The sequence below is a fragment of the Stenotrophomonas sp. Steno-Z1 genome (genome assembly GCF_056393175.1).
The window spans coordinates 505534-616060 of the sequence record NZ_JBWJPB010000002.1; the positions used below are offsets into that span (position 1 = coordinate 505534).

The following is a 110527-nucleotide window of genomic DNA, read 5'->3' on the forward strand; positions in this document are numbered from 1 at the left end:
GGCGGCGTAGTTGGGCGCGGCGCGGGTCGGGGGATGAGATGGGCGTCATCGGTCCAGTCTACCCATCCCCGCATGAGCGTTCGGTGGTGCCGGCCGCACCCCCTCCGACGAAGTACCGCCGTGCCGGCCGTTGGCCGGCAACCACGCTCATCCCGACGAGCGTTGAGGCGGGTGCCGGCCAACGGCCGGCACGACCTCAGGCCTCGGCCAACTGCCTGCGCAGCGCGGCCAGCTGCTGGCGCAGGGCGTCGTTTTCCAGGGTCAGGGCGATCACGCGCTGGCGCAGCTCGGCCGGGCCTTCGCCCAGCGCAGTGAGCGCCTCGGCGATCTCGGCCTCCCGGCTGGGGTCGATTTCCATGCCGTCATCGGCGCTGTGCAGCACCTCCTGCACCGGCTTGCGCGGCTTGCGCTTGGCCTCGCGCACGCGCTTGGCCGCCTGCTTCAGTTCGTCCTTGCCGCCGACCGCCGCCGCGCGCTGCTCCTCTTCGGGCAGGTCGGCCACCGCCGCGGCCGCGCTGATCGAGATGACGCCGGTCTTGACCGCTTCGACCAGCTCCGGCGCGGCCTGCTTGTGGATGCGCTCGATCATCGTCACCTGGCTGCTGCTCAGGCGGGCCTCGCGCGCCATGTCGGCACGGCTGACCTTCGGGGCCGGTGCCCACGGCGGGCTGTCTTCATCGCTGGCCACGGCGGCATCGGCAATCTCGCCGTCGCTTTCCTTCTGCAGCTCGGCCTGCTCGATACGGTGGCGCTCGGCCAGGATGTCGCGCTTGCGCAGGGCCAGCACGCCACGCTGGAAGTCCGAGACGCTGCGCCGGCCCAGGTGCTGCTCGATCATCCACAGGTGCACGTCGTCCATCGACTGGAAGCGCGTGTTCTGCACGGTCTGGAACGGCAGCCCGTGCTTCTGGCAGATGCCGTAGCGGTTGTGTCCGTCCACCAGCACATCACCCCACAACACCAGTGCATCGCGGCAGCCTTCGGCCAGGATGCTGCGCTCCAGGGCGTCGTGCTCGTCGGGGGTCAGGGGATCGATGTAGGCCTTGAGTTCTTCTTTGACGACAATGTCCATGCAATCCGGTACGCGAGCGAAACGTGACCGACCATTGTAAGGATCGCGGCGGTCGCCGTCGTCGCCCGGGGATTCAGGCTCAGCCGGTGGCGTTGATCATGTCGCCCAGGATCTCCACGATCCGGTCGATCTGCGCCTTGTCGATGATCAGCGGCGGCGACAGCGCGATCACGTCGCCGGTACAGCGCACCAGCAGCCCGCCGTCGCGGAAGCAGCGCTCGAACACCTCGTAGCCGCGCGCGCCCGGGGCATCCTTGCGGGGCATCAGTTCCACCGCGCCGACCAGCCCGAAGTTGCGGATGTCGATTACGTGCGGCAGCCCGCGCAGGCTGTGCAGCGCCGACTGCCAGTACTCGCCCAGTTCGATCGCGCGCTCGAACAGGTGCTCCTCGGCGTAGGTGTCCAGGGTGGCCAACGCGGCCGCGCAGGCCAGCGGGTGGGCCGAATAGGTATAGCCATGGAACAGCTCGATCGCCGCCGGCGGGCCCTGCATGTAGGCGGCATGCACCGCATCGGAGACCAGCGTGGCGCCCATCGGCACCGCGCCGTTGGTGAGCCCCTTGGCGAGGGTCATCAGGTCCGGAGTGACCCCGAAGCGCTGCGCGGCGAAGGCGTTGCCGACCCGGCCGAAGCCGGTGATGACCTCGTCGAACACCAGCAGGATGCCGTGCTGGTCGCAGATTTCGCGCAGCCGTTGCAGGTAGCCCGGGGCCGGGAGGATCACCCCGGCCGAGCCGGCCACCGGTTCGACGAACACCGCGGCAATGGTGGAGGCATCATGCAGCGCGATCAGCCGCTCCAGGTCCTCGGCGAGCTCGGCACCGTGGCGCGGCAGGCCGGGGCTGAACGCGTTGCGTTGCAGGTCCAGGGTATGCCGCAGGAAATCGCTGCCGGCCAGCAACGCGCCAAACTGCTTGCGGTTGTTGGGCAGGCCGCCGATCGACAGGCCGCCGAAACCGACTCCGTGGTAGGCCTTTTCGCGCCCGATGAAGCGCGTGCGCTGGCCCTCGCCGCGCAGGCGGTGGTAGCCGAGCACGATCTTCATCGCGGTATCCACCGCTTCGGAGCCGGAGTTGCTGAAGAACGCGTGGTTGAGCGTTGCCGGGGCCAGCGCGGCCAGCCGCTGGGCCAGCACGAAGGGCAATGGCGAGCCCATCTGGAAGGGCGGGGCGAAGTCCAGCGTGGCGGCCTGCTGCTGGATGGCCTGCACGATCCGCGGGCGGGCGTGGCCGGCATTGCAGCACCACAGCCCGGCGGCGGCATCCAGGATCGGGCGGTCGTCGACATCGTGGTAATACATGCCCTCGGCCCGCACCAGCAGGCGTGGCGCGGCCTTGAACTGGCGGTTGGCGCTGAACGGCATCCAGAACGCCTCCAGCGACTCGGGGCGCTGCTGGGACAGGGACGACAACGGGCTTTCGGCACGGCGCATCGGCAACTCCGCAGGGACCGGATGGTCACGACTCTATCGCAGATGCGTCACGGCGCGGGGCCGGCGCGCTGGGTATAAAGGGGGCCGATACCGCTGCTGGAGACCGTGATGACGACTGTCCGCACCCGCGAGGAATGGCAGGCCCAGGCCGACGCACTGGTGGTGCATGCGCAGGCCTTCATCGATGGACGGTACGTCGATGCCGCCGATGGCGCGCGCGTTGCCTGCATCAGCCCGATCGACGGCCGCGTACTGGTCCAGGTGGCCGACTGCAGTGCCGCCGACGTGGAGCGCGCGGTGGTTGCCGCGCGGCGTGCCTTCGACGCCGGCCACTGGTCGCGCGCCGCGCCGGTGCAGCGCAAGAAGATCCTGCTGCGCCTGGCCGACCTGGTCGAACAACATGCCGACGAGCTGGCCCTGCTGGAAAGCCTGGACATGGGCAAGCCGGTGCGCGACGCGCGCCAGGGCGACCTGCCCGGCGCGGTGCGCTGCCTGCGCTGGACCGCCGAGGCGATCGACAAGGTGTACGGCGAGATCGCCCCCACCGCGCCGGATACGCTGGGCCTGGTCAGTCGCGAGCCGGTCGGCGTGGTCGCCGCGATCGTGCCGTGGAATTTCCCGTTGCTGATGGCCTGCTGGAAGATCGCCCCGGCGCTGGCGGCGGGCAATTCGCTGATCCTCAAGCCCTCCGAGCGCTCGCCCCTGAGTGCGATCCGGCTGGCCGCGCTGGTCGCCGAGGCCGGCATCCCCGACGGCGTGTTCAACGTGCTGCCCGGCGACGGTACGCGCGCCGGCGAGCCGCTGGCGCTGCACATGGACGTGGATGCACTGGCCTTCACCGGGTCCACCGCAGTGGGCCGGCGGCTGCTGCAGTGTGCGGGCTTGTCCAACCTCAAGCGGACCTGGCTGGAATGCGGTGGCAAGAGCCCGAACCTGGTGTTCGCCGACGCGCCGGACCTGGACAAGGCCGCGCAGGCGGCGGCCACCGGCATCTTCTACAACCAGGGCGAGGTCTGCACCGCGGCCTCGCGGCTGCTGGTGCAGCGCTCCATCCAGGACGAATTCGTGACCCGGGTGCTGGCCCATGCGCGGCGCATGCAGCCGGGCCATCCGTTCGACCCGGACGCGCCGATGGGCGCGCTGGTCGATGCGGCCCATGCCGAGCACGTGCTGGCGCACATCAACCGCGGCCAGGCCGAGGGCGCGCGCCTGCTGCTGGGCGGCAAGCGGGTGGAGGTGGTGGCCGGTGGCAGCTACGTGCAGCCGACCGTGTTCGACGAGGTCGATGCAGGCCACGCGATCGCCCGCGAGGAGATCTTCGGCCCGGTGCTGGCGGTGCTTGGCTTCGAGCACGAGGCCGATGCGCTGCGCCTGGCCAATGATTCCAGCTACGGGCTGGCCGCCGGCCTGTGGACGCGCGACCTGGGCCGCGCGCATCGGGTGGCGCGCCAACTGCGTGCCGGCAGCGTCTGGGTCAACCAATGGGATGGCGGCGACATGACCGCGCCGTTCGGTGGCTACAAGCAGTCCGGCATCGGCCGCGACAAATCGCTGCACGCCTTCGACAAGTACACCGAGATCAAGGCCACCTGGATCCACCTGGGCGAGTGAGCCCGCTCAGCAGTCCTGGCGCTGGCTGACCAGCGCCTCGCGCAGCAGGTCGCGGTCGCGCTCGTCCACCGCGTTCTGGAAATAGTCCACCTGCGCGTTGCTCAGCCGGCAGGGATCGACGACGTAGCCCGGCGGCCACATCTGCAGGGCCTGCGCGATGCCCTGCACGAGCTGCTCCGGGGTCAGGCCGCGCTTCATGCGGAAGCGGCGGGGCGGTGGCGCGAAGGCGGCGTGTACCTCGCGCCGCCCGATGACCGGCGCGACGAAGGTGGCCGCGTCCACGCCATCCTGGCCCGGCCCGAGCCCCGGCACGCGCAGGTCCAGCGGCCGTGCCGCCGGCGCCGCTACGGGAGGGGAGGCAGCGGCCTGGATACGGGCCGGCGCGGGCACCGATGGCCGTGGCGTCGACGCAGTCGCGGCGGCCGATTGCCGCTTCAGCGCCGGCGGCGGCACCGGCTCGGGGCGCGGCAGCCAGCGCATGCGCAACCGGTCGTCGTGCTCGCCGATGCCTGCCGGCGGGGCCGGCGCCAGCAGCACCTGCAACAACAGGCCGTGTACGGCGATCACTACCGCGATCGCGCAGGGCCGGCTCCAGCGTGGCGCAGGCGGGGACTGCATCGATGACGACATTCCCTGTCCATCCTGACGGAATCGACCTGCTCTGACCGCGGGTCGTGCCGGGAGTTCCGCGCGGGTGTGCCAGTTGCGGGCGCGGTCACAGCCCGACCGTCACGTCTGCAACCATCGTTCGCGCCGGGCCGGGCGCGTGGCAGAATCCGGCAGCTGCCTCCTTGCGTGTACCCGATGTCGACTCCTGCCGCACCTGCCGCCAATTCGCCCCGCCGCATCCTGCTGGCCAGCCTGATCGGCACCACCATCGAGTTCTTCGACTTCTACATCTACGCCACCGCCGCGGTGCTGGTGTTCCCGCACCTGTTCTTCCCGGAAAGCAGCGATGGCGCGGCGTTGCTGCAATCGCTGGCGACCTTCGCGGTGGCCTTCATCGCGCGCCCGGTGGGCTCGGCGGTGTTCGGCCACTATGGCGACCGGATCGGGCGCAAGGCTACGCTGGTGGCGGCGCTGCTGACCATGGGCGTGTCCACCGTGGCGATCGGCCTGCTGCCCACCCACGCCAGCATCGGCATCCTCGCCCCGGCATTGCTGGCGCTGTGCCGGTTCGGCCAGGGCCTGGGGCTGGGCGGGGAGTGGGGCGGGGCCGTGCTGCTGGCCACCGAGAACGCGCCGCCGGGCAAGCGCGCCTGGTACGGCATGTTCCCGCAGCTGGGCGCGCCGCTGGGGTTCCTGCTGTCGGCCGGCATCTTCCTGCTGCTCGGTCGCGCGATGAGCGACGCCGACTTCCTGCAATGGGGCTGGCGCGTGCCGTTCCTGGCCAGCTCGCTGCTGGTCGCGGTCGGCCTGTGGGTGCGCCTGAACATCCACGAGACGCCGGCGTTCCAGGCGGCGCTGGACCGCAACGAGCGGGTCAAACTGCCGATGTGGACGGTCATCCGCGATCACGGCGTCACCCTGGTGCTGGGCACGCTCGGCGCCTTCGCCACCTTCGTGCTGTTCTACCTGATGACGGTGTTCACCCTGGGCTACGGCACCACGGTGCTGCACTACAGCCGCGAACAGTTCCTGCTGCTGCAGATGGTCGGGATCCTGTTCTTCGCCGCGGGCATCCCGCTGTCGGCGTTGTATGGCGACCGCTGGGGCACGCGGCGCACGATGATCGTGGCCAGTGGCCTGATCCTCGCCTTCGGGGTGGTATTCGCGCCGCTGTTCCAGGCCGGCAGCCCGTGGATGGTGCTCGGCTTCCTGTCGCTGGGCCTGTTCCTGATGGGCCTGACCTACGGCCCCTGCGGCACCTTCCTGGCCGAGATCTACCCGGTGCAGGTGCGCTACACGGGTGCGTCGTTGTCGTTCAACCTGGCCGGCATCCTCGGCGCGGCACCGGCGCCCTACGTGGCTACCTGGCTGGCCGAACGCTTCGGCCTGCTCGCGGTGGGCTACTACCTGTGCCTGACTGCGCTGGTCACCATCCTGGCGCTGCTGGCGATGGGGCGCCGCGCCGCGCTCAGCGGAAGAAGCGCTTGAGCGTGCGTCCCAGCCAGCCCCCTTGCTGGTGCTCGCGGGCGAACTGGTTCAGGTGCAGCTTGACCTGCGGCGCGTAGGCCTTGTCGTCGCCCCGGATGTGATTGAACAGCCAGCGCGACAGCATGGTGCGCAGTTCGTCGCTGATGTCTTCGCCGGCCTGGAAGCGCAGGCGGTACTCGGCCACGCGCTTGATGAAAATCTCATGCACGCGCTTGTGCGCCGCGCAGAACGGGTAGCCGGCTTCTTCCATCAGCTCTTCCTCGAAGGCGAAGTGCGACAGGGTGTAGTCCACCAGCTCGTCGATCACCTCGGCCACCGCCAACCGCTGCAGGCTGGTCTGCGCCACGTGCAGGTGATTGAGCATCTCCACGATCCGCATGTGCTGGTGGTCGATGACGTCGATGCCGATGTTCAGGTCGTCCTGCCAGACCAGAAGTGCCATGGTGCGTTCCCCGTGATGTTCAACTGGGAACGACTCTAGGTGGCCGGCACCGGGCCTGCGTTGATCTCGATCAAGGCACCAGGGCCGCTTCCCGGGCGGCGCTGGCCACGCTGGTGCAGCTCACCCGGTTGCGGCCCCCGGCCTTGGCCAGGTACAGCTGGCGGTCGGCCTCGGAGATCAACCGGTGCAGCGAATCGCGCTGCGGGCGCAGGCAGCACAGCCCGATGCTCACGGTCATGCGCAGGGTGGTCTCGCCAAGCATCACCTCCAGCGCGGCGATGCGCTCGCGCAGCATCTCGAAGTAGCCCAGCGCCTCGTCTTCTTCCAGTCCCGGCACCAGCAGGCAGAATTCCTCGCCGCCGAACCGCGCGATCAGGTCCTGCTCACGCGCATGCCCGGCCACGGCCGCCGCCACCGCGCGCAGCGCATCGTCGCCGGCCTCGTGGCCGTAGGTGTCGTTGATGTGCTTGAAGTGGTCGATGTCGATCATCGCCACCGCCACCAGCGCGTCGTTGAGGTGCAGCTGCGGCAACTGGCGCTGGCTCTGTTCCAGGAAGCTGCGCCGGTTGGGCAGCCCGGTCAGGAAATCGCGGGTGGCCAGGTCCTGCAGCGTGCCGATCAACTCCAGCTGGTCCACGTTCTGCGAGGTCCGGCAGAAGAACTCCTCGCGCGAGAACGGCTTGCGCAGGAAGTCGTTGGCGCCGTTCTTGAGGAAGCGCGGGATCAGCGACGGGTCGGTGTTGCCGGAGATCCCGATCACCGCGACCTTGTCGCGCGAGCGCAGGGTGCGCAGCCGGCGGGTGAACTCCACCCCCTCCATGCCCGGCATCTCCTGGTCGACCACGGCCAGGCGGATCGCCGGGTGCGCTTCGATCGCCTTCAGGCCTTCGGCGCCGTCGGCGGCTTCGTACACGGTGTGGCCGTACATGCGCAGCAGCGAGGCCGCGTACATCCGCGCCGACATCGAGTCGTCCACCACCAGGGCGGCGATGCGCCGGTTGCGTTCCAGCCGCTGCACCAGCCACACCAGGTAGTCCACGCTGCCGGGGGTGTTCTTGAGCACGTAGTCGATGATCTGCTGCTGCAGCACGCGCTTGCGCAGGTCTTCGTCGTACACGCCACTGACCACCACCGTGGGCAGGCCGCGCGAGACGAAGAACTCCACCACCGTGTCGCGGTCGCCGTCGGCCAGCACCAGCCCGGTCAGCACCAGGAACCAGCCCTGCTCCTGGTCGAGCAGCCGGCCGGCCTCGGCCAGGCTGGTCGCCACCGACACCGGCAGCTCCAGCCGTTGTTCGATGGCCTCGCCCAGCATGCTGGTGAACGTGCGCGAGTTTTCCACCAGCAGGATCCGCTGGGGGAGGGCATCACCGGGGTCGCTGTCGAAAGCGCCCTGCAACAGTGCCGGCATGTGGCGTACGCTCGGATTCGAGTGGGTCGGCAGAGTTAGCGGCGATTTCACATGCAACTTTAGGGTGGATGTCGGACGCCTGGATCTGACTGCCTGAGCCCGATGCGACGGTGGTCGTCTGCTGCGACCCGGGCGGTCATCGGATTTGTGTCAAAAGCCCGGGCCGGACCCGAACCCTTCCATCTATAGCGGTAGTATCGCTGGCGTCGTCAGCTGCCCGGCCTGGCTACCCGTGGCTTCCAGCCGTCCTATGGCCCGCAACGTGCGTCGTTGTTCACCCCCGGGCGGCAGAAGATACTGTCGTCGGAGTACCCCTCGCTAAACTCGACCTGGAGGCTAATGTGCGGATTTCCCATTTTAGACATGCAGTTGGCATTTTGATCCTGGCTGCGGTACCGATGTTCGCATCGGCACAGTCCGATAATCATGGCGTACAGCTCGCAAAGCGAGGCCTGGGTCAGTCCCAGCCGCTTGCTCTCAACCTGAGCCTGGACCCCGGCTGGCGCCTGTATGGATTTCAGCGGGATGGGATCACTTATTACCAGGTGAATGATCTGGCAGGACGAGTACAGTTGATCATCGGCAACGCGGATGACGTGTTCTGGGTCCTGCCGGCAGGGGACAGTTCCGCGCAGGTGTCGTTGCCGGAAGGGCCCATCCAGGCCCCTGCCAATGCAGTGCGGTCCCTGGTTTACCAGAATCAGACGTTTGCCCTGGTCCTCTATCGCAGTGGAGCAGGTGTCCTGTGGTCGGTTGAAGCCCTCGACTGATGGAGAAATGACCTGCGGGTGGCGCAGCCCACCTGCAGGTTCCCTTGTCGGGCGGGCCTCAGGTCAGCGCCTGATGGTTGTCACTGCCAGCGGCCCCGATGGGCGCGAATCCGCTGTAATCCTTGACTTCGGACGGGGTTCTTGTCGGGCCTTCCATCAGAACCATCCTGATTCGATTCTGGCGGCAATGGATAACGCCGCCATAGGCAAGTATTCGGCCCGCCAGTCGCTCCATGGCCAGTGTTTCCGTTGCTCCGGAAAGCGCGCGCTTGGCATCCAGTAACGCCACCGTGACCAGTATTCCGCTCCTTCCTCCGAATCGACCACACCGTGCCTGAACCCGGATCTGTCCGGATTCGTGCTTCAGCAGTAGCGACACGCTGTCTGTGAGTGCGCGGTAAGTGGCAAGCTGAACTTCAATGCTCAACTGACACGGGTCACCGGTCAGTTGAGGGCGAACGACCCGGTGGGTGAGGTCCCACGCCTCGCGCACGCCGCCCGCCTGTAGCGCCACATACAAACCCACCTGTTCAAGTGCGGTGGGGTACACCATGCTGGCTTGCTCGCGGAACTGGCGCGAGTGCACGGCCGAGGTATGCAGGAGACTGGTTGCGATTGCATGGTGGCCTTGTTGCTTGAGCCAGTTCACCACTTCGGTGAGAGACATGTCGATGCCATCACCCAGCTTCTTCAGGTGGATGGCACGCTCGCGCAGATCCATTTCGCTGGCCCTGTGCGAGCTCCTGGCTAGCTTGATCGCATTTTTCTCATTGACATCCCGAATGCGGTAACGGTGGTAGTAATGCGTGATGCGCGCGCCCAGCACAAACAGCGCCGCACCGGCGATCGCCATGACCTGCTGGGTGGCGAAGGATGCAGGATCAAATGATGACGGATAGGGGCCCGGGGTAGTCAGCCCAATGATCAGGTTCAGCGCCGGCACCCCAATGGCCGCGCCACGCCAGCCGTGCAGGCACGTCAGTGCAATCGCAGGGACGGCCATCAGCAATTGCACGCTGGTCTTCGCCGTTGCTGATTCAGGTGGAATCAACATGGCGGAAAGCCCGAGCAGCAGCATCAGCGATAGAGCCGCAAGGGTCTGCCTGCGAAATGCGGTGGTCCACTCCGGTTCCGCATGTCGGCGTGCCCAGAGCAGGGCAAGGGGGGCAACCGTCAGGATGCCGATGAAGTCACCTACGATGTAACGGGCAATACCGGTGGCTGCCGGCATTTCCGGGGGAATGGGCCAGAGTAGTTCGGACAGAGCGATATTCAGCGATGTCACCACGACCGCCGATGCTGCTGCGACGGAAATGAGCCACATGGTCTTGGTTGCGGCCATCATCTTTCGGTGCAAGCGCACTACCAGCATTACTGCCGGCATCAAACTGGCGGATGCCAGAATCACCCAGGTAAGTCCGTACTTTTCCACCATCGGGTAGCGCATCTGCATGAAGTAGGCGTATTCGCCCAGCAACAGATACGGCCAAAACCGCGGCGGGCACAACAGGACCGCTGCTACGCGAACGCCCGCGGGTAGGTAGAACTGATCCAGTGAAAGTTGGCGCGCGGCCCAGCAGGCGATGGCATACGCAGCAGCCAACACGAATCCAGCCGGACGAATGTGAAGGTTTACTTGAAGCCCATCTTTCCACCAATCCAGTTGCACGCGTTCCCTCCCGTTCGTGCCCAGCCACGGTCCATGTACTGGACTATTCCGTTCAGACAGGACGGTATCGGCGGAAGTCGGTTTATGCAATTGCAGACGGCGATTATCAGAATCGGATGAGGCGGCGACGTGCCGGTGGTCACACCGCTCAGCGTTTTACAAATGAGATGGCTATCTCAATCTCCAGCCACCTTCACCACAACACATCGCGCAGCTTGTACCAGGACATCGCCGCCACCAGCAGCGGCGTGCGCAGCAGCCGGCCGCCGGGGAAGCGGCGGTGGGGAATGCGCTCGAATACATCGATGCGTTCGTTCTGCCCGGCGATGGCCTCGGCCAGCACTGCCCCGGCCAGCCCGGTCGCGGCCACGCCATGGCCGGAGAAGCCCTGGGCGTAGTAGACGTTGGGGGTGAGGCGGCCCCAATCGGGCGCGCGGTTGCGGGTGATGTCCACGTAGCCGCCCCAGACCTGCTCCATGGCCACATCGGCCAACTGCGGAAACACCTGGTGCATGCGCCGGGTCATCACCCCGCGCAGCCCGGGCGGCGGCAGCGCCGAGTAGCTGGCCCGTCCGCCGAACAACAGCCGGTGGTCGGCGCTGAGCCGGAAGTAATCCAGCGCCCAGCTGACGTCGGCCACGGCCATGTCGTTGTGGATCAGTCCGCGCGCCCGCTCGGCCCCCAGTACCGGGGTGGCGCCGATATAGGTGCCCACCGGCATGATCCGCGCTTCCAGTTCCGGTGCGATGCCCTGCAGCAGCGCATTGCCGGCGATCACCACGTGGTCGGCGCTGACGCTGCCGTGGGCGGTGCGCAGCTGCGGCCGCGGGCCGCGGATGAGCTGCAGCACCGGCGACTGTTCCAGGATGACCACCCCCTGCTGTTCAGCGGCGCGTGCCAGCCCCTGCGCATAGGCGAGCGGATGCAGGTGGCCGCTGGCCGCATCGAACATCGCCCCGCTGTAGCGCGGGCTGTCCAGCTGCTCGCGCAGCTGCTGGCGGTCCCACCACTGCAGCGGATAGTCGTAGCGTTCGGCCAGTTCGATCATGCCCGCGCGCAGCGTGCGTTCCTGGCGCGGGCGGATCGGCACGCTGGCATGGCCGTCGCGCCAATCGCAGTCGATCTGGTAACGCTGCAGGCGATGCCGCAGCAGGGCCATGCCCTCGCGCGAAAAGTCGAACAGGTGGCGAGCATCGTCCGTGCCGACCAGCGCTTCGAGCGTGTCCACCTCGCAGCCGTAGCCGACGATGGCCTGGCCACCGTTGCGCCCGGACGCACCCCAGCCGACCCGCTGCGCCTCCAGTACCACCACGCGGAAGCCGCGCTCGGCCAGCGACAGGGCCGCCGACAGGCCGGTGTAGCCGGCGCCGAGCACGCACACGTCGGTGTCCACATCACCCGCCAGCGGCGCACGCAGGGGCTGCGCCGGCACGCTGTCGGCGTACCAGCTGGCAACGTGGTCCTGGCCGGAACGGCCCGAAAAAACGGCACTCATGGCGACAGCATGCCAGCAACCCGGCCCCGGAACAGCGGACAGTCTGTCGCAGGCACGCGCGCAGGCATGTGACGGCCCACCGTCGGTTGCGTCCGGTCGCACGCCGGCGGTAACGTGCGCGCAGGTCATCCGAGCATGACGCATGGTCTCGTCCCCCTGGGTCGGCCTGCCGACCGACAGCACGACGCTGGGCCACCACCGCTTCGCCGTGGCGGGCGAAAAATACGTGCGCGCGCTGTGCCTGGCCGCCGGCGCCACCCCGGTGCTGCTGCCCAGCCTGCAACCGCCGCTGCCGGCCGAGCCCTGGCTGGACCGCCTCGACGGCCTGTTGCTGACCGGCGCGGTGAGCAACATCGAGCCGCATCACTACGGCGGCGCGCCCAGCTGGGCGGGCAACCTGCACGATCCCGCGCGCGATGCCACGGCGCTGTCGCTGCTGCAGGCCGCACTCGCCCGCGACCTGCCGGTGCTGGCCATCTGCCGCGGCTTCCAGGAACTCAATGTGGCCCTCGGCGGCACCCTGCACCAGCGCGTGCACGCGGTGCCCGGCCTGATGGACCACCGCGAAGATCCGGACGCACCGGTCGAGCAGCAGTATGCGCCGGCGCACCCGGTGCGGCTGGTCCAGGGCGGGTGGCTGTCGGACTGGGCCGGGGCCGCTGCGGTCACGGTCAATTCGGTGCACGGGCAGGGCATCGATCGGTTGGCCGCGGGCCTGCGCGTGGAGGCCCGCGCCGACGATGGCCTGGTCGAGGCCGCGCGCAGCGACGCGCATGCCTTCGTGCTCGGGGTACAGTGGCATCCGGAATGGCGTGTCACCGACACCCCGTTCCATCACCGTATTTTCCAAGCCTTCGGCGATGCTTGTCGCCGTTACTCCTGCAAAGCAGACCGGTCATGACCACCCGAACGCGTTCGCGCAAAACCGCTTCCCCGTCGCGCAAGGCGGCCAATCCTTCGCGCAAGGCCGCCGCGCCGCCCGTGCCGGAGGAGAGCGCGCTGCTGCGTTGGCTCAAGGAACGGCGCATCACCGAGGTGGAGTGCCTGGTGCCGGACATCACCGGCAACGCGCGCGGCAAGATCATCCCCGCCGACAAGTTCTCGCACGATTACGGCACGCGCCTGCCCGAGGGCATCTTCGCCACCACGGTCACCGGTGAATTCCCGGACGATTACTACGAACTGACCTCGCCGTCGGACTCGGACATGATCCTGCGCCCGGACCCGGACACCGTGCGCATGGTGCCATGGGCCACCGACCCGACCGCGCAGGTCATCCACGATTGCTACACCAAGCATGGCGAGCCCCACGAGCTGGCCCCGCGCAACGTCCTGCGGCGGGTGCTGGACGCCTATGCCGAACTGGGCCTGCGCCCGGTGGTGGCGCCGGAGCTGGAGTTCTTCCTGGTGCAGAAGAACACCGACCCGGACTTCCCGCTGCTGCCGCCCGCCGGCCGCTCCGGCCGCCCGGAGACCGCGCGCCAGTCCTACTCGATCGATGCGGTCAACGAGTTCGACCCGATCCTCGACCTGATGTACGACTACTGCGATGCGATGAAGCTGGACGTGGACACGCTCATCCACGAATCCGGCGCGGCCCAGCTGGAGGTCAACTTCACCCACGCCAACGCGATGGACCTGGCCGACCAGGTGTTCCTGTTCAAGCGCACGATGCGCGAGTCGGCGATGCGCCACGGCGTCTACGCCACGTTCCTGGCCAAGCCGATGGAGAACGAACCGGGCAGCGCCATGCACATCCACCAGAGCCTGCTGCGCATCAGCGACGGCCACAATGTGTTCACCGGTGAACACGGCGGGGAGGACTTCAGCCCGCTGTTCGGCCACTACCTGGCGGGCCTGCAGAAATACGTGCCGATGGCGATGGCATTCTTCGCCCCGAACGTGAATTCCTACCGCCGGCTGGTGTTCGGCGAGGTCTCGCCGAGCAACGTGCACTGGGGCTTCGACAACCGTACCTGCGGCCTGCGCGTGCCGCTGGATACCCCGGAGAACATGCGCGTGGAAAGCCGCTTCGCCGGCTCGGACGCCAACCCCTACCTGGCCATGGCCGCCACCCTGGCCGCCGGGTTGCTGGGCATCCGCGAGCAGGGCTCGCCGACCGCCCCGATCAGCGGCAGCGCCAAGGAACTGGGCTACGACCTGCCGCGCTCGCTGGGCGAGGCGCTGGACGGGCTGGAAGGCTGCCCGGAGCTGCGCGAGATGCTGGGCGAGCGTTTCTGCCGCGCCTATGTGTCGGTCAAGCGCAAGGAGTACGAGACCTTCTTCCGCGTGATCAGCTCCTGGGAGCGCGAGTTCCTGCTGCTCAATGTCTGAGTGCGCCGTCCCGCCAGGTCCGGCATGGCCGTGAGGGCGGCGTGCTGGGAAAATGCGGGCGTGCCCGGTAGGCTGGCACCCGTCGTACCGGTCCTGCCGGTTCCCCCATCTCGCACCTGACCTGTGGAGAGTCCGATGAAGCTGCGAATCCTCACCCTCGGCATTGCCGTATCCGTACTCAGCGCCTGTGGCGGCGGCAAGCAGGACGACAGCAAGGTGCTGAACGTCTACAACTACAGCGATTACATCGCCGAAGACACCATCCCCAATTTCGAAAAGGCCACCGGCACCAAGGTGACCTACGATGTGTTCGACAGCGACGAGATGGTGGAAACCAAGCTGCTGGCCGGCAACAGTGGCTACGACGTGGTGGTGCCAACGCTGAACTTCTTCGGCCGCCAGATCAAGGCCGGCGTGTTCCTGCCGCTGGACAAGAGCAAGATCCCGAACCTGGCCAACCTCGATCCGGAGGTGATGAAGCGCATCGCCCAGCAGGACCCGGGCAACCAGTACGGCGTGCCGTACATGATCGGCACCACCGGCATCGGCTACAACGTCGACATGCTCAAGCAGCGCTTCGGCGGCAGCACCGACATCGCCAACAGCTGGGACCTGATCTTCAAGCCCGAAAACATCGGCAAGATGAAGGACTGCGGGATCACCATCCTCGACACGCCCTCGGACATGATCCCGATCGCGCTGCACTACCTGGGCGAGGATCCGCACAGCCAGGACCCGGCCACGCTGGAAAAGGCCGCCGCGCTGCTCAAGGGCATCCGCCCGTATGTGCAGAATTTCCACTCCTCCCAGTACGTGGGTTCGCTGGCCAACGGCGGCACCTGCCTGGTGGTGGGCTGGTCGGGCGACATCATCCAGGCCCGCGACCGCGCCGCCGAAGCCAACAATGGCGTGACCGTGGCCTACTCGATCCCGCGCGAAGGCGCCCCGCAGTGGTTCGACATGCTGGCCATCCCCAAGGATGCCAAGCACCCGGAGGCCGCGTATGCCTTCATCAACTACCTGCTGGAACCGAAGGTGGCCGCGGCCAACACCAACTTCATCCATTACGCCAACCCGGTGACCCAGGCCACCGCGCTGGTGGACGAGGCGATCCGCACCGACCCGACCATCTACCCGCCGGCCGACGTGGCCGCCAAGATGTTCACCTACTCGATCAACACCCCGGAGGTGGACAAGCTCTACACCCGGTTGTGGACCGAGGTGAAGACCGGTCGCTGACCGCCCCTGCGACGCCGGCCCCGTGCCGGCGTCGTCGTTTCAGGGGATCGTCCCGCCGGTGGGCGGCAGGGCAGGCCGCCCGATCCGGTCGCACATGACGCCGCCACCACCGGTAAAATGGGATGCTCCCCCCGTCCTGCCGCCGCTCCCGGAGCCGCTCCCCATGCCATTTGATGCCAAGCCGGAAGGCGAGGTCGTGCCGGTCCTCGACCCGGGCTATCTGTCCATCCGCGCGCTGCGCAAGGAATTCGACGGCTTCGTCGCCCTCGACGATGTCAGCCTGGACGTGCGCAAGGGCGAGATCTTCGCCCTGCTCGGCGGCTCGGGCAGCGGCAAGTCGACCCTGCTGCGCTGCCTGGGCGGCTTCGAGACGCCCACCAAGGGCAGCATCGAGCTGGACGGCCAGCGCATCAACGACCTGCCGCCGTACCAGCGGCCGATCAACATGATGTTCCAGTCTTACGCGCTGTTCCCGCATATGACGGTGGAGCAGAACATCGCCTTCGGGCTGAAGCAGGACGGCCTGGCCCGCGATGCGATCCGCACGCGCGTGGGCGAGATGCTGGAGCTGGTGCAGCTGGGCAAGCTGGCCAAGCGCAAGCCGCACCAGTTGTCCGGTGGCCAGCAGCAGCGCGTGGCGCTGGCGCGGTCGCTGGCCAAGGGACCCAAGCTGCTGCTGCTGGACGAGCCGATGGGCGCGCTGGACAAGAAGCTGCGCTCGCAGATGCAGCTGGAGCTGGTCAACATCATCGAGACCTCGGGGGTGACCTGCGTGATGGTCACCCATGACCAGGAAGAGGCCATGACCATGGCCACCCGCATCGCGGTGATGGACGCCGGCTGGATCCAGCAGGTGGGCAAGCCGGACGAAATCTACGAGCAGCCGGCCAACCGCTTCGTGGCCGAGTTCATCGGGTCGGTCAACCTGTTCGACGGGGTGATCGACGAGGACCTGCCCGAGTACGTCACCGTGCGTACGCCGCTTTTCCCGGCGCCGATCTACGTGGCCCACGGCATCACCGGCTACGAAGGCCAGCCGGTGGCGTTCGCGCTGCGCCCGGAGAAGGTGATGATCGGCAAGGAGGAGCCGGCCGGGGACACCAACAAGGCACAGGGCGTGATCGAGGATATCGCCTACTTCGGCAGCCATTCGGTCTACCACGTGCGCCTGCCGAGCGGGGCCAAGGTGCTGTCCAACTTCGCCAACTCGCAGCGCTGGGCCAGCGACGGACTGACCTGGGGCGACAGCGTGTGGGTGTGCTGGCGCGACAACGACGGCGTGGTGCTCACCGCATGAACGCCGCCGGCTGGAAGCGTTGGCTCCCCGGTACCCGCGGCAGCGTGATCGCCGCGCCGTACCTGTGGCTGCTGCTGTTCTTCGCGGTGCCGTTCGTGATCATCCTGATGATCTCGTTCGCGCGCACGCAGGTGGGCTCGCCGCCGTACACCTGGCTGCTGGAGTACGTGGATGGCGCGTTCTCGCTCAAGCTCAGCCTGGGCAATTACGCGGCGCTGGTGAAGGACAGCCAGTACGTACTGGCGTACCTGAGTTCGATCAAGATCGCGGTGATCGCCACGCTGCTGACGCTGCTGATCGGCTACCCGATGGCGTATGTGATTTCGCGGATGTCGCCGGCCGCGCGCAACGTGGCGATGATGCTGGTGGTGCTGCCGTCGTGGACCTCGTTCCTGATCCGGGTGTATGCCTGGATCGGGATCCTGGACCGCAACGGGCTGCTCAACCAGCTGCTGCTGAAGCTGGGGCTGATCGATGCGCCGCTGCAGATCCTGTACACGCCGACCGCCGCCTACATCGGCATCGTGTACTGCTACCTGCCGTTCATGGTGCTGCCGCTGTACGCCAACCTGGTCAAGCTGGACAACCGCCTGCTCGAGGCCGCCTACGACCTGGGCGCGCGGCCGTGGCAGGCGTTCCTGCGGATCACGTTGCCGCTGTCGCGCACCGGCATCATCGCCGGCTGCATGCTGGTGATGATCCCGGCGGTGGGCGAGTTCGTGATCCCGGAGATGCTGGGTGGCCCGGATACGCTGATGATCGGGCGGGTGCTGTGGGGCGAGTTCTTCAACAACCGCGACTGGCCGACGGCCTCGGCGGTGGCGATCGTGATGCTGCTGTTGCTGCTGGTGCCGATCCTGCTGTTCAACCGGGTCCAGCAGCGTGAGCTGGAAGGGAAGCTGCTATGAGCATGGTGCGCGGCAGCCGCTGGTTGGGGTGGTCGGTGCTGGGGCTGGGATTTGCGTTCCTGTACCTGCCGATCCTGCTGTTGATGATCTACTCGTTCAACGAATCGAAGCTGGCCACGGTGTGGTCGGGCTTTTCCACGCGCTGGTACGGGGAGCTGTTCAACAACCGGCAGATCCTGGATGCGCTGTGGATCAGCCTGGAGGTGGCATTCTGGACGGCATGCGCGTCGACGGTGCTGGGCACGATGGCGGCGATGGTGATGACGCGGTTCAAACGCTTCCCGGGCAAGACGATGTTCGGCGCGCTGATTACCGCGCCGCTGGTGATGCCGGAGGTGATCCTGGGCTTTTCGCTGATGACGCTGCTGGTGGCGATGGGCGGCATTCCGGGCTTCCCGGCACGCGGGGTGACCAGCATCTGGATCGCGCATGTGACATTTACGCTGTCGTTCGTGACGGTGGTGGTGTCCTCGCGGCTGCAGGAGCTGGACCGGTCGCTGGAAGAGGCGGCCATGGACCTGGGCGCGAGCCGGTTGAAGGTGTTCTTCCAGATCACCTTGCCGATCATCGCGCCTGCCCTGGTCGCCGGCTGGTTGCTGGCGTTCACGCTGTCGCTGGACGATGTGGTGATCGCCAGTTTCGTGGCGGGGCCGAATTCGACGACGTTGCCGATGAAGGTGTTCGCCTCGGTGCGGATGGGGATCAAGCCGGAGATCAACGCGCTGGCCACGTTGATGGTGCTGGCGGTGTCGATCGCGGCGGTGGTGGGCTGGTTTGTTACCGCGCGCGGCGAGAAACGTCGCCAGCGCGACATGCAGATGGCGTTGCAGGACAAAGGGTAGGGTGGGGCGGCTGGTCTTTTCAGAGCAACAGCGGGGCGGATGCTGCGTTGGCGCTGGGGAGGGCCTCAAGAGCAGCCGGGCATGGCCCGGCTGTACCCGTTCAACGTTGTACTGATCCCACGGCAGAGCCGGGCCATGCCCGCCTGCACGCAGCCTCCGCGACCAACCCGTAGAGCCGGGCCATGCCCGGCTGCACACAGCCTCCGAACCACGACCAACCCGTAGAGCCGGGCCATGCCCGGCCGCACACAGCCTCCAAACCACGACCAACCGGTAGAGCCGGGCCATGCCCGGCTGCTCTTCGCTCCCCCTCCCAAAAAACGGCCGGCGCTTGCTCTCAACCCGGCCCCGGCCACATGCCCGGCTGCACGCAGCCTTCAAACCACGACCAACCGGTAGAGCCGGGCCATGCCCGGCTGCTCTTCGCTCCCTCTCCCCAAAAACGGCCGGCCGGCGCTTGCTCTCAATCCGGCCCCGGCCAACTGTCTGGGCACGGTGCGGGTGGGATGCCGGGACCGTCGGGCGCCATGGATGGCGCCCGCGAGCCTCCATGGGTGAAGGCGCATTGCTTGCGAGGCACCGCCTCGCATGCGACTGAACGCACAGCCGCCAGCGGCCGGGCCGGGCCGCGGAGCTGGATTCACGGCGTGTCCCGGCATCCCACCCGCACCGTGCCAACCGCACGCCAGTGAAACGTCGCTTTCTGCGTCCCACCCGCACCGTGCCAACCACACGCCAGTGAAACGTTGCTTTGTGCATCCCACCCGCACCGTGCCAACCACACGCCAGTGAAACGTTGCTTCCCGCATACACCCAAACCTGCGACCCCATGTCGCAACCCAAACAGCCTTCCCGACGCATCCGGCAACATCCGGCTCACAGGCCCCGGCGCACAATGAGCGCCTGTCTTTCGGAGTACCGCGATGACCGTTGAGATCGTCAACCCCGCCACCGGCCAGGTGACCTACCGCCACGAACTGCTCGATGCCGCGCAGATCGAACAGCGCCTCGCCGCCGCCGCCACCGCCTTCCCGAGCTGGTCCGCGCAGACCCTGCAGGCCCGCGGCGCCATCCTGCGGGGCATCGCTGCCCAGTTGCGCGCACGCAAGGGCGACATCCAGCAGGCCATGACCAGCGAAATGGGCAAGCTCAAGGCCGAAGCCCTGGCCGAAGTGGACAAGTGCGCCCAGGCCTGCGAGTTCTACGCCGACCACGCCGCCGACTACCTCAAGCCGCAGATCATCGACACCGAAGCCCAGCGCAGTTACGTCCGCTATGAGCCGATCGGCTGCGTGTTCGCGGTGATGCCCTGGAACTTCCCCATCTGGCAGGTGTTCCGCTTCCTTGCCCCGGCATTCATGGCCGGCAATGTCGCCCTGCTCAAGCATGCCAGCAACGTCCCCCAGTGCGCCGACCTCATCCTCGCCGTGTGCCGCGATGGCGGACTGCCCGAGGGTGTATTCGACGTGCTCCACATCGACAACGACCAGGCCGCCGAGGTGCTGCGCGACAAGCGCGTCAAGGCGGTCACCCTCACCGGCAGCGAGCGGGCCGGGCGTTCGATCGCCGCCAACGCCGGCGACCAGCTGAAGAAGTGCGTGATGGAACTGGGTGGCAGCGATGCCTTCGTCGTCCTCGACGATGCCGACCTGGACAAGACCGTCGCCGCCGCAGTGAAGTCGCGTTTCGACAACAGCGGCCAGACCTGCATCGCCGCCAAGCGTTTCATCGTGGTCGATGCCATCGCCGATGCGTTCGTGGAGAAGTTCGTGGCCGCCGCCGCCAAACGCGTCTACGGCGACCCGCAGGACGAGACGACCACGCTGGCCCCGATGGCCCGTGCCGATCTTCGCGAGGAGCTGCACAAGCAGGTACAGGCCAGCGTCGCCAAGGGCGCCACGCTGCTGCTCGGTGGCGAGCCGGTCCCGGGCAGCCACGCCGGTTATCCCGCCACCATCCTCGACAACGTGGCCCCCGGCATGCCGGCCTACGAAGAAGAGCTGTTCGGTCCCGCCGCGGCCATCCTGCGCGTGCGCGACGACGCGGAAGCGCTGCGTGTAGCCAATGACACCACCTTCGGCCTTGGCGGCAGCGTGTGGAGTGGCGATGCGGTGCGTGCGGAGAAGCTCGCCCAGCAGCTCGAATGCGGCGCTGCCTTCGTCAATGCCATCGTCAAGAGCGACGCGCGCCTGCCGTTCGGCGGCACCAAGCGCTCCGGCTTCGGCCGCGAACTGGCGGACCACGGCATCCATGAGTTCATGAACATCAAGACCGTCTACGTCGCCTGACCGGAGGCGCGCGGCCGCGCCCTCCACATCGGTAGAGCCGACCGTGGGTCGGCTCCCCCGAATTGGCAGCCTGCGCCGCGTGGAGCCGACGCTGCCGGGAGCCAGCCAACAGCCGGCACTACGGGGCGCAGGGAGTCGCCTGCCTCATAGCCAGTGGACGCGCTTGAACAGGCGGTACAAGCCCACGCAGACCGCACCCACGCCCACGATCATCGCCGGATAGGCCCACGGCTGGTTCAACTCGGGCATGTGGCTGAAGTTCATGCCGTACCAACTGGTGATCAGCGTCGGCGCGGCCAGCAGTGCCGCCCACGCGCCGAGTCGCTTCACCGTCTCGCCCTGGGCCAGCGTCACCAGCGACAGGTTCACGCTCAGCGCGGTGCCCAGCATTTCGCGCAGGGTGTCGATCACATCGCTGATCCGCACTGCGTGGTCATGCACGTCGCGCAGGTACAGTTTCACCTCGTCGGGCACCAGGTCGCCCTGGTAACGCTTGATCTGCGCCAGCATGTCCTGCAGCGGCGCCACGGCCATGCGCATCTTGTTGAGCTCGCGCTTCAACTCGTACAGGCGCACCACGGTCTGGCGCTTGTAGCTGTCCGAGAAGATGTCCTTCTCCAGCAGCTCCAGTGTCTCGCGGTAGCGCTGGGTGATGGGCAGGTAGTTGTCCACCACGAAATCGAGTACCGCATACAGGCAGTAGGACGGCCCCATCCTGCGCAGCAGCTCCGGCTCGCGTTCCACCCGCGCGCGCGGGGCCGCGTAGGACAGCGAGGCGCCATGCCGCACCGTGACCAGGAAGCGTGGGCCGAGAAAGGCGTGGGTTTCGCCGTACTGGATGCGCTCGTCCACCATCTGTGCGGTGGTGACCACCACGAACAGCGAGTTGCCGTACGACTCCACTTTGGGCCGCTGGTGCGCGTTGCGGGCGTCTTCGATCGCCAGCGAGTGCAGGCAGAATTCTTCCTGCAGCTTCAGCAGCACGCTCTCGGCCGGCTCGTACAGGCCGACCCAGACGAAGCCGTTGCCGCTTTCGATCACATCGCTGATCGCGTCCAGGCTGATGTCGTGGCGCTTGCCCTGGTCATCGTAGTGCACGCAGTTGATGACGCAGGGAGGATTGACGGGTGCGGTGGTGCTTTCCATGGGCAGCATCGTGCGTCAGCGGCCCGTGATGGACGGGTCACGACGCCCCAGCACCCAGGCCAGGGCCAGGTGCACCGGCAGCAGCAGCACGATCCATTGCAGGTTGACCTGCGCCTGCAGGCTCAACCAGTGCAGCACCAGGCCCAGCGCCGCCAGCAGCGCAACGGCCCACAGCAGGATGCGGAACCAGGCACGCGGAACGCGCCGACGCAGCAGGGTGATCGCGCCGGGCACCAGCAGCAGGCACAGCGGCGACAGCACCAGCAGATTGCGATTGGCCCACGCGGCCTGGTGTGCGCTGAAGCCCCACAGGTAGGTGAGCAGGGCGCCGGCGATGCCGCAGAACAGCCAAAGCGGCAGTGCGATGCCACCCAGCAGGCGCTGGCGCCGGCGCAGGGCCAGCACGCCGGCAGCGGCCAACAGCCCGCACAGCAGCCACGGCCACCAGTGGCGCGGCGCTTCCTTGGGTTCCGGGTCGATGTGATGCTCCAGCAGCTCGGTCTCGGCCATCACCAGCGGGCGGCCCTCGCTGTTGCGTGCCTGGCGCAGCGCGTCGGCCAGGCGCATCGGCACGAAGGCCTCCTGCCAGCGCGACAGCGGCTGGTCGGCGAACGGCCCTAGGCCGATGTCGAAGCCCAGCCACATCCACGGCGACGGCGACGCCAGCCGCACCGATTCGCTGCGATAGGTATTGCCGCGCGAGCGCCCGGACAGCTGCGCGTGCAGGCCGCCACCGAGCGCGCGGTCGATGGTGTCGCGCACCATCGTGGCGCAGTTGGCGGTGTAGTAATCGTAGCGGTAGCGCGCGTTCTCCGGCTTGGCGCGTTCGGCCAGCCCATCGGCCAGCGCCCGCGCCTGCGCCGGGGTCAAGTCCAGCCACTGGATGCTGGCGCCGCGCCCGCTATGCCGGTAGTAGGACAGGTCCTCGTCCAGCGGCAGGGCGACCAGGTAATACATCATCTCCCCGCGCATGAAGCGACCGACGAAGTCGGTCTCGCCCGGGTCGAAGTAACCGAAGTTGTAGGAGGTGGCCGTGCCGCTGGTCGGGTCCAGCACCACCAGCGCGTCGTGGCCGAAGCGCTCGAAGAACACTTCGCCCGGCTGCATGGTCAGCACCCCGATCTGCGGGACCGGCGCGGCGTCGGCGCTCGCGGCGGCGGCCGCCGGCGGTGGCACCGGGGCCGCGCCCTGCTGGGCCAGCGCCGCCAGGGGCAGGCTGGCCAGGGTGAGCATCCACGACAGGAACAGCAGGCGGCACGACGGCCACCGATTGAGCAGGGGCCGCATGGTGTGGATCAATCCTCGTTGTCCGTGTCCGCCGGCAGCACGGTCACGTGGAAAGCCTGTACGCGGCGCGCATCGGCGCGCGCCACCCGGAACACGAAGCGGTCCAGGCTGAGTTCGTCGCCGGTCTCGGGCAAGTGGCCGATCGCCTCGGTGACCAGGCCGCCGATGGTGTCGTAGTCGTCATCGGGGAAGGTCGCGCCGAAGCGTTCGTTGAAGTCCTCGATCGCGGTCAGCGCATCGACCACGTACTGGCCGTCGGCCTGGATGGCGATCTGCGCGGTGTGGTCCTCGGCCTCGTCGTGCTCATCGTCGATCTCGCCGACGATCTGTTCCAGCACGTCCTCGATGGTGACCAGCCCGGACACGCCGCCGTACTCGTCCACCACGATCGCCATGTGGTTGCGCGAGAGCCGGAACTCCTTGAGCAGCACATTGAGCTTCTTGGCTTCGGGGATCAGCACCGCCGGGCGCAGCAGTTCGCGCACGTTGGCCGGGCCGTTGTCGGCCACCACGCCGCGCAGCAGGTCCTTGGCCAGCAGCACGCCGAGGATGTCGTCCTTGTTGTCGCCATGCACCGGGAAGCGTGAATGGCCGGATTCGACCACCTGCTTCATCAGCTCAAGGAACGGCGCCTCCACCGGCAGCGAGACCATCTGCGAGCGCGAGATCATGACATCGCCCACGGTCAGCTCGGCGACCGCGATGGCCCCTTCCATCATGCGCAGGGTATCGGCGGCGATCAGCCCATCCTCCTGCGCGGTGTGCAGGACCGCCACCAGCTCGTCGCGGGTGTGGGGTTCGCCGGAGAAGGCAGAGGTCAGGCGTTCGAGCCAGCTCCGCTTCTTTTCATTTTGCTCCAGGTTGGAGCCACTACTGTCGTCTTCAGACATCTCTGGAAAAAAAGGCACCCGGCTAGCCGGGCGTTGGATTCAGTCTAGCAGGATGCGCGGCGCTGTCAGCGCCTGCCGCCCACGCCCGCATTCATGCCTTGGAAGGGACCGGCGGGGCAGGGGCGGGAGCCGGGGCAGCGCCGGGGGCCGGTTCCTCCTCCGGTGGCAGGTCCAGGCTGTAGGTGCAGCCGGCCAGGGTCTTGCCGGGGTGGGTCTTGACCGTGGACAGGCTCAGGATCACCGATTCGATCATCGGCTCGCCGGTGCGCGGGTCGGTGACATCGCGGCTGACCAGCTCGCGCCCGGCCATGAACTTGTCCGGGGTGTCCACCCCGTCCTCCAGGGCCAGCGATCTGGCCAGCGGGCGCGGGTCGGCCAGGTCGAGGATGGCCATGATGCTGGCCCCGGCCACCGCCACGTATTCGGTGCGCTGGCCGAACACGGTCAGGGGCGTGGCCAGGCGGAACTCGCTCATGAACTGGTTGGACTGCGGCAATGGCTGCAGGCCGGCGGCCACCGCCTTGAGCGGGTCGGCCACCACCGGGGCCACAGCGCTGTAGTCGGCCAGGCCTTGGCGGCATTCGATCAAGGCGGCCAGGTCCAGCGGAGCGGCCGGGGCGGCGGCCGGGAGCAGGGCCAGCAGGCCCAGGCAGAGGGTCTTCGAAGCAGTCATCGCAGGTCCGTGGGTCAGCGCCGTGGCGGCTCAGTGCTCGTTGGCGTAGGGGTCGTCGATACCCAGTTCGGCCAGGATGTCGCGCTCCAACTGCTCCATCGCCTCGGCCTCCTTGTCGTCCTCGTGGTCCCAGCCCAGCAGGTGCAGCACGCCGTGCACGGTGAGGTGCGCGTAGTGCGCATTGAGCGCCTTGGCCTGTTCGTCGGCCTCGCGCGCCACCACCGGGGCGCAGATCACCAGGTCGCCCAGCAGCGGGAACTTCACGCCCTTGGGCAGGCCTTCGGGCACCTCGGCCGGGAAACTCAGCACGTTGGTGGCGTAATCCTTGCCCCGGTAATGCCGGTTCAGCGACTGGCCTTCCTTGGCGTCGACCAGGCGGATGGCCAGGTCGGCCTCACGGATGCGGCCCTTGAGCGCGGCGGCAACCCACTTGCGGAAACTCACCGCCGAGGGCAGTCCGGCACGGGGCAGGGCGTAGCTGACGGCGACATCGAGGCGGATGGGACCTTTGGTCATGACGGGCAATTCCGGGTAATCAAACAACACAGGTGACAAGGTGGAAGAACGGGGTGCCATTTTCCAATCGATAGCTCTGGATGGCCATGGGGCGCGTTTCGCAACCGTTCTCGCCGGTAATGATGATCGCCGCTTCCGGGCGCCCACGCCCGTCCACCGTGACCATCGCCTGGCCGGCCTGCAACACGTGGCCCAGCAGGTACTGGGCATCAGCGATGTGTTCGCGTGGCAGGCTGCGGCATCCATGGCGGTCGGTGGCATCGGTATCCAGTCGGAGCAGTGCCTCTGCCCGGTCGCCCCAGATGCGCGCCATGCGGTCCTGCTCGTACGCTTCGCGCGGCCCCGGTCCGGTCGGCCGCGCGGCCACATAGCGCTGCAGCAGCGGCTCGGAAACGGCGACCGATACGCTGTTGGATACCCGCACCGACAGACAGGGCAGGGTGATGGTCTGCTGCGTGTCCACGCGCTGGGGCTCCGCAGGCGGGGGCGTGCCAACGTTCGCACCGGCGGTCGCCAGTGCGGCCAGTGCATAGCCAAACAGCAGCGCTTGCGCGGGCATGGTGCTTACTCGGCTCCCGGCTTGAGCTGCTGCAGGTCGCGGCGGTCATACGCGCTGACGATGCGTGCCACCAGCGGGTGGCGGACCACGTCGCGGGCCTCGAAGAAGGTGAAGCTCACCCCGTCCACGTCGCGCAGTACCTCGATCGCATCGCGCAGCCCCGACTTCACGTGCTTGGCCAGGTCGGTCTGGGTCAGGTCACCGGTGACCACCGCGGTCGAGCCGAAGCCCAGCCGGGTCAGGAACATCTTCATCTGCTCCACGGTGGTGTTCTGCGCCTCGTCCAGGATCACGTAGGCATCGTTGAGGGTGCGCCCGCGCATGTAGGCCAGCGGCGCGATCTCGATGACGTTCTTCTCCAGCAGCTTGATCACCTTCTCCACGCCCAGCATTTCATACAGGGCGTCGTACAGCGGGCGCAGGTACGGGTCCACCTTCTGGCTCAGGTCGCCGGGCAGGAAGCCCAGCTTTTCGCCGGCCTCCACGGCCGGGCGCACCAGGATCAGGCGCTGCACGCGCGACTCGTTCAGCGCCTCCACCGCGCTGGCCACGGCCAGGAAGGTCTTGCCGGTGCCGGCCGGGCCGATCCCGAAGTTGATGTCGTGGGTGGTGATCTGGTGCAGGTAGCGGGCCTGGTTGGCCCCGCGTCCACGCACCGTGCCGCGCTTGACCTTGATGGTCACGTCCTGCGCTTCGTACGCGCGTTCCACCACCTGATCCAGGTTGGCCTGGTTCAGGCGCAGGTGGATGGCATGGTTGTCGAACACCACCTCGCCCGCTTCCTTGTACAGCGCCTCGATCAGGATCTGCGCCTCTTCGGCGACGCGACGCGGGCCGGTCACGCGGAACACCGCGCCGCGGTTGGCGATTTCCACGCCGAGCTTGAGTTCGATCTGGCGCAGGTGCTCGTCGAACGGACCGGCCAGGTTGGCCAGGCGCTCGGTGTCTTCCGGGTCCAGGGTGAAGTCGCGTTGGGACAGTGCCGTCATTGCGTGTGGCGGCCAGCGGTCGAAGCGACCGGGCCACAGGATAGGGAAAGGAAGCACAGGGTAGCGCGCGGGTACGGTGGCCGCTACCGGGCCGGGTTCTCCACAGTGGCTGTGCAACGGCACCGCAGCAACCTGTGGATAGCCTGCGTGCGGCCTACTGCCGCAAGGCGTAGGCGCGCATGGTCAAAAAACAGCCACGCATGCCGCGTTCATCCACAGCCACTGTGGGTGGTTGCTGGAGAAACATGTGGATAAGCGAGCGCGCCCCAACGGTGGCAAGGGTTGCGGCGGCGTGATCATTTCATGACCATGCCCGCGTTGCGCTGACCCCGCCTTCACGGAGGTGTGCGCAAGGTGACGACGCATCTCCTCCGCCGAGGCCGACCGATGTCCAGGCATGCATGGGTGTCCCTCCGCTGGCTGCCGCTGGCCGCGATGCTCGTGCTGCCCGCGGCCTGTGCCGAGCATGACCCGGTTGCCTTGGGCACGCTGGAATGGGACCGCATCAGCGTGCCGGCACCGGCGGCGGAAACCATCGTGGCCCTGCAGGTGCGCGAAGGCCAACGGGTCCGCGCCGGCGCCGCGCTGCTGCAGTTGGAACCCACCCGCACGGCGGCGCAGCTGCAGGCATTGCAGGCGCAGGCGCAGCAGGCGGGCGAGGCGCTGCAGGAGCTGCGCAATGGGCCGCGCAGCGAAGACATCGCGCAGGCGCAGGCCACGCTGGGCGCGGCGCGCGCGCAGGCGGCCGATGCGTCGGCGTACTACGCGCGCCTGCAACCCCTGGGGCGCCAGCGCCTGGTGGCGGCCGCCGACGTCGATCGGGCGCGCGCCGCCGCCGGCAATGCACAGGGCGCGGTGCGCGCGGCCGAGCAGGCGCTGTTGGCGCTGCAGCACGGCACCCGGGTGGAACAGGTGGCGCAGGGCGAAGCGGCGCTGCAGGCCGCCCAGGCGCAGGCTGCCGCGCAGGCGGTGACCCTGCGCAAACTGGACCTGCTGGCCCCGCGCGATGGCTTGGTCGACGCGCTGCCCTACAAGCTCGGCGACCAGCCGCCGGTTGGTGCGCCGCTGGTGGTGATGCTGGTGGGTGAGCGCCCCTATGCCCGTGTCTACCTGCCGCAGGCACTGCGCCTGCAGGTCCGGGTGGGGCAGGCCGCGCACATCCAGTTGCAGGGCCGCGACGGCACGCTGTCCGGCCGCGTGCGCAGCATCCGCAGCGATCCAGGCTTCACCCCGTACTACGCCTTGAGCGGCGGCGATGCCGCGCGGTTGAGCTGGCTGGCCGAAATCGAACTGAGCGCGGACAACGACCCGGCACGCATGGCCAACCTGCCGGCGGGCATGCCCCTGCAGGTGCGGTTCTGAACACCGTGCCGCCTGCTGCTGCCGCTGCCGATGCGGGCCCTGGCCAGGGCGAGGACGCCCTCGCCATCCGTGCGCGCGGGCTGACCAAGCGCTTCGGCGCGCTCGTGGCGGTCGACCATGTGGACCTGAGCGTGCCGGCTGGCACGGTGTACGGGTTTCTCGGGCCGAACGGGTCGGGCAAATCCACCACCATCCGCATGCTGTGCGGCCTGCTCACGCCCAGCGAGGGCGACATCGACGTCCTCGGCCTGCGCATTCCCGAGCAGGCGGAAGACCTGCGCCGGCGCATCGGCTACATGACCCAGCGCTTCTCCCTGTTCGATGACCTCAGCGTGCGCGAAAACCTGGAGTTCCTCGCCGCCGTGCAGGACATCCCGCGCGCGGCGGCCCGCCAGCGCATCGACGCACTGGTCGAGCAGTACCACTTCCAGGACCGGCAGAAGCAGCTGGCCGGCACCATGAGCGGCGGCCAGAAACAGCGCCTGGCATTGGCCGGTGCGGTGATCCAGCAGCCGGAGCTGCTGTTCCTGGACGAGCCCACCAGTGCGGTCGACCCGGAGTCGCGGCGTGATTTCTGGGAAAAACTGTTCGACCTGGCCGACGCAGGTACCACCCTGCTGGTCTCCACCCACTACATGGACGAGGCCGAGCGTTGCCATCGCCTGGCCATCCTCGACCAGGGCGTGCTGGTCGCCGACGGCAGCCCGGCCGAACTCACCGCCGCCCTGCAGGGCCGCACCCTGGCGGTGATGGCCCGCCAGCCGCGCCAGGCACAGCGCCTGCTTGCCGGCCTGCCCGGGGTGCTCAGCGTGGCCCAGATCGGCAACACCCTGCGCGTGCTGCTGGCGCACCCGGGCGAAGGCGAGGAGCGGATCCGCCAGGCGCTGCGCGGCGACGGGCAGGGCGCGGAGGTGACGCAGGTGGCCGCCAACCTGGAAGACGTGTTCGTTTCGGCCACCCGCGGCCGCGAGGACGCGCCGGCATCGGTGCCGGCGCCATGAAGCCGCGCCGGCTGTGGGCGATCGTGCTCAAGGAGCTGCGCCAGATGCGTCGCGACCGCGTCACCCTGGCCATGATCGTGGGCATCCCGGTGATGCAGCTGGTGCTGTTCGGCTATGCGATCAACCTCAACCTGCGCCATCTCGACACCGGCATCGCCGACCAGGCCAATACCTCGGCCTCGCGCGCGCTGCTGATGGACATGGTCGCCACCGACGTGATCACCCCGACCCTGCGCGTGGACACCCCGGACGCGCTGATGCACGCGCTGCGCGAAGGCCGGATCAGCATCGGCGTGGTGATCCCGCCGGACTTCGAGCGACGTCGTTACGAGGGCCGCGAAGCGGTGCAGGTGCTGGTCGACGGCAGCGACACGGTGGTGCAGAGCGCGGCGGTGCAGTTGGCCCAGGTGCCGCTGCAGTCCCAGCCGCTGGCCAACGACCGGCCGCTGCGCGCCGGCGCGGTCGGCAGTGCCGGGCAGGTCAGCGTGGTGGCGTTCTACAACCCGCAGCGGCGCTCGGCGATCAACATCGTGCCCGGCCTGATCGGCATCATCCTCACCATGACGATGGTGATGTTCACCGCGGTGGCGATCGTGCGCGAACGCGAGCGCGGCAACATGGAACTGTTGATCGCCACGCCCTTGAGCAGCAGCGAACTGATGATCGGCAAGGTGCTGCCCTATGCGGTGATCGGGCTCATCCAGACCACCCTGGTGCTGCTGCTGGGCATGTGGCTGTTCGACGTGCCGGTGCGTGGCAGCGTGCTGGATGTCTACCTGGCCGCGATGTTGTTGATCACCGCCAACCTGGCGCTCGGCCTGCTCATCTCGACCAAGGCGCAGTCGCAGTTCCAGGCGATGCAGATGACGATGTTCGTGTTCCTGCCGTCGATCCTGCTGTCCGGCTTCATGTTCCCGTTTGCCGGCATGCCCCGCCCGGTGCAGTGGCTGGCCGAGGTGCTGCCGCTCACCCATTTCCTGCGCCTGGTGCGCGGCATCATGTTGCGCGGCGCGCGCTGGTGGGAGCTGTGGCCGGAGGTGTTGGCCCTGCTGGGCTTCATCGCGGTGATGATGACCCTGGCCATCCTGCGGTTCCGCAAGCGCCTGGATTGACCGGCGCCGCTGAAGGCCGGCGCTGCGATGCGCCGGCCTGCGTTCGACGTCGAGGTGCAGCCGGCCAGTGGCCGGCACGCGCCGTCAGGCCGTCAGGCCGTCAGGCCGTCAGGCCGTCACCATCCGTGCGCGCAGCGAATTGCTGTACGCCTCGGTGATCACCACGTCCACGAACTGCCCGACCAGGCGCGGATGCCCCGGGAAGTTCACCGAGCGCATGTTTTCGGTCTTGCCGGTCAGCTCGTTCGGGTCGCGCCGCGACGGGCCTTCCACCAGCACGGTCTGTACGGTGCCGACCATCTTCTCGGAGATGCTCGCGGCATGCGCGTTGATCCGCGCCTGCAGGCGCGACAGCCGCGCATGCTTCTCGGCATCGCTGATCGTGTCTTCCAGGTCCGCGGCCGGGGTGCCGGGACGGCGCGAGTAGATAAAGGAGAAGCTGTGGTCGAAGCCGATGTCTTCGATCAGCGTCATGGTCTTTTCGAAATCGGCATCGGTCTCGCCGGGGAAGCCGACGATGAAGTCCGAGCTGATCGAGATGTCCGGGCGCACGGCGCGCAGCTTGCGGATCTTGGCCTTGAACTCCAGCGCGGTGTAGCCGCGTTTCATCGCCGACAGCACCCGGTCGCTGCCGGCCTGCACCGGCAGGTGCAGGAAGTTGGCCAGCTGGGGCACGTCGCGGTAGGCGTCCACCAGCGAGTCGCTGAACTCCAGCGGGTGCGAGGTGGTGAACCGGATCCGGCCGACGCCGTCGATCTCGGCGATGGTGCGGATCAGCAGGCCCAGGTCGGCGAACTCGCCGTCGCCATACGGGCCACGGTAGGCGTTGACGTTCTGGCCCAGCAGGTTGATCTCGCGCACGCCCTGCGCGGCCAGTTGCGCCACTTCCACCACCACGTCCTCGAACGGGCGGCTCACCTCGGTACCGCGCGTGTAGGGCACCACGCAGAACGAGCAGTACTTGGAGCACCCCTCCATGATCGACACGAAGGCCGAGCCGCCTTCGGCGCGCGGCTCCGGCAGGCGGTCGAACTTCTCGATCTCCGGGAAGCTGATGTCCACCTGCGACTTGCCCGATTCGCGCCGTTGCCGGATCAGTTCGGGCAGCCGGTGCAGCGTCTGCGGGCCGAACACCAGGTCCACGTGCGGGGCCCGCTTGATGATCGCCTCGCCTTCCTGCGAGGCAACGCAGCCGCCCACGCCGATGATCACGCCGCGGCCGTTGTTCTTCAGCGCCTTCCAGTAGCCCAGTTGGCTGAACACCTTTTCCTGGGCCTTCTCGCGGATCGAGCAGGTGTTCATCAACAGCACGTCGGCCTCGGCCGGGTCGTCGGTCAGCTCCAGGCCTTCGGCGGCGGCGAGCACGTCGGCCATCTTGGACGAGTCGTACTCGTTCATCTGGCAACCGTGGGTCTTGATGTACAGCTTGCCGCGCACCGGGCCGTTTACCTGCGGCCGGCTACCGGGCAGGGGGATCAGGTCGGGGCGGGGTGAATCGGGCGAGGCGGAGGCAGGCAGGGCGGAGCCGGCCGAAGTCGGCACGGTCGAAGCTGGCGTCCCGGTCATGGCGCTTATTCCAGTCGGGTGGGCGGGCAGGCAGCCGGAAAGGCTGCGGAGTAGCCGCGCATTGTAGCCGGGAAGGGAGCCGTGGGCCGCCGGGGCGTGAAGGACTTGGCAACGCTCCGTTAACTTGGGACACTCGCGCCCATGAAGGGGATCTTGGGGATCTTTGCGCTGGCCTTGGCTGCGCTGACCGCTATGCCGGCCAGTGCGGGCACGCTGTACAAGTGTGTCGGCGGCGACGGCGTGCCCAGCTACGTCAGCAAGCGCATCTCCGGGGCGGCCTGCAGCGTGGTCAGCAGCTACCGCCCCGACCGCACCGCCCCGCGGCGCCAGGTGCCGGCCGCCGTTGCCGCCCCAGCGCCGGCCCCGAGCGTCACCGCCAGTGCAGCCACGCCCCCGGCGCAGCCCCCGGCCGACGGGGCCAGCGCCGGCGTCGCCCTCACCGCCACGGCCCTGGCCCAGCCGGCCACCGTGCTGACGGCGCCTGCGGCGGCCCCGGCCGCGCGCACCGGCAAGGCCGGGCGCGTGGTCAACGGCCAGGTCTATTCGTACATGAAGGACGGGGTGCGCCACTACACCAGCGCCCGGCCCACCCAGCTGGCCAGCCTCGGCCAGGTCCGCACCATCCACTACAGCTTCATCGAGCGCTGCTACGCCTGTGGCGCCAACCCCGGGGTCAACTTCGGCTCGGTGCGGCTCAACACCACCGCCTTCCAGACCGAGATCGCCGCCGCGGCGCGCGAGTTCGGGGTCGAGGAGGCCGTGGTACGCGCCATCATCCACGCCGAGTCGGCCTACAACCCCACCGCGCTCAGCCGCGCCGGCGCGCAGGGCCTGATGCAGCTGATGCCGCCCACCGCGCGCCGCTTCGGCGTCACCGATTCCTATGACGCAGCGCAGAACATCCGTGGCGGGGTGCAATACCTGTCGTGGCTGCTCAAGCGCTTCAACGGCAACCTCACCCTGGCCGCCGCCGGCTACAACGCCGGCGAAGGCGCGGTCGACCGCCACGGCGGCGTTCCGCCCTACAGCGAGACCCAGTACTACGTGAAGCGGGTGGCGCAGCTGGCCGAACGCTATCGTGGTGCGCAGGCCACCACCCAATGAGCCGTCGCGCCGATGGCGCTGACCGGCCTTCATGCCGTAATGTCGTGTCGTGATGTGGTTCCGTAGTACCGCGTTGTGTGGCCGACTTCGGTTCAGCTACACTCGCGGCTGATTCAATGTGGACTGGCCCCCACCGGTCCACTGGCAGCCTCAAGCTACCTAAATCAATATCGGAGTGCCGGATGGCCAACGATGGGGTAAACGATCCAGTCAACACCGGACGTCGACGATTCCTTTCAGCAACCACTGCGGTGGTCGGAGCGGTCGGCGTCGGATTTGCAGCGGTACCGTTCATCAAGTCCTGGAATCCCAGCGCCCGCGCCAAACTGGCCGGTGCCCCTGTGATTGCCGATATCAGCGCCCTGCAGGAAGGCCAGCGACTGGTCATGGAGTGGCGTGGGCAGCCGATCTGGATCGTCAAGCGCTCCAAGGCGATCCTGGAGGCGCTGCACGGCCTGGACGGCCGCCTGAAGGATCCCGAGTCGGGCGAGAAGGACCAGCAGCCCGCGTACGTGCTCAAGCAGAATCCCGAATTCCGCTCGATCAAGTCCGAGGTCTCGGTCCTGGTCGGGCTGTGCACCCACCTGGGCTGTTCGCCGGAGATGGTCGCCGAGATCCGCCCCGAGCCCTACGACCCGCAGTGGAAGGGCGGCTACTTCTGCCCCTGCCACAAATCGCGTTTCGACATGTCCGGTCGCGTGTTCAAGGATGTCCCGGCGCCGATCAACCTGCTGGTGCCGCCGCACCATTACCAGGACGACAACACCATCATCATCGGCGTTGACCCGCAGGGGGCGGCTTGATCATGGCCAACATCCTTACCCGCACCGCCACCGGCGTGGCCGACTGGGTCAACGCACGCGCCCCCGGCCTGATGCCGGTGTACCGCAAGCACGTGAGCGAGTACTACGCGCCGAAGAACTTCAACCTCTGGTACTACTTCGGTTCGTTGGCGCTGCTGATCCTGGTCAACCAGATCGTGACCGGCATCTTCCTCACCATGCACTACAAGACCAGTGCGGCCGAGGCGTTCAACTCCATCGAATACATCATGCGTGATGTCGAATGGGGCTGGCTGATCCGCTACATGCACTCCACCGGTGCCTCGCTGTTCTTCATCGTGGTCTACCTGCACATGTTCCGCGGGCTGCTGTACGGCAGCTACCAGAAACCGCGCGAACTGGTGTGGATCCTCGGCATGCTGATCTACCTGGTGCTGATGGCCGAAGCCTTCATGGGCTACGTGCTGCCGTGGGGCCAGATGTCGTTCTGGGGCGCCAAGGTGATCATCTCGCTGTTCGGCGCGATCCCGGTGATCGGCACCGGCCTGACCGAATGGATCATGGGCGACTACCTGCCCAGCGACGCCACCCTCAACCGCTTCTTCGCCCTGCACGTGATCGCCCTGCCGCTGGTGCTGTTGCTGCTGGTGGTGCTGCACCTGGGGGCGCTGCACGAAGTGGGGTCCAACAACCCCGACGGCGTGGAGATCAAGAAGGGCCCCAAGGGCAACCGCTGGTCGGCCACCGCGCCCACCGACGGCATCCCGTTCCATCCGTACTACACGCTCAAGGACGGGGTGGGCGCCGGCTTCCTGCTGGTCATCGCCGCCTTCATCATCTTCTTCGCCCCGGCCTTCGGCGGCCTGTTCCTGGAGCATGACAACTTCACCGAGGCCAACCGCCTGGTCACGCCCGAACACATCAAGCCGGTCTGGTACTACACCCCGTACTACGCGATGTTGCGGGTGGTGCCCAACAAGCTGGGCGGCGTTATCGTGATGTTCTCGGCGATCGCGATCCTGTTCCTGGTGCCCTGGCTGGACCGCGCGCGGGTGAAGTCCTACCGCTACCGCGGCTGGCTGTCGCGTGCCCTGCTGGGCGTGTTCGCGGTGTGCTTCGTCTGGCTGGGCGTGATCGGCTCGGGCCCGGGTACCGACGCGCACGAAACCTACGTCGGGCGCGTGCTGACCTTCCTGTATTTCGCCTTCTTCATCACCATGCCGGTATGGACCAGGCTGGACAGGACCAAACCGGTACCGGATCGGGTGACCACGCATGACTGACCACTGGATTGTCCGGCTGGCCTGTGCGGCCGCCATGATGCTGGCCAGCAGCCTGGCCGGCGCCGCCGAAGGCGGTGCGACGCTGCAGGCCGGCAACGACCTCGGCGACCGCGCCTCGCTGCAGCGCGGCGCGCAGCTGTACATGAACTATTGTTCCGGCTGCCACGCGCTCAAATACCTGCGCTATTCGCGGATGGGACAGGACCTGGGGCTGAGCGAAGAAGAGGTCATGACCAACCTCAACTTCACCGGTGTGCCGATCGGCGAGCCGGTGCCGGTCACCCTGCCCAAGGCGCAGGCTGAAAAATGGTTCGGCAAGATGCCGCCGGACCTCAGCCTGATCTCGCGCGTGCGCGGCAGCGACTGGATCTACACCTACCTCAAGTCGTTCTACCTCGACCCGAGCCGGCCGCTGGGCTGGAACAACCGCCTGTTCCCCAACGCCTCCATGCCCAACCCGTTGTGGGAGATGCAGGGCCTGCAGCACGCCGTGCATGGCAAGCCGGAGAGTCCCGGCGCCGACGCGCCGGTGACCGGGCTGACGATCGAACAGCCGGGCAACGTGAGTGCTGCCGAGTACGACCAGAACGTGCGCGACATCACCAACTTCCTCGAGTACGCCGGCGAACCGGCCGCGCTCAAGCGCCAGAAGCTCGGCGTGTGGGTGATCCTGTTCCTGGCCCTGCTCACCTTCCTGGCGTACCTGCTCAAGAAGGAATACTGGAAGGACGTGCACTGAGCATCATCGCGCCGCCGAGCATCGATCGATCCGACCACGGGTCGATCAGCCTATTGGCTTTTGTGATGGGCAGTTGCACACTCGGGTACTGTGACGACCGCTGGCAATGGGCTGGCGGCGCCGATACGACCGGCGGTTACCGGTCGTTGGAGAGCCTTTGATGGCGGCGAGCGTACGCATGCGGAACACCCTGACGCTGTTTTCCTCGAACGACGATGTCCTGTGCCATCGCGTGCGCCTGGTACTGGCGGCCAAGGGCGTGACCTACGACTTCGTTCCGGTCGACCCGCAGAACCCGCCCGAGGATCTGATCGACCTCAATCCGTACCACTCGGTGCCGACCCTGGTCGAGCGCGAACTGGTGCTGTATGCGGCGTCGGTGGTCAGCGAGTACCTCGACGAGCGCTACCCGCACCCGCCGCTGATGCCGGTCGACCCGCTCTCGCGCGCGCGCATTCGCTTGGCGATGCTGCGCATCGAGCACGACTGGGTGCCGCAGGTGCAGGCCATCCAGCTCGGCAACAAGACCCAGGCCGAGGCCGGACGCAAGCGCCTGAAAGAGCTGCTGACCAGTGCGGTACCGCTGTTCAAGGCCAGCAAGTTCTTCCTCAATCCGGAAATGAGCCTGGCCGACTGCGCGATGGCGCCGATCATCTGGCGGCTGCAGTCGCTGGACGTGGCGCTGCCCAAGGACGGCAAGTCGATCGAGGATTACGGCAACCGCATCTTCCGCCATCCGGGGTTCATCCGCAGCCTGACCGACCAGGAAAAGAAGCTGCGCGATCTGCCCAGCTGAGCCGGCCCCACCGGGTCATCGACTGCATCGACGCTTTACGCCGGGCGCGTGGGTGCTGACCGGCGCGGGTGCGGGCGCGTACACTTGCGGCAGGCAATCCGGATCAAAACAGCCGAGCATGGCTCGGCTCTACCCCATGACAGAAGACACTTTCCGCATGACCAGCCACCGCCCGTACCTGCTTCGGGCCCTGGTGGAATGGATCAACGACAACGACCTGACGCCGCACATCCTGGTCGACGCCGGCATGCCCGGCGTGCAGGTGCCGCAGAGCGCGGTCAAGGATGGCAGGGTGGTGTTGAACATCGCCGAGCGCGCCGTCGTGCGCCTGCACATCGACAATGACAGCGTGAGCTTCTCGGCGCGCTTCTCCGGCACCAGCTACCCGGTGCAGGTGCCGATCTCGGCGGTACTGGCCGTGTATGCCCGCGAGACCGGGCAGGGCATGGCGCTGCCGGACGATATCCCCGGCCACGATCCCGGGCCGGACGATGCGCTGCCACCCGACGACACCCCGACGCCGCCGGATGACACCCCGCCCAAGCCGAGCGGCCGCCCGCACCTGCGCGTGGTCAAGTAACGCATCCGTGGCCGCCGCAAGGCGGCCATTTTGTTGGGGCGCCGAGCGATGGTCGGCGGTTCACACGTCTTCGGCCCCGCTGGTATCCACCCCACGCCGGATCTCGCTGATCCGCGCCGCCGACGGCCCCACGAACGCCACCAGTTCGTCGCCCCGCAGCACCATGCGCCCGGTATGCCGGTCCACGCCGTCGTGCGAATACTCGAACTTGAACGTGCGCTCCCAGCCCAGCCAGCCGTTCGGCTTGCGGCAGACGCGCAGGCCGGTGCCATGCACGCTCTGGTCCAGCCATTGCACATCGGCGGCGCGGCAGGCATTGCGCCCGAGTTCACCGGCGCGCTCGGCGGCGGCCCGCGAGGAATTCCAGAACGCGTAGGCGAGCGCGCCGCCAATCATCAACAGGATCAAACTGGGCATCGGCGACTCGGTGCGGTCAAGGAGGTCGAATCTCCAAGATGGCGACGAACGCGGTGCGGATCAAGCCAGCCGCGCGATCGCGATCAGGGCGTGCGCGGTGGCGGGACCGGTGTCGGTGGCTGAGTGGGAGCAGGCGTCGGGCTCGCCGGCGGTAGCGGGGTCGGGTTCGCGTTCGGCAGCGGCGGACGCGGCGGCACCACGGTGGGCGCTCGGATCGGTGCCTGGGAAGCCGGGGCTGCCATCGGCGGTGCCGTCGTCCCGGTACCGGGCAGGATCGCCGGCTCCGCGGCGCCCGTCGGCAACGTCGTCGGCGCGGTGGCCACCAGCTTCAGCAGCGCCGCCCAGTCCTGCCGGTTGAAGCTGCATTCCTCCTCGCGCCCGGGCGTGCAGCCCGGATCGACCCCATCGCTGGCCGAGGCCTTGGCCGGCGGCAGCTCGATCCGGCCGCTGCGGTCCAGGCCGAGTTTGCGCATCGCCACCGTGTTCATCACATTGCCGCCGATCAGGTACAGGGTGTGGTCGCCGCCCATGTTGGCGGCGATCACCACTTCGCAGTGCGATTTCCAGTGCGTCACCGCGCCGCTGCCCAGCGACTGCACCAGCCCGCTGTAGCTCAGCGTCTCGCGCCGGTCGCGCAGGTAGCACAGCAGGTCGCCCGGCGCCGGTTTTTCCTGCGCCGGATCGGCCATCCGGTACGGCCCGCTATTCTGGTAGGCGGCGCGGATGTAGTCGATGTGGCGCGGCGAGCGGGTGAAGCCGGGCACGCTGGCGCGGGTCATCACCCAGGAAATGAAGGCGGCCGACCACGGGTTGTCGACCAGGAAGGCACGGCAGTCGGTGTCGGTGTAGCGCGTCCCCGGCGGGGCCATGCAGCTCGACGCGCCGGGCTGGTTGCCCATCGGTGACAGCGTGCCGCTCTGCCGCCAGTAGCCGACCACGCGCTGCCAAGCCACCAGGCCGTTGTCGGCCAGGTGCACGTCCTCGGCCTCGGTCACGCTCAGGCTGGCCGCGCGGCCATCGCGATCGATGAAGGGGCGGTACCAGAGGCGGTGTTCGTTGCAGGCGGTCTGCACGACGCTCACCGCCAGCGGGCTCAGGCCGAAGCGCGGAGGAATATCGCAGACCTCGGCGGCGGATGCGGTGGTCGGCAGCAGCGTCGCCAGCGGCGACAGGCACGCAAGCAGGAGCAAGGGGCGCATGCGCGCTCTCCGGGTGGGGGCAGGGCAAGCCTCGCAGACCCGATCTGCCCGTGCCGTGAAAGCAGGGGGCGGATGCACGCGTCGCGCCGACACGCCCGGGTGGCGCCGGCCATTGCCCGGCGCCCGACCGACGCGGGGAGCCGGCCCACGGCCGGCACGACCCCAGCGGTGGGTGTCGACCGCGGGTCGACACGCGCATCAGCCAGGCGGCGGGCCCAGTTTCAACGACAGGTCGATCGCCTGCACATGCTTGGTCAGCCCGCCGATCGAGATGCAGTCCACCCCGTCCTCGGCGATCGCACGCAGGCCTTCCAGGCCGACGCTGCCGGACACTTCCAGCGGAATCGCGCCAGCGGCGATCCGCACGGCCTCGCGGCGCATCTCCGCGTCGAAGTCGTCGATCAGGATGCGCTCGCAGCCGACCGCCAGCGCCTCGCGCAGCTGGTCGAGGTCTTCGACCTCCACCACCAGCGGCAACTGCGGCCACTGCGACCGTGCCGCCTGCACCGCCGCAGTCAGCGAGCCGGCGGCGCGGATGTGGTTTTCCTTCAGCATCACCGTATCGAACAACCCCATCCGGTGGTTGTCGCCGCCGCCGCAGCGCACCGCGTACTTCTGCGCCACGCGAAGTCCCGGCAGGGTCTTGCGGGTGTCCAGGATGCGCGCGCCGGTGCCGGCCACGGCCGCCACGTGGCGCGCGGTGGTCGTGGCGGTCCCGGACAGGGTCTGCAGGAAGTTCAGCGAGGTGCGCTCGGCACTGACCAGGCTGCGGTTGCGCCCGTGCAGGATCGCCAGCACCGTGCCGGCGACCACCGCGTCGCCCTCGGCCACGCGCCACTCGATGCGCACCTCCGGGTCCAGCGCGCGGTGGGTGGCGTCGAACCACGGCCGGCCGGCAATCACCGCATCCTGCTTGCACAGCAGGTAGGCGCTGTCAGGGCGGTCGGGCAGCAGCGCGGCGGTGACATCCCCGCTGCCGATGTCCTCGGCCAGTGCACGCGCCACATCGGCCGCGACCACGGCGGCATCGGGTGCCCCAAGCACGGCCGGACTCATTTTTCCGGGAAATCGGCGATCTGGGCGGTCGCGATGGCCTCTTCGGCCAGCAGCACCGGGATGCCGTCGTCGACGCGGAAAACCTGCTTGCGGTCGCGGGTCAGCAGCGCTTCGCGCAGGGCCAGGGCCTGCGTACTGCCGTCGGCCTTGACCACGGCGCCGGCGCCGATGGCGCGGTTGAGTGCCTCCAGGCCCTTGGCATCGAGCAGGGACAGGGGCTGGCGGGTGTCCGGCGAACACAGCAGGTCAAGCAGCTTGCGATCCATGGATTCTTCGTCTTGCGTGGAAGATGGCTAGAATACGTCTTTAAGGCAGGTGACGGCCAATGACCCCCAACCAATCCGCGCCGCTCGTCGGCATCGTCATGGGTTCCCGCTCCGACTGGGAAACCATGCAGCACGCCGCCCAGAAGCTCGATGCGCTCGGCGTTCCCTACGAAGTGAAAGTGGTCTCGGCGCACCGTACGCCGGACGTGCTGTTCACCTATGCAGAGCAGGCCGGCGGGCGCGGCCTGCGTGCCATCATCGCCGGTGCCGGGGGCGCGGCCCACCTGCCGGGCATGATCGCGGCCAAGACCGCCGTGCCGGTGCTGGGCGTGCCGGTGCAGTCCAAGGCCCTCAACGGCATGGATTCGCTGCTGTCGATCGTGCAGATGCCGGCCGGCATCCCGGTCGCCACCTTCGCCATCGGCAATGCCGGCGCCTCCAACGCGGCGCTGTTCGCCGCCGCCATGCTGGCCTCGGACCAGCCGGCGATCGGCCAGGCCCTGGACGCCTTCCGCGCCCGCCAGACCGAAGACGTCATGGCCCACGACGATCCGCGTCAATGACCATGAAGACCGTTGGCATCCTCGGCGGCGGGCAGCTGGCCCGCATGATGGTGCTGGCCGGCGCTCCGCTGGGCCTGCGCTTCGAACTGTTCGACCCGGCTGCCGATGCCTGTGGCGCGCAGCTGGCACCGCTGCAGGTGGCGGCCTTCGAGGATGAGGCGGCGCTGGCCGCGTTCGCCGCGCGGGTGGACGTGGTCACCTTCGATTTCGAGAACGTGCCGGCGCACAGCGCCCGCTTCCTGGCCGCGCGCGTGCCGGTGCATCCCCATCCGGATGCGCTGGCGGTGGCCCAGGACCGGCTCAGCGAGAAGACCCTGTTCCAGCAGCTGGGCATCCCGCTGCCGCCGTTCGCGGACATCCGCAGCCGCGACGAGCTTGCCGCCAGGGTGGCCGAGTTCGGCATGCCCTGCATCGTCAAGACCCGTCGCCTGGGCTATGACGGCAAGGGCCAGTTCCGCATCCGCAGCGCGGCCGACATCGATGCCGCCTGGGCCACCCTGGGGGATTACGTCGAGAAGACCGGGCTGATCCTGGAGGGCTTCGTCGCCTTCGATCGCGAAGTGAGCGTGGTGGCCGTGCGCGGCCGCGACGGCGAGTTCCGCGCCTGGCCGGTCACCGGCAACTGGCACGTCGACGGCGTGCTGTCGGCCAGCCTGGCACCGGCGCAGTTGAGCCCGGCGCTGCACGAACGGGCCATCGGCCATGCGCGCGCCCTGGCCGAGCGCCTGGATTACGTGGGCGTGTTCGCGCTGGAGCTGTTCTGCCGGGGCGATGAGCTGCTGGTCAACGAGATGGCCCCGCGCGTGCACAACTCGGGCCACTGGACCATCGAAGGCAGCGAAACATCGCAGTTCGAGAACCACCTGCGTGCCGTGCTCGGCCTGCCGCTGGGCGACACGCGCATGCTCGGCCATGCCTGCATGCTCAACTGGCTCGGGGCCATGCCCGAGGCGGCCGCCGTACTCGGCCAGCCGGGCGGGCATTGGCATGACTACGGCAAGCAGCCGCGCGCCGGTCGCAAGGTCGGCCATGCCACGCTGCGCGACGCCGATGCGCAGGCCTTGGCCGACGCGTTGGACGCGGTCGGTGCGCAGCTGGACCGCACCGCCCAGGTCGCCCCGGTGATCGCTGCGCTGCGCGGCTGACGCGCGCGCGCGGCCTGCGCGCCCGCGCCCCCCAAACCGACTGCGGCGGAACCAACGGCGAGGAAACTGGCAGGGCCGGCCACTCGCCGGCGCCTCACACCCCCGGCAGCCTGGGCGTCAATCCCGCAGCTGCGCGGCCACGAAGTCCCAGTTGACCAGCTTCCAGAACGCCTCCAGGTAGCGCGCGCGCTCGTTCTGGTAATCGGTGTAATACGCGTGTTCCCACACGTCGCAGGCCAGCAGCGGCCTGCTCTGCCCGGTCAGCGGGGTACCGGCGTTGCGCGTGGCCTGGATCGCCAGCGCACCGGTCGGGTGCTGCACCAGCCACACCCAGCCCGAGCCGAACAGGCCCAGCGCGGCGCGGTCGAACTCCTCGCGCAGGCGGCGGATGTCGCCGAAGTGGCGGGTCACCAGTTCGGCCAGGCGGTCCTTCGGGTCACCGCCGCCGCGCGGATGCAGGCACTGGAAGTAGAAGGCATGGTTCCAGGCCTGGGCGGCGGCATCGAACAGGCTGCCCTGGCTCTGCCGCACGATGTCCTCCAGCGGCAGTTCGGCCAGCTCGGTGCCGTCGATGCGCGCGTTGACCGCCTCGACATAACCGCGATGGTGGCGGCCGTGGTGCAGGTCCAGCGTCTCGGCCGACAGGTGCGGCTGCAGGGCGGTACGGTCGTAGGGCAGGCGGGGCAGTTCGAGGGGCATGGCTCGCGACGGATTGGGGAGAGGGGCGCCGGAAGGCTTACAATGGCGCTGAGGGAAGTCTAGCCGACCGGCCAGGTCGGGTTGTCCCACCTGCAGGGAGAGTCGTTGTGGCGGTGATGCAGCAGATCCAGTCCGAAGTGGAACGTTACCCCCTCGTGTTGTTCATGAAGGGCACCCCGCAGTACCCCATGTGCGGTTTCTCCAGCCGGGCCATCCAGGCCCTGATGGCGGCCGGCGCCGTCGCCCTGCGCACGGTCAACGTGCTCGAGGAGCCGGAGGTGCGGGCCAACCTGCCGCGTTTCTCCAACCTGCCCACCTTCCCGCAGTTGTTCATCCACGGCGAGCTGATCGGTGGCTGCGACATCGTGCTGGAGCTGTTCGAGTCCGGCGAACTCAAGCGCATCGTCGAAGAGGCATCGCAGGCATGAGTGCCGTCCCGTCCGTCGCGGTCGGGACTGGATCGCTCGCCGATCGCGTCATTCTCATTGCCGGTGCCGGCGGCGGCTTCGGCAGTGCCGCCGCGGTGGCCTGCGCCTCCGCGGGTGCAACCGTGGTCCTGCTGGGGCGCAAGCCGCGCCGGCTGGACCGGGTCTACGCCGCCGTGCAGGCCGTTGGGCCGGAACCGTTGCTGTACCCGCTGGACCTGGAAGGGGCCACCCCAGACGACTACGCCGCCCTGGCCGAGCGCTTGCAGTCCGAGCTGGGCCGGCTGGACGGCCTGCTGTTCTGCGCCGCCGATTTCGCCGGCCTGACCCCCTTCGAGCTGGCCGACCCCGGCGCCTTCGCCCGCGCGGTGCACGTCAACCTCACCGCCCCGGCGTGGCTGGCCCAGGCCTGCCTGCCGCTGCTGCGCCAGCGCGACGACGCCGCGCTGGTGTTCACCGTGGACGACCCGGCGCGGGTAGGGCAGGCCTACTGGGGCGGCTACGGCGCGGCCCAGCACGGGCTGCGCGGCCTGATCGCCAGCCTGCACGACGAACTCGGCCGCAGCCCGGTGCGGGTCAGTGGCCTGCAGCCGGGCCCGATGCGCACTGCGCTGCGCGCCCGTGCCTTCTCGCTGGACGAGGACCGCAGCGCCCGCGACCCGGTCGACTGCGCCGCCAGCGCGGTGCTGCTGCTTTCGGCCGCCGGTGCCGCCCACCGCGGCCAGATCGTGGACGCCTGACAAGGCCGTGCGGGCCGCAGGCCTGCTCCCCGGCAACCCGCCCCGGTCACATCTCCGCAGTGTTTCCCGCCTAACCTGCACACCCCGCGTCCCATTCAGCCGATCACGGTCGAATGTGAAGATGGCGTCACGATAGCGTTGTGATGGCGTGTGTTTTGTCGCCAAACCGTCACAATCCAGCGCTACCGTGTTAATCTAGTGTTAACCGTTGCGGCTGAAACCAGCCCTCGGCTAGGGAACCCAGATAAAAGTCCAGTCAGCCGCCAGCAAGGCTGCTTGGGCGCGTTTTTTTCTCCGCCATCGCCAATCTCGCATCGAGGCTACTCCCCAATGACCCACTCACGTTGTCTCCGGATGTCCAAGCTCACCCTTGGTCTCGTGGCCGCACTTGCTGCCGCTCCCGCCTTCGCCCAGAGCACCTCTGCCGGTGTCGGCGGTCAGGTCACGTCCGCCTCAGGTTCGCCTGTTGCCGGTGCCGAAGTCACCATCACGCACACCGAGTCGGGCACGGTCAGCCGTGCGACCACCGATGCGGCGGGTCGTTACAACGCGCGCGGCCTGCGCGTGGGTGGTCCGTACACCATCACCATCACCAAGTCCGGTGAAGGCACCAAGACCGAAGACGGCGTGTACCTGGGCGTCAACCAGACCGGTACCGTCAACGCCGCCCTGACCGGCGACCTGGCCGCGACCAACCTGGACGCCGTGCAGGTGGTTGCCGTCGCCGCCGGCTCGGAAGTGTTCAGCGCCACCAAGATGGGCTCGGGCACCAACCTCAGCCAGCAGCAGATCGAAGTTGCCCCGTCCATCGGCGGCAACATCCAGGATCTGATGCGCCTGGATCCGCGCGTCACCTTCATCGACCGCGCCTCGGGCTCGATCTCGGCCGGTGGCCAGAACCCGCGCTTCAACTCGATCAGCATCGACGGCGTCTCGGCCAGCGACACCTTCGGTCTGGAAGGCAACAACATGCCGACCCGCCGCCAGCCGGTCGCCATGGAAGCCATCGAAGCGCTGGACATCAACCTGTCCAACTACGACGTCAGCATCGCGGCCGCCGCCGGTGCCACCGTCAATGCGGTGACCAAGTCCGGTACCAACGAATTCCACGGCTCGGTGTACGGCACCTACCGTGACGGCGACTGGTTCGGCGACAACCCGGAAGGCCAGCCGTTCAACGGTTTCACCAAGGAAAAGACCTACGGCATGACCGTCGGTGGTCCGATCCTGAAGGACAAGCTGTTCTTCTTCGCCAACTACGAAAAGTTCGAGCAGGCCGCCCCGGGCGCCGACCTCAGCACCACCCCGCTGGGCAAGGCCAATGGCCAGTTCACCCTGGCCGACGTGACCCGCGCGCAGCAGATCGCGCAGGGTTACGGCATCGAAGCCGGTGGCCTGGAAAGCAACGGCGACACCTCGATGGAAGAGTACGCGCTGAAGCTGGACTGGAACATCAGCGACAACCACCGTGCCAACATCCGTTACAGCAAGATCGACCAGAGCAAGCTGCGCATCAACGGCATGACCACGAGCTCGGCCTCGCTGAACTCGTACTGGTACCAGCACAACAAGACCAACGAGAGCTACGTCGCCCAGCTGTTCAGTGACTGGACCGACAACTTCTCGACCGAACTGAAGGCCTCGTACCGCGAGTACTCGGCCATCCGTGCGGTGTCCACCGATGCGCCGAGCGTGCGCATCTACTTCGGCGGCACTCCGACCGCGCCGTCGGGCGACTCGCTGTACCTGGGTACCGAAGTCAACTCGCAGGACAACATCCTGACCACCAAGGCGTGGAACTACTACGCTGCCGGTACGCTGACCCTGGGCGATCACGACGTCAAGTTCGGTGCGTCTTACGACACCAACGACATCTACAACTATTACGGCGCCAACTCGTGGGGCACCTACACGTTCTACGGCCTGGACAACTTCGCCGCCGGCCGCTGGAATACCTACGACTACGCACCGGAGCGCACCCCGGGCTCGATCGCTGCTGACTACACCTACAGCAACCTGGCGCTGTTCGTGCAGGACACCTGGTACGTCAACAACAACCTGACCCTGACCCTGGGCCTGCGCGCCGACCGTCCGGACACCAGCCCGGAGCCGGCCTACAACGCCGCTGCGTCGAACTTCTTCGGTTACAACAACAGCAAGGTGTTCGAGAGCAAGTTCCTGGTGCAGCCGCGCTTCGGCTTCAACTATACCTTCGATACCGATCGCCCGACCCAGTTGCGCGGTGGCGTGGGTCTGTTCCAGGGTGACTCCCCGCAGGTGTGGATCAGCAACAGCTACTCGGCGACCGGTTTCAACACCAACGTTTACAGCCTGCGCAACAACCAGTACACCGATTCGCTGAAGTTCAATCCGAACAAGGACAGCCAGCCGGTGCCGACCGCTCCGGGTTCGGCCATCCAGAACGTCAACTTTGTCGGCAACGACTTCAAGCTTCCGTCGATCTACAAGGCCAACCTGGCCCTGGACCATGAAACCCCGTGGTACGGCATCGTGGCCTCGGCCGAGCTGCTGGTCACCAAGGTCAAGGACGGCTTGTTCTACCAGAGCCTGAATCTGGGCCCGGTGCAGTACCAGGGGCCGGACGGTCGTGACATGTTCTACAGCGGCAGCAAGGTCGGTGCGTGGCAGACCGCCGATGCGCGTGTCGGCAGGGACGCCCGTTACAACAACGTCTACCTGATCAACAACACCGACGAAGGCCGCACCTCGCAGTTCACCGTGTCGCTGTCCAAGCCGTGGACCGACGCCAGCGACTGGTCCTGGAACATCGGCTACACCTACACCGATGCGACCGAAGTCGGTTCGCTGACCAGCTCCACCGCCAGCTCGGGTTGGGGTTACCAGTACGCCTTCGACGCCAACACCCCGGTCGAGAACACCTCGCGCTACCAGATCCGCGACCGCCTGTCGGGCGCGCTGAACTGGAAGCACAAGTTCTTCGGTGACTACGAAACCAAGATCGGCCTGGTGTACGAAGGCCGCAGCGGCCGCCCGTACAGCTACGTGTTCGTCAACGATGCCAACGGCGACGGCCGTACCGCCAACGACCTGTTCTACGTGCCGAAGGGCCCGGGCGACGTGCTGTTCGGCACGCTGTCCAACACCGGTGCATTCGCAGCCGATGCCGCGATGGAGAAGAGCTTCTTCGATTGGCTGGCCGCCAACCCGGACCTGGCCAAGTACGCAGGCAGCACCCCGGGCGCGAACAGCTTCCGCAGCGGCTGGATCAACACCTTCGACGTGCGCATCAGCCAGCAGCTGCCGGGCTTCATGAAGGGTCACAAGTCGGAGATCTGGCTGGATATCCAGAACATCGGCAACATGATCAACAAGGACTGGGGCAACATCTACGACTACGGCTTCTTCGCCGACAGCCGCGTTGCCACTCTGCAGGGCATGTACCAGGGCAAGTACGTGTACAACTACCGCGGCGCCGATACCCCGACCGTCGCCAACGCCGACGCTGACGGCTTCGACGTGGGTGTGTCGCAGTGGTCGCTGCAGCTGGGCTTCCGCTACCAGTTCTGATGAACTGACGTAGAGGAAATGGAAAAAGAACGGCCGGGGAAACCCGGCCGTTTCCGTTTGTCGGGGCGGATGGCCCCGGCAGGGCAGGACGGCCTTCTTGCTGCCTGCCGCCAGTTCCTGTACTCTCAATCGGTTGCGCGCAAACACGCGCACCGCAGCGCCCGAAACGGCCCGCTGCCGCTGAAACATATCCAACGGCCGGGTTTCCTGGCCGTTTTGCTTTTTAAGGGGGCAGCGGTACAGTCGGAAACCTTGAGGAAAGCAGAAAAAATGGAAATGAAGATCACCGAAACCCCGGCGCGGACGCTGCCGGTGCAGGACGCGCGGATCTACCCGCGCGGTGGCCTGGATGTGTTGTCGCGTGCCGAAGTGGCGCGCCTGCGCGACGCCTCCGGCGGCGGCATGCACGAGCTGCTGCGCCGCTGCGCGCTGGCCGTGCTGACCAGTGGCAGTGCGTCCGACGATCCGCGCGCGGCGCGCGATCTGTACCCCGATTTCGACATCCAGGTGGCGCAGCAGGATCGCGGCGTCCGCATCGACCTGGTCAATGCGCCAGCGATGGCCTTCGTCGATGGCGAGATCATCCGCGGCGTGGCCGAACTGCTGTTCGCCGTGGTCCGTGACCTGGCCTACATGGCCATCGAAATGGGCCCGGCCTACGCGGCCGAGCTGGAGTCTTCCGAAGGCATCACCAACGCGGTGTTCGGGCTGCTGCGCAATGCGCGCATCCTCAACCCGGGCGACCCGAACCTGGTGGTGTGCTGGGGCGGCCATTCGATCGGCCGCGACGAATACCTGTATACCAAGCAGGTCGGCTACGAGCTGGGCCTGCGTGGCCTGGATATCTGCACCGGCTGCGGCCCGGGCGCGATGAAGGGCCCGATGAAGGGCGCCACCATCGCCCATGCCAAGCAGCGCAAGCACGTCACCCGCTACATCGGCCTGACCGAGCCGGGCATCATCGCCGCCGAGTCGCCCAACCCGATCGTCAACCACCTGGTGATCATGCCGGACATCGAGAAGCGTCTCGAAGCGTTCGTGCGGATCGGCCACGGCATCATCGTGTTCGCCGGCGGCGTGGGCACCGCCGAAGAGATCCTGTACCTGCTCGGCATCCTGCTGCGCGAGGAAAACAAGGACCTGCCGTTCCCGTTGATCCTGACCGGCCCGACCGTGGCCGCACCGTACTTCGAGCAGATCGACCGCTTCATCCGCCTGACCCTGGGTGATGCGGCCGCCGAACGCTACGAGATCATCATCGGCGACCCGGTCGCCGTGGCGCGGCGCATGTCCACCGGCATCAAGCGCGTGCGCGAGCATCGCCTGGAGCAGAAGGACTCGTTCTTCTTCAACTGGTCGATCGAGATTCCGTGGGAGTACCAGCAGCCGTTCGTGCCCACCCATGAGGCGATGGCTGCGCTGGACCTGCACCACGGGCGCCCGCCGCACGCCCTGGCCGCCGACCTGCGCCGCGCGTTCTCCGGCATCGTGGCCGGCAACGTCAAGGAAGACGGCATGCGCCGCATCGAGCAGTTCGGCCCGTTCGAGATCCACGGCGACGCCGACATGATGCAGGCCCTGGACGAACTGCTGCGCGCCTTCGTCGAGCAGCGCCGGATGAAGATTTCCGGCGAGTACCAGCCCTGCTACAAGGTCTTGGCCTGACCGGCGACGGGCTGGCCCGGCCCGGCTGACCGGGTCGGGCGAGGGCGGGGTGGGGAGCCCCGCCGTCCGGGATCCGCCGGCCGCCCGTCAACGCATTGACGCCCGTCGCCCCCGGGCGACCGTTCGTCCTGCCGCCGCTTGCCGCCGGGCGGCGGGTCGTTCATCTTCTGTGTCATCACGCTGGGGAGCGTTCCATGTCTTTACGCCGATCCAAGGGTTTTACGCTCGTCGAACTGATGATCACCCTCATCGTCTTTTCGGTGCTGGCGGCCATCGCCTATCCGAGCTTCCAGAACTCGATCCGCAACAACCGCCTCAGCACCACCAACAACGAGGTGCTCGGCCTGCTGTCGCTGGCGCGCAGCGAGGGGATCCGCAACAACACCGGTGGCGGCGTCTGCGGCAGCACCGATGGCACGGCCTGCGATGGCAGTTGGACCGACGGCATGATGGCCTGGGCCGACAGCAACGGCGACGGTGAGTTCGGCACGGGCGACACCGTCCTGCGCTTCGGCCAGGGCAACCCGCAACTGCAGGTCGGCAGCCCCGATCCGGACGTCATCGCCTTTGACCCGCGTGGCCGTCGTCGCGCCGCCAGCGACCAGTCGATCACCCTGACGCCCACCGAATGCAAAACCGGCGAGTCCACCCGCACCCTGACCGTGACCCTGTCCGGGCAGGTGCGCTCCACCAACGGAACCTGCACATGAAGCGCCGCTCCGGATTCCATGGTCGCCGCGGCAGCGGCGGCTTCAGCCTGCTGGAAGTATTGATCGCACTGCTGGTGCTGGCCTTCGGCCTGCTCGGCTTCGCCTTGCTGCAGACCATGAACGTGCGCTTCGTGCAGAGCTCGGGCCAGCGCACCCAGGCCACCAACCTGGCCTCGGACCTGATCGAGATGATGCGCGTGCAGCGTACCGACACCCTCAACGATGGCGACTACGGCGCGGCGTCCTTTGCCGTCGGCGACGTGGACGTCACCGCCGCACCCTGTGCATGGCCGGTGGGCGCGGGTACCACCGCCACCTCCAGCAATGTGGCGCGCTGGCAGTGCCAGGTGGTCAAGACGCTGGGCGACAAGGCCAGTGCCGATGTCAGCGTCGTCGATGGCCTGGTCACCGTCGGGATCGGCTGGGGCGATGAACGCTGGGATGCCGACAACGCCGACAGCACCACCACCTTTACCCTGGTCACCCGCCTATGAGCCGCTCGTCGTTCAATGCTGGTCGCCACGCCGCCGGCCTTTCGCTGATCGAAATGATGATCGCCATGGTCATCAGCCTGATCCTCATGCTCGGCGTCGTGCAGATCTTCATGGCCTCGCGCGCGGCCTCGCGGCTGTCCGAGGGCGCCGCGCGCACCCAGGAAAACGCCCGTTTCGCGCTGGACTTCCTCGAGCGCGACATCCGCATGGCCGGGCACATGGGCTGCGTCAACGACCAGGCCCACGTCATCAAGGATGGCGACAGCATCAAGGTCCACGTGGCCGGGATCACCAGCGGCGACGGTAGCCCGCTGGACTTCTCCGTGCCGATCCAGGGCTACGAGGCCGACGGCACCGCCCCCGGCGACGCGCTCACCATCGGCGGTACCTGGGCCGCGGCGGGCAGCACCCCGGACGGGATCACTGGCCTGTCGCCTGCGCCGATCGGGGGCAGCGACATCCTGGTCATGCGCTACCTGGCGGCCGAAGGCTCGCCGGTGTTGAACATCGTCAACGGCACCGACTCCACCGTCACCATCGCCTCCGACGCCGCCGCGCGTCTGTCGGCCGGTGCGGCGACCACGCCGTCGGTGTTCGCGGTCTCCGACTGCAGCCGGGTGGATATCTTCTCCGGCACCCTGGACGGCAACACCATCACCGCCAATGCCACCTCGCTGGTCAACTACGCCTCCAACAACGCGGTGACGATGGTCTACCGCGCCGAGTCGCTGGTGTACTACGTGGCCATGAACACGGCCAATGAACCGTCTCTGTACCGTGCCCGCGCCAACGGTGACGGCGAGTTCGAACAGGGCGAGGAAATGGTCGAGGGCATCGAGAGCCTGCAGTTCGTGTACGGCCTGGATGCCGAGTCGGCGATCAGCAGCAGCGCGCCGCCCACCGGGGTGATCGATGTGCAGCGTGTGGCCTCGGAAGTGAGCACCGCCGCCGACGCCACCGCCGTGGCGGAATGGCGCCGCGTCGGCATGGTGCAGCTGGGCATCCTGGTGCGCAGCCCGCAACCGGCCTCGGCCGAGCAGGCCAACGTGGACGTGGCCCAGCTGGGCGTGCTCGGGGTGGCCTTCAATCCACCCCAGACCAATGACCGCCGCTACCGCGCCTCGTACGAGGTGTCGGTGGCACTGCGCAACCGCCTGTTCGGGAACTGAGCCATGAACGCTGCCGCCCTTCGTCGGTTCTCCCCGCCCGCCCGCCAGCGCGGCGCAGTGCTGTACATCGCCCTGATGCTGCTGATCCTGCTCTCGCTGCTCGGCATCGTCGGCATGCAGGTAGCCAGCATGCAGGAGCGCATGTCCTCCAACTACCGCGCGGTCAACGTTGCCTTCCAGGCCAGCGAGCGCTCGGTGCGCGACACCGAACGCTCGATCGAAGAGATCGACAACAATGCCGGTGACGGCGGCGACCTCAATCCCGCCGACATCCAGCGCCTCTGCGACGACGGCTATGACCCGACCCGCTGGGTGGGCGAACAGGCCCTCGCCGACGCGCCGGCGGTCAACGTGCGCCGGATCGAAACCTGCATCCAGGGGGAGGCTGCGCTGGAAATGGGCCAGCCCGAAAGCGAAGAGCCGACCCGCGTCTACCAGATCACGTCCTTCGCGTCCGACCGCGACGACAACAACAACGATGGCACCAGCTCGGCTGCCATCGACACCGTATTCAAGCTCTGAGGAACGCCATCATGCTCACCCGGAAGACCAAGATCGTCACTGGCTCGGGCCTGCTGCTGGTGGCAGGCGCAGGCTGGCTGGCCTATTCGCTGTTCGCCGCGCAGGCGCAGGGCACGTTGTCGCAGATTCCAATGAACGTGAAGGTGTCGGCCACCCCGTCCTTCATCATGGCCGTGGATGACTCCGGCTCGATGACCTTCCAGACCCAGTTCCCGGGGCAGGACGGTACCGCGTGCTGGAGCAGCACGCGGGAGAGCTTCTTCACCGCCAACGGTGCGCTGAACACGCCGGATACGATCAAGAACAGCAGTGGCTCGACGCAGGGTGAGTGCAGTTATTTCTACGTAGCGCCCGGTCCGCGCATCGGCATGACCTACTTCGGCCTGCCGGCACTGGATGCCTATGGATTCGCGCGATCGGCCGCCTACAACCCGACCTATTTCGACCCCTCGGTGAAGTACGAGCCATGGCTGGGCGTGTTCACGACCGGTGGCAGGGAGACCATTGCCTCTTATGGTAACGCGGCGACGGGCAAGACCAAGATCGACCCTCGGCAGACCGCGACGCTGGATCTGACGGCCAAGTACCTGAGTTCCACCGCGACCGATGCGGTGCGCATGCAGAACGGAATGAAGATTCCGGCCGGCACGCAGTACTACCCGATCACGGTGAATGGCAATCGCTACACGGTTGGCAATCTCAACACCAACAGGAACGGCGTCACCTGGAACAGCGGTTCCGCCTATGCGCTGGTGGAGTACACCCCGTCGACGTTCTACATGCCCTGGACGGGCACCAACGACCCGCGCCCGGCGATGGCGGGCGATGCGACTGTCTACAGCGGCGTGACCCGCGAGAAGATCAACGACGCGTGTGGCACCAATTGCCACATGTGGAAGTACACGATCGCCAGCGGCAACACGGCGGCCTTGCAGAACTTCGCGAACTGGTTCTCGTACTACGGCAACCGCAACCGCGCCATGATCGCCGGCATGACCCGCGCCATGGACGTGAACAACATGTACGTGGGCTACTTCAAGATCAACGACAACGGCTCCTACGACAGCTCCACCGACAGCGGCAAGCGGCTGGCGATCCAGAACATGGGCACGCCGGCAGACAAGATCGCGCTCTACAAGAAGATGATCGCGCTGACCGCCAGCGGTGGCACGCCCAATCGCCAGGCGGTGAATGCCGCCGGCCTGCAGTTCCAGCGCACCGACGCAAACGCACCGGTACGCCTGTCCTGCCAGAAGAACGCGGTGATGCTGTTCACCGACGGCTACAGCAACAATGATGGTCCGACCGTGGGCAACATCGATGGCGCGATGACCGCGCCGTTCAAGGACGGCCACAGCAACACGATGGCCGATATCGTGTCGCAGTACTACCTCAACCCACTGCGTACCGACGACAACATGCCGCGCGGCCAGGTGCCGGTCCCGCAGGCCTGCGGCACGGGCAACACCGATCTGTCGCTGGATTGCAACAAAGACCTGCATATCAACTTCTACGGCATCACCCTGGGCGCGCGCGGCAATCTGTACGACCCCAACAATCCGCAGAATCCGTACACCACGCCGGCGATCTACAACAACTGGCCGTCGCGGCAGAATGACAACCGCAGTACGGTCGACGACATCTGGCACGCGGCCACCAATACCCGCGGCGAGTACATCAACGCACGCACGCCGGCCGACATCACCGCGGCCATGCGCCGGGTGCTGTCGTCGGTGACCGCCGGCGCGGCCCCATCCGGCAGCCTGGCACTGACCGGCTCGCGCATCGGTACCGGCACGCTGTCGGTCACCCCGACCTTCGAGGTCGCCAACCAGGAGACCGACTGGTTCAGCCGCCTGACCGCCTCGACGCTGACGGTCAACGATGACACCCGCGTCGCCGAGTACACCACGGCGTGGGAAGCGGCGGCCAAGATGGGGACGCAGACGGCCCGCAACATCGTCGCGACCAAGGGCGAAAACGCGGTCAACTTCACCAACAGCAATATCGCCTTCAACGACCTGTGCACCAAGCCCGGTAACCTGTACCCGGACATGGTGCTGTGCAGCGGTGCGGAGATCGAAGGGCTGGGCGGTGACATCGCCACCGCGATGGCCTACCTGCGCGGCGACCGCTCGCGCGAAGTCGGCAAGACCAACGGCATCTACCGCTTCCGCAGCACGGTGCTGGGCGATATCGTCAACTCCAGCCCGGTGATCAGTTCGCCGCGCGACGACTACGGCTACCAGCGCATCAGCACCGACTTCGCCACCTCCTACGCGGAATACCTGGCCAGCAAGCGCGAGGACGGCCGTTACATGGTCTACGTGGGCGCCAACGACGGCATGCTGCATGCCTTCGATGGCGGGATGAGCGGCGATGGCACCACCGACGGGGCCGGGGGCACCGAGACCTTCGCCTATATTCCCGGCACCGCGCTCGGCCACATGGGCAACCTGCTGTATCCGTACAAAGCCGCCAACAAGAACGACCAGAAGTTCCGCCACCGCTACTACGTGGATGGTCCGATCACCGTGGCCGACGTGCAGTTGAGTGGCAGTTGGGCGACCGCGCTGGTGGGCACCGCGGGCGCCGGCGGCCGGGCCGTGTTCGGCCTGGACGTGACCACGCCGTCGACGTTCGGGACCACCAATCGCCTGTGGGAAATCAGTGACGTCAACACCCGGCTCGCGGACGACGTCCGTGCCAACATCGGCCATGTGCTGGGCAAGCCGGTCATCGTGCCGGTGAAGTCCGGCACCGACGTGGCCTGGAAGGCCATCTTCGGCAACGGCTACAACAGCGCCGACGGCAAGGCCGTGTTGTTCGTGGTCGACATGGCCGATGGCGCGGTCCGCATGATCACCGCCACCGAGGCCTCCAACACGGCGCCAGCCGGCACCAACGGCCTGGGCAACATCGTCGTCCTCGATCGCCTGCGCGCCAATCCGGCGGCCAACCCGCCGGTCGGCCAGGAGAGCGTGCGCGGGCGTGACGGACTCGCCGACACCGTGTACGCGGCCGATCAGCGCGGTGCACTGTGGAAGTTCGACCTGGAAGATTCCAGCAACAGCGTCACCGTGCCGGTGTTCACCACCGCGCGCCAGACCGACGGCAACAGCGGCCAGGTGTACCGCCAGCCGATCACCGGCGGCATGACCACCGTGACCGGTCCGGGTGGCGGGGTGATGCTGTTGTTCGGTACCGGCAGCTTCTCCTTCAGCAACGACCCGCAGGACACGGCGCAGCAGGCGCTCTATGGTGTCAACGACATCAGTGCCGGCCAGCCGACCAGCACCATCACGCCGTCCAACCTGGTCAGCTACACCGTCACCACCGATACCGGCGGCACCAAGCGTTCGATCGAGGCGGCATCGTTCACCGGCGGCACCGCCTACGGCTGGACCGTGCTCCTGCCGGGCCTGGGCGAGCGCTTCGTCGGCAATCCCGCGGTGGCGGCCGGGGTGGTCTTCCTGCCAACCTACCTGCCCAACAACGGCGCGGAAGGCTGCTCCACGGAGGGCTCCAACTGGCTGTTCGGGCTCAATCCGGTCAGCGGCGTCGCCGCGCTGGACCAGGCCCGCATCGGCTCGCCAGGCGGCGATCCGTACGGCAGCGGCACGGCGGCAACCAGCCTGAACACCGGCGGTACCGCACCGGTGAAGGACGTCAGTGTGGCCGTGGTGCCGCGACTGGCCGCCGGTGGCGGTCCCAACGACCGTGCCTGCTGGATGGTGGTCAACGTGGCCGGTGCAGAACCGATGTACCTGCCGTATCCGTGTGGTCGCCAATCCTGGCGCCAGATCCAATAACGCTGCGGAAGCCTGGACATGATGAACAACAGCAACACCCTACGGAACAAGGCCGGCAGCGCGGGTTTCACCCTGATCGAGTTGATGATCGTGGTGCTGGTCATCGCGGTCCTGGCGGCCGTGGCCTATCCGTCCTACCAGCAGCACGTGCTCAAGACCCGGCGTGGCGTGGTCAAGGCGGACATGGTCGAGTACGCGCAGCGTGCGGAGCGTTACCACTCGGTCAACAACACCTACGCCAACTTCGCGCTGCCGGTCGAGGTGTCGCCGCGCGAAGGGGGTGTGGTCCGCTACAACCTGGTGTTCGAGGGTGACGGGTCCAGTTTCTCGATCACCGCCACACCCGACGGCGAGCAGGCCAAGGACAAGTGCGGCACCCTGAGCGTGGACCAGGCCAACCGCAAGACCAGCAGCACCGGCGAGCTGTCCGAGTGCTGGTAGGCCCGGCGTAGCGGGGCAGGGCGGCAGGATGCGCACAGGGTGTTGCCCTTCGGCAAAACCACCTTTACAATGCGCCTCCCCGCCCGAATAGCTCAGCCGGTTAGAGCACTTGACTGTTAATCAGGGGGTCGTTGGTTCGAGTCCAACTTCGGGCGCCAGATCTGAAAAAGCCGCGAGAAATCGCGGCTTTTTTGTTGTCCTCCAGCGGCGGCGCGGCGCGCGGTTCAGCGCGGACAGCCGCCGGGCGCATCGTGTACTTCCGAGCGCACGCGACCACTGTTGTTCACCACCACCCGGCCCAGCAGCCGATCATCGCGGCAGATCCGCAGCGAGAGATTGGTGCCGTAGGCGCGCCCGTCGCGCAGATAACGCAGGCGACCGCGGCCGGCACTGCTGACGATCCGCCAGCCGGCCGGGGGCTGCCACCGCTGCTGGCGCAGGATGTCGCCGGCCGCCGCCGGCGTGGTCGCGCGCGGCCCCGCGACGTAGACGATCCAGCCGTGTCCCCAGCTGTCGACATCGGTGCAGTGGCGTCCGTCCGCGCTGGCGCAGACACTGACCTCTTCGTGGCGCTGCAGGGCCGAGAGCCGTGCGAAGGCAAGGTCGGTGCTGAGCAGGTGGCGCGCGCTGGCAGCGCGCTGGCGGTCCAGCAACGCCCGCACATCGGGCAGGGCGACCGCGCACAGCAGCGCCAGGACCAGCAGCGTCACCATCGTTTCGATCAGGGTCCAGCCGTGCAGGCGGGGCGGCGCGGCGCGCGGGGGTGGCAGGGGCATGGTCGCACCAGCAGGGGCCAGGACCCCCAGCCTGCAGCGGCGGCCCGCCCAGCCCCATCGGCGCGCGCCGCGCCCCCGGGTAGGCCAGCCCCTCAGCCAGCCGTCACCATGGCCCCCGGTATACTGGAGGGCCCGGGAATTGGCGGCACCATGAGCGATCGCTTCGAACTTGTCTCTCCGTATTCACCGGCCGGCGACCAGCCGGCGGCGATCGAGAAGCTCACGGCCAATTTCGAGGCCGGCATCGCCAAGCAGACGCTGCTGGGCGTGACCGGGTCGGGCAAGACCTACACCATCGCCAACGTCATCCAGCAGGTGCAGAAGCCGACGCTGATCATGGCGCCGAACAAGACCCTGGCCGCGCAGCTGTATGGCGAGTTCAAGTCGTTCTTCCCGCACAACGCGGTGGAATACTTCGTCAGTTACTACGATTATTACCAGCCCGAAGCCTATGTGCCCTCGTCGGACACCTTCATCGAGAAGGACAGTTCGATCAACGAGCACATCGAGCAGATGCGGCTGGCCGCGACCAAGACCCTGCTGTCGCGCCCGGACGCGATCGTGGTGGCCACCGTCTCGGCGATCTATGGCCTGGGCGCGCCGGAAGATTACCTGTCGCTGCGCCTGATCCTGTCCACTGGCGAGCGCATCGACCAGCGCGACCTGATCAACCACCTCACCCAGCTGCAATACACGCGCAACGAGTACGAGCTGCATCGCGGCACCTTCCGCGTGCGCGGCGAGGTGATCGACGTGTTCCCGGCCGAGTCGGACAGCGAGGCGGTGCGCATCGAGCTGTTCGATGGCGAGGTCGAGCAGATCAGCATGTTCGATCCGCTGACCGGCGAGAGCCTGCGCAAGCTGATGCGCTACACGGTCTACCCCAAGACCCACTACGCCACCACCCGCGAGCGGGTGCTGGCCGCGGTGGAAACCATCAAGGCCGAGCTCAAGCCGCGGCTGGAGCAGCTGTACGAGCAGAACAAGCTGGTCGAAGCGCAGCGTCTGGCCCAGCGCACCCAGTTCGACCTGGAAATGATGGCCGAAGTGGGGTTCTGCAACGGCATCGAGAACTACTCCCGGCACCTCACCGGCAAGGCGCCGGGCGAGCCGCCGCCGACCCTGTTCGACTACCTGCCCCCCGACGCGCTGCTGGTGATCGACGAATCGCACGTGACCATTCCGCAGATCGGCGCGATGTTCAAGGGCGACCGCTCGCGCAAGGAAACCCTGGTCGAGTTCGGTTTCCGCCTGCCATCGGCGCTGGACAACCGCCCGCTGCGCTTCGAGGAGTGGGAGGCGCGCTGCCCGCGCAGCATCTACGTGTCCGCAACCCCGGGCCCGTATGAGCTGCGCGAGGCCGGCGATGAGATCACCGAGTTGGTGGTGCGTCCGACCGGCCTGATCGATCCGGTCGTCGAGATCCGTCCGGTCGGTACCCAGGTCGATGACCTGATGAGCGAGGTCAACGAACGCATCAAGCTCGGCGACCGCGTGCTGGTCACCACGCTGACCAAGCGCATGGCCGAGAACCTCACCGAATATCTCACCGAACACGGCATCCGCGTGCGTTACCTGCACTCGGACATCGACACCGTCGAGCGCGTGGAGATCATCCGCGACCTGCGCCTGGGCAAATTCGACGTGCTGGTCGGCATCAACCTGCTGCGCGAAGGCCTGGACATGCCCGAGGTGTCGCTGGTGGCGATCCTGGATGCGGACAAGGAAGGCTTCCTGCGCTCCACCGGCTCGCTGATCCAGACCATCGGCCGTGCCGCGCGCAACCTGCGTGGCAAGGCGATCCTATACGCGGACAAGATGACGCGGTCGATGCAGGCAGCGATCGACGAGACCGACCGCCGCCGTGCCAAGCAGGTCGAATACAACACCCTGCACGGCATCACGCCCAAGTCGGTCCTGCGTCCGATCACCGACGTGCTGGAAGGCGCGCGTTCGGAGGCGGCCGAAAAGGAGTCGCGCGGCAAGGGCAAGGGGCGGGGTGGCCGGGTGGCCGAGGAGGCGGTGGATTACCGGGCCCTGGAACCGGCCCAGATCGCCAAGCGCCTGCAGGCGCTGGAGCAGAAGATGTACCAGCACGCGCGCGACCTGGAATTCGAGGACGCCGCCCACGTGCGCGACCAGATCCGGCAGCTGAAGGAGGCCAGCCTGGGCTGAACCGTTCGTTGTGAAATATCTTCACAAAAGTGTTGCGCTTCCCGGGGGACGTCCGTAATATACGCGGCCTGCCCCGACGCAATCGCAACCGGGCAGGGCAGTAAAAACGGGCGGTTAGCTCAGCGGTAGAGCACTACCTTGACATGGTAGGGGTCACAGGTTCGAACCCTGTACCGCCCACCACTCCGACCTCCAGCGAGGTGCGGGTGGAAACGAAGAAGGCCAGCCATCGTGCTGGCCTTTTTGTTTTTTCCGGGCCGCGCATGTCCGCCTGCGGCCGGCCCTGCGGTCTGGCCGGTATCGCGTTTTTCGCCGATCGCGACACTTTTGATCGATTCGTTTCGCATCGCCTCCGTCTGCTGCGGCGGCGGCAGATGCCTGCGTCCGTGCATCGATGCAGGCCAGGCCCGGGCGTCCCGGCGTCCGCGGGCAACCTCGACACGGGACCGCCCCCTGACCGGTGTGATAGCGTCTTCGCGCCGATGGAGGGAATGCCTTTGCATCGGAAAATGGATGGATAACCTGACCGTGGGAAGGAGACGAAATGGCGACGCTCAAAGGGCTGACGTTGATGATGGTCGTGGCAGGCGGGATGACGCTTGCCGGTACTGGCTCGATCCAGGAAGCACGCGCGGCCGGGCCGTGCTGCTCCTCTGATCCGCATGGCAGTCAGATCGCGGCAAAGGGTCTGGGTGAAACCGCGCCGCTGGCGCTCAACCTCAGCCAGGTATCGAACTGGCGTGCGTACGAGTTCAAGCGCGATGGCGTCTGGTATCTGCAGGTCAATGACCAGGCCGGCACGGTGCGGGCCATCGTCGGCAACATCGGCGATACGTTCTGGACGTTGCCCGGTGGCGTGGATGCGGACCGGGTTTCGTTGCCGGGCAGCAACCTGGCCATTCCGGCAGGCGCTGCGCGGGAAGTGGTGTACCGCAAGCCGCAGCTGTGGCTGGTGGCCTACAGCACGGCCGGTGGCGTGATCTGGTCCATAGAGGCGCCGGACGGTTCGCGGTAAGCCTGCGGCACGTCGATCAGCAACAGCCGGATACGGTTACGGCGGCAGCTCGCGCTGCCGCCGTAAGCCAGCGTGCGCCCCGCCAGGATCTGCTGTGCGCGCTGGACCGTCGCGGTACCCAGATGGCGCCTGCCGTCCAGCAGCGATACCGTCATCACGATCCCCGCCACGCCACTGCGCCGTCCGCAACGGGCGCGTACCTGCAGGTAGCCGGTTTCATTATCCAGCAGTACGCCGACCGCGTCGGCCAGGCTGCGGTAGGCCGCCAGCTGCAAGCCCAGGCTGAGCTGGCACGGGTCGCCATCCAGTCGCGGCCGCGCAACCCGGTAGGTCAGTTCCCACAGCCCGGCCAGGCCGCCGGAACGCAGCGCGACGAACAGGCCCGAATACTCGATCTCGGTCGGATAGACCATGCTGATCTGCTCGCGGAACAGGCGCGACTGCGCCTGGCTTGCCGTGAGCATGTCCAGCGCCGAAGCATGCTCGCCCCGCTGCTTGAGCAGCGCTGCGGCGCGCAGGAAAGACTGGTCGATGTCCTCGCCGATGAGCTTCATCTGCACGGCGCGTTCGCGGCGCTCCTGTTCGCTGGCCAGGTGACCGGTGCGCGCGAAGGACTCCGCCTGGCCGCGCAGCTTTTCGCGCGATGCGAAGCGGTGGTAATGATGGGAGATGGTGGAGCCCAGCATCAGCAACGCGGTGCCGGTCACGGCCAGAATCTGCTGGGCCACAAAGGCGGTAGCGTCGAATGAGCCGGGCCGCCCGGTCATCTCCATGGTCAGCGCCAGGGTCAGGTTGACCGCGGCAAAACTCACCGCCGCCCCGCGCCAGCCATACAGGCAGGTCAGGGCCACGGCAGGCAGCATCATGGCGATACGGAGGCTGTTCTTGGCCAGCGCCATCTCGCCGGTATCGGGCAGGTGGGCCGCAAGCAGGCCCAGGGTGACGATCGCCGACAGGGCCGCCACCACGGCAATGCGCCAGCGCGGGGTGGCCGCGAACGACACGTGGCGATGCCGCCACAGCAGGGCGAGTGGCGCGAACATCAGGATGCCCAGATAGTCGCCCACCATGTAGCGCAGCACGCCCGTCCAGGAGACGGCCTCGTGCAGCGTGGGCATCAGCAGGTACGCCAGGCCCTGGTTGAGCGAGGAGACGACCAGCGCCGACAGGGCGGCCACCGACAGCAGCCACGCTTCGTTCTGCGCCAGCCTGTGCCGGTGCGCGTGCATGATCAGGGCCACCGCGGGCATCAGCACCGCCGAGGCGATCACGACCCAGGCAACGCCGTACGTACCGACCATCGGGACGCGTGCGTACGCAAAGTAGGCGTACTCGCCAAACACGAGATAGAGCCACCAGCGTGGCGGACACAGCAGCAGCGCCGCCACGCGGATGCCGGCGGGCAGGTACATCTGGTCGACCGATGAGCCGCGTGCCACGGCATAGGCGAGGGCGTAGGCGATCGCCAACAGCACCCCGGCCGGATGAATCCGCAGATTGAGGTGAAACTCCTTTTTCAACCAGCTCAACTGCACGGATACCTCCGTTTGCGTGGGTGGTGCATCCACCTCCACGCCGGATGCAGATCGGACACTATCGGCGAATGCACCGTGATGCAACGCTGTCGATGCGCCTTCACGCGACGTCGGTTGCAGTGGGTGTGCTCGGTGATTTGATCGGCATCACAGATTTTGTCCGATCCGGCGTGAGCAGCGGGTCGCCATCTGCCGATCCGGGGCATGCGCGGGAAGCGCCCACCCGATGGCGGCGACGTCGCCGATGGCGTGGGTGAGGCGAGGCGCCGAGCATGCCCGTTCGTCCTGATGCAAGGAGGCGGATCGCGCCGCCATGGCCGGCATTGCTCCCCGTCCGATACACCCGCTGTTCGGCAAAGCCTGTGCCGCCGGGGCGGTGGTGGGGGCGTGCGCGGCCGCCTTCGCCCCCGTGCTTCCAGCGCCGTGGATCGCGCTGCTGCTGATCGCCGCGGGCATGGCAGGCTGGGTCTGGCCGTGGCGCGGACGGTGCTGCGCGGTGCTGTTGCTGGGTGCGGGCCATGTCGTATGGCAGGGCGGTCTGGTGCTGGACCGGCAACTGCCGGCCGGCCGCCCACCGGTGGACGTGATGCTGCAGGGCCGGGTGGTCAGTCTGCCGGAGCATCGCGCGGGCAGTACCCGCTTTACGCTCCGGATCGATACCACGCCGGCCATGCCGGCGGCGCTGCGGGGGCGGGACGTGTCGCTGGGCTGGTACGACCCGCCGCGAAGCGCCACCTCGGCGCGGCGGCAGGTGATGGCCGGCGCCCACTGGCAGTTCCAGGCGCGCCTGCGCGCCCCACGCGGCCTGCGCAATCCCGGCGGCTTCGACGCCGAGCAGCATGCGGTGCTGCAGCGCGTGGCCGGCACCGGGCAGGTGCGCGCGCCACACAGCGCGCGCCAGCTGCGCGCAGCGCATGGCCTGCCTGCGTGGCGCGAGCGCATGGCGACGGCCATCGCGACCCAGGTGGATGGCGACGGCGCACGCTTCATCCAGGCGCTGGCGCTGGGCGATACGCGAGGGCTGGCGCCGTCGGACTGGGACGCGTTGCGCGCGCTTGGCCTGACCCATCTGGTGGCGATCTCCGGCTTCCATGTCGGGCTGGTGGCCGGCTGCGCCGCGTGGCTGGGGGCCGCGCTCTGGCGATGCTGGCCGGCCTTGGCCCGGGGCTGGCCGCGCCCGTTGGCAGCCGCCACCGCCGCCGTCCTGGGGGCGGCCCTCTACGCTGGCGTGGCTGGTTTCGCCTTGCCCACGGTGCGCACCGTCCTGATGATCGCAGTGGTGGCCGGCGCGCACTGCGCCCGTCGCCCGTGCACGATCGGGCAAGCGCTGGCCCTGGCCGCGCTGGTCATGCTCGCGTTGGATCCACTGGCCGTGCTGGCGCCGGGATTCTGGCTCAGCTTTGGCGGGGTACTGTGGCTGGTCTGGTGCCTGCCCGGGCGCAGGCAACACTGGCTGCGGACCTTCCTGGCCGCCCAGGGGGTGGCCACCCTGGCGCTGTTGCCCTTGACGGTGGCGCTGTTTGGCCAGGCCTCGCGCGCCGGTCCGCTGGTCAACCTGCTGGCCATCCCCTGGTGGAGCCTGGTGGTGGTGCCGCTGGCGTTGCTGGGCACGGTGCTGGAGGCGCTGATGGACGGGGCGGGGCGCTGGCCGTGGCAGCTGGCGGCCTGGTGCTTCCAGGCCAGCTGGTGGTTGTTTGGGCACCTGGCGCAGGCACCTTGGGCGCTGTGGTGGCTGCCTCATGCCGGCGCCGGGGCACTGGCGGCGGCCCTGTGCGGCGTGGCCTGGCTGCTGTTGCCGCGCGGGGTGGCCGGCCGATTGCCCGCCGCGGTGCTGTGCCTGCCGTTGCTGTGGCCGGCGCAGCAGCGGCCGGGCGAGGGCGAGGTCGAGCTGCTGGTGATGGACGTCGGGCAGGGGCTGGCCATCTGGGTGCGGACCCGCTCCCATCGCCTGCTGTATGACGCCGGGCCTGCGACAGCCGGGCGATTCGATGCCGGTGAGCGGGTGGTGGTGCCGACCTTGCACGCACTGGGTGAGGACGGGTTGGACTGGATCCTGCTCAGCCACGGCGATGCCGACCATGCCGGCGGCGCGCCGGCGGTGCAGGCGGCGCTCGGCCACCCACCGCTGCATGCACCGCGCGGGGCGCTGGCCGGTATCGACGTGCCCTGTGCGGCGGGGCAGCGCTGGCAGTGGGACGGGGTGACGTTCAGCGTGCTGCATCCTGCCCCCGGGGCGCGCTACGCGGGCAACGAGAGCAGTTGCGTGCTGCGCATCGCCACGCCCCACGGTGCGATCCTGCTGACCGGCGACATCGGCCGGGGCAGCGAGCAGCGGTTGCTGGCAGCGGACCGGCAGGCGCTGCGTGCGGCGCTGGTGGTGGTGCCCCACCACGGCAGCGCCGGCTCGTCCAGCGCGGCGTGGGTGCGGGCGGCGTCGCCGCAGCTGGCGCTGGTGTCGGCCGGGCACGGCAATCGCTTCGGGCATCCGCGCGCGGACGTGGTGGCGCGGTGGCAGGCGGCCGGCGCCGAGGTACTCAACACCGGCGACAGCGGCGCGCTGCGTGCCTGGCTGGGGCGTGAAGGCCTGCAGGTGCGTGAACAGCGGGTTTTTCAGCCGCGTTGGTGGGATGCCGCGGAGCGGAGCCGGTCGGCTGCTATTCTATCGGCGGTCAAACAGGCGGCCGATGGGCCGGAGGGTTGAAACGTGTGGGAACTGGTCAAGGCCGGTGGCTGGCCGATGGTGCCGCTGCTGCTGTTGGGCGTACTGGCTTTGGCGATCGTCCTGGAGCGTTTCTGGACCTTGCGGCGTAACGAAGTCCTGCCTCCCGGGCTGGGCCAGGAAGTGCGCAACTGGGCCGCGCGCGGCAAGCTCGATCCCAGCCACATCCAGTCGCTGCGGGCCAACTCGCCGCTGGGCGCGCTGCTGGCGGTCGCCCTCGAAGCGCGCAATCGGCCGCGTGACCAGATCCGCGAGCGCATCGAGGATGCCGGTCGGCACCTGGTGCACCGCATGGAGCGCTTCCTGAACGCCCTGGGCACGATCGCCTCGGCCGGGCCGCTGCTGGGCCTGCTGGGCACGGTGGTCGGCATGATCCAGATGTTCCTGGGCATCCTCGACCACGGCGTGGGCGACGTGAACCAGCTCGCCGGCGGCATCGGCAAGGCGCTGGTCTGCACCGCCACCGGCATGATCGTGGCGATCCCGGCGCTGATGTTCCACCGCTATTTCAAGGGCCGTATCGGCGGCTATGTGATCGAGATGGAGCAGGAGGCCAGCGCACTGCTCGACGCGCTCGACGGTCGCCCCGGGGTGATGAACACCGGCGCCCGCGCGCCCGCTGCCGCGCCGGCGGCACCCGTCACGGCCAAGGGCTGACGGATGCGTATCCGCAATGACCGGGTCCAGGACGAGCCGCACATCGATCTGGTCCCCCTGATCGACGTGATCCTCGTGCTGATCATCTTCTTCGTGGTCACCACCACGTTCGACGCGCGCTCCACGCTGCAACTGCAGCTGCCGACCGCCAGCCAGCAGGAGAACAGCGAGCCGCCGCGGTCGCTGAGCGTGCTGGTCAACGCCGAGGGGCGCTACTTCATCAACGACCAGGAAGTGCTGCGCACCGACGTCGAAGCGGTCAAGCAGACCATCGCCGCCGTCGCCGGCAGCGACCGCGAGCAGACCGTGCTGCTGCGCGCCGATGCGCGCACCCCGTACCAGGCCGTTGTCACCGCCCAGGATGCCCTGGGCCAGCTCGGCTTCCGCCGCATCGCCATCGCTACCGCGCCGGAGGTGGGTCCATGAGTAAGAAACACGCGCCGGTCTGGCCGATCTACAAGCGCCTGCTGGGCTACACCAACGCCTACTGGGTGTTCATGGTGGCCGCGGTGATCGGCATGGTGGTCGAGGCGTTGGCCGGCTACCACTTCAGCAAGCTGATGGAGCCGCTGGTCAACCGCGGCTTCGTCAACCCCGAGCCGCGCATGGCGGTGATCCTGCCGTTGACCATCCTGGGCCTGTTCGTGGCCCGCAGCGCGGCCACGTTCGTCAGTGATTACGCGCTGGCACGCACCGGCCGCAGCGTGGTCCGCGACCTGCGCGAGCAGGTGCTGGAAAAATACCTGCACCTGCCGTCCTCGCATTTCGACGCCGAGTCCACCCCGGTGATGGTCAGCCGGTTGAACTTCGACACCGAGCAGGTCACCCAGGCCAGTGCCGACGCGCTCAAGACCCTGGTCGCCGACACCCTGACCATCATCGCCATGCTGGTGGTGATGCTGCAGATGAGCGTCAAGGTGACCGTGGCGATGCTGGTGGTGGTGCCGCTGATCGGCGTCATCGTGTCGTTCGTGGGCAAGCGCTACCGGCGTATCAGCCGCGGCATCCAGGACGGCATGGGCAGCATGGCGCAGACTGCCGAGCAGTCGCTGGCCGCACAGCAGGAAGTGAAGGTCCACGGCACCCAGGCGCATGAAATCTCGCGCTACGCGCGCCTGGCCAACCGCATGCTCGGCCTGAACATGAAAGTGGAAACCACCCGTGCGGCGGCCTCCAGCGTGGTCCAGTTCCTGGCCGCGCTGGCGCTGGCGGTGATCGTGTGGGTCTCCACCCGCGAGGCCCTGGCCGGCCGCCTGAATGCCGGCCAGTTCATGGGCCTGATGATCTCGATGACCGCGATCATTCCCTCGCTGCGCCGCCTGACCAGCGTGCAGTCGTCCATCGCGCGCGGCGTGTCTGCGGCCGAGCGCCTGTTCTCGATCCTGGACATGCCGGTCGAGCGCGACCAGGGCGTGCAGAAGATCGGCCGATCGCGTGGCGAACTCAGTTTCGAGCACGTGATGCTGCGGTATCGCGAAGACACCGGCGTGGCGCTGGATGACATCAGTTTCGTCGCCCGGCCCGGCACGGTGACTGCGATCGTCGGCCGCTCCGGCAGCGGCAAGACCAGCCTGATCCGGCTGGTGCCGCGCTTCTATGAGCCCAGCGGTGGCCGCATCACCCTCGATGGCGTGGCGCTGGACGACTACCCCTTGGCCGACCTGCGTCGCCAGGTGGCGATGGTCGGGCAGAAGGTGATCCTGTTCGACGATACCGTCGGCGCCAACATCGCCTACGGCATGGACGCCAGCGAGGAACAGATCCGCGCGGCAGCCGAGGCCGCCAACGCGTGGGAGTTCATCGAACGCATGCCGCAGCAGTTGCAGACGCCGGTCGGCGAAAACGGCGCGCTGCTGTCCGGTGGCCAGCGCCAGCGCCTGGCGATCGCCCGGGCGATCCTGCGCGACGCCCCGATCCTGATCCTGGACGAAGCCACCGCCGCGCTCGACAACGAGTCCGAACGGCTGGTGCAGGATGCGCTGCAACGGCTGATGCCCGAGCGCACCACGTTGGTGATCGCGCACCGCCTGTCAACCATCGAGCACGCCGACCAGGTGCTGGTGATGGACCACGGTCGCATCGTCGAGCGGGGCACCCACCAGGAGCTGCTGGCACTGGGCGGCCTGTACGAGCACCTGCACAAGATGCAGTTCCGCGAAAGGCAGCCTTGATGGCGGCCAAGGGCACCTCCACGCCGTCGTACTGGTACGACGGCAGCGCGATCCCGTTCGCGGCGCGCCTGCTGGCGCCGGTGTATGGCGCCGCGATCGCATTGCGTCGGCTGCTGTACCGGCGGCGCTGGCTGAAGCGGCATGCGTTGCCGGTGCCGGTGATCGTGGTCGGCAACGTCACCGCCGGTGGCACCGGCAAGACGCCGCTGACCATCGCCCTGGTCGATCGCCTGCGCGAGGCCGGCTGGAAGCCGGGCGTGGCCAGCCGCGGCTACGGTCGTGAGGAGCCGGGCGTGGCGCGCTGGGTGGAGGCAGGCACGTCCACCGCCCTCGGCGGCGACGAGCCGGTGCTGATCGCCTGGAAGACCGGCGTGCCGGTGCGCGTGGACGCCGACCGCGTGGCGGCCGGCAAGGCGCTGGTCGAGGCGGGGTGCGACATCATCGTCTGCGACGACGGCCTGCAGCATTATCGGCTGGCGCGCGACATCGAGATCGAAGTGGTCGACGCCCAGCGCCGCTACGGCAACGGCCGGATGATCCCGGCCGGACCGCTGCGCGAACCGGCCAGCCGGGCCAACGACTGCGATTTCCGCGTGGTCAACCTGGGCCAGGCCAGCGATGGCGTGGGCGCGCAGCCGGCGTGCGGGTTTGGCGAGTGGGCGATGCAGCTGCGCATCGACAGTGCCCAGCCGCTCAGCGGAGGGCGGGCTCGCAAACTCGCGCATTTCCGCGGCCAGCGCGTGCATGCGGTGGCCGGCATCGCCCATCCGCAGCGCTTCTTCGACATGCTGCGCGCGCAAGGCATCGGTGTCGTACCGCACGCCTTCCCCGACCATCACGCCTACCAGCAGTCGGACCTGCGCTTCGGCAGCGAGCTGCCGGTGCTGATGACCGAGAAGGACGCGGTGAAGTGCAAGGTGTTCGCCAACGAATGGCATTTCGCCGTGCCGCTGGCCGCCGACCTGCCGGCCGCGTTCTGGATCAACCTGCTGGACCGGTTGGACAAACTCGGCAAGCGTTGATGGCCGCGCCAGCCGCCCTGTATTTCCTGCTTCACTGCCGAGAGTTTTGCGCATGAGCCCATCCGTCGATTTCGTCGTCGCCATCCCGGCCCGTTTCGCGGCCTCGCGCCTGCCCGGCAAGCCGCTGCGCCTGCTCGGCGGTGAACCGCTGGTGCTGCGCGTCGCCCGGCGTGCGTTGCTGGCCGGGGCACGCGAGGTGTGGGTCGCCACCGATGACGTGCGCATCGCCGACGCCCTGCAGGGGCTGCAGAGCGTGCGCGTGGCGATGACCTCGCCCGACCACGCCTCGGGTACCGATCGCCTGGCCGAATGTGCCGCCCAGGCGGGCTGGAGCGACGACACCGTGGTGGTCAACCTGCAGGGCGACGAGCCCTTCGCGCCGGCCGAGGGCATCGTCGCGGTGGCCGAGGCGCTGGTCTGCAGCGGTGCGGAGATGTCTACCTTGGCCACGCCCGTGGACGACGCCGAGAGCCTGTTCGACCCGAACGTGGTCAAGGTGGTGCGCAAGCAGAACCTGGACGCGTTGTACTTCAGCCGGGCGCCGATCCCGTGGCACCGCGACGCCTTCGCGCGCTCGCGCGAGCAGTTGTCCGGGCCGCACTGGCTGCGCCATATCGGCATCTACGGCTATCGTGCCGGCTTCCTGCGCCAGTTTGCGGCGTTGCCGCCGGGCGCGCTGGAGCAGCTGGAGTCGCTGGAGCAGCTGCGCGCGCTGGAGGCGGGCCATCGGATCAGCGTGGCCCTGACCCCGGCCGCGTTCCCCCCGGGCATCGATACTCCCGAGGACCTGGCCCGCGCCGACGCCTGGCTGGCGGCGCAGTCCTGAGCCGGGGCAGGGGTCCGGATAGGCGATGACAATGCCCGCCGCGATTTTGGCGCCGGCACGACGATTGCATGACGCCGACTCCGGCATAATCGGGGCATGAACGTACAGCCTGTCCAGGACCTGCCCGAATTCGCCACGTGGCTCAACGCCACGCCCACCACCCTGACCGAACTGCGTGGTCGGCCGGTGGTGCTGGCCTTCGTCAATGCCGCCTCGGTATGGTGCGCGCAGCGCCTGGCCGAACTGGGCCAATGGCAGTCGCGCAACCCCGGCAAGCTCCAGCTGCTGGTCCTGCAGGTGCCGCGCTTCGATTGCGAGCGCGAGCCGGAGCAGGCGCTCAAGCTGTTGCGGCGGCAGGGCCTGACCGCGCCGGCGCTGCTCGATGCCGACTGGGATGGCTGGCGCCGTTTCAACATCACCGCCTGGCCGACGCTGGTACTGCTGGATGCGCAGGGCCGCGAACGCGATCGCCTGGTCGGGTTCGGCGGGGAGCTGGAACGCGCGCTCACCGCGCTGTGCGAGGACAGCAGCCGCCCGGCCGACGCCGAGCCGGCGCGCGAGCTGCATCCCGAGCCGCGCCTGCCGTTGCGGTTCCCGGTGGGCCTGGTCGCCACGACCGAACGCCTGTACATCGCCGACAGCGGCCACCACCGGGTGCTCGAGTGCAGTCATGGCGGCCGCGTGCTGCGCCAGTTCGGCCTGGGCACCGCCGACTTCATGGACGGTGGCCCGGGCGAAGCCGCGTTCAACCGGCCGCAGGGCCTGGCCCTCGAGCGCGATGCGCTGTACGTGGCCGACACCGGCAACCATGCGCTGCGTCGCATCCATCTGCTGACCGGCCAGGTCGACACCCTGTGCGGCACCGGTCGCCCCGGCGAGCCCATCGAGGGCGTGGTCGAGCAACCGCGGCGGGTACCGCTGAACCACCCGCAAGGGCTGGCCGTGGCCGACAACCAGATCCATATCGCCATGGCCGGCGACAACCGCATCTGGAGTTACCACCTCGGCCAGCGCACCTTGAACTGGCGCGCCGGTTCCGGGGCCATCGAGGAGCGCGACGGCAGCGGCCACCTGGCCGCGTTCGCGCAGCCGGCCTCGGTCGCCGCCGTGCAGCAGGTGCTGTACGTCTGCGATGCGCTGGGCTCGTCGATCCGGGCGATGCAGCTGCGCGGCGACCTTGTCCAGACCCTGGTCGGGCAGGGCCTGTGGTCGTTCGGCGAACAGGATGGCCCGCGCGCGCTGGCGCAGTTGCAGCACCCGCAGGCGATCGCCCTGAGCCCGGACGCCCCCCTGCTGTGGATCGCCGATGCGGGCAACGGGCGCTTGCGCACCTTGCGCCTGGGCGGCGGTGAACTGAGCACGCTGGAACTGCCGCGCCGCCTGCATGGGCCGGCCGGCCTGGCCCTGGGCGGTGGCGCGGTGTGGATCGCCGAAACCGACGCCCACGCCGTGCTGCGTTTCGATCCGGTCAGCGGCGTACTGAGCGACGTCCCGATCAGCGAATGACCGTGTCCACCGCTCCGGCCTTCGATGGCAAGGCATTCGCGGCCCACCTGAGTACCGCGCCCGGCGTCTACCGCATGTACGCCGCCGACGACAGCCTGCTGTACGTCGGCAAGGCGCGCGCGCTGCGCAATCGCGTGGGCAGTTACTTCAACGGCACGCCCAAGACCACGCGGATCATGTCGATGCTGTCGCAGGTCGCGCGCATGGACGTGACCGTGACCCGCTCGGAGGCCGAGGCGCTGCTGCTGGAAAACCAGCTGATCAAGTCGCTGTCGCCGCGCTACAACGTGTCCCTGCGCGACGACAAGACCTATCCGCACGTGCTGCTCACCCGCGAGGAGTGGCCGCGCATCGCGCTGCATCGCGGCCCGCGCGCGGTGCCGGGGCGCTACTTCGGCCCGTATCCCGGCGTGACCGCGGTGCGCGACACGCTCAACCTGATGCACAAGCTGTTCAAACTGCGCAGCTGCGAGGACAGCGTGTTCCGCAACCGCACCCGGCCGTGCCTGCAGTACCAGATCGGCCGTTGCAGCGCGCCCTGCGTGGACCTGGTGCCGGCCGGCGACTACGCCGAGTCGGTGCGACGCGCCTCGATGTTCCTGGAGGGCAAGAGCGACCAGCTCGGCCGCGAGCTGGGCACCCAGATGCAGGCGGCCAGCGAAGCGCTGGAGTTCGAGCAGGCCGCGCGCCTGCGCGACCTGATCACCGCGCTGCGCAGCATGCAGACCCGCCAGTACGTGGACGGCCGCGCCGCCGACCTGGACGTGCTGGCCTGCGCTACCCAGGGCGCCAACGCCTGCGTGATGCTGCTGGCCTTCCGTGATGGCCGCAACATGGGCACGCGGCCGTTCTACCCGCGCACCAACGGCGAGGAAAGCGCCGAGGAAGTGCTGGCCGCGTTCGTCTCGCAGTACTACGCCGAGCATTCGCCGCCGCGCGAGATCCTGCTCGATCGCGAGATCCCCGATGCCAGCCTGATCGAATCGGCGCTGTCGGCCTCGGCCGAGGTCAAGGTGCAGCTGAAATGGAACGTGCGCGGCGAGCGTGCCGGCTATGTGGAGCTGGCCAGCCGCAATGCGCAGATCACCCTGGTCAGCGAACTGAGCAGCCGCAGCGCCCAGCATGCGCGCAGTGAGGACCTGCGGCAGATGCTGGGGCTGGCCGAACAGGTCAAGCGGGTGGAGTGCTTCGATATCAGCCACACCATGGGCGAGGCCACCGTGGCCTCGTGCGTGGTGTTCGATGCCAGCGGCCCGGTGCGCAGCCAGTACCGCCGCTTCAACATCAGCGGCATCGAGCCGGGCGACGACTACGCCGCGATGCGCCAGGCCATCGAGCGCCGCTTCCGCCGCGCGGTGGAAGAAGACGGCGTGCTGCCGGACCTGCTGCTGATCGACGGCGGTGCCGGCCAGCTCGGCCAGGCCCAGGCGGCGCTGGCCGACCTGGGCGTGGAAGGGGTGATGCTGGTGGGCGTGGCCAAGGGCGTGGAGCGGCGGGCGGGGCACGAGGCGCTGGTGCTGCCTGACGGCCGCGAACTGCGGCCCGGGGCGGCGTCGCCGGCCCTGCAGTTCATCCAGCAGGTGCGTGACGAGGCCCACCGGTTCGCCATCACCGGCCACCGTGGGCGTCGCCAGAAGGCGCGCATGACCAGCAAGCTGGAAGACATCGCCGGCATCGGCCCGCGCCGTCGCGCCAGCCTGCTCAAGCATTTCGGCGGCCTGGTCGGGCTCAAGGCCGCCGGCGAAGCGGAAATCGCGAAAGTGGAGGGCATCAATGACGCCCTCGCTGCACGCATCTACGCTAACCTTCATGGACTGCCCACGCCCGACGCGGCGGGCGAGTAGAGAGATGCGATGAAGTTGACCCTCCCCACCTGGCTCACCCTGCTGCGGATCGTGATGATCCCGGTGCTGGTACTGGTGTTCTACCTCCCCTACAAATGGACCAATTTCGCCTCCGCGGCGATCTTCGGCCTGGCCGCCATCACCGATTGGCTGGATGGCTGGATCGCGCGCCGCTACAACCTGGCGTCCGCGTTCGGTGCGTTCCTGGACCCGGTGGCCGACAAGCTGATGGTGGCCGTCGCGCTGTTCCTGATCGTGCAGGGCCATCCGACCGCATGGATGGCCGTCTGGGCGGCGGTGATCGTCGGGCGTGAAATCGCCGTTTCCGCGCTGCGCGAATGGATGGCCGAAATCGGCCAGCGCGCCAAGGTGCGGGTGGCGCTGATCGGCAAGATCAAGACCACCGCGCAGATGGTGGCGCTGCTGTGCCTGCTGTATTCGGTGGCACCGCATACCCCGATGCAGGACATCTGGATGGGCGTGCAGGTCTTCCACATCGGCGACTGGACCCTGGCGATCGCCTCGATCCTCACCCTGTTCTCCGGTCTGCAGTACCTGCATGCGGCATGGCCGAGCCTGCGTGAGGACGAACGTGCGGCACGGGAAAACGCACGGGCGAAAAAGAATGGCTGAGGGCTGTTGACACCTGCGCATTTGGTTGTAGAATTTCGCCTCCCAAGCGGGAATAGCTCAGTTGGTAGAGCGCAACCTTGCCAAGGTTGAGGTCGCGAGTTCGAGTCTCGTTTCCCGCTCCAGATACCGGTTTTCCAGTCAATTGATCGGCATGGAAGCCAAACGAAAAAGCGACCGCAAGGTCGCTTTTTTCGTTTGCGCGGCGTGCCGCGCGCCGTACCGATCAGGGCGCAGCCAGCGGCGCGGCCGTGCAATCGTCCTGGACGGTCAGCCGTTCATCGCGGATGCCGACGCAGCGCTGCACGGCGGTGTCCTCCTGCATGGCGGCAAAGCTCACCAGCCAGGGCGCTGGCACGGGACGGAAGGCGGTGGCAGGATCGGCCAGGTCCACGGCCTGTGCGATCGAGTGCAGGCAGCTCTGCAACATCATGACGTCCAGCGCCACCAATGCGCCATCGCGCACCGCCAGCAACAGCAACCCGTCTTCCTGCCCGGCGCCGCAATAGCCCATCGGCGCGGCGGGGCGCGACGGCGCGCTGATGAACAGCAGCAGGCTGTTGTCCGGTTCGGCCGCGCCGCGGTGACGGCCCAGCACGAGTGCCGTGTCCGAGCGGGACAGCGCATCACGCAAGGTGCTGTTCATCCGCAGCGGGATCGCTGCGGAGGCCGCCAGCAGCTGTGCGCTGCCGTGGACGCTGTCGATGTGCAGGCGTGCGCCGCTGCCATCTGTCAGGGGCACGCTGATCGGGGCAGGCGCCGCCGTCGCCGTCGCCGGTAGTACAACGGCAACGGCGACCCCCCGCATCGTCGCGCGCACGCATCGCAGTACCCGGCTGAAGCGGCCAGCGCGTGTCGGGCGCATCGCAGCCGGTGCGGTAACGATGGTGTCCAGGCCGGTGTTCATGTCGTCGATTGTCCCATGCAGCACGCGCGATGGTGATCCGCCATGCCGCTTCATACCCGCTTCACCGGCACTTCATGGCGTCTCCGCCGGCGCCCGTGATCCTGCGCGCCTGGACAGGCAGAGGAGAGTCGCCCGATGGAGAGCGTTGCATCGCCCTACGACTGGGACCTGGTGGTGGTGGGTGCCAGCTTCGCCGGCGCGGCCTGCGCGTTGGCCGCCGCGCAGTACGGGCTGCGCGTGTGCGTGCTCGAGCGCAAGACCGACCCCGGGGCGCGCCTGCATACCACCGGCATCATCGTGAAGGAGGCGATCGAACAGACCTGGCTCGGCCGCGCGCCCGCAGCGCTGCTGCAGCGCGTGGAGCGCGTGCGTCTGTACGCGCCGAACCTGCGCAGCGTGCTGCTGGCTGCGCCCGGGTACTACTTCATGACCACCGACACCCCCAACCTGCTGCGCTGGCTGTCAGCCGAATTGCGCGGCAATGGCGTGGACCTGCGGCTGGGCCAGGCGTTCACCCAGGCGCAGCGTGACGGCGACGGCTGGCGGGTGGAGGGGGCCGGGCGGACGCGTTACCTGATCGGCGCCGATGGCGCGACTTCGCGCGTGGCCAAGCGCACCGGCCTGGGCCGGGTGCGGGACACCCTCTACGGTGTGGAACAGGAATTTGCCGGCGTGCAGCTTGCCGAAGCCGGCGCGCTGCACTGTTTTGCCAGCAAGCGCTTCGCGCCGGGCTACATCGGCTGGGTCGCGCAGAACCCGACGGGCGTGCAGGTGGGCCTGGCACTGCGCCACGATCCGGCCAACGCACGGCAGCCGGACCTGGACGGTTTCCTGCAGCACGTGCGCAGCGTGGTCGGCCTGCCGACCTCCGCCCGGCCCAGCGCCACGCGTGCCGGGCTGGTGCCGTGCGGGCTGCCGGATGGACCGATCACCGCGCCCGGGGTGATCCTCACGGGCGATGCGGCGGGAATCGTTTCGCCGCTGTCGGCCGGCGGCATCCATTCCTCGTGGCGCCATGGATGGGCCGTCGGCGATGCGGAGGGGTTGCACCTGCGGGGCAAGGGGGCGGCGGCGGAAGCCGTCGCCCGGCAGGCCGCCCCCACGTTTCGTCGCAAGCGCCTGATGCGCTGGGCGATGGATCACCTGCAGATGGACTGGCCGCTCAACCTGCTCCTGCAGTCCGCCGCCATGCGGCGGACGGCAGAGCAGGTCTACTTCCATCGGCGTGGCATGCGGGTGGGCGGGTAGCGGAGGGGGATGGCCCGAGGCCGTGTCACACCGCCGTGCGCCGCGCTGCTCGCCAGCGGTACAGGCGCTTGAACAGGGACACGGCAACGTCCGCGAACATGGCGATCAGCAGGCACGCATCCAGGGCAAGCAGCCACAGAAGATGCGCGCCCTGTGCCGGTGGCTGGTGCATCGCAATCAGGACCCAGTAGACACTCCAGGCCAGCATCAGCACGGTAGTGAGCAGCAGGCGTCGCCAGCGACGATGGCTGCGCCAGGGCCGCACCATGGCGCAGACCATGGCGATCTCGATGGCGGATACCACGCAAAGCACGCTGACGGCCCTGATCGGGTAGGGCGGTTCGATACCGTCGATCAAGCGCGGCCGTCCATGGTCCGGCTGGAAACCGGCGTGGATGTATACGGCGGCGACAATGGCCCAGACCAGTATTGCCGCTATCCAGGAGGAGCGGGACAGGGAGGTTGTCATGTGGAGGCGTGAAGCGGCGGGGATGGTGCCTTGTTTTAGCCCGCGTCTTCGTGCGTTGGAATGCAACTACGTGCAATCGATCGCCGCAGCAGGCGGCTCCCGCGCCGCTCCTTTTTCGTGAACAAGGCTGTTGACGGCGTGAAGGAATCCCGACACAATAGCGCTCCTTCGACGCAGGTCGATGGGCCGACAGCCTCCAGCGCCTCACGGTGCGGTGCGGTCGGGGCAAGCGAAAGTCTGCGGGAATAGCTCAGTTGGTAGAGCGCAACCTTGCCAAGGTTGAGGTCGCGAGTTCGAGTCTCGTTTCCCGCTCCAGATTTCGACAGGGCCCCTCAGGGGCCTTGTTTTTCTCCGCGGTGGCACGCGGGCATCCTGATCGGCACGCCCGGTCGGCATGTGAAATAAAGTGTGAAAAGGCTGGTGTGTTACCTGCGGTTTCGGTAAGATACGCGCCTGATTTTGCGGGAATAGCTCAGTTGGTAGAGCGCAACCTTGCCAAGGTTGAGGTCGCGAGTTCGAGTCTCGTTTCCCGCTCCACATCCAGACCAGGCCCCGTTCTCGGGGTCTTGTTTTATCGGGGTATGATTACCCGGGTAAGCGGTAAGGTCACCGGCCTGGTGGCAGAGTGGTTATGCACCGGACTGCAAATCCGTTGAGATGGGTTCGATTCCCGTCCAGGCCTCCATTAAAGCCCTGAATCTTCAGGGCTTTTTTGTGTCTGATGGTTTTTCAGCCGGTTAGGAATGCCTGCTTTCGCGGGGGCGGGGGGCCTCCCCTTAGTGCCACTGGTTATGACTGGCGAAGTCGCTTCAGCATGTGCCGAGTGCGTTGACGCGAGTTAGAAGGCTAGGGTGGCCCGGAAGAGGCGCCGCAGCGATCCATGCCTGGCTTGGGCGGCGCCACACCGGCACGCGGTCGTGAATGTCCGCCGACACGCCGCTGCTATCCTCGGTGATCACGGTGAACGTGCTCAGGTTGTCTGAGTCGAGCAGAGACTTGTGTCCTCCCACGACCTAGTTGCCCGAACCATGCTCCCCGGCCCGGTCGCTTACCTTTGCGCGGCGTGCACCCCGACAGGCCCGCCAGAAGCCACCTACGGACCATCGTCGAGTTCACTGGTGGCACTACTAGGTCCGAGCGGGCAACCTATCCCTGTCGGATCCGGAGCCGTTGGCAACTCAACCGGGGTGCCTGAGCAGCGCCGCGTCGACACCTTCTCAGACCGATGACGACCGGTCGCGGAATCTGAGGTCCCAGTCTGCATCTTGCGCGCCATGCTCCCCATGCCAAGCCACCGAATTCATGCTCGCGCACCCCCCAAGGCCGGATGCAGCACGGTGAGAGCTTAGGGCTGTGGCGCAACAACAGAGGGATCGCCAGCTTGCAGTCGTAGCCGGTGGAATCTGTGTCGCGCTTTGCTGCAGAAAGCGCTGGCCAGAAAAGAAAGCTCAAGGGGCCAGCACCGAGCGGGCAAGCGTTACGCCGGGCGGCGGTTTGGCCGTCGGGTATCAGCCAGCATCCCGCTCAATCAAGCTGTAGGGCGGTTGGTGGTCCCCCCCAAGTCGGATCCGGTTCAAAAGCGACTGACGCTTGCTGAACTTAAGCAACATAAAAGTCTGCGACAGGCTGTTGAGTGTCGGCCCTTCGCCTCCAGATGGATGCTTCATTTAGTGTTAATACTAACGCTCGCTTCGCGGGCCACAGTCAGCTTTGCTGCATAATCCCCCCCCTCGCAAGGAGCTAAGGGGGCGGGTAAGGTGTCAAGACAGGTACTAAAGACGATTTACGCGAAGAAGGTGCGTTTCAAGACCGGCCGCAGGAGAGATTTCCTGCCATTGCCGATTGATGCGCTTCTAGTTGAACTGAAGAATGTGGCGCCCACCTGGTCTAGGCGGCATTGGCCCGTCGTCCCGCCGACCGGAGTGCTGGATGCCGGCGTGGCTTGTTCCTTCATCCGCAGAATCGGGGCCCGGCCCCATGGCGACCAGCGTGGCGTGTATTTCGAGGTGGGGAGTTATATCAACGGCCATGCTCCGGATCAAATTGCACTCGATTTTTCTGCCGACGAACCCGATATCACCACGGAGCAAGTACGAGATTCGACCGGGCAGGTGCGTGAGATTGTAACTATCTGTCGCTGCGTCGCTCTTGGTGAGACGGTGCTTGTGGAGAATGTAAAGGGCAGCGGTGGTGTTGGTGCAGTGGAGAAGCTTCTGGGCAGGTTGTTTCGGAATCTTCTGCGGTACGGAAATCCAGCGAAGTCCTACCCGACCATAGAGTTGCTGGACGTGGCGAACTCTGACCTTCGTTTGGCGATTCAGCGAGGTAGGGGAGTTCAGAAGGTATTTTTGCGGATGGTGGATGGTGCCGATCCAGGCGAAGATGGATGGACCTCACCGCTACGAGCTGGCAAGAACCGAGTGGGCAACGCTTCCAAATTCTCGGCAATCTGGGAGTCTCCGGACAATGACGCGCTGGACACGGACGATGTGGTTAATGCTGTCAATGAATCGTTAGAGGAAGACTCACCTCTGGACAAGATCACACTTGAGCTTAGGGATGGAAATCGCATTAGTGCGGTAGGCAACTACAAGGCGCGGTTCCAGGTCTCCGTGACTATGGACAACGCTGGTGTCTTGCACATGAGTGAACTAATCGAAGGCTTGTGGAGCTATTTGGATGAGCTTCGAATCGCGCGGAATGGGTGGCGCCTCATCAATGACTCGGGACAGTTCAATACGGATGCGCCGGTCTCTGCGACAGTGGACTGAACGGTTTAATCAACTCATTCCGTCAGAGTGGGCGACTTGGCTTCAGGTCGTTCGTTCAATGGGTGCGTTTCGTTCTCCGTCCGTAGATGAGGCCCGACGCAACATTCTCTGGAGTGTCCTTGTCTTCGGATGTGGGGCGATACCCGCTGCCTTGGCGTCCAGCTTGGTCATGGGCTTCAGCGAGGGTGCACTTGCGGCTATCTTTGGGGGGGTACTCGCCTTCAGCGGATTGCTTGTTGGCTTTCTTGTGACTCTGATGCTCTTTACTGGGCGCCTAGGCACCACGCATGCGCTGGATGTGGAGGCTCTCAGGGGATACGGGGCGCGACTCCGCTACCTTTTGGTCTCCCAAGCCGTAACGTTGGCATTTGCTTTGGCCGTAGCCGTACTTAGCCTGGTCTACTTGGTAGTCTATTTCTGCGGCTTGCCAACGCTATTTCACTCGGTGACGCTGGCCGCCTTGGGCGGATCTCTAAGTCAGTCGGTTGTGCGGGCTACTTTGCTTCCTGTTCAGATTTTCGAATTGCACGATGCTCATTTGGCTGATGAATTGGCCGAAAAGATCGAAGAGAGCAACCGTCGTTACATGAAATAACGCGCTTCAGTGGCAGAGGGAGTGGCAAGGCCTCGAAAGCCTTGCTGTCATTGAATTCGATTCCGCCTGCAAATCCGTTGAGATGGGTTCGATTCCCGTCCAGGCTTCCAGAGTCAAGCAAGAGCCCGCGCAAGCGGGCTCTTTGCGTTGGACCGCCGCCCGCCGCGTCGCTGCCCTGACTTTATCTGAACGCTTCAGTCAGCGGCTTTATTCATCTGTCTGAAAGTGACAGCATGACCGCCTATTTCAAGGATACAGCCGATGCCACTTCGCGCGATTGCCTACGTCAGTGAGGCGTCCGCCGGATTGTCCAGCAGCATGCTGGATACGTTGGTCGAGGACGCTACCCGCTTCAACTCCCTCGCCGGAGTCACCGGGGTATTGCTGTTCGATGGCCAACGGTTCCTGCAGTACTTCGAAGGCCCCGAGGACGGCGTGGCCGCGGTCCACGAGCGTGTGCGCCAGGCCCGCAGCCACGGGGAAATCACCGAGCTGAGCCGCGGCTGGGTGCCGCAGCGCTACTTTCCCTATTGGGGCATGCGCTGGCTGGCGGTGGATCCGGCATTGATCCAGCAGTTGTCGGCCGGCGACTGGGCCGGCTTCGCACGCGGGCTGGAGCAGGGCCCACCCGCCGAGGGTGCGCTGAGCCAACTGCTTGGGCTGGTGGTGCGCACCCTGGAACTGCCGCCGCCCGTCCCCGCCGGGGGATGAGCCTGCCAGCGGGGGCCATGGACCTTCACCTGTTCAGGACGATGGGCTGACCAAGATGGACGCCGGTCCCCCCAAGAGGTTGCGTTGATGGCTCTGGCCCTGTTGTTTGCCGCCGGCGCGCCCGGTTCGTTCTGGGCGTCGCCCAGCAACGTGAGTGGTGTGGTGTGGGTGCTGATCGGGCTGGCCGCCATCGCGTTCTCGCTGGTGCTGGCCAAGGCGCTGAAGCGCTTCAACGGCCTGGTGTGGGCGCTGCTGCTGGCCGGGATCGGCATCGGCGTGTATGGCGCCTGGCGGCTGGGGAGCTGAGCGCGCCGCCCGTGCCGCGCTGACATCACCCTGTCACCGCCCCCGGGCATGCTGCCTATGCGCGAGCGCACCGGGATGAACCATTCAGCGACTTCTCCGGCTGCGACCCACGCGGCGATTGACTTCGTGCGAAGACCGTGCAAATTTCGGGTGAATCGCAAGTGAATTCTTCGCTGGCCGGGGGTCTTTGTTGTCTTTGCGCGACAAGCTGCAAACAGGGTGGTTGCTCGTCTCCGATGCAGGGCAGGTCCAAGGGAGGTCGTATGCAATACGGCGTACATGACTTGGCTGACGGCGTGCGCACCGAGCTGGAAGCCAGTTACAGCAAGCATGGCTGCGGCCCGGAGTTCTGGACGACCTATCAACAGGTACTGGAGCGGTTGGTGCCCAAGGGGCGCAGTCGCACCCAGGTCACCAATGAGCTGGCGTTGATCATCGAGCAGCTGGGCATCGTCCGGCGGGCGCAGATGGTGCCGCCGCGAACCACGCGCACGCGCTGATTCCGGTTGGGGGACCGGGCCATCCATCGATGGCAGGCAAGACGCGGGGAACCCGTGCTTACAACCGATGCAGGCCGATACCCAGCAGCACCAGCAGGGTGGCCAGCGCCGTGAGCGTGCGCGGACGCAGCCAGCGCGTGGGGCGCTGGCGGGTGCGGTTGAGACTGGCATGGCCGATCAGCCCGGTCGGGAAGCCCGAGGCGCGCATCTGCGCGTCGCACGCATCCACACAGGCGCCACAGGCAATGCAATCCGGATGCGGGCCGCTGCGGATATCCAGCGCCATCGGGCACACCTGCACGCAGGCCGCGCAATCCACGCAGTCGCCGAGGCGGTCATCGGGGAAGCGCGGCATCGGGCCGGCCAGCGCCGGGTGTGCGGCGCGAAACGCGTAATCGTTGGCGCTGACCGGATCGAGCAGGCCACGTCCGCGCTGCATTACGGCCCCTTGGCCGGGCGCGCGCGGGCCGCGCGGCTCGCCCCGGCGCGCGTCGTAGTGCACCTGCGGGGTATCGGCATCGCACAGGCTGGGGCAGGCCCGCGCGAACGGGCACAGGTCGATGCAGACCTGCTCGCGCAGGAAGCCCGCGTTGCCCCAGGTGGCCAGGGCGTAGAACAGCACCCAGAAGGTGACCCAGGCACTCCACGCGCTCGGCCACCGGGCGTCCACCAGGTCCTGGATCGGGGTGAACAGGCCGACGAAGGTGATCCCGGTCCATGCCGCCACCAGTGCCCACGCCGCGTGCTTGGCTGCGCGTGCCAGCCGCGGATGGCGCAGATGCCGGGCGGTGGTGCGCTCGATCCGGCGGAACAGCGCGCTCCACAGGGTCTGCGGGCAGCCGTACCCGCACCAGACCCGGCCAGACAGGGTGGTGAGCAGCACCAGCCCGGTGGCCAGCACCGCCAACAGGCCGAGCAGCACGCCCAGGTCCTGCGGCCAGAGGGTCAGGCCGAACAGGTCGAAGCGTCGCGCGGGCAGGTCGAACAGCAGGGCCTGGCGGCCCTCCCAGCGCAGCCACGGCAGCAGGTAGAACAGGGTCAGCAACGCGGCCGACAACAGGGCGCGCCAGCGCAGCGCCCGGCGCGGCCGCGGCGAGGGCGGGGAGGCGGTCGCGGGCTCGACCAGCTGCAGGTGCAGTCGCCGCGGCATGGTCAGCCCAACGGCACGTCGTCGACGTCGCGGCGCATCGGCCGCAACAGGTACCAGGTCACGCTGCTGGCCGCGGCGGTCACGGCCCAGAACATGAAGAAGCCCAGCGTGTAGCCCAGCTCGCGGCTGAGCGCGTGCTGCGGGAAGCTGATGTCGCGCAGCATGAGGGGATCGACGAAGGCGAAGAACACCATGCAGGCCAGGCCCGCAGCGACGAAGCTGGGCCACAGGATGGCGCCCCATTGCTGGATCAACTGCCGGCGGCGGCTGGGCGCGGGCGGGAGGTGCAGGTCGGTCATTGCGGCCACGGTCAGGAGGGGAGGGCAGGGCGCGGCTATACTTGGCCACGGTCGTGGTGCGCCGGCGCGCAGGTTGTCGAGGCTCACAGACTAGGGCGGCACTACAGCGCCGACATTGATCCTGATCAAGGCACCGAGGGGCCTGCGCGCGCATCCTGCGCTGCACACGCCGCGGACCGCCGCCGCAGAGGACTCCCCCATGCTGGACCCGTCCGCCACCGCGCTGCCCACGCCCTCGCTGGCGTTGTGCAGCGAGCAGGAAGTCACCCGGCTGGTGCACGATTTCTATGCGCGCGTGCGTGGCGAAGCGCGCCTGGCGCCGGTGTTCGCCGCGCGCGTGGACGATTGGGACGCGCACCTGGCCCAGCTGGTGGATTTCTGGTCGGCGATGCTGCGCGGCACCCGCCGTTTCAGCGGCGCGCCGATGCCCAAGCACATGGCCATGGATGAACTCGACCGCGATCTGTTCGATCGTTGGCTGGCGTTGTTCCGACAGACCACGGCCGAGAGCGGCAACCTGCCCATGCAACGCCTGGCCGACGATGTCGCCACGCGTATCGCCGATACCTTCTGGCGCCGCTTCCAGATGCTGCGCTGGCCGCAGTTGCCGGTCGCCGGTGTCATGCCGGCAGGAACCCCGCGGCTGGATTGATCTGGCTCAATGCGCGGCTGCCCGCGCGCGCGCACCCTGACGGCATGCACACGATCCCGCCTGCCGCCGCCGGCCTCGCCTGGCACTTCGACCCGGACCTGCTGCGTCGCCACGACCGCCCCGGCCCGCGTTACACCTCCTATCCGGCCGCGCCGCATTTCCATGACGGCTTCGGCGAGCAGCAGCTGCACGCGGCGATCCACGCCAGCAACGCACGCGCCCGCGCCCTGTCGCTGTATGTGCACGTGCCGTACTGCAGCAGCCCCTGCTTCTACTGCGGGTGCAACCGCGTGATCACCCGCGACCACGGCCGCGGCGTGGCCTACGTGGCGCGCGTGCTCCGCGAGGCGGACCGGATCGCGCCGTTGTTCGATCCGTCGCGCGAGGTCATCCAGCTGCACCTGGGCGGCGGTACGCCCAATTTCCTGGCCGCCGCGCAACTGCGCGCGCTGGTCGACGGGCTGCGCCAGCGGTTCCGCTTCAGCGCGGCCGACAGCCGCGACGTGTCCATCGAACTGGACCCGCGTTTCGTCACCCGCGCCGATATCGCCGGCCTGGCCGAGCTTGGCTTCACCCGCGCCAGCCTGGGCATCCAGGATTTCGATCCGGCGGTGCAGCGTGCGATCAACCGCGAACAGGACGTCGATCAGACCCTGGACATCCTGCGGGCATGCCGCGATCACGGCCTGCGCTCGGTCAACGTCGACCTGATCTACGGCTTGCCGCACCAGACCCCGGCGGGCTTCGCGCAGACGCTGGAAACGGTCTTGCGCGAACGCCCTGACCGGCTGGCGATCTACGGTTACGCGCACCTGCCGCACCTGTTCAAGGCGCAGCGGCAGATTCCCGATGCGGCGCTGCCCAGTCCGGAGCAGAAGCTGGCCCTGCTCGGTCTGGCAGTGCGCCGCCTGACGCTGGCCGGCTACCAGTACATCGGCATGGACCACTTCGCCCTGCCCGGGGAAGACCTGTCGCAGGCGCAGCGCGCCGGGCAGCTGCACCGCAACTTCATGGGCTATACCACGCATGCCGACACCGACCTGGTCGGGTTGGGGGCGAGCGCGATCAGCCACATCGGCGATACCTACAGCCAGAACCCGCGCGACCTTCCGGGCTGGGAGGACGCGGTGGATGCCGGACGCCTGCCGGTGTGGCGCGGCCTGCACCTGGATGCCGACGACACGCTGCGCGCCGAACTGATCGGCCAGTTGATGTGCCAGGGGCAGGTGGATGGGCGTGCACTGGCGCGCCGCCACGGCGTGGACTTCGAGGTGTATTTCGCCGATGCGTTGATCGCGCTGCAGCGCCTGCAGGACGATGGGCTGGCCGAGTACACCGACGGTGTGGTGCGCAGCACCGAACGCGGCCGGCCCCTGCTGCGCCTGCTGGCCATGTGCTTCGACCGCTACCTGGCACGCCCGGACCAGCCGGTGCGCTACTCGCGGGCGATCTGAGCCGCGTCATCGGTGTCGACCGGCGCAATAGTGCCGTACCCTGCGCCGGCCACGGTGAGCGGCGCGTTGGATGAAGAAGATGCCGTCACTACCGCGGCATCGGCACCCGAGGCGCAGGCACCGGACGTGCGCCAGACCGCTACCGGGATCAACGCGCAGCCATGACTGGAATCCCGTCGGTGGCGAGCCTGCTGGCTGCGCCAGGGATACCGCGCGAGAACGTACCCATTCTCTCCCACCCCGACGCCCCCACGCAGGTGCTGTTGCCGGCACGGCGAGGCAGCCTGCATTCCCAAACCGGGCGCGATCAGGCACCCTATGCGCGGCGCTGCCCGGATGGCGAAATTGGTAGACGCATCGGACTTAAAATCCGCCGGGGGCAACCCCATGCCGGTTCGATTCCGGCTCCGGGCACCAACGCGGCAAGCACCCCGACGCACCGGTCGGTCAGGGCCAGTTGTCCACGCGGAAATACAACGTGCGGACGGTGTCACCGTCGCGGAACGCATAGGCGTTGCACCTGGCTGTTTGCCGCCCCGGCTGCAGTGGGCAGGAGGCCAGGCTGCGGTCCTCGAACTCGAATTGCTCCGGCACGTTGAGCGACAGCCAGTTTTTCTGGAGATCGGTCCGGAGCGTTTTATCGCGGGGTCTTAGGTCCCGCCCCTGCACGCTGATGACAATCGGGTCCGAGTCGGTGGCCATCGCCGCGGAGTAGACGAACACGTCGCCCTTTGGCTTGCCGTGCTGCACGACGGAAAACGCGTCGTAGACCTTTCCTTGGACGTCCTCTGCCGCCGCCGGGGGGGAGCGAAAGAAGAATGAGCAGGCTGTGCAGGTAACCGACCATCGAGCGGGTGTCCTTTTCGCCGTGTCCGCACGACGATAGCGCATTCCAGGGCGGTTCTGATGGCGCGGCCGATTGCGCCTGCCGGTGTCCTGCGTTGCCGGTAGCATGGGCATTCCCATCCTGCCCGGTGCCGCCATGCTCACCCTCCATATCGGCAACAAGAACTACTCGTCCTGGTCGATGCGCCCGTGGGTACTGATGACCCAGGCCGGCATCCCGTTCGAGGAGGTGCTGCTGCGCTTCGACAGCTTCGATCCGGCGTCGCAGTTCAAGCGGCAGGCCACCGCGCTGTCGCCGTCGGCGACCGTGCCGGTGCTGGTCGACGACGGCCTGGTCGTGTGGGACACCCTGGCCATTGCCGAGTACCTGGCCGAGCGCTTCCCGGACAAGGCACTGTGGCCGCGGGACGTGGCCACGCGCGCCCTGGCGCGCAGCGTCTGCGCGCAGATGCACAGCGGCTTCGGTGCGCTGCGCCAGCATTTCCCGATGAACATCGAAGCGCATCTGCCGGCGGTGGGCGTACGCGTGCTGCGTGAGCAGCCGGCGGTGCTGGAGGACCTGGAGCGCCTGCAGTCTCTGTGGGAGGCACTGCTGGCGCGCCACGGCGGGCCGCTGCTGTTCGACGGCTTCAGCATTGCCGACGCGTTCTTTGCCCCGGTGGTGATGCGGCTGAAGACCTACGCGGTGCCGGTCAGCGCGCGCGTGCAGGCCTACATGGCGGCGGTGCTGGCCTTGCCGGGCGTGGCCCGGTGGGTGGCCGATGCGCTCGCCGAGCACGACTTCCGCCCGTTCGAAGAGCCTTACCGGCAGGGCCCCGATCCGGCCTGATCAGGTGCTGGTGGGGGCCGTCGTCGCGGCACCGAGCGCGGCCAGGGCGTGCGTGTACTTGTCGGCCAGCCGCTGGCGCATCGCGTCCGGCAGGTAGTGCAGGCGTGCAGGATCGCTGTTGTCGGCGATGTCGGCCAGCTTGACCTTCAGTGCCAGCGGATTGGCGCGGATGGCAGCGTAGTAGGTGTCGGCTGGCAGGTCCTTGCGCCGGGTCAGGCAGGCCACCGCCGTGCGGATGTGCAGCGGGAACGCGTCCACCTCGTTGGCGAACGCCGGGCAGTCTTCCACCACGTCGTGCAGCCAGGCGACTGCTTCGGCGTCGGCATCGCCGTGCACCCGCGCGGCCACGCGCGCGACGTGGCCGATGTAGGGCCGGCCGGCCTTGTCGGTCTGGCTGGCATGCGCGCGGCGCGCCAGGGCTTCGGCATTGCGCAGGGTGTCGATGGGGCCTACTCCGTTGAAGGGCGGTGTCGCATTATGCCGCCCGGGCCGTGCAGGGCAGGGGCAACGCAAACTTTACGCAGCCGCACCCGGCTCCCCGTAGGCTGCGCACGACTCCATCACAGGCAAGGCAGCATGGCGAGCGCGGCGTGGGCAAGGACGACGGTGGCGGTGAGCATGGCGATGCTGTGCGCGGCGGGGATCAACGCACAGCCCGCACCGCCGGCGGCGGCCGGGCAGGCGGCCGTCGTCGACCTTGCACCGGTGGTGGTCTCGGGGGTGCAGCCCGGGCCTGGCATGTGGAAAGTGACGGCCCGCGACGGCCACGTGCTGTGGATCCTCGGCACCGTATCGCCCCTGCCGGCCAAGCTGGACTGGCGCGCCGACGAGGTCGAGGCGGTGGTGGCCAGTGCCGATGAAGTACTGGGGCCGCCGGGCTGGACGCTGGATGCCGACGTAGGGTTCTTCAAGGGGCTGACCCTGCTGCCTTCGGCGATGAAAGCCGCGCATGATCCGCAGGGACGGCGCCTGGAGGAAATCCTGCCGGCCGCGACCTACACCCGGTGGCTGGCACTCAAGCAGCGTTACCTGGGACGCGACCGGGGCGTGGAGAAAGACCGCCCGCTGGTGGCGGCCACGCGGCTGTATACCGCGGCGCTCAAGTCGGTCGGGCTCGGCCGCGGCTCGCCGGTTTCCGCTGTGCTGGACAAGGCCTACAAGGCGCGCGGCCTGAAGCCGGTGGTGACCCGGGTGGTGATCCGGGTCGATGATCCGCGCCAGGCGCTGAAGGAAGCGCGCGCCAGTCCGCTGCAGGATGTGCAGTGCCTGGAGCGCACCCTGGATGTGGTGGAACACCAGTTGCCGCTGCTGGTCGAGCGCGCCAACGCCTGGTCGATGGGCGACACCGAGGCGCTGCAGCGGCTGGCCCTGCAAAGCCAGTACGACGCCTGCGTTGGCGCGATCGCCGAGAGCCCGTTCGGGCGTCGCCGCGGCCTGGCCGCGGTGGACCGGCAGGCGGCGGACAAATGGCAGCAGGTGGCGCGCGCCGCGCTGGCCCGCAACCGCACCACCTTCGCGGTCGTCCCGGCGCATTCCCTGGTAGCGCCCGAGGGGTATCTGGCACGCCTGCAACAGGCCGGCTACGAGGTGCAGGCGCCCTGATCCTGCGAGCGGGAGGCGCACGGTTGCCGGCGTCTCCGCGCACGGTATTCATCTATCCCGACGTCAGGGTTCGTGGCATAGTCAGGGCAGTTCACAGGGGGCTTCACCTGCATGCCGTTGCGTGCGATCGCCTATACCAGCGTCGCCTTCGAAGGGATCCAGGCATCGGATATCGATCGGATCCTGTCGGCCGCGTCCAGCTTCAACAAGATGGCCGGTGTCACCGGGGTGCTGATGTTCGATGGCACCCGCTTCCTGCAGTATTTCGAAGGCCCCGAGGACGGGGTCGATTCGGTCTACCAGCGCGTGGCCAATGCGCGCAGCCACCTGTGCCTGCGCGAACTGGCGCGCGGGCCGGTCGCGGCGCGGCACTTCCCGCGCTGGACCATGACCTCCGCGGCGATCGAGCCGGCAGTGCTCACGGCGATGATCGACCGTCCGTGGGATGGCTTCAGTGCCGCCGCGCCGGTCGATGGCCAGGCGCGGGTCGGCTTCGCTCGACTGCTGTCGCTGTGGACCGGCGACTCGGGCGAGCTCGAACCTGCCGCGGTGATGCTGGGGTCGTAACGGAACGGTTCGATCCTCGTAACATGATTCTCACGGGTGGTCGCCTAGCATCTGTCTACCAGCTGTGACCGGTCCTGCGGAAATTCCGACAGGCTGTTCTGAAAGGGTAGTAACCGCAGCTGGACCACTTGTTGGCCGTCGTCCGTACTCTCCGCGGGCGGCGGCTTTGTTCTTTGTGGCCGGGGCCCTCCCGCGTTAGGCTTGCGCTATTCGTTTCCTGGCGCCGCCCTCCATGAGTCTTTCCCGCCGTCCCCGCACCTCCTCCTGTTCCTGCGTTGCGCGGGGGCAGGGCTGATGGCGGCCGCCATCGGCGCTGCGACCGACGCGCGGATCGGGGTGATCGGGCTGGGTTACGTCGGCCTGCCGCTGACTGTCGCCTTTGGCTGCCACCAACCCACGCTCGGCTACGACATCGACCGTGCACGCGTGCTGGAACTGCAGCAGGGCCATGACCACACCCTGGAGATGGAGCCGCACGAGCTGGCGGCGGCCGGGCAGGCGCGTTACAGCGCCGATCCGGCCGAGCTGGCGGGGTGCAATGTCTACATCGTCACCGTGCCCACCCCCATCGATGCCTTCGAGCAGCCCGACCTCGGGCCGCTGCGCAGTGCCTCCACGCTGATCGCCGGGGTGCTCAAGCCCGGCGACCTGGTCATCTACGAATCCACCGTGTACCCGGGCACCACCGAAGAGGTGTGCGTGCCGCTGCTGGAAGCCGGGTCGGGGCTGCGCTTCAACCACGACTTCTACTGCGGTTACAGCCCGGAGCGGATCAACCCGGGCGACCGCCAGCGGCGCCTGCCGGACATCCGCAAGATCACCTCCGGCTCGACCGCCGAGGTCGCCGAGGTCGTGGACGCGCTGTATGCCGCGATCATTACCGCCGGCACCTGGCCGGCGCCGTCGATCCGCGTGGCCGAGGCAGCCAAGGTGATCGAGAACATCCAGCGCGACGTCAACATCGCCCTGGTCAACGAACTGGCGCTGATTTTCGACAAGCTCGGCATCGATACCCAGGACGTGCTCGACGCCGCCGGCAGCAAATGGAATTTCCTGCCGTTCCGCCCGGGCCTGGTCGGCGGCCACTGCATCGGCGTGGACCCGTACTACCTGCTGCACAAGTCCGAAAGCGTCGGTTACCACCCGGACCTGATCCACACCGCGCGCCAGGTCAACAACCGGGTCGGTGCGCACGTGGCACAGCGCGTGCTGGCCCTGCTGGAAGGACGCGGCAAGGCACCGATGGGGGCGCGCATCCTGGTGCTGGGGGTGACCTTCAAGGAAAACTGCCCGGACCTGCGCAACAGCCGTGCGCTGGAACTGGCCCAGGCGCTGGGCGCCAGCGGTGCGCAGGTGGACGTGCAGGACCCGTGGGTGGGGCCGGCGGTGCTGGCCGAGAGTGGCGTGCAGTGGGTGGAGCGCGCCGATCCGGGTGTCTTCGACGCGGTGGTGCTGGCGGTGGCGCACGACGAGTTCCGGGCGTTCGACGCCGGCAGCGTGCGTGCGCTGCTCAAGCCGGACGGCGTGGTGTACGACGTCAAATCGGTCTGGCCGCGCGACGTGGTCGACGACCGGTTGTAGACTCGACGGCGTTATTGATCGAGGAAAGCCATGCATCGTTACCTGGTCTACGTGCTCGCCATCCTGCTGTTCCCGGTCTGCCTGTGGCTGGCCACGATCTGGCCGGCCTGGTACTGGGGCGTCGGCACCAGCGCGGCGCTGGTCGTGCTGGGCACCTGGGATCTGCTGCAGACGCGCAGCACGCTGCGGCGCAACTACCCGGTGATGGCGCATTTCCGCTACGGCCTGGAGTCGATCGGCCCGGAGATCCGCCAGTACTTCGTGCAGAGCGACCTGGAGGACGTGCCGTTCTCGCGCCAGCAGCGCGCGCTGATCTACCAGCGCGCCAAGAACGAAATGGACGTGGTGCCGTTCGGCACGCTGCGCAGCACCTACGCGGTGGATTACGAGTGGATCAACCATTCGCTGGCGCCGACCGAGATCGCGCACAGCGATTTCCGCGTGTTGATCGGCCCGAACTGCGCCAAGCCATACTCGGCCAGCGTGTTCAACATCTCGGCGATGAGCTTCGGCTCGCTGTCGGCCAACGCGATCCGCGCCCTCAACGAGGGCGCGCGCCGCGGCAGCTTCTACCACGACACCGGCGAAGGCTCGATCTCGCCCTATCACCGGGAAATGGGCGGGGACCTGGTCTGGGAGATCGGCTCGGGCTACTTCGGCTGCCGCGATGAGGCGGGCCGTTTCAGCGAAGAAAAGTTCGTGGCCAATGCCAACACCGACCAGGTCAAGATGATCGAGATCAAGCTGTCGCAGGGCGCCAAGCCCGGCCATGGCGGGGTATTGCCGGCGGCCAAGGTCAGCGAGGAAATCTCGATCACCCGGGGCGTGCCGATGGGCGTGGACTGTGTCTCGCCGTCGAAGCATTCGGCCTTCAGCACGCCGGTGGAACTGCTGCAGTTCGTCGCGCGCCTGCGCGAGTTGTCCGGTGGCAAGCCGGTCGGGTTCAAACTGGCCATCGGCCATCCGTGGGAATGGTTCGGCATCGCCAAGGCGATGCAGGAAACCCAACTGCTGCCGGACTTCATCGTGGTCGACGGGGCCGAGGGCGGGACCGGTGCGGCCCCGGCCGAGTTCATCGACCACGTGGGCGTGCCGATGCACGAAGCCCTGCTGCTGGTGCACAACACGCTGGTCGGGCTGGACCTGCGCGAGCGGATCAAGGTCGGCGCTGCGGGCAAGGTCACCAGCGCGTTCGAGATCGCCCGGACCATCGCGCTGGGCGCGGACTGGTGCAACGCCGGGCGCGGCTTCATGTTCGCGCTGGGCTGCATCCAGTCGCTGAGTTGCCACAGCGACAAATGCCCGACCGGCATCGCCACCCAGGACCCGCACCGCTGGCGCCACCTGGACGCCGCCGACAAGGCCACCCGCGTGCACCGTTACCACGACAACACCGTGCGCGCGCTGCGCGACCTGCTGTGCGCGGCGGGCCTCAATCATCCTGCCGAGCTGGGGCCCGAGCACATCCTGCGTCGGGTGTCGCCGGTGGAAATCCGCTCGCTGGCGTCGCTGTACCGCTACCTCAGCCCGGGCGAGCTGCTGCGCCAGGTGCCCGACCACGCGGTCTTCCATGACTACTGGAGCGATGCGCGCAGCGATTCGTTCCAGCCACCGGCGCGCATCCAGGCGCTGCGCAGCAGCAAGTCGCGATGATGACCGGGCATGCATCGCCAGCGCGGGATGCCGGTACTGCCGTGCTGCGGGCGGGCCGGCTGGACGACGCCGACCGGTTGTGGGCGCTGCGCACGCGCTGCGTGCGTGAGCTGTGCAGCGCGGCGTATCCGCCGGAGGTGATCGCACCCTGGTCGGCCTCGCCGCCGCCGGCGCACTACCACGCACTGATCGCGCAGGGCGGCTGCATCGTCGCCGAGGACGCGCAGGGGCGGCTGCTGGGGTATGCGGTGATCGACCGCGACGGCAACGAGATCGACGCGTTGTTCGTGGATCCCGACTGCGGCGGGCGCGGGATCGGCATGCGGCTGATGGGGGCGATGCAGGCGCTGGCCGATCCGGGCCGGCCGTTGGTGTTGTCGGCATCGCTCAACGCCGTGCCGTTCTACCAACGCGCCGGGTTCGTGGCCCTCCGCGAAGAAACCTACCCGCACCCCAGCGGCATCGCCCTGGCCTCGGTGCGCATGCAGCGCGGTTGATGCCGGCCGGATGACGGCGCAGGGGGCCCCGGCCGCTGGCCGGCCCACGACGGGCACTACCCCAGGTAGGCGACCACGCCGCGTCCGGCACGCAGGCCGCTGGCGTAACAGGCGGTCAGCAGGTAGCCCCCGGTGGGCGCTTCCCAATCCAGCATCTCGCCAGCGCAGAACGTGCCGGGCTGCGCACGCAGCATCAGCTGCCGGTCCAGCGCTTCCAGGCGCACGCCGCCGGCGCTGCTGATCACTTCGGCGATCGGGCGCGGGCGCTGCGGCGACAGCGGCAACCGCTTGAGCGATGCGGCGATGCGCTCGGCTGGCAACTGCCCGGCGTCCTTGCCCAGCACCTCGAACAGCAGCGCGGACTTGACCCCGCCCAGGCCGAGCTGGCGGCGCAGGTGTTCGCCGAAACTGCGGCCCTGTCGCGGCCGCAGCAGCTTGTCCAGCACCTGGGCTTCGGTCTGCCCCGGCAGCAGGTCCAACTGCAGCTGCACCTGGCCATCGCGGGCCAGGGTGTCGCGCAGGTCGGCGGCCATCGCATACACCAGGCTGCCTTCGATGCCGTCGGCGCTGATCACGCACTCGCCCTGCTGCACGCACGCCTGCCCATCCAGCGCCGTCCAGTGCGCCACCACCGGTTTCAACGGCGCGCCGGCCTGGCGCTCGCGGAAGTAGTCGCTCCATGCGATGTCGAAGCCGCAGTTGGCCGGCTGCAGCGGGGCGATGTCGATGCCACGCGCCAGCAACGGGTCTACCCACGCCGCGTCCGAGCCGAGTTCGGGCCAGCTGCCGCCGCCCATCGCCAGCACCACCGCATCGGCCTGCACCCGCACCTCGCCCTCGGGCGTGGCCAGGCGCAGTGCGCCGTCGGCGTCCCATCCGACCCAGCGGTGTTGCACATGCAGACGCACGCCTTGTTCCTTCAGTCGGCGTACCCATCCGCGCAGCAGCGGCGCGGCCTTGCGGTCGACCGGGAAGACCCGGCCGGAGCTGCCCACGTAGGTCTCCACGCCAAAATCGCGCGCCCAGTCGCGCAGCGCCGGGCCGTCGAAGTCGGCCAACCAGTCGCCCACCTCGGCGGCCCGCTCGCGATAACGCGCGACGAACAGCGCCTGCGGATCGGAGTGGGTCAGGTTCAGGCCGCCCTTGCCGGCGATCAGGAACTTGCGCCCCGGCGATCCCTTGGCCTCGTACACATCGACCTGGTGGCCGGCCGCGCGCACGGTCTCGGCGGCCATCAACCCGGCCGGACCACCGCCGATGATCGCCACGCGCCGCGCCGGGCTGTCTGGACTACGCATGCAGCAGGCTCAGTTCGGCTTGACGTCGAGCAGCTCGACATCGAACACCAGCGAGGAACCCGGTTGGATCGGGCCGGCACCGCGGTCGCCGTAGCCGTACGCCGCCGGGATCATCAGCGTGCGCTTGCCGCCCACTTTCATGCCGGCAAAGCCTTCGTCCCAGCCCTTGATGACCTGGCCCTTGCCGAGGTCGAAGCTGAAGGGCTCGCCGCGGTCCACCGAGCTGTCGAACTTGTCGCCATGCTTGTCGGCGGCATGCTCGTTGTAGATCCAGCCGGTGTAATGCACGGTCACCTTGCTGCCGGGCGTCGCCTCGGCGCCGGTGCCCGGCTGGGTGTCGATCTTCTCGAACTGCGTGATCGTGCCTCCCGGCGGCGGGCCGGGCGGGGTGCAGGCGGCGAGCGCCAGCAGCATCAGGGGGGCGAGCAGGTAGGTGGGCAGACGGCGCATGACGGCTCCGGAATGCAAAAACGGGACGCAAGGGTAGCGCATCGCCGGGCGCTATCATGGGCGCATGTCAAAACTGCTGCTCAACCTGCGCAACGTCGCGGACGATGAAATCCAGGACGTCACCGCCCTGCTGGACCAGGCGGGCATCGCCCATTACCGCACCGAGCCGAGCCCCTGGGGCATCTCCTCGGGCGGGATCTGGATCCGCGAAGACCAGGACCATCCGCGGGCCAGGGCCCTGATGGCCGAGTACCAGGATGCCCGCGGGGTGCGGGTGCGCGCCGAGCGCGAGGCCGCGCTGCGTGACGGCACCGCCGAGACCTTTGGCAGCCTGCTGCAGCGCCGACCGCTGTTCGTGGCCGCGGTGCTGCTGGGGATGGTCGCGGCGGCGGCGCTGGTGCTGCTGCCATTCGTGCTGCTGCGCGGCTGAACCCATCGTGCGATGGGCCGGGGCAGCGCCGTCGGCGCGATTTATACTGCGCGCATGATCGCCAATACCGCCGCCTACCTGTTCACCCCCATCGCCGACCCGGACGCGCTCTGCGCGACCCTGTTGGCGCGGGCAACCGCCGCCGACCTGCGCGGCACGATCCTGGTGGCGGGCGAGGGCATCAACCTGTTCCTGGCCGGCAGCCAGGCCGGCATCGACGGCTTCTACGCCGCCCTGCAGGCCGATGCGCGTTTTGCCGACCTGCGGGTCAAGACCAGCGTCAGCCAGAGGCAGCCGTTCGCCCGACTCAAGGCCAAGGTCAAGCCGGAGATCATCAGCTTCCGCATCGATGACGGCCAGCCGCTGGCCTATCCGCGCGCGCCGTCGGTCGACCCGGCCACCGTGCAGCGCTGGCTGCGGCAGGGCCACGACGATGCCGGCAAGCCGGTGGTGATGCTGGACACCCGCAACACCCAGGAGATCGCGTACGGCACTTTCCAGGATGCCCTGGTCCTGCCGATCACCAAGTTCACCGACCTGCCCGATGCACTGGCCCCGCACCGCGACGCCCTGCGCGACAGCACCGTAGTCAGCTTCTGCACCGGTGGCATCCGCTGCGAGAAGGCCGCGCTGTGGATGCGCAACGACGGCATGGACAACGTGCTGCAGCTCGACGGCGGCATCCTGGGCTACTTCGAGGCGGTCGGTGGCGAAGGCTACGACGGCCGCTGCTTCGTGTTCGACGAGCGCGTGGCGCTGGATGCCGAGCTGAAGCCGCTGGTCGATCAAGCGGAGACCGGGGCGGCCTGAGGGCGGTTCGCCGGGGGTGTCGGGGTTGCCGAGGGTGGCGGGGCTGCCGAGCATGGCTCGGCACTACCGGTCACGTGTATCAGGTAGTGCCGAGCCATGCTCGGCAGCCAGGCAGCCAGGCAGCCAGCAGCCCAGACCTCATCCGGCAACCTCACGAACCCGAACCGCAGGAATCAGCATCCCGCGATCGGCACTGGCGCGCGGCCGGCGCCGGCCCCATGTCAGTGGAATACTTTCTGGATGGAACGCGTTCATGCACCTGTCGATTCTTGACCTGGCCCCGGTCTGCGAGGGCAGCGACACCACCCAGGCCTTCGCCAACATGCTGGACCTGGCCCAGCACGCCGAAGGCTGGGGCTACCATCGCTACTGGCTGGCCGAACACCACAACATGCCCGGCATCGCCAGCGCCGCCACCGCGGTGCTGATCGGGCACGTGGCCGGCGGTACCCGGCGGATACGGGTGGGCTCCGGCGGCATCATGCTGCCCAACCACTCCCCGCTGCAGGTGGCCGAGCAGTTCGGCACGCTGGCCTCGCTGTATCCGGACCGCATCGATCTCGGCCTCGGGCGTGCCCCCGGCACAGACCAGCCCACCGCGCGCGCACTGCGCCGTTACTTCGACAGTGCCGACCAGTTCCCGCAGGACGTGCGCGAACTGCTGCACTACTTCGAACCGGCACAGGCCGGCCAGGCCGTGCGTGCCGTGCCCGGGGCCGGGATTCCGGTGCCGGTGTGGCTGCTCGGCTCCAGCCTGTTCAGTGCGCGCCTGGCCGCCGCGATGGGCCTGCCATTCGCGTTCGCCTCGCACTTCGCGCCTGACGCGATGGATGAGGCACTGGCCGTCTACCGTCGCGAGTTCCGTCCCTCGCAGTACCTGACCGCGCCGTACGCGGTACTCGGCTTAAACGTGGTGGCGGCCGAATCGGAGGCCGCGGCCAAGCGCCTGTTCACCACCCAGCAGCAGAGCTTCGTCAACCTGCGTCGCGGCAAGCCCGGGTTGATCCCGCCGCCGATCGACGACATCGAGGCCTTCTGGCAGCCGCACGAAAAGCTCGGCGTGCAGAACGCGCTGGCCTGCGCGGTGGTCGGCGACGTGCGCCAGGTGGGCGAGGGCATGGCCGCGTTCGCCGCGCGCCACAGGCCGGACGAGATCCTGCTCACCGCCAACATCTATGACCACGCCGCGCGCAAGCGCTCGTTCGGTCTGGCGATGCAGGCGTGGCAGGCGAACGCTTGATCCCCACGGTAGAGCCACGCCATGCGTGGCAGACGTCACCCCGCCTCGCTCAAGGTGCAGCCACGCATGGCGTGGCTCCACCCGGGAAGGATGCGAAGGGGATGTGACCCTGCGATTCACGCTGCCGTGGCCGCCGATCCGCTGTGATGGGGCCCCCGTTGCAGGAGTTACCCCATGGCAGAGCACGATCGCCAACAGCACATCAAACAACTGGCCGGCATGATCCGTGACGTGGACATCGCGATGTTCACCACGGTCGGCGTCGACGGCCGTCTTTACAGTCGCCCGCTCGGTACCCAGGAAGTCGAGTTCGACGGCGACCTGTGGTTCGCCACCGAAGCCGACAGCCCCAAGGTGGCCGAGATCGCGCTCAATCCGCGGGTCAACGTCTCCTATTCCTCACCGTCGGGCAACACCTATGTGTCCGTCGCCGGTACCGCGCGCGTCGTTGATGATCGCGCCAAGATCGAGGAACTGTGGTCGCCGGCGATGAAAGTGTTCTTCCCCGGCGGCAAGGACGATCCGAACCTGCGGCTGATCCACGTCAGTGCCGAATCGGCCGAGTACTGGGATGGCCCGGGCGGCCTGCTCGGCAGCGCGCTGTATTTCGTGTTGTCGGCGGTGACCGATGATCCGGGCGCGTTGTCCGATACCGGTACGGTGGATCTCAAGCCGGGGGCGTAACGTCCCGGCGACCGGGGTGGAGCGGACCGATGGTCGGCTCCACCCGGTCGCTCAGAACCAGCGCTGGACCTGCTCCATCGTGTAGCTCACCAGCTGGCCGGAACTGAAGCCGAAGAACAGCACCGCGGCCACCGCGCCGACCCAGTTGAACAGCATCAGCATGCCGTCGCGTTCCAGCAGGGCCAGGGCGAACAGCAGCAGCTGGAAGCCGAACAGATAATTGGTGAACGGGATCGGCAGCGACAGCAGCATCGCTATCAGGATCAGCAACAGGCCGGTGAACGCATGCGCCGGTCGCGGCACCAGCAGCGCCGGCAGGCGCGGCTTCAGCAAGCGGTCCAGCCGTCGCAGCGGCCGGTCGATGCGGGCCAGGAAGCGATGCATGGTGCCGCGCTTGGGCCCGCGGTTGGCCACGAAACCCGGCAGCCACGGGCGGCGCATCCCGAACAGCATCTGCGCACCGATCAACACGATCAGCGGGCCGCTGACCGCGCCGCCCACGCCGGGGATCGGAATGAACGCCGGCAGGATCGCCACGAACAGGAAGACGCCGAACGCACTCTGCTGCAGGTCGCGCAGGATCTCGCCCAGCAGCAGGCGGTGCTCCGGGTCGCCATGATCGAACATGGCCAGCAGCGTGCGGATGCCCTCGTTGCGGTACGCGGGCCGGCCGTCTTCCGGCGGCGTTGGCTCAGCCGGTGAGGTCATCGGTCTCTTCTTCGGACAGCGTGCGCAGCAGCAGCTTGTCCACCCGCGCGCCGTCGAGGTCGACGATCTCGATGCGCCAGCCGGCCCAGTCGAAATACTCGCCCGCGTGCGGAATGCGCCCGAAATAATGGATGCACATGCCGGCAAGGGTGTAGTAATCGCCGTCCTCGGCATCGGGCAGTTCGGCATTGCCCATCAGTTCGCGCAGGTCTTCGATCGACAGCGAGCCATCGACCAGGAACGAACCGTCCTCGCGCGTCACCACCAGCGCGTCTTCGTCCACGTTCTCCACCGACTGCAGGCGTCCGACCACCGCGCCCATGAGGTCGCTGATGGTCACCAGGCCCTGGATCTCGCCGTACTCGTCCACCACCAGCGCCATCGACTGCTGTTCCTCGCGGAAGATCTCCAGCAGCTTCATCGCATGGGTCGACTCGGACACGTACAGCGGTTCGCGCAGGTGCTGGAACAGCGAGTGGTCATCGCGCACCAGCCGCGTGACCAGGCTCTTTACCTCGAGCACGCCGACGATGTCCTGGTCGTTGTCGCGGTACACCGGGTAACGCGAGAACTCGTGCTCGCGCATCGTGGCGATGTTCTTTTCCGGGTCGGCCACGGTGTCCAGCCAGGCGATCCGGTTGCGTGGGGTCATCAGGCTGTCGGCGGTGCGGTCGCCCAGGCGCATCACCCGGTTCATCATGTCGCGCTCATGCGCGTCGATCACGCCGGCCTCGTGGCTCTCGGCCACCAGCATGCGGATCTCTTCTTCGGTGACCGAGGCGGCCTCGTCCTTGCCCAGGCCCAGCACCCGCAGCACCAGCCGGGTGCTGTGCGAGAGCAGCCACACCGCCGGGAAGGCGATCCGGGACAGCCAGCCCATCGGCCAGGCCACCAGGCCGGCGATGTCTTCCGAGCGGGTGATCGCCAGCCGCTTGGGCACCAGTTCGCCGAAGATCAGCGTCAGGAAGGTGATCAGGGCCACCGCCAGCGCCTTGCCGACCTGGGCGGCGTAAACGAAGTCAGGGAACAGCCCGTGCAGCCAGGTGGCGATGGCCAGGCCGATCGCCTCGCCGCCGAACACACCGGTCAGCACGCCGATCAGGGTGATCCCGATCTGGACGGTGGACAGGAAGCTCTCGGGCTTCTCGGACAGTTCAAGCGCGCGCTCGGCGCGCTTGCTGGTGCTGGCCATCTGCTTGAGGCGGCTCTTGCGCGAGGTCATGACCGACATCTCGGACATGGCGAAGAAGCCGTTGAGCAGGATCAGGGCCAGGACGATAATCAGTTCAAACACGGGCGGCGTCCCCGGTTGGTGGCAGGGAGGGCGTGTTCAAGCGGTGGCGGCATCCGGAGGGCGCGCAGGCGCGGCGGAGCGGCGGAGGGTAAGGGTCGTCTTCCATAGAGTGCACCCGAAGGTGCCCGCGCATCTTAACAAAAGGCCGGGGGAGGTAGGCAACCAGAGTCGTTCAGACTGGGGCGTCAGGATGTGAAGGGCAGGGGGGAGTACCCGCAATGGACATCAAACCGTCATAATTCCGCCCGGTGCCGTCCTTCCTCGACGGCGAATAGGTTTCTCAATGTTCTCTCTGCAGACCATTTTCGGCTCCGGCAAACAGTTCTACACCCTGCTGGACGAGGCTGCGCAGGCCGCCCAGGACAGCGCCAAGGCGCTGCACGCGATGCTGCGCGAGGCTGACCGCCAGCCGGCGCTGGACGCCTTCAAGCTGGCCCGCCTGCGCGAGCGCGCCGCCTCGGACAAGATCAGCCAGGCGCTGGTGGACAGCTTCATGACCCCGATCGAGCGCGAGGACATCGAAGCGCTGGGCTCGGCGCTGTACAAGATCCCCAAGCAGGTCGAGAAGTTCGCCGACCGCTACTCGCTGGCGACCAAGCACCTGGAACACATCGATTTCGCGCCCCGCGCCGCCATGCTCGAGCAGGCCGCCAGCGTGGTCGTGGAGATGGTCGGTGACCTGCGCCACATGAACCTGGACCGGATGACCGCGCTCAACGAGAAGCTGCGTTCGCTGGAAAACGAAGCCGACCGGCTGATGCTCGAGCTGTACCGCGACATCTACTCCGGCCGCCTGGACAACCTGCAGATGTTCCTGCTCAAGGAGTTCTTCGAGATCCTGGAAAAAGCCATCGACCGCTGCCGCGAGGCTGGCGTGGTGGCGTACCAGATCGTGCTGAAGAACAGCTGACGGACGCCACAGCATGCTGACCCTTGTCCTGGTGGTGATCCTGGCCGCGCTCGTCTTCGAGTTCATCAACGGCTTCCACGACACCGCCAACTCCATCGCCACCGTGGTGGCGACCAAAGTGCTCTCGCCCGGCTGGGCAGTGATGCTCGCCGCGTTCATGAACCTCATCGGCGCGCTGACCGGCACCGCCGTCGCGCTGACCATCGCCTCGGGCCTGCTCAACACCAACGTGGTCGACGTGACCCCGCAGGTGATCCTGTGCGCCCTGCTCGGCGGCATCATCTGGAACCTGATCACCTGGTGGAAGGGCCTGCCGTCCTCGTCCTCGCACGCGCTGATCGGCGGCCTGTGCGGCGCCGGCCTGGCCGCGGCCCACAACAACTGGGATGCGCTGATCTGGTCCGAACGGATCGGCACCTGGGCCCAGAACAAGGGCCTGCTGTGGAAGGTGTTCCTGCCGATGATCACCTCGCCGATCGCCGGCTTCCTGCTCGGTATCGTGGTGATGCTGCTGCTGTGGGCGATCATCGCCGGCATGGCCAAGGCCGGCGGCTGGCTGGGTCGCCTGGCGCGCCCGCGCATCGTCAACGCGTTCTTCGGCAAGGCGCAGATCGCGTCGGCCGCCTACATGGGCTTCGCCCACGGCCACAACGACGCGCAGAAGACCATGGGCATCATCGCCATGACCCTGATCGGCGCCGAGGCCACCGGTGCATTGGACGACCTGCCGTCCTGGCTGGCCTTCATGCATCCGCAGGCCAGTGCCGGTGACGGCATCGCGATGTGGATCGTGCTCACCTGCGCGGTGGTGATGGCGGCCGGTACCGCGTCCGGCGGCTGGAAGATCATCAAGACCCTGGGCCACAAGATGGTGAAGCTGCACCCGATCCACGGCTTTGCCGCGGAGACCAGCTCGGCCACCATCCTCACCCTGGCCGCGCATTTCGGCATGCCGGTTTCGACCACGCACAGCATCTCGACCGCGATCATGGGCGTGGGTTACGCCAAGAACCCGCGTTCGCTGCGGTTCGGCGTGATCGAACGCATCGTGTGGGCCTGGATCCTGACCATCCCCGCCGCCGGCGGTTGTGCGTATCTGATCCTGCGCCTGTTCGAGCTGTTCGGCTGGGCGTAAGCCGCGTCGAACCGGCGGTGCCGGGCCATGCTCGGCTGCAAAGAAAAACCCGCCGAAAGGCGGGTTTTTCGTTTCTTCTCCCAGCGCCCGAGCCACTGACCACCGCCGAGCGCGGCGCCGCGCTATCCCCTCAGCGCCCGCGTTCCCGTGCCAGCAACCCGTACAACGCCGAATCGGACAGCTCACCGCCCACGCACCAGCGTTCGCGCAGCAGGCCTTCGCGCTGGAATCCGATGCGCTCCAGCACGCGTGCCGACGGCGCGTTGCGCGGATCGATCTCCGCCTCGAGCCGGCGTAGCCCGCGATCATCGAACAGGTGCTCCACGAAACACCGCAGCGCCTCGCCCATGTAGCCCTTGCCCTGTGCCAGCGGCGACAGGTGGTAGCCGATCTCGGCCCGGCGCGCATCGGCATCGATCGCAAACACCACGCAGATGCCGAGCAACGGCGCATCGGCATGCTCGCGGATGCCGAGCTTGAGCTGGGTGCCGGCCCGCAGCGCAGCCAGGTCGTCGAGGATCTGCGCATAGGCCTGCTGGATGTCGGTCCAGGCCGGGTGGTTCCAGTAACGCATCACCGCCGGGTCGGACTGGATGGCAAACAGCGCGGCACCGTCGCTGGCCCGGATCGGGCTCAGCACCAGCCGCGGGCTGCGCAGTTGCAGGGTCGAATCGAAGTACATGCAGGTCCGTGTCGGCAGCCGGCACGCGGCCGGTCGTGTCCGGGGATTATGGCGGGCCCCTCACGCTCGCGACAGACCCGGGCGAAACCACCGCCCGATCCCGACACCCCGTCCAGCCGCGCATCGCCGTACTCGATCCCCTGCGGCCCTTGGAACAGTCGCCCCCTCGATCAGGAAGGAAACCCAAAAAAAAGCCCGCCGGGATGGCGGGCTCCTCTGCAGCGGTCAGGCGACTCTCAGACTTCAAGCGATGCCAGGTCGCCCTTGTTCTCCAGCCACTGCTTGCGGTCGCTGGCGCGCTTCTTGGCCAGCAGCATGTCCATCAGCGAATGGGTCTGCTCGCCATCATCGATCGTCAACTGCACCAGGCGGCGCGTATCGGGATGGATGGTCGACTCGCGCAGCTGCGGCGGATTCATCTCGCCCAGGCCCTTGAAGCGGGTCACGCTCACGGTGCCCTTGATCTTCTCGCGCTCGATCTTGTCCAGCATGGTGCGCTTTTCTTCTTCATCCAGCGCGTAGAACACCTGCTTGCCCACGTCGATGCGGAACAGCGGCGGCATCGCCACGAACACGTGGCCAGCATCCACCAAGGCCGGGAAGTGCTTGAGGAACAGCGCGGTCAGCAGCGTGGCGATATGCAGGCCGTCCGAGTCGGCGTCGGCCAGGATCACCACCTTGCCGTAGCGCAGCCCGGTGATGTCGTCCTTGCCCGGGTCGCAGCCGATCGCGATCGCCAGGTTGTGCACTTCTTCCGACGCCAGCACGCTGCCCGAAGACACTTCCCAGGTGTTCAGGATCTTGCCGCGCAGCGGCATGATCGCCTGGAAGTCCTTGTCGCGGGCCTGCTTGGCGCTGCCGCCGGCCGAGTCGCCTTCCACCAGGAACAGCTCGGTGCGCGACAGGTCCTGGCTGATGCAGTCGGCCAGCTTGCCGGGCAGGGCAGGGCCCTGGGTGACCTTCTTGCGGGTCACCAGCTTCTCGGTCTTCAGGCGCGCGCTGGCGCGCTCGATGGCCAGCTGGGCGATCTTCTCGCCCATCTCCACGTTCTGGTTGAGCAGCAGGCTGAAGGCGTCGTGCGCGGCACCTTCGACGAAACCGGCGGCCTGGCGCGAGGACAGGCGCTCCTTGGTCTGGCCGCTGAACTGCGGGTCGGTCATCTTCAGCGACAGCACGAAGGCGACCCGGTCCCACACGTCTTCCGGGGCCAGCTTGACCCCGCGCGGCAACAGGTTGCGGAAATCGCAGAACTCGCGCAGCGCTTCGGTCAGGCCGGTGCGCAGTCCGTTGGCGTGGGTGCCGTGCTGGGCCGTCGGGATCAGGTTGACGTAGCTTTCCTGGACCAGTTCGCCCTCGGGAATCCAGGCCAGGGCCCAGTCCACCACCTCGTTTTCCTTCTTCAGGTGACCCACGAACAGGTCGGCCGGCAGCATCTCGCGCTCGCCCAGCTCGGCCTTCAGGTAGTCGCTCAGGCCATCTTCGTAGTACCAGGTGTCCTGCTCGTCGGTGGCTTCATCGCGAAGCTTCACGGTCAGGCCCGGGCACAGCACCGCCTTGGCGCGCAGCAGGTGGCGCAGCGCGCGCAGGTTGTACTTGGGCGTGTCGAAGTACTTCGGGTCGGCCCAGAAGCGCACGCGGGTACCGGTGTTCTTCTTGCCGACGCTGCCGACCACTTCCAGCGGGGTGGCGCGGTCGCCGTTGCGGAAGGTGATGCGGTGTTCGCTGCCGTCGCGCTTGATGTGCACCTCGACCAGGGTCGAGAGCGCATTGACCACGCTGACGCCCACGCCATGCAGGCCGCCGGAGAAGGTGTAGTTCTTGTTGTTGAACTTGCCGCCCGCGTGCAGGCGGGTGAGGATCAGTTCGACACCGGGGATCTTCTCCTCGGGGTGGATGTCCACGGGCATGCCGCGGCCGTCATCGCTGACCTCGCAGCTGCCATCCTTGTACAGGGTGACCTCGACCGTACGGGCATGCCCGGCCAGGGCTTCGTCGACGGCATTGTCGATGACTTCCTGCGCCAGATGGTTCGGGCGCGCGGTGTCGGTGTACATGCCGGGGCGGCGCTTGACCGGGTCCAGGCCGGACAGGACTTCAATATCGGCGGCGTTATAGCGGGCGTTCATCTGTCTTCATAAAGCGCAAAGCGACGGCGAAGTTTGCGGTCTGGACGTTTTTTTTGCACGCCACACGTTCAGGGGCCGGCCGACCGGGGTTGGATAGACTATGCGTGGTGGAAACCGGGCCCCCCCGGCAACCCCATCCCAAGCCGAGACCGCGAGGAGTGACCCCATGAAGAAGTTGCTGACCGTCATCGCCATTGCCGCCGCCGTCGTGGCCGTGCCGCTGGCCATGGCCCAGAACGCCGGACAGGGCCAGCCCACGCCGCAGCAGGGCGAGCAGGCCGACAAGGCGCAGTCCGAGGCCGATGCCAAGGCCAAGCGCCGGGCCCAGGCCACCGCCGAGATGAAGGCCAGGGGCGAACAGGCCCCGCAGAAGGAAGAAGAGGAAGAAGCCAGGAAGAAGCGCTGACCCCTTCCGACCGCGTCATGGACGCCCCGGCACTGCCGGGGCGTCTTTTTTTTGTGAAGGGCGCACGCCAGTGCTTGGGCTTGTGGCCTCCAATCTGTAAACTAGCGCTTTCCGGGAGCAGTACGTGTCATCCATCAGCGAATGGACTGGCCTGATCGTGCGCGATCGCCAGCAGGGTAGGCAGAAGGTGACGGTCCGTTCAGCGACCGGCACGGCCAACCCGACCTCGCCGACCGGCCTGCCTGCTGCCCCCCTGATCCCGTCCCTGGCGCGTGTAGTGCCCGCAGCCAGCGGCCCGATCGCCCCCATTTTCCCCTTCACGCCGTCCGTCGCCCCCCGCGCCGGCGTCGTTTCCCCCTTCCTGACAGGACACCCCCAGCCATGACTCCCTTGATCTTCGTAACCGGCGGCGTAGTGTCCTCGCTCGGCAAAGGTATTGCCGCCGCGTCACTTGCCGCCATCCTCGAAGCCCGTGGCCTGACCGTCACGATGATGAAGCTCGACCCGTACATCAACGTCGATCCGGGCACCATGAGCCCGTTCCAGCACGGCGAGGTGTACGTCACCGACGACGGCGCCGAGACCGACCTGGACCTGGGCCACTACGAGCGTTTCGTGCGCACCCGGCTGAGCCGCAAGAACTCGGTGACCACCGGCCGCATCTACGAGAACGTGATCCGCAAGGAGCGCCGGGGCGACTACCTGGGTGCCACCGTGCAGGTCATCCCGCACATCACCGATGAAATCCGCCGCTGCATGGATGAAGCCACCGAAGGCTTCGACGTGGCCCTGGTGGAGATCGGTGGCACCGTCGGCGACATCGAATCGCTGCCGTTCCTGGAGGCGATCCGCCAGGTGCGCACCGAGCGTGGGCCGGAGAAGGCCCTGTTCATGCACCTTACCCTGGTGCCGTACATCGCCGCCGCCGGCGAACTGAAGACCAAGCCGACCCAGCACTCGGTCAAGGAACTGCGCTCGATCGGCATCCAGCCGGACGTGCTGCTGTGCCGCTCCGAGCAGGTTGTGCCGGATTCGGAGCGCCGCAAGATCGCCCAGTTCACCAACGTGTCCGAGCGCGCGGTGATCAGCGTGCCCGACGTGGACGTGCTGTACCGCATCCCGATGGGCCTGCACGCGCAGGGCCTGGACGAGATCGTCATCAACCAGCTCAAGCTCGCCGACAAGGCCGGCCCGGCCGACCTGCACGAGTGGGAAGCAGCGGTGGATGCCACCCTGCACCCGCTGGACGAGGTCACCATCGCGGTGGTGGGCAAGTACGTGGACCACCAGGACGCCTACAAGTCGGTCGGCGAGGCCCTCAAGCACGGCGGCCTGCGCCAGCGCACGCGGGTCAACCTGAAGTGGCTCGAAGCCCAGGACCTGGAAGGCACCGACATGGGCGCGCTGAAGGACGTCGACGGCATCCTCGTGCCCGGCGGCTTCGGCGACCGCGGTTTCGAAGGCAAGGTGCTCACCTCGCAGTTCGCCCGTGAGCAGAACGTGCCGTACTTCGGCATCTGTTACGGCATGCAGGCCGCGGTGGTCGATTTCGCCCGCCACGTGGCCGGGCTGGACGGGGCCAACAGCACCGAGAACGACCGCCAGTCGCCGAACCCGGTGATCGGCCTGATCACCGAGTGGCGCACCGCCACCGGCGACGTGGAGAAGCGCGACGACAAGAGCGACCTCGGCGGCACCATGCGCCTGGGCCTGCAGGAACAGCGGCTCAAGCCGGGCACGCTGGCGCGCGCGCTGTACGGCAAGGACGTGGTCTCCGAGCGCCATCGCCACCGCTACGAGTTCAACAACCGCTACCGCACCCAGCTGGAAGATGCCGGGCTGGTGATCGCCGGCAAGTCGATGGACGACACCTTGGTGGAAGTCATCGAGCTGCCGCGCGACCAGCACCCGTGGTTCCTGGCCTGCCAGGCCCATCCCGAGTTCCTGTCCACCCCGCGCGAAGGCCACCCGCTGTTCATCGGCTTCATCCGCGCCGCGCGTGAGCGCAAGGCCGGTGGCGCCCTGGAAGCAGGCGCCTGACCGCGCCATGGCGCGGCCGCCCGTGCGGGCGGCCCGCATGAGCCAGGACCCGTGGGCGGCGCTGGAAGCGCGCCGCCAGCGCCGGCACTGGCGCCAGTGGCCGTGGGGCTGGGCCGCACTGCTGCTGTCCTTCGGCGCCTGGGTGTGCACCTTCATGCTGACGGTGCTGGTGATGGCCAGCGTCGGCATGCCCGGTGACGGCAGTCACGCCATGCAGGCCACCGCGCCCTATCTGTACATCACCCTGGCGCTGGGCGGGACCGCGCTGCTGGGCAGCGTGATCGCCAGCGTGCTGGCCCTGCGCCTGCGCCGCCAGGCCGGTGGCGGCGTGTCCGCGCTGGTGCTCGACGCGCTGCTGTTGGCGGTGCTGCTCGCTCCTGCGCTGTTGTAGACGCGCGCCGCCTGCCAGGTCGCACGCCGATTTGGCAAGCGGCAGGTGGATGGCGATAATCACGCGGCAGCTTTTCAGCGCTACTTTTTGGCGTTTCCCCTTCCTGACTGGTAACCGGCCCGCTATGACCACGATCCGCAGCATCCACGCCCGTGAAATCCTCGACAGCCGTGGCAATCCCACGCTGGAAGCCGATGTCATCCTCGAGGACGGTTCGTTCGGCCGCGCCGCGGTTCCCTCCGGCGCCTCGACCGGCTCCAAGGAAGCGGTCGAGCTGCGTGACGGCGACAAGACCCGTTACCTGGGCAAGGGCGTGCGCAACGCCGTGGCCAACGTCAACACCACCATCGCCAACGCGCTCAAGGGCTACGACGCCGCCGACCAGGACGCCCTGGATCGCCGCCTGATCGACCTGGACGGCACCGAGAACAAGGGCCGGCTGGGCGCCAACGCGCTGCTGGCCGTGTCCATGGCCAATGCCCATGCCGCCGCCGCGTCCAACAAGCAGGCGTTGTGGCAGTACCTGGCCAAGGGCCGCGACGTGACCCTGCCGGTGCCGATGATGAACATCATCAACGGCGGCGCGCATGCCGACAACAACGTCGACTTCCAGGAGTTCATGGTCCTGCCGGTCGGTTTCACCTCGTTCTCCGAAGCGCTGCGCGCCGGCACCGAAATCTTCCATTCGCTCAAGTCCGTGCTCAAGGGCCATGGCCTGAGCACCGCCGTGGGCGACGAAGGCGGCTTCGCACCGGACTTCCGCAGCAACGTCGAGGCGCTGGACACCATCCTGGAGGCGATCGGCAAGGCCGGCTACACCGCCGGTGAAGACGTGCTGCTGGGCCTGGACGTGGCCTCCAGCGAGTTCTACGAGAACGGCAAGTACAACCTGGTGGGCGAGAACAAGCGCCTGACCTCCGAGCAGTTCGTCGACTTCCTGGCCGACTGGGCTGCCCAGTACCCGATCATCACCATCGAAGACGGCCTGGCCGAGAACGACTGGGCCGGCTGGAAGCTGCTCACCGACCGCATCGGCAGCAAGGTGCAGCTGGTCGGCGACGACCTGTTCGTGACCAACCCGAAGATCTTCAAGGAAGGCATCGCGTCGGGCACCGCCAACGCCATCCTGATCAAGGTCAACCAGATCGGCACCCTGACCGAGACCCTGGAAGCGATCGCGATGGCGCACGACGCCAACTACGCGGCCGTGGTCTCGCACCGTTCGGGCGAAACCGAAGACACCACCATCGCCGACATCGCCGTGGCCACCACCGCCACCCAGATCAAGACCGGCTCGCTGTGCCGCAGCGACCGCGTGGCCAAGTACAACCAGCTGCTGCGCATCGAAGAAGCCCTCGGTGCCGGTGCGCGTTACGCCGGTCGCGACGCGTTTGTGTCGCTGAAGCGCTGATCCCATGCGCAACTGGCGCTGGATGCTGCTGCTGCTCGCGCTGCTGCTGGCGTGGCTGCAGTACCGCTTCTGGTTCGGCCCGGGCAATTCAGGGGAAGTGATGGCCCTGGAGGCCCAGGTCGCCAGCCAGCAGCGTGACAACGCCGGTCTGCAACAGCGCAACGACGCGCTTGCCGCCGAGGTCAAGGATCTCAAGGAAGGCCAGGCGGCGATCGAGGAGCGCGCGCGCAGCGAGCTGGGCATGATCAAGCCCGGCGAGAAGTTCTACCGCGTGGTCGAAGATGCCCCGGTCGCGCCCGCGCGCGCACCGGTGGCGCCGGTCGATCCGGATGCACCGCACCAGGAGGTGCCCTGATGGGCACGGTATGGGCGGTGGTGCCGGCGGCCGGTCGCGGCACCCGCTTCGGCGGAGAGACCCCCAAGCAGTACCTGGTCGCGGGCGACCGGGTGCTGCTGGCGCACACGTTGGAGGCCCTGTTGTCGCACCCGGTCGTGGCCGGCGTGATGGTCGTGGTCGCCGAGGGCGACACCGACTGGCCGGGCTGGCAGTCGCTGGCGGACAAGCCGATCCTGACCTGCACCGGCGGCGCCACCCGCGCCGCGTCGGTGCTGGCCGGGCTGCAGGCCTTGCCGGACAGCGTGCGTGCCGATGATTTCGTGCTGGTCCACGACGCGGCGCGGCCCAACCTGGCCGCCGCCGACCTGGGCCGGCTGCTGGAAGTAGGGCGCAACGACCCGGTAGGGGCGATCCTGGCCGCGCCGGTACGCGACACCCTCAAGCGGGCCGGCGATGACGGTGGCATCGATGCCACCGAACCCCGTGCGCGCCTGTGGCGTGCGCTGACCCCGCAGCTGTTCCGTCGCCACCAGTTGGCGCGCGCGCTGCAGGAGGCCGCCGCCGCCGGGATCGAGGTGACCGACGACGCCATGGCGATGGAGCGGCAGGGGCTGCGCCCGTTGCTGGTGGAAGGCAGCGAGGACAACTTCAAGGTCACCACGCCGGCCGACCTGTCCCGATTCGAATTCGAGCTTTCGCGCCGCGGATGACCCTCCGCGCGCGGCGCCACAACCGCAGGTCCTTGTCATGAACACCGCTCTTTTTCCCCCGGTCCGGATCGGACAGGGCTACGACGTCCACGCCTTCGGCGAGGGCGACCACATCATGCTCGGCGGCGTGCGCGTTGCGCACGAACGCGGCGTGCTGGCGCACAGCGATGGCGATGTGATCCTGCACGCGCTCTGCGATGCGATGCTCGGCGCGCTGTCGCTGGGTGACATCGGCCAGCACTTCCCGCCGTCGGACATGCGCTGGAAGGACGCGGACAGCAGCCAGTTCCTGGCGCATTGCAACGGCCTGCTGCGCGAGCGTGGCTGGCAGGTCGGCAATACGGATATCACCGTCATCTGCGAGCGACCCAAAGTGGGCCCGCATGCGCTCGCCATGCGCGAGCGCATCGCCGCGCTGCTGGGGGTCGCGCTGGATGCGGTCAGCGTCAAGGCCACCACCTCGGAGAAGCTGGGCTTCACCGGGCGCGGTGAAGGCATCGCCGCCCAGGCCATCGTGCTGCTGGTGGCGCTGTGATCCCGTTGCCGCTGGCGTTTGGCGCGCCCCTGCTGAGCGCGAAGATCCGCAGCGTCCCGGAGGATTTCCAGGTCGATGAACTGCCGGCCTTCGAGCCGAGCGGGGAGGGCGAGCACCTGCTGCTGACTCTCCGCAAGCGCGGGGCCAACACCGTGCACGTGGCCAAGGTGCTGGCGAAGTGGGCCGGGTTGCCGGAAATGGCAGTGAGTTATGCCGGCATGAAGGACCGCCATGCGGTGACCACCCAGCGCTTCAGCGTGCACCTGCCCAAGCGCGTCGCGCCGGATCCGGCCTTGTTGGCATCCGATGAGATCGAGGTGGTCGAGGCGACCTGGCACAACCGCAAGCTGCAGCGCGGCGCGCTGGCCGGCAATCGCTTCAAGCTGGTGCTGCGCGACGTGCGCGGAGACGCGGCGGCCATCGAGGAGCGCGTGTCGCTGATCGCCGCGCGCGGCCTGCCCAACTGGTTCGGCGAACAGCGCTTCGGGCGCGACGGCGGCAACGTGCCGGCGGCGCTGGCGATGTTCGGCGGCCGACGCGTACGCCCGGACCAGCGGTCGCTGCTGCTGTCGGCGGCACGCTCGGCGCTGTTCAACCAGGTGCTGGCCGAGCGCGTCGCGCAGGGCAACTGGGACACCCCGCTGGACGGAGAGGTGTGGATGCTGGATGGGAGCCGCAGCGTGTTCGGCCCCGAGCCGTGGACCGACCTGCTGGCGGATCGCCTGGCGCGTTTCGACATCCATCCCAGCGGACCGTTGTGGGGCGAGGGCGAGCTGCGCAGTACCGGTGCGGCTGCCGCACTGGAGTTGGGGGCGATCAACGACGAGCAGTCACGTGCCCTGCGCACCGGGCTGGAAGGCGCGCGCCTGAAGCAGGAGCGCCGCGCGCTGCGCCTGCGTCCGGCGATGCTGCAGCACGCCTGGTTGCAGCCGGACGTGCTGGAGCTCAGCTTCGCGCTGCCGCCCGGCTGCTATGCCACCGCCGTGCTGCATGAGTTGGGCCCGGTGCAGGATGCCAGCCAGGCCGACGCCTGACCCGGTAGAGCCGACCGTTGGTCGGCCGAGCGCGGTGCGTGGCGTCTTGGTGCCGGAGCGGAATGCAGCCGACCAACGGTCGGCTCTACGCGCGAAAGGCGCGTGCCAATCCACGTCGGATCCGCGCTCCAATCCGCGCCCGATGCGACCAGACCCCGATCCGACCCCGATCCGACCCCGATCCGATCCCGATCCCGATCCGATCCCGATCCGATCCCG

General features: G+C 67.8%; 103 protein-coding genes, 7 tRNA genes and 2 pseudogenes (1 of these 112 cut by a window edge). 77 read left to right on the forward strand and 35 right to left on the reverse strand.

Features of this window, described 5'->3' with window-relative positions:
* From AC06FD_RS09015 to aptA, 3 genes and pseudogenes are all read right to left on the reverse strand, one after another.
* Positions 1-49 carry the beginning of a DUF445 domain-containing protein gene (locus AC06FD_RS09015; protein WP_259204295.1) on the reverse strand. The gene continues 1244 nt to the left of window position 1, outside the view, so 49 of the gene's 1293 nt are visible here — the first part of the coding sequence; it begins with the start codon at positions 47-49; the stop codon falls past the left edge of the window.
* A gap of 348 nt (positions 50-397) precedes the next feature.
* Positions 398-1072: pseudogene (locus tag AC06FD_RS09020) on the reverse strand (ParB N-terminal domain-containing protein); the annotation flags it as partial.
* Positions 1073-1151: 79 nt separating this feature from the next.
* Positions 1152-2504 carry an omega-aminotransferase AptA gene (gene aptA, locus AC06FD_RS09025; RefSeq protein WP_449335020.1) on the reverse strand — a complete coding sequence of 451 codons (1353 nt, stop codon included), beginning with the start codon at positions 2502-2504 and terminating at the stop codon, positions 1152-1154.
* Positions 2505-2612: 108 nt separating this feature from the next.
* On the opposite strand from aptA, the gene AC06FD_RS09030 reads away from it, so the two are divergent.
* Positions 2613-4115, forward strand: a complete 1503-nt coding sequence (locus AC06FD_RS09030; protein WP_478077600.1) for an aldehyde dehydrogenase — start codon at positions 2613-2615, stop codon at positions 4113-4115.
* Between the two features lie 6 nt (positions 4116-4121).
* Here the strand turns inward: AC06FD_RS09030 and AC06FD_RS09035 are convergent, their stop codons facing one another.
* Entirely contained in the window at positions 4122-4745 is a 624-nt protein-coding gene (locus AC06FD_RS09035) for a hypothetical protein (protein WP_478077601.1), read from the reverse strand.
* A gap of 174 nt (positions 4746-4919) precedes the next feature.
* Between AC06FD_RS09035 and AC06FD_RS09040 the strand changes: the two genes are divergently transcribed.
* A complete protein-coding gene (locus tag AC06FD_RS09040) occupies positions 4920-6212 on the forward strand; it encodes an MFS transporter (RefSeq protein WP_394164696.1) in 1293 nt (430 codons plus the stop codon).
* Here the strand turns inward: AC06FD_RS09040 and AC06FD_RS09045 are convergent.
* Both AC06FD_RS09045 and AC06FD_RS09050 read right to left on the reverse strand, forming a co-directional pair.
* Positions 6193-6654 (reverse strand): bacteriohemerythrin, encoded by a 462-nt coding sequence (locus AC06FD_RS09045; protein ID WP_259204304.1) that lies wholly within the window; start codon positions 6652-6654, stop codon positions 6193-6195. The genes AC06FD_RS09040 and AC06FD_RS09045 overlap by 20 nt on opposite strands.
* Before the next feature lie 70 nt (positions 6655-6724).
* Complete coding sequence (locus tag AC06FD_RS09050; protein ID WP_259204305.1) at positions 6725-8065, reverse strand: diguanylate cyclase; 1341 nt, start codon at positions 8063-8065, stop codon at positions 6725-6727.
* Positions 8066-8406: 341 nt separating this feature from the next.
* On the opposite strand from AC06FD_RS09050, the gene AC06FD_RS09055 reads away from it, so the two are divergent.
* The gene (locus AC06FD_RS09055; RefSeq protein WP_478077602.1) at positions 8407-8835 is read left to right on the forward strand and encodes a hypothetical protein; all 429 of its coding nucleotides are present in this window, start codon (positions 8407-8409) and stop codon (positions 8833-8835) included.
* Between the two features lie 58 nt (positions 8836-8893).
* Here AC06FD_RS09055 and AC06FD_RS09060 read toward each other — a convergent pair whose 3' ends face one another.
* A complete protein-coding gene (locus tag AC06FD_RS09060) occupies positions 8894-10504 on the reverse strand; it encodes an MASE1 domain-containing protein (protein ID WP_478077603.1) in 1611 nt (536 codons plus the stop codon).
* 193 nt (positions 10505-10697) lie between these two features.
* Positions 10698-11999 (reverse strand): NAD(P)/FAD-dependent oxidoreductase, encoded by a 1302-nt coding sequence (locus AC06FD_RS09065; RefSeq protein ID WP_478077604.1) that lies wholly within the window; start codon positions 11997-11999, stop codon positions 10698-10700.
* 142 nt (positions 12000-12141) lie between these two features.
* Here AC06FD_RS09065 and AC06FD_RS09070 point away from each other — a divergent pair, with 142 nt between their 5' ends.
* The 7 genes from AC06FD_RS09070 (at position 12142) to AC06FD_RS09100 (ending at position 20907) form a co-directional block, all read left to right on the forward strand.
* Complete coding sequence (locus AC06FD_RS09070) at positions 12142-12900, forward strand: gamma-glutamyl-gamma-aminobutyrate hydrolase family protein (RefSeq protein WP_478077605.1); 759 nt, start codon at positions 12142-12144, stop codon at positions 12898-12900.
* Complete coding sequence (locus AC06FD_RS09075) at positions 12897-14333, forward strand: glutamine synthetase family protein (protein ID WP_478077606.1); 1437 nt, start codon at positions 12897-12899, stop codon at positions 14331-14333. Before AC06FD_RS09070 ends, AC06FD_RS09075 begins: the two co-directional genes overlap by 4 nt.
* A gap of 135 nt (positions 14334-14468) precedes the next feature.
* The gene (locus tag AC06FD_RS09080; RefSeq protein WP_478077607.1) at positions 14469-15572 is read left to right on the forward strand and encodes a polyamine ABC transporter substrate-binding protein; all 1104 of its coding nucleotides are present in this window, start codon (positions 14469-14471) and stop codon (positions 15570-15572) included.
* A 163-nt stretch (positions 15573-15735) separates the two neighbouring features.
* A complete protein-coding gene (locus AC06FD_RS09085; RefSeq protein ID WP_259204315.1) occupies positions 15736-16869 on the forward strand; it encodes an ABC transporter ATP-binding protein in 1134 nt (377 codons plus the stop codon).
* Complete coding sequence (locus AC06FD_RS09090) at positions 16866-17777, forward strand: ABC transporter permease subunit (protein WP_478077608.1); 912 nt, start codon at positions 16866-16868, stop codon at positions 17775-17777. Before AC06FD_RS09085 ends, AC06FD_RS09090 begins: the two co-directional genes overlap by 4 nt.
* A complete protein-coding gene (locus AC06FD_RS09095) occupies positions 17774-18619 on the forward strand; it encodes an ABC transporter permease subunit (RefSeq protein WP_259204322.1) in 846 nt (281 codons plus the stop codon). The genes AC06FD_RS09090 and AC06FD_RS09095 overlap by 4 nt, the downstream gene beginning before the upstream one ends.
* Before the next feature lie 923 nt (positions 18620-19542).
* Positions 19543-20907: an NAD-dependent succinate-semialdehyde dehydrogenase gene (locus AC06FD_RS09100; protein ID WP_394164690.1), complete on the forward strand. Its 1365-nt coding sequence runs from the start codon at positions 19543-19545 to the stop codon at positions 20905-20907.
* 144 nt (positions 20908-21051) lie between these two features.
* Here the strand turns inward: AC06FD_RS09100 and AC06FD_RS09105 are convergent, their stop codons facing one another.
* The 7 genes from AC06FD_RS09105 to AC06FD_RS09135 all read right to left on the reverse strand — a co-directional run bounded on the left by AC06FD_RS09105 (position 21052) and on the right by AC06FD_RS09135 (position 26967).
* Positions 21052-22053, reverse strand: coding sequence for a magnesium and cobalt transport protein CorA (locus AC06FD_RS09105; protein WP_259204324.1), 1002 nt, complete (start codon positions 22051-22053; stop codon positions 21052-21054).
* 15 nt (positions 22054-22068) lie between these two features.
* Positions 22069-23286, reverse strand: a complete 1218-nt coding sequence (locus AC06FD_RS09110; RefSeq protein ID WP_478077776.1) for a lipoprotein N-acyltransferase Lnb domain-containing protein — start codon at positions 23284-23286, stop codon at positions 22069-22071.
* A gap of 62 nt (positions 23287-23348) precedes the next feature.
* Positions 23349-24230 carry an HlyC/CorC family transporter gene (locus tag AC06FD_RS09115; RefSeq protein ID WP_394164689.1) on the reverse strand — a complete coding sequence of 294 codons (882 nt, stop codon included), beginning with the start codon at positions 24228-24230 and terminating at the stop codon, positions 23349-23351.
* Between the two features lie 91 nt (positions 24231-24321).
* The gene (locus AC06FD_RS09120) at positions 24322-24903 is read right to left on the reverse strand and encodes a hypothetical protein (RefSeq protein WP_259204328.1); all 582 of its coding nucleotides are present in this window, start codon (positions 24901-24903) and stop codon (positions 24322-24324) included.
* Between the two features lie 30 nt (positions 24904-24933).
* The gene (ybeY, locus tag AC06FD_RS09125; RefSeq protein ID WP_259204330.1) at positions 24934-25419 is read right to left on the reverse strand and encodes an rRNA maturation RNase YbeY; all 486 of its coding nucleotides are present in this window, start codon (positions 25417-25419) and stop codon (positions 24934-24936) included.
* Between the two features lie 19 nt (positions 25420-25438).
* Positions 25439-25978 carry a hypothetical protein gene (locus AC06FD_RS09130; protein ID WP_478077609.1) on the reverse strand — a complete coding sequence of 180 codons (540 nt, stop codon included), beginning with the start codon at positions 25976-25978 and terminating at the stop codon, positions 25439-25441.
* Positions 25979-25983: 5 nt separating this feature from the next.
* A complete protein-coding gene (locus tag AC06FD_RS09135; RefSeq protein WP_259204333.1) occupies positions 25984-26967 on the reverse strand; it encodes a PhoH family protein in 984 nt (327 codons plus the stop codon).
* A gap of 387 nt (positions 26968-27354) precedes the next feature.
* Here AC06FD_RS09135 and AC06FD_RS09140 point away from each other — a divergent pair, with 387 nt between their 5' ends.
* The 3 genes from AC06FD_RS09140 (at position 27355) to AC06FD_RS09150 (ending at position 30442) form a co-directional block, all read left to right on the forward strand.
* Positions 27355-28329, forward strand: a complete 975-nt coding sequence (locus AC06FD_RS09140) for an HlyD family secretion protein (RefSeq protein ID WP_478077610.1) — start codon at positions 27355-27357, stop codon at positions 28327-28329.
* A 65-nt stretch (positions 28330-28394) separates the two neighbouring features.
* Complete coding sequence (locus AC06FD_RS09145) at positions 28395-29330, forward strand: ABC transporter ATP-binding protein (RefSeq protein ID WP_449335046.1); 936 nt, start codon at positions 28395-28397, stop codon at positions 29328-29330.
* Complete coding sequence (locus AC06FD_RS09150; protein ID WP_259204335.1) at positions 29327-30442, forward strand: ABC transporter permease; 1116 nt, start codon at positions 29327-29329, stop codon at positions 30440-30442. The genes AC06FD_RS09145 and AC06FD_RS09150 overlap by 4 nt, the downstream gene beginning before the upstream one ends.
* A 108-nt stretch (positions 30443-30550) precedes the next feature.
* Here the strand turns inward: AC06FD_RS09150 and miaB are convergent, their stop codons facing one another.
* A complete protein-coding gene (gene miaB, locus AC06FD_RS09155) occupies positions 30551-32008 on the reverse strand; it encodes a tRNA (N6-isopentenyl adenosine(37)-C2)-methylthiotransferase MiaB (protein WP_394164683.1) in 1458 nt (485 codons plus the stop codon).
* A 141-nt stretch (positions 32009-32149) separates the two neighbouring features.
* Between miaB and AC06FD_RS09160 the strand changes: the two genes are divergently transcribed.
* The 6 genes from AC06FD_RS09160 to AC06FD_RS09185 all read left to right on the forward strand — a co-directional run bounded on the left by AC06FD_RS09160 (position 32150) and on the right by AC06FD_RS09185 (position 37292).
* Positions 32150-33112 (forward strand): lytic transglycosylase domain-containing protein, encoded by a 963-nt coding sequence (locus AC06FD_RS09160; RefSeq protein ID WP_478077611.1) that lies wholly within the window; start codon positions 32150-32152, stop codon positions 33110-33112.
* Between the two features lie 182 nt (positions 33113-33294).
* Positions 33295-33915, forward strand: a complete 621-nt coding sequence (gene petA / locus AC06FD_RS09165; protein WP_478047716.1) for a ubiquinol-cytochrome c reductase iron-sulfur subunit — start codon at positions 33295-33297, stop codon at positions 33913-33915.
* A gap of 2 nt (positions 33916-33917) precedes the next feature.
* On the forward strand, positions 33918-35177 hold the full coding sequence (locus AC06FD_RS09170; protein WP_259204338.1) for a cytochrome b: 1260 nt from the start codon (positions 33918-33920) through the stop codon (positions 35175-35177).
* Positions 35178-35211: 34 nt separating this feature from the next.
* The gene (locus AC06FD_RS09175) at positions 35212-35916 is read left to right on the forward strand and encodes a cytochrome c1 (protein ID WP_394164704.1); all 705 of its coding nucleotides are present in this window, start codon (positions 35212-35214) and stop codon (positions 35914-35916) included.
* A 160-nt stretch (positions 35917-36076) separates the two neighbouring features.
* A complete protein-coding gene (locus tag AC06FD_RS09180) occupies positions 36077-36712 on the forward strand; it encodes a glutathione S-transferase N-terminal domain-containing protein (protein WP_259204340.1) in 636 nt (211 codons plus the stop codon).
* Positions 36713-36848: 136 nt separating this feature from the next.
* Positions 36849-37292, forward strand: coding sequence for a ClpXP protease specificity-enhancing factor (locus tag AC06FD_RS09185; protein ID WP_259204341.1), 444 nt, complete (start codon positions 36849-36851; stop codon positions 37290-37292).
* A gap of 60 nt (positions 37293-37352) precedes the next feature.
* On the opposite strand, the gene AC06FD_RS09190 is transcribed toward AC06FD_RS09185, so the two are convergent.
* From AC06FD_RS09190 to AC06FD_RS09205, 4 genes are all read right to left on the reverse strand, one after another.
* Entirely contained in the window at positions 37353-37709 is a 357-nt protein-coding gene (locus AC06FD_RS09190) for a DUF3301 domain-containing protein (RefSeq protein WP_259204342.1), read from the reverse strand.
* Positions 37710-37792: 83 nt separating this feature from the next.
* Entirely contained in the window at positions 37793-38908 is a 1116-nt protein-coding gene (locus tag AC06FD_RS09195; protein ID WP_478077612.1) for a DUF2272 domain-containing protein, read from the reverse strand.
* 198 nt (positions 38909-39106) lie between these two features.
* Positions 39107-39964 carry a carboxylating nicotinate-nucleotide diphosphorylase gene (gene nadC / locus AC06FD_RS09200; RefSeq protein ID WP_394164678.1) on the reverse strand — a complete coding sequence of 286 codons (858 nt, stop codon included), beginning with the start codon at positions 39962-39964 and terminating at the stop codon, positions 39107-39109.
* Positions 39961-40230, reverse strand: a complete 270-nt coding sequence (locus AC06FD_RS09205) for a Trm112 family protein (RefSeq protein ID WP_259204349.1) — start codon at positions 40228-40230, stop codon at positions 39961-39963. Before AC06FD_RS09205 ends, nadC begins: the two co-directional genes overlap by 4 nt.
* A gap of 59 nt (positions 40231-40289) precedes the next feature.
* Here AC06FD_RS09205 and purE point away from each other — a divergent pair, with 59 nt between their 5' ends.
* Positions 40290-40793 carry a 5-(carboxyamino)imidazole ribonucleotide mutase gene (gene purE / locus AC06FD_RS09210; protein ID WP_259204351.1) on the forward strand — a complete coding sequence of 168 codons (504 nt, stop codon included), beginning with the start codon at positions 40290-40292 and terminating at the stop codon, positions 40791-40793.
* Between the two features lie 2 nt (positions 40794-40795).
* Positions 40796-41938 (forward strand): 5-(carboxyamino)imidazole ribonucleotide synthase, encoded by a 1143-nt coding sequence (locus tag AC06FD_RS09215; RefSeq protein WP_478077777.1) that lies wholly within the window; start codon positions 40796-40798, stop codon positions 41936-41938.
* Between the two features lie 117 nt (positions 41939-42055).
* Here AC06FD_RS09215 and AC06FD_RS09220 read toward each other — a convergent pair whose 3' ends face one another.
* Positions 42056-42637, reverse strand: a complete 582-nt coding sequence (locus tag AC06FD_RS09220; protein ID WP_259204357.1) for a superoxide dismutase — start codon at positions 42635-42637, stop codon at positions 42056-42058.
* A 107-nt stretch (positions 42638-42744) separates the two neighbouring features.
* On the opposite strand from AC06FD_RS09220, the gene grxD reads away from it, so the two are divergent.
* The 11 genes from grxD to AC06FD_RS09275 all read left to right on the forward strand — a co-directional run bounded on the left by grxD (position 42745) and on the right by AC06FD_RS09275 (position 56322).
* Positions 42745-43065, forward strand: a complete 321-nt coding sequence (gene grxD / locus AC06FD_RS09225) for a Grx4 family monothiol glutaredoxin (RefSeq protein ID WP_259204358.1) — start codon at positions 42745-42747, stop codon at positions 43063-43065.
* Positions 43062-43802 carry an SDR family NAD(P)-dependent oxidoreductase gene (locus AC06FD_RS09230; protein WP_259204361.1) on the forward strand — a complete coding sequence of 247 codons (741 nt, stop codon included), beginning with the start codon at positions 43062-43064 and terminating at the stop codon, positions 43800-43802. Before grxD ends, AC06FD_RS09230 begins: the two co-directional genes overlap by 4 nt.
* A 354-nt stretch (positions 43803-44156) precedes the next feature.
* A complete protein-coding gene (locus AC06FD_RS09235; protein ID WP_478077613.1) occupies positions 44157-47351 on the forward strand; it encodes a TonB-dependent receptor in 3195 nt (1064 codons plus the stop codon).
* A 276-nt stretch (positions 47352-47627) separates the two neighbouring features.
* On the forward strand, positions 47628-49016 hold the full coding sequence (gene ppnN / locus AC06FD_RS09240; RefSeq protein ID WP_259204372.1) for a nucleotide 5'-monophosphate nucleosidase PpnN: 1389 nt from the start codon (positions 47628-47630) through the stop codon (positions 49014-49016).
* A 194-nt stretch (positions 49017-49210) separates the two neighbouring features.
* Positions 49211-49726: a GspH/FimT family pseudopilin gene (locus tag AC06FD_RS09245; RefSeq protein ID WP_259204375.1), complete on the forward strand. Its 516-nt coding sequence runs from the start codon at positions 49211-49213 to the stop codon at positions 49724-49726.
* On the forward strand, positions 49723-50220 hold the full coding sequence (gene pilV, locus AC06FD_RS09250) for a type IV pilus modification protein PilV (protein WP_259204378.1): 498 nt from the start codon (positions 49723-49725) through the stop codon (positions 50218-50220). The genes AC06FD_RS09245 and pilV overlap by 4 nt, the downstream gene beginning before the upstream one ends.
* Positions 50217-51389: a PilW family protein gene (locus AC06FD_RS09255; RefSeq protein ID WP_259204380.1), complete on the forward strand. Its 1173-nt coding sequence runs from the start codon at positions 50217-50219 to the stop codon at positions 51387-51389. The genes pilV and AC06FD_RS09255 overlap by 4 nt, the downstream gene beginning before the upstream one ends.
* A 3-nt stretch (positions 51390-51392) precedes the next feature.
* Positions 51393-51911, forward strand: coding sequence for a pilus assembly PilX family protein (locus AC06FD_RS09260; protein ID WP_478077614.1), 519 nt, complete (start codon positions 51393-51395; stop codon positions 51909-51911).
* An 11-nt stretch (positions 51912-51922) separates the two neighbouring features.
* Entirely contained in the window at positions 51923-55723 is a 3801-nt protein-coding gene (locus tag AC06FD_RS09265; RefSeq protein WP_478077615.1) for a pilus assembly protein, read from the forward strand.
* Between the two features lie 18 nt (positions 55724-55741).
* Positions 55742-56164: a type IV pilin protein gene (locus AC06FD_RS09270; protein ID WP_394164674.1), complete on the forward strand. Its 423-nt coding sequence runs from the start codon at positions 55742-55744 to the stop codon at positions 56162-56164.
* A gap of 81 nt (positions 56165-56245) precedes the next feature.
* Positions 56246-56322: transfer RNA gene (locus AC06FD_RS09275), tRNA-Asn, on the forward strand.
* 66 nt (positions 56323-56388) lie between these two features.
* Here the strand turns inward: AC06FD_RS09275 and AC06FD_RS09280 are convergent.
* Entirely contained in the window at positions 56389-56940 is a 552-nt protein-coding gene (locus AC06FD_RS09280) for a GspH/FimT family protein (protein ID WP_394164673.1), read from the reverse strand.
* A 150-nt stretch (positions 56941-57090) separates the two neighbouring features.
* Here AC06FD_RS09280 and uvrB point away from each other — a divergent pair, with 150 nt between their 5' ends.
* The 3 genes from uvrB (at position 57091) to AC06FD_RS09295 (ending at position 60130) form a co-directional block, all read left to right on the forward strand.
* Positions 57091-59115 carry an excinuclease ABC subunit UvrB gene (uvrB, locus tag AC06FD_RS09285; protein WP_478077616.1) on the forward strand — a complete coding sequence of 675 codons (2025 nt, stop codon included), beginning with the start codon at positions 57091-57093 and terminating at the stop codon, positions 59113-59115.
* Positions 59116-59223: 108 nt separating this feature from the next.
* A tRNA-Val gene (locus AC06FD_RS09290) sits at positions 59224-59298 on the forward strand.
* A 361-nt stretch (positions 59299-59659) separates the two neighbouring features.
* A complete protein-coding gene (locus tag AC06FD_RS09295; protein ID WP_259204409.1) occupies positions 59660-60130 on the forward strand; it encodes a hypothetical protein in 471 nt (156 codons plus the stop codon).
* On the opposite strand, the gene AC06FD_RS09300 is transcribed toward AC06FD_RS09295, so the two are convergent.
* Complete coding sequence (locus AC06FD_RS09300) at positions 60073-61665, reverse strand: MASE1 domain-containing protein (RefSeq protein ID WP_478077617.1); 1593 nt, start codon at positions 61663-61665, stop codon at positions 60073-60075. The genes AC06FD_RS09295 and AC06FD_RS09300 overlap by 58 nt on opposite strands.
* Before the next feature lie 313 nt (positions 61666-61978).
* On the opposite strand from AC06FD_RS09300, the pseudogene AC06FD_RS09305 reads away from it, so the two are divergent.
* From AC06FD_RS09305 to AC06FD_RS09350, 10 genes and pseudogenes are all read left to right on the forward strand, one after another.
* Positions 61979-64476: pseudogene (locus AC06FD_RS09305) on the forward strand (DNA internalization-related competence protein ComEC/Rec2).
* On the forward strand, positions 64370-65041 hold the full coding sequence (locus tag AC06FD_RS09310) for a MotA/TolQ/ExbB proton channel family protein (RefSeq protein WP_259204428.1): 672 nt from the start codon (positions 64370-64372) through the stop codon (positions 65039-65041). Before AC06FD_RS09305 ends, AC06FD_RS09310 begins: the two are co-directional and overlap by 107 nt.
* A 3-nt stretch (positions 65042-65044) precedes the next feature.
* A complete protein-coding gene (locus AC06FD_RS09315) occupies positions 65045-65467 on the forward strand; it encodes an ExbD/TolR family protein (RefSeq protein WP_478077618.1) in 423 nt (140 codons plus the stop codon).
* Entirely contained in the window at positions 65464-67212 is a 1749-nt protein-coding gene (gene msbA, locus AC06FD_RS09320; RefSeq protein WP_259204446.1) for a lipid A export permease/ATP-binding protein MsbA, read from the forward strand. Before AC06FD_RS09315 ends, msbA begins: the two co-directional genes overlap by 4 nt.
* Positions 67212-68234, forward strand: a complete 1023-nt coding sequence (gene lpxK, locus AC06FD_RS09325) for a tetraacyldisaccharide 4'-kinase (RefSeq protein ID WP_259204450.1) — start codon at positions 67212-67214, stop codon at positions 68232-68234. The genes msbA and lpxK overlap by 1 nt, the downstream gene beginning before the upstream one ends.
* Before the next feature lie 52 nt (positions 68235-68286).
* Positions 68287-69060: a 3-deoxy-manno-octulosonate cytidylyltransferase gene (gene kdsB, locus AC06FD_RS09330; protein WP_478077619.1), complete on the forward strand. Its 774-nt coding sequence runs from the start codon at positions 68287-68289 to the stop codon at positions 69058-69060.
* 96 nt (positions 69061-69156) lie between these two features.
* Positions 69157-70566, forward strand: a complete 1410-nt coding sequence (locus AC06FD_RS09335) for a hypothetical protein (protein WP_259204462.1) — start codon at positions 69157-69159, stop codon at positions 70564-70566.
* On the forward strand, positions 70563-72410 hold the full coding sequence (gene uvrC / locus AC06FD_RS09340; protein ID WP_259204464.1) for an excinuclease ABC subunit UvrC: 1848 nt from the start codon (positions 70563-70565) through the stop codon (positions 72408-72410). The genes AC06FD_RS09335 and uvrC overlap by 4 nt, the downstream gene beginning before the upstream one ends.
* Positions 72411-72419: 9 nt before the next feature.
* On the forward strand, positions 72420-73043 hold the full coding sequence (gene pgsA, locus AC06FD_RS09345; RefSeq protein ID WP_259204466.1) for a CDP-diacylglycerol--glycerol-3-phosphate 3-phosphatidyltransferase: 624 nt from the start codon (positions 72420-72422) through the stop codon (positions 73041-73043).
* A 46-nt stretch (positions 73044-73089) separates the two neighbouring features.
* A tRNA-Gly gene (locus AC06FD_RS09350) sits at positions 73090-73165 on the forward strand.
* Positions 73166-73266: 101 nt separating this feature from the next.
* Here the strand turns inward: AC06FD_RS09350 and AC06FD_RS09355 are convergent.
* Positions 73267-73782, reverse strand: a complete 516-nt coding sequence (locus AC06FD_RS09355; RefSeq protein WP_394164667.1) for a hypothetical protein — start codon at positions 73780-73782, stop codon at positions 73267-73269.
* A gap of 300 nt (positions 73783-74082) precedes the next feature.
* Here AC06FD_RS09355 and AC06FD_RS09360 point away from each other — a divergent pair, with 300 nt between their 5' ends.
* Positions 74083-75195, forward strand: coding sequence for an NAD(P)/FAD-dependent oxidoreductase (locus AC06FD_RS09360; RefSeq protein ID WP_478077620.1), 1113 nt, complete (start codon positions 74083-74085; stop codon positions 75193-75195).
* Between the two features lie 25 nt (positions 75196-75220).
* On the opposite strand, the gene AC06FD_RS09365 is transcribed toward AC06FD_RS09360, so the two are convergent.
* Positions 75221-75730, reverse strand: a complete 510-nt coding sequence (locus tag AC06FD_RS09365) for a hypothetical protein (protein ID WP_478077621.1) — start codon at positions 75728-75730, stop codon at positions 75221-75223.
* A gap of 173 nt (positions 75731-75903) precedes the next feature.
* Here AC06FD_RS09365 and AC06FD_RS09370 point away from each other — a divergent pair.
* From AC06FD_RS09370 to AC06FD_RS09405, 8 genes are all read left to right on the forward strand, one after another.
* Positions 75904-75979, forward strand: a tRNA-Gly gene (locus AC06FD_RS09370).
* 146 nt (positions 75980-76125) lie between these two features.
* Positions 76126-76201, forward strand: a tRNA-Gly gene (locus tag AC06FD_RS09375).
* A 74-nt stretch (positions 76202-76275) separates the two neighbouring features.
* Positions 76276-76349, forward strand: a tRNA-Cys gene (locus tag AC06FD_RS09380).
* 1072 nt (positions 76350-77421) lie between these two features.
* On the forward strand, positions 77422-78435 hold the full coding sequence (locus AC06FD_RS09385; protein ID WP_478077622.1) for a hypothetical protein: 1014 nt from the start codon (positions 77422-77424) through the stop codon (positions 78433-78435).
* A 163-nt stretch (positions 78436-78598) separates the two neighbouring features.
* On the forward strand, positions 78599-79030 hold the full coding sequence (locus tag AC06FD_RS09390; RefSeq protein ID WP_478077623.1) for a hypothetical protein: 432 nt from the start codon (positions 78599-78601) through the stop codon (positions 79028-79030).
* Positions 79031-79291: 261 nt separating this feature from the next.
* Positions 79292-79741 carry a BLUF domain-containing protein gene (locus tag AC06FD_RS09395; protein WP_394164664.1) on the forward strand — a complete coding sequence of 150 codons (450 nt, stop codon included), beginning with the start codon at positions 79292-79294 and terminating at the stop codon, positions 79739-79741.
* Between the two features lie 87 nt (positions 79742-79828).
* Positions 79829-80047 (forward strand): hypothetical protein, encoded by a 219-nt coding sequence (locus tag AC06FD_RS09400; RefSeq protein WP_394164663.1) that lies wholly within the window; start codon positions 79829-79831, stop codon positions 80045-80047.
* A 263-nt stretch (positions 80048-80310) separates the two neighbouring features.
* Positions 80311-80547: a hypothetical protein gene (locus tag AC06FD_RS09405; protein ID WP_259204473.1), complete on the forward strand. Its 237-nt coding sequence runs from the start codon at positions 80311-80313 to the stop codon at positions 80545-80547.
* Between the two features lie 58 nt (positions 80548-80605).
* Here the strand turns inward: AC06FD_RS09405 and AC06FD_RS09410 are convergent, their stop codons facing one another.
* Both AC06FD_RS09410 and AC06FD_RS09415 read right to left on the reverse strand, forming a co-directional pair.
* Positions 80606-81697, reverse strand: a complete 1092-nt coding sequence (locus AC06FD_RS09410) for a 4Fe-4S dicluster domain-containing protein (protein ID WP_478077624.1) — start codon at positions 81695-81697, stop codon at positions 80606-80608.
* Positions 81698-81699: 2 nt separating this feature from the next.
* Complete coding sequence (locus tag AC06FD_RS09415) at positions 81700-81996, reverse strand: hypothetical protein (protein WP_478077625.1); 297 nt, start codon at positions 81994-81996, stop codon at positions 81700-81702.
* 199 nt (positions 81997-82195) lie between these two features.
* Here AC06FD_RS09415 and AC06FD_RS09420 point away from each other — a divergent pair, with 199 nt between their 5' ends.
* From AC06FD_RS09420 to AC06FD_RS09430, 3 genes are all read left to right on the forward strand, one after another.
* The gene (locus AC06FD_RS09420; RefSeq protein WP_259204478.1) at positions 82196-82648 is read left to right on the forward strand and encodes a group III truncated hemoglobin; all 453 of its coding nucleotides are present in this window, start codon (positions 82196-82198) and stop codon (positions 82646-82648) included.
* 44 nt (positions 82649-82692) lie between these two features.
* Positions 82693-84102 (forward strand): oxygen-independent coproporphyrinogen III oxidase, encoded by a 1410-nt coding sequence (gene hemN, locus AC06FD_RS09425; RefSeq protein WP_394164660.1) that lies wholly within the window; start codon positions 82693-82695, stop codon positions 84100-84102.
* Positions 84103-84432: 330 nt separating this feature from the next.
* Positions 84433-84519, forward strand: a tRNA-Leu gene (locus AC06FD_RS09430).
* A gap of 30 nt (positions 84520-84549) precedes the next feature.
* On the opposite strand, the gene AC06FD_RS09435 is transcribed toward AC06FD_RS09430, so the two are convergent.
* Positions 84550-84993, reverse strand: a complete 444-nt coding sequence (locus tag AC06FD_RS09435) for a hypothetical protein (RefSeq protein ID WP_478077626.1) — start codon at positions 84991-84993, stop codon at positions 84550-84552.
* Between the two features lie 61 nt (positions 84994-85054).
* On the opposite strand from AC06FD_RS09435, the gene AC06FD_RS09440 reads away from it, so the two are divergent.
* Complete coding sequence (locus AC06FD_RS09440) at positions 85055-85777, forward strand: glutathione S-transferase family protein (RefSeq protein WP_478077627.1); 723 nt, start codon at positions 85055-85057, stop codon at positions 85775-85777.
* On the opposite strand, the gene AC06FD_RS09445 is transcribed toward AC06FD_RS09440, so the two are convergent.
* The gene (locus tag AC06FD_RS09445; RefSeq protein WP_394164658.1) at positions 85778-86290 is read right to left on the reverse strand and encodes a phosphohydrolase; all 513 of its coding nucleotides are present in this window, start codon (positions 86288-86290) and stop codon (positions 85778-85780) included.
* Positions 86291-86395: 105 nt separating this feature from the next.
* On the opposite strand from AC06FD_RS09445, the gene AC06FD_RS09450 reads away from it, so the two are divergent.
* From AC06FD_RS09450 to AC06FD_RS09470, 5 genes are all read left to right on the forward strand, one after another.
* The gene (locus tag AC06FD_RS09450) at positions 86396-87379 is read left to right on the forward strand and encodes a TraB/GumN family protein (RefSeq protein ID WP_478077628.1); all 984 of its coding nucleotides are present in this window, start codon (positions 86396-86398) and stop codon (positions 87377-87379) included.
* A gap of 111 nt (positions 87380-87490) precedes the next feature.
* Positions 87491-87946, forward strand: a complete 456-nt coding sequence (locus AC06FD_RS09455) for a BLUF domain-containing protein (protein ID WP_394164656.1) — start codon at positions 87491-87493, stop codon at positions 87944-87946.
* 294 nt (positions 87947-88240) lie between these two features.
* On the forward strand, positions 88241-89527 hold the full coding sequence (locus tag AC06FD_RS09460; protein ID WP_478077629.1) for a nucleotide sugar dehydrogenase: 1287 nt from the start codon (positions 88241-88243) through the stop codon (positions 89525-89527).
* Between the two features lie 30 nt (positions 89528-89557).
* Positions 89558-91180 carry an FMN-binding glutamate synthase family protein gene (locus AC06FD_RS09465; protein ID WP_478077630.1) on the forward strand — a complete coding sequence of 541 codons (1623 nt, stop codon included), beginning with the start codon at positions 89558-89560 and terminating at the stop codon, positions 91178-91180.
* The gene (locus AC06FD_RS09470) at positions 91180-91677 is read left to right on the forward strand and encodes a GNAT family N-acetyltransferase (RefSeq protein ID WP_478077631.1); all 498 of its coding nucleotides are present in this window, start codon (positions 91180-91182) and stop codon (positions 91675-91677) included. Before AC06FD_RS09465 ends, AC06FD_RS09470 begins: the two co-directional genes overlap by 1 nt.
* Before the next feature lie 56 nt (positions 91678-91733).
* Here AC06FD_RS09470 and AC06FD_RS09475 read toward each other — a convergent pair whose 3' ends face one another.
* Both AC06FD_RS09475 and AC06FD_RS09480 read right to left on the reverse strand, forming a co-directional pair.
* On the reverse strand, positions 91734-92975 hold the full coding sequence (locus AC06FD_RS09475; RefSeq protein WP_478077632.1) for a TIGR03862 family flavoprotein: 1242 nt from the start codon (positions 92973-92975) through the stop codon (positions 91734-91736).
* A gap of 9 nt (positions 92976-92984) precedes the next feature.
* Positions 92985-93425 carry an FKBP-type peptidyl-prolyl cis-trans isomerase gene (locus AC06FD_RS09480; RefSeq protein WP_394164654.1) on the reverse strand — a complete coding sequence of 147 codons (441 nt, stop codon included), beginning with the start codon at positions 93423-93425 and terminating at the stop codon, positions 92985-92987.
* Between the two features lie 64 nt (positions 93426-93489).
* Here AC06FD_RS09480 and AC06FD_RS09485 point away from each other — a divergent pair, with 64 nt between their 5' ends.
* The 4 genes from AC06FD_RS09485 (at position 93490) to AC06FD_RS09500 (ending at position 96589) form a co-directional block, all read left to right on the forward strand.
* Positions 93490-93855, forward strand: coding sequence for a DUF6164 family protein (locus tag AC06FD_RS09485; RefSeq protein ID WP_478077633.1), 366 nt, complete (start codon positions 93490-93492; stop codon positions 93853-93855).
* Between the two features lie 54 nt (positions 93856-93909).
* Positions 93910-94665 carry a sulfurtransferase gene (locus AC06FD_RS09490; protein ID WP_449336144.1) on the forward strand — a complete coding sequence of 252 codons (756 nt, stop codon included), beginning with the start codon at positions 93910-93912 and terminating at the stop codon, positions 94663-94665.
* 253 nt (positions 94666-94918) lie between these two features.
* The gene (locus AC06FD_RS09495; protein WP_259204506.1) at positions 94919-95905 is read left to right on the forward strand and encodes an LLM class flavin-dependent oxidoreductase; all 987 of its coding nucleotides are present in this window, start codon (positions 94919-94921) and stop codon (positions 95903-95905) included.
* A gap of 174 nt (positions 95906-96079) precedes the next feature.
* Positions 96080-96589, forward strand: coding sequence for a pyridoxamine 5'-phosphate oxidase family protein (locus tag AC06FD_RS09500; protein ID WP_259204507.1), 510 nt, complete (start codon positions 96080-96082; stop codon positions 96587-96589).
* A gap of 51 nt (positions 96590-96640) precedes the next feature.
* Here AC06FD_RS09500 and AC06FD_RS09505 read toward each other — a convergent pair whose 3' ends face one another.
* Both AC06FD_RS09505 and AC06FD_RS09510 read right to left on the reverse strand, forming a co-directional pair.
* Positions 96641-97297 (reverse strand): exopolysaccharide biosynthesis protein, encoded by a 657-nt coding sequence (locus AC06FD_RS09505; protein ID WP_478077634.1) that lies wholly within the window; start codon positions 97295-97297, stop codon positions 96641-96643.
* Positions 97281-98591 (reverse strand): hemolysin family protein, encoded by a 1311-nt coding sequence (locus AC06FD_RS09510; protein WP_478077635.1) that lies wholly within the window; start codon positions 98589-98591, stop codon positions 97281-97283. Before AC06FD_RS09510 ends, AC06FD_RS09505 begins: the two co-directional genes overlap by 17 nt.
* 283 nt (positions 98592-98874) lie before the next feature.
* Here AC06FD_RS09510 and AC06FD_RS09515 point away from each other — a divergent pair, with 283 nt between their 5' ends.
* Positions 98875-99501, forward strand: coding sequence for a DUF47 domain-containing protein (locus AC06FD_RS09515; RefSeq protein WP_259204513.1), 627 nt, complete (start codon positions 98875-98877; stop codon positions 99499-99501).
* Positions 99502-99514: 13 nt separating this feature from the next.
* Positions 99515-100636, forward strand: coding sequence for an inorganic phosphate transporter (locus AC06FD_RS09520; RefSeq protein ID WP_478077636.1), 1122 nt, complete (start codon positions 99515-99517; stop codon positions 100634-100636).
* A 130-nt stretch (positions 100637-100766) separates the two neighbouring features.
* Here the strand turns inward: AC06FD_RS09520 and AC06FD_RS09525 are convergent, their stop codons facing one another.
* Together AC06FD_RS09525 and parE are read right to left on the reverse strand one after the other, a co-directional pair.
* Positions 100767-101318 (reverse strand): GNAT family N-acetyltransferase, encoded by a 552-nt coding sequence (locus AC06FD_RS09525; RefSeq protein WP_478077637.1) that lies wholly within the window; start codon positions 101316-101318, stop codon positions 100767-100769.
* Between the two features lie 236 nt (positions 101319-101554).
* Positions 101555-103444: a DNA topoisomerase IV subunit B gene (gene parE / locus AC06FD_RS09530; protein WP_259204524.1), complete on the reverse strand. Its 1890-nt coding sequence runs from the start codon at positions 103442-103444 to the stop codon at positions 101555-101557.
* A 166-nt stretch (positions 103445-103610) separates the two neighbouring features.
* Here parE and AC06FD_RS09535 point away from each other — a divergent pair, with 166 nt between their 5' ends.
* From AC06FD_RS09535 to truD, 8 genes are all read left to right on the forward strand, one after another.
* On the forward strand, positions 103611-103850 hold the full coding sequence (locus tag AC06FD_RS09535; protein ID WP_259204526.1) for a hypothetical protein: 240 nt from the start codon (positions 103611-103613) through the stop codon (positions 103848-103850).
* 381 nt (positions 103851-104231) lie between these two features.
* Positions 104232-105890, forward strand: a complete 1659-nt coding sequence (locus AC06FD_RS09540) for a CTP synthase (RefSeq protein ID WP_259204529.1) — start codon at positions 104232-104234, stop codon at positions 105888-105890.
* A 37-nt stretch (positions 105891-105927) separates the two neighbouring features.
* Positions 105928-106281, forward strand: a complete 354-nt coding sequence (locus AC06FD_RS09545) for a hypothetical protein (RefSeq protein ID WP_259204530.1) — start codon at positions 105928-105930, stop codon at positions 106279-106281.
* A 124-nt stretch (positions 106282-106405) separates the two neighbouring features.
* Positions 106406-107692 (forward strand): phosphopyruvate hydratase, encoded by a 1287-nt coding sequence (eno, locus tag AC06FD_RS09550; RefSeq protein WP_259204532.1) that lies wholly within the window; start codon positions 106406-106408, stop codon positions 107690-107692.
* Positions 107693-107696: 4 nt separating this feature from the next.
* Entirely contained in the window at positions 107697-108047 is a 351-nt protein-coding gene (gene ftsB, locus AC06FD_RS09555; protein WP_259204535.1) for a cell division protein FtsB, read from the forward strand.
* A complete protein-coding gene (ispD, locus tag AC06FD_RS09560) occupies positions 108044-108739 on the forward strand; it encodes a 2-C-methyl-D-erythritol 4-phosphate cytidylyltransferase (RefSeq protein ID WP_259205043.1) in 696 nt (231 codons plus the stop codon). Before ftsB ends, ispD begins: the two co-directional genes overlap by 4 nt.
* 37 nt (positions 108740-108776) lie before the next feature.
* A complete protein-coding gene (ispF, locus tag AC06FD_RS09565; RefSeq protein ID WP_478077638.1) occupies positions 108777-109274 on the forward strand; it encodes a 2-C-methyl-D-erythritol 2,4-cyclodiphosphate synthase in 498 nt (165 codons plus the stop codon).
* A complete protein-coding gene (gene truD, locus AC06FD_RS09570) occupies positions 109271-110308 on the forward strand; it encodes a tRNA pseudouridine(13) synthase TruD (protein WP_478077639.1) in 1038 nt (345 codons plus the stop codon). The genes ispF and truD overlap by 4 nt, the downstream gene beginning before the upstream one ends.
* The last annotated feature ends 219 nt before the right edge of the window (positions 110309-110527 follow it).

What these genes read in the sequence shown, in the direction of transcription:
- aptA (WP_449335020.1), bottom strand. Translation starts at nt 2,504, where the DNA reads ATGCGCCGTGCCGAAAGCCCGTTGTCGTCCCTGTCCCAGCAGCGCCCC.
- AC06FD_RS09030 (WP_478077600.1), top strand. Translation starts at nt 2,613, where the DNA reads ATGACGACTGTCCGCACCCGCGAGGAATGGCAGGCCCAGGCCGACGCA.
- AC06FD_RS09035 (WP_478077601.1), bottom strand. Translation starts at nt 4,745, where the DNA reads ATGTCGTCATCGATGCAGTCCCCGCCTGCGCCACGCTGGAGCCGGCCC.
- AC06FD_RS09040 (WP_394164696.1), top strand. Translation starts at nt 4,920, where the DNA reads ATGTCGACTCCTGCCGCACCTGCCGCCAATTCGCCCCGCCGCATCCTG.
- AC06FD_RS09045 (WP_259204304.1), bottom strand. Translation starts at nt 6,654, where the DNA reads ATGGCACTTCTGGTCTGGCAGGACGACCTGAACATCGGCATCGACGTC.
- AC06FD_RS09050 (WP_259204305.1), bottom strand. Translation starts at nt 8,065, where the DNA reads ATGCCGGCACTGTTGCAGGGCGCTTTCGACAGCGACCCCGGTGATGCC.
- AC06FD_RS09065 (WP_478077604.1), bottom strand. Translation starts at nt 11,999, where the DNA reads ATGAGTGCCGTTTTTTCGGGCCGTTCCGGCCAGGACCACGTTGCCAGC.
- AC06FD_RS09070 (WP_478077605.1), top strand. Translation starts at nt 12,142, where the DNA reads ATGGTCTCGTCCCCCTGGGTCGGCCTGCCGACCGACAGCACGACGCTG.
- AC06FD_RS09075 (WP_478077606.1), top strand. Translation starts at nt 12,897, where the DNA reads ATGACCACCCGAACGCGTTCGCGCAAAACCGCTTCCCCGTCGCGCAAG.
- AC06FD_RS09080 (WP_478077607.1), top strand. Translation starts at nt 14,469, where the DNA reads ATGAAGCTGCGAATCCTCACCCTCGGCATTGCCGTATCCGTACTCAGC.
- AC06FD_RS09085 (WP_259204315.1), top strand. Translation starts at nt 15,736, where the DNA reads ATGCCATTTGATGCCAAGCCGGAAGGCGAGGTCGTGCCGGTCCTCGAC.
- AC06FD_RS09090 (WP_478077608.1), top strand. Translation starts at nt 16,866, where the DNA reads ATGAACGCCGCCGGCTGGAAGCGTTGGCTCCCCGGTACCCGCGGCAGC.
- AC06FD_RS09095 (WP_259204322.1), top strand. Translation starts at nt 17,774, where the DNA reads ATGAGCATGGTGCGCGGCAGCCGCTGGTTGGGGTGGTCGGTGCTGGGG.
- AC06FD_RS09100 (WP_394164690.1), top strand. Translation starts at nt 19,543, where the DNA reads ATGACCGTTGAGATCGTCAACCCCGCCACCGGCCAGGTGACCTACCGC.
- AC06FD_RS09105 (WP_259204324.1), bottom strand. Translation starts at nt 22,053, where the DNA reads ATGGAAAGCACCACCGCACCCGTCAATCCTCCCTGCGTCATCAACTGC.
- AC06FD_RS09110 (WP_478077776.1), bottom strand. Translation starts at nt 23,286, where the DNA reads ATGCTCACCCTGGCCAGCCTGCCCCTGGCGGCGCTGGCCCAGCAGGGC.
- AC06FD_RS09115 (WP_394164689.1), bottom strand. Translation starts at nt 24,230, where the DNA reads ATGTCTGAAGACGACAGTAGTGGCTCCAACCTGGAGCAAAATGAAAAG.
- AC06FD_RS09120 (WP_259204328.1), bottom strand. Translation starts at nt 24,903, where the DNA reads ATGACTGCTTCGAAGACCCTCTGCCTGGGCCTGCTGGCCCTGCTCCCG.
- ybeY (WP_259204330.1), bottom strand. Translation starts at nt 25,419, where the DNA reads ATGACCAAAGGTCCCATCCGCCTCGATGTCGCCGTCAGCTACGCCCTG.
- AC06FD_RS09130 (WP_478077609.1), bottom strand. Translation starts at nt 25,978, where the DNA reads ATGCCCGCGCAAGCGCTGCTGTTTGGCTATGCACTGGCCGCACTGGCG.
- AC06FD_RS09135 (WP_259204333.1), bottom strand. Translation starts at nt 26,967, where the DNA reads ATGACGGCACTGTCCCAACGCGACTTCACCCTGGACCCGGAAGACACC.
- AC06FD_RS09140 (WP_478077610.1), top strand. Translation starts at nt 27,355, where the DNA reads ATGTCCAGGCATGCATGGGTGTCCCTCCGCTGGCTGCCGCTGGCCGCG.
- AC06FD_RS09150 (WP_259204335.1), top strand. Translation starts at nt 29,327, where the DNA reads ATGAAGCCGCGCCGGCTGTGGGCGATCGTGCTCAAGGAGCTGCGCCAG.
- miaB (WP_394164683.1), bottom strand. Translation starts at nt 32,008, where the DNA reads ATGACCGGGACGCCAGCTTCGACCGTGCCGACTTCGGCCGGCTCCGCC.
- AC06FD_RS09160 (WP_478077611.1), top strand. Translation starts at nt 32,150, where the DNA reads ATGAAGGGGATCTTGGGGATCTTTGCGCTGGCCTTGGCTGCGCTGACC.
- petA (WP_478047716.1), top strand. Translation starts at nt 33,295, where the DNA reads ATGGCCAACGATGGGGTAAACGATCCAGTCAACACCGGACGTCGACGA.
- AC06FD_RS09170 (WP_259204338.1), top strand. Translation starts at nt 33,918, where the DNA reads ATGGCCAACATCCTTACCCGCACCGCCACCGGCGTGGCCGACTGGGTC.
- AC06FD_RS09175 (WP_394164704.1), top strand. Translation starts at nt 35,212, where the DNA reads ATGATGCTGGCCAGCAGCCTGGCCGGCGCCGCCGAAGGCGGTGCGACG.
- AC06FD_RS09180 (WP_259204340.1), top strand. Translation starts at nt 36,077, where the DNA reads ATGGCGGCGAGCGTACGCATGCGGAACACCCTGACGCTGTTTTCCTCG.
- AC06FD_RS09185 (WP_259204341.1), top strand. Translation starts at nt 36,849, where the DNA reads ATGACAGAAGACACTTTCCGCATGACCAGCCACCGCCCGTACCTGCTT.
- AC06FD_RS09190 (WP_259204342.1), bottom strand. Translation starts at nt 37,709, where the DNA reads ATGCCCAGTTTGATCCTGTTGATGATTGGCGGCGCGCTCGCCTACGCG.
- AC06FD_RS09195 (WP_478077612.1), bottom strand. Translation starts at nt 38,908, where the DNA reads ATGCGCCCCTTGCTCCTGCTTGCGTGCCTGTCGCCGCTGGCGACGCTG.
- nadC (WP_394164678.1), bottom strand. Translation starts at nt 39,964, where the DNA reads ATGAGTCCGGCCGTGCTTGGGGCACCCGATGCCGCCGTGGTCGCGGCC.
- AC06FD_RS09205 (WP_259204349.1), bottom strand. Translation starts at nt 40,230, where the DNA reads ATGGATCGCAAGCTGCTTGACCTGCTGTGTTCGCCGGACACCCGCCAG.
- purE (WP_259204351.1), top strand. Translation starts at nt 40,290, where the DNA reads ATGACCCCCAACCAATCCGCGCCGCTCGTCGGCATCGTCATGGGTTCC.
- AC06FD_RS09215 (WP_478077777.1), top strand. Translation starts at nt 40,796, where the DNA reads ATGAAGACCGTTGGCATCCTCGGCGGCGGGCAGCTGGCCCGCATGATG.
- AC06FD_RS09220 (WP_259204357.1), bottom strand. Translation starts at nt 42,637, where the DNA reads ATGCCCCTCGAACTGCCCCGCCTGCCCTACGACCGTACCGCCCTGCAG.
- AC06FD_RS09230 (WP_259204361.1), top strand. Translation starts at nt 43,062, where the DNA reads ATGAGTGCCGTCCCGTCCGTCGCGGTCGGGACTGGATCGCTCGCCGAT.
- AC06FD_RS09235 (WP_478077613.1), top strand. Translation starts at nt 44,157, where the DNA reads ATGTCCAAGCTCACCCTTGGTCTCGTGGCCGCACTTGCTGCCGCTCCC.
- ppnN (WP_259204372.1), top strand. Translation starts at nt 47,628, where the DNA reads ATGAAGATCACCGAAACCCCGGCGCGGACGCTGCCGGTGCAGGACGCG.
- AC06FD_RS09245 (WP_259204375.1), top strand. Translation starts at nt 49,211, where the DNA reads ATGTCTTTACGCCGATCCAAGGGTTTTACGCTCGTCGAACTGATGATC.
- pilV (WP_259204378.1), top strand. Translation starts at nt 49,723, where the DNA reads ATGAAGCGCCGCTCCGGATTCCATGGTCGCCGCGGCAGCGGCGGCTTC.
- AC06FD_RS09255 (WP_259204380.1), top strand. Translation starts at nt 50,217, where the DNA reads ATGAGCCGCTCGTCGTTCAATGCTGGTCGCCACGCCGCCGGCCTTTCG.
- AC06FD_RS09260 (WP_478077614.1), top strand. Translation starts at nt 51,393, where the DNA reads ATGAACGCTGCCGCCCTTCGTCGGTTCTCCCCGCCCGCCCGCCAGCGC.
- AC06FD_RS09265 (WP_478077615.1), top strand. Translation starts at nt 51,923, where the DNA reads ATGCTCACCCGGAAGACCAAGATCGTCACTGGCTCGGGCCTGCTGCTG.
- AC06FD_RS09270 (WP_394164674.1), top strand. Translation starts at nt 55,742, where the DNA reads ATGATGAACAACAGCAACACCCTACGGAACAAGGCCGGCAGCGCGGGT.
- AC06FD_RS09280 (WP_394164673.1), bottom strand. Translation starts at nt 56,940, where the DNA reads ATGCCCCTGCCACCCCCGCGCGCCGCGCCGCCCCGCCTGCACGGCTGG.
- uvrB (WP_478077616.1), top strand. Translation starts at nt 57,091, where the DNA reads ATGAGCGATCGCTTCGAACTTGTCTCTCCGTATTCACCGGCCGGCGAC.
- AC06FD_RS09295 (WP_259204409.1), top strand. Translation starts at nt 59,660, where the DNA reads ATGGCGACGCTCAAAGGGCTGACGTTGATGATGGTCGTGGCAGGCGGG.
- AC06FD_RS09315 (WP_478077618.1), top strand. Translation starts at nt 65,045, where the DNA reads ATGCGTATCCGCAATGACCGGGTCCAGGACGAGCCGCACATCGATCTG.
- msbA (WP_259204446.1), top strand. Translation starts at nt 65,464, where the DNA reads ATGAGTAAGAAACACGCGCCGGTCTGGCCGATCTACAAGCGCCTGCTG.
- lpxK (WP_259204450.1), top strand. Translation starts at nt 67,212, where the DNA reads ATGGCGGCCAAGGGCACCTCCACGCCGTCGTACTGGTACGACGGCAGC.
- kdsB (WP_478077619.1), top strand. Translation starts at nt 68,287, where the DNA reads ATGAGCCCATCCGTCGATTTCGTCGTCGCCATCCCGGCCCGTTTCGCG.
- AC06FD_RS09335 (WP_259204462.1), top strand. Translation starts at nt 69,157, where the DNA reads ATGAACGTACAGCCTGTCCAGGACCTGCCCGAATTCGCCACGTGGCTC.
- uvrC (WP_259204464.1), top strand. Translation starts at nt 70,563, where the DNA reads ATGACCGTGTCCACCGCTCCGGCCTTCGATGGCAAGGCATTCGCGGCC.
- pgsA (WP_259204466.1), top strand. Translation starts at nt 72,420, where the DNA reads ATGAAGTTGACCCTCCCCACCTGGCTCACCCTGCTGCGGATCGTGATG.
- AC06FD_RS09360 (WP_478077620.1), top strand. Translation starts at nt 74,083, where the DNA reads ATGGAGAGCGTTGCATCGCCCTACGACTGGGACCTGGTGGTGGTGGGT.
- AC06FD_RS09395 (WP_394164664.1), top strand. Translation starts at nt 79,292, where the DNA reads ATGCCACTTCGCGCGATTGCCTACGTCAGTGAGGCGTCCGCCGGATTG.
- AC06FD_RS09400 (WP_394164663.1), top strand. Translation starts at nt 79,829, where the DNA reads ATGGCTCTGGCCCTGTTGTTTGCCGCCGGCGCGCCCGGTTCGTTCTGG.
- AC06FD_RS09405 (WP_259204473.1), top strand. Translation starts at nt 80,311, where the DNA reads ATGCAATACGGCGTACATGACTTGGCTGACGGCGTGCGCACCGAGCTG.
- AC06FD_RS09410 (WP_478077624.1), bottom strand. Translation starts at nt 81,697, where the DNA reads ATGCCGCGGCGACTGCACCTGCAGCTGGTCGAGCCCGCGACCGCCTCC.
- AC06FD_RS09415 (WP_478077625.1), bottom strand. Translation starts at nt 81,996, where the DNA reads ATGACCGACCTGCACCTCCCGCCCGCGCCCAGCCGCCGCCGGCAGTTG.
- AC06FD_RS09420 (WP_259204478.1), top strand. Translation starts at nt 82,196, where the DNA reads ATGCTGGACCCGTCCGCCACCGCGCTGCCCACGCCCTCGCTGGCGTTG.
- hemN (WP_394164660.1), top strand. Translation starts at nt 82,693, where the DNA reads ATGCACACGATCCCGCCTGCCGCCGCCGGCCTCGCCTGGCACTTCGAC.
- AC06FD_RS09435 (WP_478077626.1), bottom strand. Translation starts at nt 84,993, where the DNA reads ATGCGCTATCGTCGTGCGGACACGGCGAAAAGGACACCCGCTCGATGG.
- AC06FD_RS09440 (WP_478077627.1), top strand. Translation starts at nt 85,055, where the DNA reads ATGGGCATTCCCATCCTGCCCGGTGCCGCCATGCTCACCCTCCATATC.
- AC06FD_RS09450 (WP_478077628.1), top strand. Translation starts at nt 86,396, where the DNA reads ATGGCGATGCTGTGCGCGGCGGGGATCAACGCACAGCCCGCACCGCCG.
- AC06FD_RS09455 (WP_394164656.1), top strand. Translation starts at nt 87,491, where the DNA reads ATGCCGTTGCGTGCGATCGCCTATACCAGCGTCGCCTTCGAAGGGATC.
- AC06FD_RS09460 (WP_478077629.1), top strand. Translation starts at nt 88,241, where the DNA reads ATGGCGGCCGCCATCGGCGCTGCGACCGACGCGCGGATCGGGGTGATC.
- AC06FD_RS09465 (WP_478077630.1), top strand. Translation starts at nt 89,558, where the DNA reads ATGCATCGTTACCTGGTCTACGTGCTCGCCATCCTGCTGTTCCCGGTC.
- AC06FD_RS09470 (WP_478077631.1), top strand. Translation starts at nt 91,180, where the DNA reads ATGACCGGGCATGCATCGCCAGCGCGGGATGCCGGTACTGCCGTGCTG.
- AC06FD_RS09475 (WP_478077632.1), bottom strand. Translation starts at nt 92,975, where the DNA reads ATGCGTAGTCCAGACAGCCCGGCGCGGCGCGTGGCGATCATCGGCGGT.
- AC06FD_RS09480 (WP_394164654.1), bottom strand. Translation starts at nt 93,425, where the DNA reads ATGCGCCGTCTGCCCACCTACCTGCTCGCCCCCCTGATGCTGCTGGCG.
- AC06FD_RS09485 (WP_478077633.1), top strand. Translation starts at nt 93,490, where the DNA reads ATGTCAAAACTGCTGCTCAACCTGCGCAACGTCGCGGACGATGAAATC.
- AC06FD_RS09490 (WP_449336144.1), top strand. Translation starts at nt 93,910, where the DNA reads ATGATCGCCAATACCGCCGCCTACCTGTTCACCCCCATCGCCGACCCG.
- AC06FD_RS09495 (WP_259204506.1), top strand. Translation starts at nt 94,919, where the DNA reads ATGCACCTGTCGATTCTTGACCTGGCCCCGGTCTGCGAGGGCAGCGAC.
- AC06FD_RS09500 (WP_259204507.1), top strand. Translation starts at nt 96,080, where the DNA reads ATGGCAGAGCACGATCGCCAACAGCACATCAAACAACTGGCCGGCATG.
- AC06FD_RS09505 (WP_478077634.1), bottom strand. Translation starts at nt 97,297, where the DNA reads ATGACCTCACCGGCTGAGCCAACGCCGCCGGAAGACGGCCGGCCCGCG.
- AC06FD_RS09515 (WP_259204513.1), top strand. Translation starts at nt 98,875, where the DNA reads ATGTTCTCTCTGCAGACCATTTTCGGCTCCGGCAAACAGTTCTACACC.
- AC06FD_RS09520 (WP_478077636.1), top strand. Translation starts at nt 99,515, where the DNA reads ATGCTGACCCTTGTCCTGGTGGTGATCCTGGCCGCGCTCGTCTTCGAG.
- AC06FD_RS09525 (WP_478077637.1), bottom strand. Translation starts at nt 101,318, where the DNA reads ATGTACTTCGATTCGACCCTGCAACTGCGCAGCCCGCGGCTGGTGCTG.
- parE (WP_259204524.1), bottom strand. Translation starts at nt 103,444, where the DNA reads ATGAACGCCCGCTATAACGCCGCCGATATTGAAGTCCTGTCCGGCCTG.
- AC06FD_RS09535 (WP_259204526.1), top strand. Translation starts at nt 103,611, where the DNA reads ATGAAGAAGTTGCTGACCGTCATCGCCATTGCCGCCGCCGTCGTGGCC.
- AC06FD_RS09540 (WP_259204529.1), top strand. Translation starts at nt 104,232, where the DNA reads ATGACTCCCTTGATCTTCGTAACCGGCGGCGTAGTGTCCTCGCTCGGC.
- AC06FD_RS09545 (WP_259204530.1), top strand. Translation starts at nt 105,928, where the DNA reads ATGAGCCAGGACCCGTGGGCGGCGCTGGAAGCGCGCCGCCAGCGCCGG.
- eno (WP_259204532.1), top strand. Translation starts at nt 106,406, where the DNA reads ATGACCACGATCCGCAGCATCCACGCCCGTGAAATCCTCGACAGCCGT.
- ftsB (WP_259204535.1), top strand. Translation starts at nt 107,697, where the DNA reads ATGCGCAACTGGCGCTGGATGCTGCTGCTGCTCGCGCTGCTGCTGGCG.
- ispF (WP_478077638.1), top strand. Translation starts at nt 108,777, where the DNA reads ATGAACACCGCTCTTTTTCCCCCGGTCCGGATCGGACAGGGCTACGAC.